The organism is Enterobacter cloacae complex sp. SHL012 (genome assembly GCF_049237505.1).
Lineage (GTDB): Bacteria > Pseudomonadota > Gammaproteobacteria > Enterobacterales > Enterobacteriaceae > Enterobacter > Enterobacter kobei.
This window is the reverse complement of record NZ_JBMKIZ010000001.1, coordinates 680965-796307: the sequence shown is the minus strand read 5'-3', so window position 1 is coordinate 796307 and position 115343 is coordinate 680965. Positions and strand designations below refer to the sequence as shown.

108 protein-coding genes, 2 tRNA genes, 4 pseudogenes and 1 other annotated feature (2 of these 115 only partly in view) are annotated in these 115343 nt (G+C 54.1%); of the genes and pseudogenes, 70 read left to right on the top strand and 44 right to left on the bottom strand.

Annotated features, from left to right (window positions below):
• From ACOTY9_RS03830 to ACOTY9_RS03780, 11 genes and pseudogenes are all read left to right on the top strand, one after another.
• On the top strand, nucleotides 1-252 hold the 3' portion of the coding sequence (locus ACOTY9_RS03830) for a hypothetical protein (RefSeq protein ID WP_348565449.1). It extends 96 nt beyond the left edge of the window; 252 of the gene's 348 nt are visible here — the last part of the coding sequence; the start codon falls outside the window, past its left edge; the stop codon is at nucleotides 250-252.
• 73 nt (nucleotides 253-325) lie between these two features.
• Nucleotides 326-880 (top strand): hypothetical protein, encoded by a 555-nt coding sequence (locus ACOTY9_RS03825; protein ID WP_348565450.1) that lies wholly within the window; start codon nucleotides 326-328, stop codon nucleotides 878-880.
• Between the two features lie 350 nt (nucleotides 881-1230).
• Nucleotides 1231-1671, top strand: a complete 441-nt coding sequence (locus ACOTY9_RS03820; RefSeq protein WP_320729344.1) for a DcrB-related protein — start codon at nucleotides 1231-1233, stop codon at nucleotides 1669-1671.
• Nucleotides 1672-1674: 3 nt separating this feature from the next.
• Nucleotides 1675-6066 (top strand): RHS repeat-associated core domain-containing protein, encoded by a 4392-nt coding sequence (locus ACOTY9_RS03815; RefSeq protein ID WP_348565451.1) that lies wholly within the window; start codon nucleotides 1675-1677, stop codon nucleotides 6064-6066.
• The gene (locus ACOTY9_RS03810; RefSeq protein WP_023330597.1) at nucleotides 6063-6545 is read left to right on the top strand and encodes a hypothetical protein; all 483 of its coding nucleotides are present in this window, start codon (nucleotides 6063-6065) and stop codon (nucleotides 6543-6545) included. Before ACOTY9_RS03815 ends, ACOTY9_RS03810 begins: the two co-directional genes overlap by 4 nt.
• A gap of 553 nt (nucleotides 6546-7098) precedes the next feature.
• Nucleotides 7099-7578: pseudogene (locus ACOTY9_RS03805) on the top strand (RHS repeat-associated core domain-containing protein); the annotation flags it as partial.
• Between the two features lie 8 nt (nucleotides 7579-7586).
• Nucleotides 7587-7970 (top strand): hypothetical protein, encoded by a 384-nt coding sequence (locus ACOTY9_RS03800; RefSeq protein WP_244911516.1) that lies wholly within the window; start codon nucleotides 7587-7589, stop codon nucleotides 7968-7970.
• Nucleotides 7967-8449: a hypothetical protein gene (locus ACOTY9_RS03795; RefSeq protein ID WP_023330595.1), complete on the top strand. Its 483-nt coding sequence runs from the start codon at nucleotides 7967-7969 to the stop codon at nucleotides 8447-8449. Before ACOTY9_RS03800 ends, ACOTY9_RS03795 begins: the two co-directional genes overlap by 4 nt.
• A gap of 101 nt (nucleotides 8450-8550) precedes the next feature.
• On the top strand, nucleotides 8551-8931 hold the full coding sequence (locus ACOTY9_RS03790) for a hypothetical protein (RefSeq protein WP_032629020.1): 381 nt from the start codon (nucleotides 8551-8553) through the stop codon (nucleotides 8929-8931).
• 16 nt (nucleotides 8932-8947) lie between these two features.
• Nucleotides 8948-9313: a hypothetical protein gene (locus tag ACOTY9_RS03785; protein ID WP_023330594.1), complete on the top strand. Its 366-nt coding sequence runs from the start codon at nucleotides 8948-8950 to the stop codon at nucleotides 9311-9313.
• Nucleotides 9314-9412: 99 nt separating this feature from the next.
• Complete coding sequence (locus ACOTY9_RS03780; RefSeq protein ID WP_014884201.1) at nucleotides 9413-9706, top strand: YciI family protein; 294 nt, start codon at nucleotides 9413-9415, stop codon at nucleotides 9704-9706.
• 54 nt (nucleotides 9707-9760) lie between these two features.
• Here the strand turns inward: ACOTY9_RS03780 and ACOTY9_RS03775 are convergent.
• Nucleotides 9761-9862: pseudogene (locus ACOTY9_RS03775) on the bottom strand (DUF933 domain-containing protein); the annotation flags it as partial.
• Between the two features lie 2 nt (nucleotides 9863-9864).
• Between ACOTY9_RS03775 and ACOTY9_RS03770 the strand changes: the two are divergent.
• From ACOTY9_RS03770 to ACOTY9_RS03760, 3 genes and pseudogenes are all read left to right on the top strand, one after another.
• Nucleotides 9865-10938: pseudogene (locus ACOTY9_RS03770) on the top strand (RHS repeat domain-containing protein); the annotation flags it as partial.
• Entirely contained in the window at nucleotides 10915-11334 is a 420-nt protein-coding gene (locus ACOTY9_RS03765) for an HNH/ENDO VII family nuclease (protein WP_255344243.1), read from the top strand. The pseudogene ACOTY9_RS03770 and the gene ACOTY9_RS03765, both read left to right, overlap by 24 nt.
• Nucleotides 11335-11347: 13 nt before the next feature.
• Entirely contained in the window at nucleotides 11348-11794 is a 447-nt protein-coding gene (locus ACOTY9_RS03760) for an SMI1/KNR4 family protein (RefSeq protein ID WP_023330592.1), read from the top strand.
• Nucleotides 11795-12097: 303 nt separating this feature from the next.
• Here ACOTY9_RS03760 and ychF read toward each other — a convergent pair whose 3' ends face one another.
• Together ychF and pth are read right to left on the bottom strand one after the other, a co-directional pair.
• Complete coding sequence (gene ychF / locus ACOTY9_RS03755; RefSeq protein ID WP_010432886.1) at nucleotides 12098-13192, bottom strand: redox-regulated ATPase YchF; 1095 nt, start codon at nucleotides 13190-13192, stop codon at nucleotides 12098-12100.
• A gap of 126 nt (nucleotides 13193-13318) precedes the next feature.
• Complete coding sequence (gene pth / locus ACOTY9_RS03750; protein WP_014884200.1) at nucleotides 13319-13903, bottom strand: aminoacyl-tRNA hydrolase; 585 nt, start codon at nucleotides 13901-13903, stop codon at nucleotides 13319-13321.
• Nucleotides 13904-14177: 274 nt separating this feature from the next.
• Here pth and ychH point away from each other — a divergent pair, with 274 nt between their 5' ends.
• Together ychH and ACOTY9_RS03740 are read left to right on the top strand one after the other, a co-directional pair.
• Nucleotides 14178-14453 (top strand): stress-induced protein YchH, encoded by a 276-nt coding sequence (gene ychH / locus ACOTY9_RS03745; RefSeq protein ID WP_008499505.1) that lies wholly within the window; start codon nucleotides 14178-14180, stop codon nucleotides 14451-14453.
• Between the two features lie 120 nt (nucleotides 14454-14573).
• Nucleotides 14574-15632, top strand: a complete 1059-nt coding sequence (locus ACOTY9_RS03740; RefSeq protein WP_348565452.1) for a MerR family transcriptional regulator — start codon at nucleotides 14574-14576, stop codon at nucleotides 15630-15632.
• Here ACOTY9_RS03740 and dauA read toward each other — a convergent pair.
• The 4 genes from dauA to lolB all read right to left on the bottom strand — a co-directional run bounded on the left by dauA (nucleotide 15618) and on the right by lolB (nucleotide 19972).
• The gene (gene dauA / locus ACOTY9_RS03735) at nucleotides 15618-17297 is read right to left on the bottom strand and encodes a C4-dicarboxylic acid transporter DauA (protein ID WP_014884198.1); all 1680 of its coding nucleotides are present in this window, start codon (nucleotides 17295-17297) and stop codon (nucleotides 15618-15620) included. The genes ACOTY9_RS03740 and dauA overlap by 15 nt on opposite strands.
• A 124-nt stretch (nucleotides 17298-17421) precedes the next feature.
• Entirely contained in the window at nucleotides 17422-18369 is a 948-nt protein-coding gene (prs, locus tag ACOTY9_RS03730) for a ribose-phosphate diphosphokinase (RefSeq protein WP_003856663.1), read from the bottom strand.
• Nucleotides 18370-18494: 125 nt separating this feature from the next.
• Nucleotides 18495-19364 (bottom strand): 4-(cytidine 5'-diphospho)-2-C-methyl-D-erythritol kinase, encoded by an 870-nt coding sequence (gene ispE, locus ACOTY9_RS03725; RefSeq protein ID WP_248177887.1) that lies wholly within the window; start codon nucleotides 19362-19364, stop codon nucleotides 18495-18497.
• A complete protein-coding gene (lolB, locus tag ACOTY9_RS03720; protein WP_014884196.1) occupies nucleotides 19361-19972 on the bottom strand; it encodes a lipoprotein insertase outer membrane protein LolB in 612 nt (203 codons plus the stop codon). The genes ispE and lolB overlap by 4 nt, the downstream gene beginning before the upstream one ends.
• Before the next feature lie 201 nt (nucleotides 19973-20173).
• On the opposite strand from lolB, the gene hemA reads away from it, so the two are divergent.
• From hemA to kdsA, 6 genes and pseudogenes are all read left to right on the top strand, one after another.
• Entirely contained in the window at nucleotides 20174-21430 is a 1257-nt protein-coding gene (gene hemA / locus ACOTY9_RS03715; protein ID WP_008499512.1) for a glutamyl-tRNA reductase, read from the top strand.
• Between the two features lie 41 nt (nucleotides 21431-21471).
• A complete protein-coding gene (gene prfA / locus ACOTY9_RS03710) occupies nucleotides 21472-22554 on the top strand; it encodes a peptide chain release factor 1 (protein ID WP_014884195.1) in 1083 nt (360 codons plus the stop codon).
• On the top strand, nucleotides 22554-23384 hold the full coding sequence (gene prmC, locus ACOTY9_RS03705) for a peptide chain release factor N(5)-glutamine methyltransferase (protein ID WP_241820263.1): 831 nt from the start codon (nucleotides 22554-22556) through the stop codon (nucleotides 23382-23384). Before prfA ends, prmC begins: the two co-directional genes overlap by 1 nt.
• An 8-nt stretch (nucleotides 23385-23392) precedes the next feature.
• Nucleotides 23393-23482, top strand: a pseudogene (locus ACOTY9_RS03700) (siroheme synthase); the annotation flags it as partial.
• Nucleotides 23483-23517: 35 nt separating this feature from the next.
• Nucleotides 23518-24327, top strand: coding sequence for an invasion regulator SirB1 (gene sirB1, locus ACOTY9_RS03695; RefSeq protein WP_008499515.1), 810 nt, complete (start codon nucleotides 23518-23520; stop codon nucleotides 24325-24327).
• Nucleotides 24328-24363: 36 nt separating this feature from the next.
• Nucleotides 24364-25218, top strand: coding sequence for a 3-deoxy-8-phosphooctulonate synthase (kdsA, locus tag ACOTY9_RS03690; protein ID WP_014884193.1), 855 nt, complete (start codon nucleotides 24364-24366; stop codon nucleotides 25216-25218).
• A 115-nt stretch (nucleotides 25219-25333) separates the two neighbouring features.
• On the opposite strand, the gene chaA is transcribed toward kdsA, so the two are convergent.
• Nucleotides 25334-26434: a sodium-potassium/proton antiporter ChaA gene (gene chaA / locus ACOTY9_RS03685; RefSeq protein WP_014884192.1), complete on the bottom strand. Its 1101-nt coding sequence runs from the start codon at nucleotides 26432-26434 to the stop codon at nucleotides 25334-25336.
• Nucleotides 26435-26703: 269 nt separating this feature from the next.
• On the opposite strand from chaA, the gene chaB reads away from it, so the two are divergent.
• Together chaB and ACOTY9_RS03675 are read left to right on the top strand one after the other, a co-directional pair.
• Complete coding sequence (gene chaB, locus ACOTY9_RS03680; RefSeq protein ID WP_014884191.1) at nucleotides 26704-26934, top strand: putative cation transport regulator ChaB; 231 nt, start codon at nucleotides 26704-26706, stop codon at nucleotides 26932-26934.
• 177 nt (nucleotides 26935-27111) lie between these two features.
• Nucleotides 27112-27807, top strand: coding sequence for a gamma-glutamylcyclotransferase (locus ACOTY9_RS03675; protein ID WP_023330588.1), 696 nt, complete (start codon nucleotides 27112-27114; stop codon nucleotides 27805-27807).
• Nucleotides 27808-27837: 30 nt separating this feature from the next.
• Here ACOTY9_RS03675 and ACOTY9_RS03670 read toward each other — a convergent pair whose 3' ends face one another.
• The 3 genes from ACOTY9_RS03670 to ACOTY9_RS03660 form a co-directional block, all read right to left on the bottom strand.
• A complete protein-coding gene (locus ACOTY9_RS03670) occupies nucleotides 27838-28077 on the bottom strand; it encodes a DUF1883 domain-containing protein (protein ID WP_010432930.1) in 240 nt (79 codons plus the stop codon).
• Nucleotides 28078-28288: 211 nt separating this feature from the next.
• Entirely contained in the window at nucleotides 28289-30073 is a 1785-nt protein-coding gene (locus ACOTY9_RS03665; RefSeq protein WP_014884188.1) for a methyl-accepting chemotaxis protein, read from the bottom strand.
• Between the two features lie 106 nt (nucleotides 30074-30179).
• Nucleotides 30180-30533 (bottom strand): DsrE/DsrF/TusD sulfur relay family protein, encoded by a 354-nt coding sequence (locus ACOTY9_RS03660; RefSeq protein WP_014884187.1) that lies wholly within the window; start codon nucleotides 30531-30533, stop codon nucleotides 30180-30182.
• Between the two features lie 72 nt (nucleotides 30534-30605).
• Here ACOTY9_RS03660 and nasR point away from each other — a divergent pair, with 72 nt between their 5' ends.
• The 7 genes from nasR to ACOTY9_RS03625 all read left to right on the top strand — a co-directional run bounded on the left by nasR (nucleotide 30606) and on the right by ACOTY9_RS03625 (nucleotide 42973).
• Nucleotides 30606-31790 carry a nitrate regulatory protein NasR gene (gene nasR, locus ACOTY9_RS03655; RefSeq protein ID WP_348565453.1) on the top strand — a complete coding sequence of 395 codons (1185 nt, stop codon included), beginning with the start codon at nucleotides 30606-30608 and terminating at the stop codon, nucleotides 31788-31790.
• Nucleotides 31791-32017: 227 nt separating this feature from the next.
• Nucleotides 32018-33265, top strand: a complete 1248-nt coding sequence (locus ACOTY9_RS03650; protein ID WP_023330586.1) for a CmpA/NrtA family ABC transporter substrate-binding protein — start codon at nucleotides 32018-32020, stop codon at nucleotides 33263-33265.
• Between the two features lie 2 nt (nucleotides 33266-33267).
• A complete protein-coding gene (gene ntrB, locus ACOTY9_RS03645; RefSeq protein ID WP_014884183.1) occupies nucleotides 33268-34146 on the top strand; it encodes a nitrate ABC transporter permease in 879 nt (292 codons plus the stop codon).
• Between the two features lie 9 nt (nucleotides 34147-34155).
• Nucleotides 34156-34944 (top strand): ABC transporter ATP-binding protein, encoded by a 789-nt coding sequence (locus ACOTY9_RS03640; protein WP_045135483.1) that lies wholly within the window; start codon nucleotides 34156-34158, stop codon nucleotides 34942-34944.
• 13 nt (nucleotides 34945-34957) lie between these two features.
• Nucleotides 34958-38944 (top strand): nitrite reductase large subunit NirB, encoded by a 3987-nt coding sequence (gene nirB, locus ACOTY9_RS03635; protein ID WP_348565454.1) that lies wholly within the window; start codon nucleotides 34958-34960, stop codon nucleotides 38942-38944.
• A complete protein-coding gene (locus tag ACOTY9_RS03630) occupies nucleotides 38941-41418 on the top strand; it encodes a nitrate reductase (protein ID WP_348565455.1) in 2478 nt (825 codons plus the stop codon). The genes nirB and ACOTY9_RS03630 overlap by 4 nt, the downstream gene beginning before the upstream one ends.
• Nucleotides 41419-41566: 148 nt before the next feature.
• On the top strand, nucleotides 41567-42973 hold the full coding sequence (locus ACOTY9_RS03625; protein WP_096218496.1) for a YchO/YchP family invasin: 1407 nt from the start codon (nucleotides 41567-41569) through the stop codon (nucleotides 42971-42973).
• Nucleotides 42974-42976: 3 nt separating this feature from the next.
• On the opposite strand, the gene narL is transcribed toward ACOTY9_RS03625, so the two are convergent.
• Nucleotides 42977-43627, bottom strand: coding sequence for a two-component system response regulator NarL (narL, locus tag ACOTY9_RS03620; protein WP_008499531.1), 651 nt, complete (start codon nucleotides 43625-43627; stop codon nucleotides 42977-42979).
• Nucleotides 43620-45416 (bottom strand): nitrate/nitrite two-component system sensor histidine kinase NarX, encoded by a 1797-nt coding sequence (gene narX, locus ACOTY9_RS03615; protein ID WP_014884178.1) that lies wholly within the window; start codon nucleotides 45414-45416, stop codon nucleotides 43620-43622. The genes narL and narX overlap by 8 nt, the downstream gene beginning before the upstream one ends.
• Before the next feature lie 309 nt (nucleotides 45417-45725).
• On the opposite strand from narX, the gene ACOTY9_RS03610 reads away from it, so the two are divergent.
• From ACOTY9_RS03610 to narI, 5 genes are all read left to right on the top strand, one after another.
• Nucleotides 45726-47123: a NarK family nitrate/nitrite MFS transporter gene (locus ACOTY9_RS03610; RefSeq protein WP_014884177.1), complete on the top strand. Its 1398-nt coding sequence runs from the start codon at nucleotides 45726-45728 to the stop codon at nucleotides 47121-47123.
• Between the two features lie 379 nt (nucleotides 47124-47502).
• A complete protein-coding gene (locus ACOTY9_RS03605; RefSeq protein WP_348565456.1) occupies nucleotides 47503-51246 on the top strand; it encodes a nitrate reductase subunit alpha in 3744 nt (1247 codons plus the stop codon).
• Nucleotides 51243-52778 (top strand): nitrate reductase subunit beta, encoded by a 1536-nt coding sequence (gene narH / locus ACOTY9_RS03600; RefSeq protein WP_023330580.1) that lies wholly within the window; start codon nucleotides 51243-51245, stop codon nucleotides 52776-52778. The genes ACOTY9_RS03605 and narH overlap by 4 nt, the downstream gene beginning before the upstream one ends.
• Nucleotides 52775-53485 carry a nitrate reductase molybdenum cofactor assembly chaperone gene (gene narJ, locus ACOTY9_RS03595; RefSeq protein ID WP_023338399.1) on the top strand — a complete coding sequence of 237 codons (711 nt, stop codon included), beginning with the start codon at nucleotides 52775-52777 and terminating at the stop codon, nucleotides 53483-53485. The genes narH and narJ overlap by 4 nt, the downstream gene beginning before the upstream one ends.
• Nucleotides 53485-54162, top strand: coding sequence for a respiratory nitrate reductase subunit gamma (gene narI, locus ACOTY9_RS03590; RefSeq protein WP_023330579.1), 678 nt, complete (start codon nucleotides 53485-53487; stop codon nucleotides 54160-54162). The genes narJ and narI overlap by 1 nt, the downstream gene beginning before the upstream one ends.
• On the opposite strand, the gene ACOTY9_RS03585 is transcribed toward narI, so the two are convergent.
• Complete coding sequence (locus tag ACOTY9_RS03585; RefSeq protein ID WP_023330578.1) at nucleotides 54159-55055, bottom strand: DMT family transporter; 897 nt, start codon at nucleotides 55053-55055, stop codon at nucleotides 54159-54161. The two genes, narI and ACOTY9_RS03585, sit on opposite strands and share 4 nt — an antisense overlap.
• 108 nt (nucleotides 55056-55163) lie before the next feature.
• On the opposite strand from ACOTY9_RS03585, the gene ACOTY9_RS03580 reads away from it, so the two are divergent.
• Nucleotides 55164-55607 carry an Lrp/AsnC family transcriptional regulator gene (locus tag ACOTY9_RS03580; RefSeq protein WP_032636269.1) on the top strand — a complete coding sequence of 148 codons (444 nt, stop codon included), beginning with the start codon at nucleotides 55164-55166 and terminating at the stop codon, nucleotides 55605-55607.
• Between the two features lie 84 nt (nucleotides 55608-55691).
• Here ACOTY9_RS03580 and ACOTY9_RS03575 read toward each other — a convergent pair.
• From ACOTY9_RS03575 to ACOTY9_RS03560, 4 genes are all read right to left on the bottom strand, one after another.
• Nucleotides 55692-55776: transfer RNA gene (locus ACOTY9_RS03575), tRNA-Tyr, on the bottom strand.
• Nucleotides 55777-55811: 35 nt separating this feature from the next.
• Nucleotides 55812-55896 (bottom strand) — tRNA-Tyr (locus ACOTY9_RS03570).
• Between the two features lie 157 nt (nucleotides 55897-56053).
• The gene (purU, locus tag ACOTY9_RS03565) at nucleotides 56054-56896 is read right to left on the bottom strand and encodes a formyltetrahydrofolate deformylase (RefSeq protein ID WP_014884171.1); all 843 of its coding nucleotides are present in this window, start codon (nucleotides 56894-56896) and stop codon (nucleotides 56054-56056) included.
• Nucleotides 56897-56942: 46 nt separating this feature from the next.
• Nucleotides 56943-57401 carry a YchJ family protein gene (locus ACOTY9_RS03560; protein ID WP_023330576.1) on the bottom strand — a complete coding sequence of 153 codons (459 nt, stop codon included), beginning with the start codon at nucleotides 57399-57401 and terminating at the stop codon, nucleotides 56943-56945.
• 114 nt (nucleotides 57402-57515) lie between these two features.
• On the opposite strand from ACOTY9_RS03560, the gene rssA reads away from it, so the two are divergent.
• From rssA to galU, 3 genes are all read left to right on the top strand, one after another.
• Nucleotides 57516-58418 carry a patatin-like phospholipase RssA gene (rssA, locus tag ACOTY9_RS03555; RefSeq protein WP_014884169.1) on the top strand — a complete coding sequence of 301 codons (903 nt, stop codon included), beginning with the start codon at nucleotides 57516-57518 and terminating at the stop codon, nucleotides 58416-58418.
• 91 nt (nucleotides 58419-58509) lie between these two features.
• Nucleotides 58510-59523 carry a two-component system response regulator RssB gene (gene rssB / locus ACOTY9_RS03550; RefSeq protein WP_014884168.1) on the top strand — a complete coding sequence of 338 codons (1014 nt, stop codon included), beginning with the start codon at nucleotides 58510-58512 and terminating at the stop codon, nucleotides 59521-59523.
• Nucleotides 59524-59723: 200 nt separating this feature from the next.
• Complete coding sequence (gene galU / locus ACOTY9_RS03545; RefSeq protein WP_045135479.1) at nucleotides 59724-60632, top strand: UTP--glucose-1-phosphate uridylyltransferase GalU; 909 nt, start codon at nucleotides 59724-59726, stop codon at nucleotides 60630-60632.
• Between the two features lie 200 nt (nucleotides 60633-60832).
• On the opposite strand, the gene hns is transcribed toward galU, so the two are convergent.
• The gene (hns, locus tag ACOTY9_RS03540) at nucleotides 60833-61246 is read right to left on the bottom strand and encodes a histone-like nucleoid-structuring protein H-NS (RefSeq protein ID WP_008502781.1); all 414 of its coding nucleotides are present in this window, start codon (nucleotides 61244-61246) and stop codon (nucleotides 60833-60835) included.
• A gap of 550 nt (nucleotides 61247-61796) precedes the next feature.
• Here hns and tdk point away from each other — a divergent pair.
• A complete protein-coding gene (tdk, locus tag ACOTY9_RS03535) occupies nucleotides 61797-62411 on the top strand; it encodes a thymidine kinase (protein WP_348565457.1) in 615 nt (204 codons plus the stop codon).
• 64 nt (nucleotides 62412-62475) lie between these two features.
• Here the strand turns inward: tdk and adhE are convergent, their stop codons facing one another.
• A complete protein-coding gene (adhE, locus tag ACOTY9_RS03530) occupies nucleotides 62476-65154 on the bottom strand; it encodes a bifunctional acetaldehyde-CoA/alcohol dehydrogenase (RefSeq protein ID WP_023330573.1) in 2679 nt (892 codons plus the stop codon).
• A 479-nt stretch (nucleotides 65155-65633) separates the two neighbouring features.
• Between adhE and ACOTY9_RS03525 the strand changes: the two genes are divergently transcribed.
• From ACOTY9_RS03525 to ACOTY9_RS03495, 7 genes are all read left to right on the top strand, one after another.
• Nucleotides 65634-66281 carry a YchE family NAAT transporter gene (locus ACOTY9_RS03525; protein WP_014884164.1) on the top strand — a complete coding sequence of 216 codons (648 nt, stop codon included), beginning with the start codon at nucleotides 65634-65636 and terminating at the stop codon, nucleotides 66279-66281.
• Nucleotides 66282-67051: 770 nt separating this feature from the next.
• Nucleotides 67052-68683: an oligopeptide ABC transporter substrate-binding protein OppA gene (gene oppA, locus ACOTY9_RS03520; RefSeq protein WP_023330572.1), complete on the top strand. Its 1632-nt coding sequence runs from the start codon at nucleotides 67052-67054 to the stop codon at nucleotides 68681-68683.
• 83 nt (nucleotides 68684-68766) lie between these two features.
• Nucleotides 68767-69687 (top strand): oligopeptide ABC transporter permease OppB, encoded by a 921-nt coding sequence (gene oppB / locus ACOTY9_RS03515; protein WP_014884162.1) that lies wholly within the window; start codon nucleotides 68767-68769, stop codon nucleotides 69685-69687.
• A gap of 12 nt (nucleotides 69688-69699) precedes the next feature.
• The gene (gene oppC / locus ACOTY9_RS03510) at nucleotides 69700-70608 is read left to right on the top strand and encodes an oligopeptide ABC transporter permease OppC (protein WP_014884161.1); all 909 of its coding nucleotides are present in this window, start codon (nucleotides 69700-69702) and stop codon (nucleotides 70606-70608) included.
• Nucleotides 70609-70619: 11 nt separating this feature from the next.
• Entirely contained in the window at nucleotides 70620-71633 is a 1014-nt protein-coding gene (locus ACOTY9_RS03505; RefSeq protein WP_014884160.1) for an ABC transporter ATP-binding protein, read from the top strand.
• On the top strand, nucleotides 71630-72634 hold the full coding sequence (gene oppF / locus ACOTY9_RS03500) for a murein tripeptide/oligopeptide ABC transporter ATP-binding protein OppF (RefSeq protein ID WP_014884159.1): 1005 nt from the start codon (nucleotides 71630-71632) through the stop codon (nucleotides 72632-72634). Before ACOTY9_RS03505 ends, oppF begins: the two co-directional genes overlap by 4 nt.
• Before the next feature lie 14 nt (nucleotides 72635-72648).
• Nucleotides 72649-73518, top strand: a complete 870-nt coding sequence (locus ACOTY9_RS03495) for an ion transporter (RefSeq protein WP_023330571.1) — start codon at nucleotides 72649-72651, stop codon at nucleotides 73516-73518.
• A 31-nt stretch (nucleotides 73519-73549) separates the two neighbouring features.
• Here the strand turns inward: ACOTY9_RS03495 and ACOTY9_RS03490 are convergent, their stop codons facing one another.
• A complete protein-coding gene (locus tag ACOTY9_RS03490) occupies nucleotides 73550-73879 on the bottom strand; it encodes an HI1450 family dsDNA-mimic protein (protein WP_003856748.1) in 330 nt (109 codons plus the stop codon).
• A gap of 33 nt (nucleotides 73880-73912) precedes the next feature.
• Nucleotides 73913-75373, bottom strand: coding sequence for a cardiolipin synthase (gene cls / locus ACOTY9_RS03485; RefSeq protein ID WP_008502791.1), 1461 nt, complete (start codon nucleotides 75371-75373; stop codon nucleotides 73913-73915).
• Nucleotides 75374-75516: 143 nt separating this feature from the next.
• On the opposite strand from cls, the gene ACOTY9_RS03480 reads away from it, so the two are divergent.
• The gene (locus tag ACOTY9_RS03480) at nucleotides 75517-75690 is read left to right on the top strand and encodes a YciY family protein (protein WP_017384232.1); all 174 of its coding nucleotides are present in this window, start codon (nucleotides 75517-75519) and stop codon (nucleotides 75688-75690) included.
• 106 nt (nucleotides 75691-75796) lie between these two features.
• A complete protein-coding gene (gene leuE / locus ACOTY9_RS03475; protein WP_014884157.1) occupies nucleotides 75797-76432 on the top strand; it encodes a leucine efflux protein LeuE in 636 nt (211 codons plus the stop codon).
• A 35-nt stretch (nucleotides 76433-76467) separates the two neighbouring features.
• On the opposite strand, the gene ACOTY9_RS03470 is transcribed toward leuE, so the two are convergent.
• Complete coding sequence (locus ACOTY9_RS03470) at nucleotides 76468-76764, bottom strand: YciI family protein (protein ID WP_023330569.1); 297 nt, start codon at nucleotides 76762-76764, stop codon at nucleotides 76468-76470.
• A 222-nt stretch (nucleotides 76765-76986) separates the two neighbouring features.
• On the opposite strand from ACOTY9_RS03470, the gene tonB reads away from it, so the two are divergent.
• Nucleotides 76987-77709 (top strand): TonB system transport protein TonB, encoded by a 723-nt coding sequence (gene tonB, locus ACOTY9_RS03465; protein WP_045135474.1) that lies wholly within the window; start codon nucleotides 76987-76989, stop codon nucleotides 77707-77709.
• Between the two features lie 36 nt (nucleotides 77710-77745).
• Here the strand turns inward: tonB and yciA are convergent, their stop codons facing one another.
• The 4 genes from yciA to ACOTY9_RS03445 form a co-directional block, all read right to left on the bottom strand.
• Nucleotides 77746-78141 carry an acyl-CoA thioester hydrolase YciA gene (gene yciA, locus ACOTY9_RS03460; RefSeq protein WP_008502796.1) on the bottom strand — a complete coding sequence of 132 codons (396 nt, stop codon included), beginning with the start codon at nucleotides 78139-78141 and terminating at the stop codon, nucleotides 77746-77748.
• 104 nt (nucleotides 78142-78245) lie between these two features.
• Complete coding sequence (locus ACOTY9_RS03455; RefSeq protein WP_348565458.1) at nucleotides 78246-78785, bottom strand: septation protein A; 540 nt, start codon at nucleotides 78783-78785, stop codon at nucleotides 78246-78248.
• 58 nt (nucleotides 78786-78843) lie between these two features.
• A complete protein-coding gene (locus ACOTY9_RS03450; protein ID WP_014884117.1) occupies nucleotides 78844-79587 on the bottom strand; it encodes a YciC family protein in 744 nt (247 codons plus the stop codon).
• A gap of 25 nt (nucleotides 79588-79612) precedes the next feature.
• Nucleotides 79613-80017, bottom strand: a complete 405-nt coding sequence (locus ACOTY9_RS03445) for a YkgJ family cysteine cluster protein (protein ID WP_032636276.1) — start codon at nucleotides 80015-80017, stop codon at nucleotides 79613-79615.
• 281 nt (nucleotides 80018-80298) lie between these two features.
• Here ACOTY9_RS03445 and ompW point away from each other — a divergent pair, with 281 nt between their 5' ends.
• A complete protein-coding gene (ompW, locus tag ACOTY9_RS03440) occupies nucleotides 80299-80931 on the top strand; it encodes an outer membrane protein OmpW (protein ID WP_045269025.1) in 633 nt (210 codons plus the stop codon).
• Between the two features lie 145 nt (nucleotides 80932-81076).
• Nucleotides 81077-81247: a hypothetical protein gene (locus ACOTY9_RS03435; protein WP_154816846.1), complete on the top strand. Its 171-nt coding sequence runs from the start codon at nucleotides 81077-81079 to the stop codon at nucleotides 81245-81247.
• Nucleotides 81248-81441: 194 nt separating this feature from the next.
• Here the strand turns inward: ACOTY9_RS03435 and yedF are convergent, their stop codons facing one another.
• The 3 genes from yedF to ACOTY9_RS03420 all read right to left on the bottom strand — a co-directional run bounded on the left by yedF (nucleotide 81442) and on the right by ACOTY9_RS03420 (nucleotide 83609).
• Nucleotides 81442-81675 carry a sulfurtransferase-like selenium metabolism protein YedF gene (gene yedF / locus ACOTY9_RS03430; protein WP_014884113.1) on the bottom strand — a complete coding sequence of 78 codons (234 nt, stop codon included), beginning with the start codon at nucleotides 81673-81675 and terminating at the stop codon, nucleotides 81442-81444.
• The gene (gene yedE / locus ACOTY9_RS03425; RefSeq protein ID WP_023338394.1) at nucleotides 81672-82883 is read right to left on the bottom strand and encodes a selenium metabolism membrane protein YedE/FdhT; all 1212 of its coding nucleotides are present in this window, start codon (nucleotides 82881-82883) and stop codon (nucleotides 81672-81674) included. The genes yedF and yedE overlap by 4 nt, the downstream gene beginning before the upstream one ends.
• Before the next feature lie 177 nt (nucleotides 82884-83060).
• Complete coding sequence (locus ACOTY9_RS03420; protein WP_045269027.1) at nucleotides 83061-83609, bottom strand: TetR/AcrR family transcriptional regulator; 549 nt, start codon at nucleotides 83607-83609, stop codon at nucleotides 83061-83063.
• Between the two features lie 237 nt (nucleotides 83610-83846).
• Between ACOTY9_RS03420 and ACOTY9_RS03415 the strand changes: the two genes are divergently transcribed.
• Both ACOTY9_RS03415 and ACOTY9_RS03410 read left to right on the top strand, forming a co-directional pair.
• The gene (locus ACOTY9_RS03415) at nucleotides 83847-84626 is read left to right on the top strand and encodes an SDR family NAD(P)-dependent oxidoreductase (protein ID WP_047027788.1); all 780 of its coding nucleotides are present in this window, start codon (nucleotides 83847-83849) and stop codon (nucleotides 84624-84626) included.
• 99 nt (nucleotides 84627-84725) lie between these two features.
• Nucleotides 84726-85745, top strand: coding sequence for an NADP-dependent oxidoreductase (locus ACOTY9_RS03410; RefSeq protein ID WP_348565459.1), 1020 nt, complete (start codon nucleotides 84726-84728; stop codon nucleotides 85743-85745).
• Between the two features lie 256 nt (nucleotides 85746-86001).
• Here the strand turns inward: ACOTY9_RS03410 and ACOTY9_RS03405 are convergent, their stop codons facing one another.
• A complete protein-coding gene (locus tag ACOTY9_RS03405) occupies nucleotides 86002-86769 on the bottom strand; it encodes an alpha/beta fold hydrolase (RefSeq protein ID WP_088126671.1) in 768 nt (255 codons plus the stop codon).
• A gap of 76 nt (nucleotides 86770-86845) precedes the next feature.
• Entirely contained in the window at nucleotides 86846-87667 is an 822-nt protein-coding gene (locus ACOTY9_RS03400; protein WP_348565460.1) for an alpha/beta hydrolase, read from the bottom strand.
• 140 nt (nucleotides 87668-87807) lie between these two features.
• Here ACOTY9_RS03400 and ACOTY9_RS03395 point away from each other — a divergent pair, with 140 nt between their 5' ends.
• Nucleotides 87808-88287, top strand: coding sequence for a MarR family winged helix-turn-helix transcriptional regulator (locus ACOTY9_RS03395; protein WP_014884107.1), 480 nt, complete (start codon nucleotides 87808-87810; stop codon nucleotides 88285-88287).
• Between the two features lie 129 nt (nucleotides 88288-88416).
• Complete coding sequence (locus ACOTY9_RS03390; RefSeq protein WP_088126672.1) at nucleotides 88417-89076, top strand: DsbA family protein; 660 nt, start codon at nucleotides 88417-88419, stop codon at nucleotides 89074-89076.
• A 63-nt stretch (nucleotides 89077-89139) separates the two neighbouring features.
• Here ACOTY9_RS03390 and ACOTY9_RS03385 read toward each other — a convergent pair whose 3' ends face one another.
• Nucleotides 89140-89745, bottom strand: a complete 606-nt coding sequence (locus ACOTY9_RS03385; RefSeq protein ID WP_032629007.1) for a hypothetical protein — start codon at nucleotides 89743-89745, stop codon at nucleotides 89140-89142.
• A gap of 492 nt (nucleotides 89746-90237) precedes the next feature.
• Here ACOTY9_RS03385 and cspE point away from each other — a divergent pair, with 492 nt between their 5' ends.
• A complete protein-coding gene (cspE, locus tag ACOTY9_RS03380) occupies nucleotides 90238-90450 on the top strand; it encodes a transcription antiterminator/RNA stability regulator CspE (RefSeq protein WP_014884103.1) in 213 nt (70 codons plus the stop codon).
• Nucleotides 90451-90604: 154 nt separating this feature from the next.
• Here the strand turns inward: cspE and ACOTY9_RS03375 are convergent, their stop codons facing one another.
• The 7 genes from ACOTY9_RS03375 to trpL form a co-directional block, all read right to left on the bottom strand.
• Nucleotides 90605-91861, bottom strand: coding sequence for a mechanosensitive ion channel family protein (locus tag ACOTY9_RS03375; protein ID WP_023330557.1), 1257 nt, complete (start codon nucleotides 91859-91861; stop codon nucleotides 90605-90607).
• Nucleotides 91862-92127: 266 nt separating this feature from the next.
• Nucleotides 92128-92937, bottom strand: coding sequence for a tryptophan synthase subunit alpha (gene trpA / locus ACOTY9_RS03370; RefSeq protein ID WP_014884101.1), 810 nt, complete (start codon nucleotides 92935-92937; stop codon nucleotides 92128-92130).
• Nucleotides 92937-94130: a tryptophan synthase subunit beta gene (gene trpB, locus ACOTY9_RS03365; protein ID WP_014884100.1), complete on the bottom strand. Its 1194-nt coding sequence runs from the start codon at nucleotides 94128-94130 to the stop codon at nucleotides 92937-92939. Before trpB ends, trpA begins: the two co-directional genes overlap by 1 nt.
• Before the next feature lie 10 nt (nucleotides 94131-94140).
• The gene (trpCF, locus tag ACOTY9_RS03360) at nucleotides 94141-95499 is read right to left on the bottom strand and encodes a bifunctional indole-3-glycerol-phosphate synthase TrpC/phosphoribosylanthranilate isomerase TrpF (RefSeq protein ID WP_248196790.1); all 1359 of its coding nucleotides are present in this window, start codon (nucleotides 95497-95499) and stop codon (nucleotides 94141-94143) included.
• Nucleotides 95500-95502: 3 nt separating this feature from the next.
• Entirely contained in the window at nucleotides 95503-97098 is a 1596-nt protein-coding gene (gene trpD / locus ACOTY9_RS03355) for a bifunctional anthranilate synthase glutamate amidotransferase component TrpG/anthranilate phosphoribosyltransferase TrpD (protein WP_023330556.1), read from the bottom strand.
• Entirely contained in the window at nucleotides 97098-98660 is a 1563-nt protein-coding gene (locus ACOTY9_RS03350) for an anthranilate synthase component 1 (RefSeq protein ID WP_023330555.1), read from the bottom strand. Before ACOTY9_RS03350 ends, trpD begins: the two co-directional genes overlap by 1 nt.
• Before the next feature lie 25 nt (nucleotides 98661-98685).
• Nucleotides 98686-98780 (bottom strand) — a sequence feature (Trp leader region).
• On the bottom strand, nucleotides 98757-98801 hold the full coding sequence (gene trpL / locus ACOTY9_RS03345; protein ID WP_106993556.1) for a trp operon leader peptide: 45 nt from the start codon (nucleotides 98799-98801) through the stop codon (nucleotides 98757-98759). Its footprint overlaps the feature before it by 24 nt.
• Before the next feature lie 139 nt (nucleotides 98802-98940).
• Between trpL and rnm the strand changes: the two genes are divergently transcribed.
• From rnm to rluB, 3 genes are all read left to right on the top strand, one after another.
• Nucleotides 98941-99822, top strand: coding sequence for an RNase RNM (rnm, locus tag ACOTY9_RS03340; RefSeq protein WP_348565461.1), 882 nt, complete (start codon nucleotides 98941-98943; stop codon nucleotides 99820-99822).
• Nucleotides 99819-100439: an L-threonylcarbamoyladenylate synthase gene (locus tag ACOTY9_RS03335; RefSeq protein WP_003856793.1), complete on the top strand. Its 621-nt coding sequence runs from the start codon at nucleotides 99819-99821 to the stop codon at nucleotides 100437-100439. Before rnm ends, ACOTY9_RS03335 begins: the two co-directional genes overlap by 4 nt.
• 96 nt (nucleotides 100440-100535) lie before the next feature.
• Nucleotides 100536-101414: a 23S rRNA pseudouridine(2605) synthase RluB gene (gene rluB / locus ACOTY9_RS03330; RefSeq protein WP_014884095.1), complete on the top strand. Its 879-nt coding sequence runs from the start codon at nucleotides 100536-100538 to the stop codon at nucleotides 101412-101414.
• Nucleotides 101415-101449: 35 nt separating this feature from the next.
• Here the strand turns inward: rluB and cobO are convergent, their stop codons facing one another.
• On the bottom strand, nucleotides 101450-102040 hold the full coding sequence (cobO, locus tag ACOTY9_RS03325; RefSeq protein WP_023337380.1) for a cob(I)yrinic acid a,c-diamide adenosyltransferase: 591 nt from the start codon (nucleotides 102038-102040) through the stop codon (nucleotides 101450-101452).
• Nucleotides 102037-102798, bottom strand: a complete 762-nt coding sequence (locus ACOTY9_RS03320) for a YciK family oxidoreductase (protein WP_014884093.1) — start codon at nucleotides 102796-102798, stop codon at nucleotides 102037-102039. Before ACOTY9_RS03320 ends, cobO begins: the two co-directional genes overlap by 4 nt.
• A 251-nt stretch (nucleotides 102799-103049) precedes the next feature.
• On the opposite strand from ACOTY9_RS03320, the gene sohB reads away from it, so the two are divergent.
• Nucleotides 103050-104096, top strand: coding sequence for a protease SohB (gene sohB / locus ACOTY9_RS03315; RefSeq protein WP_348565462.1), 1047 nt, complete (start codon nucleotides 103050-103052; stop codon nucleotides 104094-104096).
• Nucleotides 104097-104130: 34 nt separating this feature from the next.
• On the opposite strand, the gene ACOTY9_RS03310 is transcribed toward sohB, so the two are convergent.
• Nucleotides 104131-104382, bottom strand: coding sequence for a YciN family protein (locus ACOTY9_RS03310; protein ID WP_003856804.1), 252 nt, complete (start codon nucleotides 104380-104382; stop codon nucleotides 104131-104133).
• A gap of 399 nt (nucleotides 104383-104781) precedes the next feature.
• Here ACOTY9_RS03310 and topA point away from each other — a divergent pair, with 399 nt between their 5' ends.
• From topA to acnA, 5 genes are all read left to right on the top strand, one after another.
• Nucleotides 104782-107379: a type I DNA topoisomerase gene (topA, locus tag ACOTY9_RS03305; RefSeq protein WP_023330550.1), complete on the top strand. Its 2598-nt coding sequence runs from the start codon at nucleotides 104782-104784 to the stop codon at nucleotides 107377-107379.
• A gap of 187 nt (nucleotides 107380-107566) precedes the next feature.
• Nucleotides 107567-108541 (top strand): HTH-type transcriptional regulator CysB, encoded by a 975-nt coding sequence (gene cysB, locus ACOTY9_RS03300; protein ID WP_006175683.1) that lies wholly within the window; start codon nucleotides 107567-107569, stop codon nucleotides 108539-108541.
• A gap of 338 nt (nucleotides 108542-108879) precedes the next feature.
• Nucleotides 108880-109020, top strand: coding sequence for a YmiA family putative membrane protein (locus ACOTY9_RS03295; RefSeq protein ID WP_213391151.1), 141 nt, complete (start codon nucleotides 108880-108882; stop codon nucleotides 109018-109020).
• 311 nt (nucleotides 109021-109331) lie between these two features.
• A complete protein-coding gene (ymiC, locus tag ACOTY9_RS03290; RefSeq protein WP_014884088.1) occupies nucleotides 109332-109430 on the top strand; it encodes a small membrane protein YmiC in 99 nt (32 codons plus the stop codon).
• Nucleotides 109431-109593: 163 nt separating this feature from the next.
• Entirely contained in the window at nucleotides 109594-112269 is a 2676-nt protein-coding gene (gene acnA, locus ACOTY9_RS03285; RefSeq protein WP_023338386.1) for an aconitate hydratase AcnA, read from the top strand.
• Nucleotides 112270-112305: 36 nt separating this feature from the next.
• On the opposite strand, the gene ribA is transcribed toward acnA, so the two are convergent.
• Complete coding sequence (gene ribA, locus ACOTY9_RS03280; RefSeq protein ID WP_008501210.1) at nucleotides 112306-112896, bottom strand: GTP cyclohydrolase II; 591 nt, start codon at nucleotides 112894-112896, stop codon at nucleotides 112306-112308.
• A gap of 197 nt (nucleotides 112897-113093) precedes the next feature.
• On the opposite strand from ribA, the gene pgpB reads away from it, so the two are divergent.
• The 3 genes from pgpB to lapB all read left to right on the top strand — a co-directional run.
• Nucleotides 113094-113861, top strand: coding sequence for a phosphatidylglycerophosphatase B (gene pgpB / locus ACOTY9_RS03275; protein WP_023330548.1), 768 nt, complete (start codon nucleotides 113094-113096; stop codon nucleotides 113859-113861).
• Between the two features lie 148 nt (nucleotides 113862-114009).
• Nucleotides 114010-114318 carry a LapA family protein gene (locus ACOTY9_RS03270; RefSeq protein WP_014884085.1) on the top strand — a complete coding sequence of 103 codons (309 nt, stop codon included), beginning with the start codon at nucleotides 114010-114012 and terminating at the stop codon, nucleotides 114316-114318.
• 6 nt (nucleotides 114319-114324) lie between these two features.
• A protein-coding gene (lapB, locus tag ACOTY9_RS03265) for a lipopolysaccharide assembly protein LapB (protein WP_088126678.1) crosses the window boundary here: on the top strand, nucleotides 114325-115343 show its 5' portion. It continues 151 nt past the right edge of the window; the window shows 1019 of its 1170 coding nt (coding positions 1-1019); it begins with the start codon at nucleotides 114325-114327; its stop codon lies beyond the right edge, outside the window.

The window sequence follows — 115343 nt, the reverse complement described above, 5'->3', positions numbered from 1 at the left end:
TTACGTTTAAGCAAAGATAACGGCGACATGGCGCCTTTACTGAATTTTTCACCGTCAGGTCAATGCATAACGCTTGATACCGTTAAAATGCACTTTCCGCAACTGGTGCTCACTGACTATCCGCAAGGCCGCTCTGAGAATGAAGTGACCAGTTATACCGCGCCAAAAGACAGTAATGGACAAAAGGTGAGCTTCAGTTTCGCCGTGAAAAAACCTGACTGTCTGGATTCTGTCGTCATAAGCGCCGAATAAGAAACACAGTTCCCATGTCCTGACGGTGTTTCCAGTGGTGAGAACGATATACATTCATTAAATGACAATTAATGTGAAAAAACACACTCCGACATTTCTTTTTTCTGCCCTGATGTATACCTGTCTGAGCAGCAATGTGGTTTTGGCTCAGGTGATGCCTTCCGTTCTGATAAAACGGGATTTTTCTGTGCAGATTAAAGACCAGCCTGTCGCATTGGGCGACAGATGGACTCCTGATATTGCCCGTAAAATTGACGTGCCGTTGGAAGGCCATTTTGTCGGTGAAGTTCCTTTTGACGGAACAAACTATAAATTCTACCAGCATCAAAAGGCTGGGTTAGAAATATTCAGTTCCAATCTCTGGTGGGATAAAGCAGAAAGAAGCGTTGACGATTATATCGTGTCCCAGATTACGCTGACTGCCTCAGATATTTTAACGCCGCGTGGCGTTCATGTGGGTTCAACAATCAGAGATCTGAACAATGCGTACGGCGATGGTCAGTTCGAAAATGATTCCGGGGAGAATTGGATTTCCTATGAATTGGGTAAGAAATTGCTCTCTTTTAAGGTTATAGACAGTCAGGTTGTGAAAATAACCATGAATTACGAAAATGGTACTTCAGAGTGATTTATGACCAAAAAATATTTGGCAGTCGCATTGTTCACCGCTTTATTGACAGGCGTCGTTGAAACGTCATCGGCGCTTGAATTATCGCAATACAATAAGCTCGAAACGGTTAGCCGCAAAGGGAAAAACGTTGCGCGACTCCGCAGGTAAAATAATCGGCTCAACGTACAAGAATGGCGAAATCGTTTATACCGTGACGTATGCACCCGCGAAACTGGTTGTCAGCAAAGGCAGCCAGGTTTTAGTCGAACAGTCAGGTCAATGGCGTAAATAATAAAACAGCCAGCCCAAAGGGCCAGCATGGATTGGCCTTCTTGTTTCTCACAATATTAACCATCCCGAGTTCACTTATGAAATACACCCTCCAGGAAGGTTCGTTTTCCCTTTATCCTGCTGCCTGGCAGGATAACAGTATGAATATTATTCGCGATGACGAAAGCGGATTATCCGTGGTGGTCAGCCGCGGCGTCATTCCGGACGGCAGTGACTACGAACAAGAGTTTCACCGCCAGTGGGATGTGCTGCGTCCTCAGATGGGCGAAATTGCTCAGAGCGAATTCCGGAATGTAAAAGCCGGCCCTGACGGAAAAATTAACGGGCTAGAAGTTGAGACCACCTTCGACCGTAACGGGCAACGCCTGTGGCAAAAACAGCTGGCCGTACAGACGCCGGGCAAACCGGTATTGATGATTTTTACCCTCTCGGCACTCAGAGCGTTCACCGAAGAGGACGAGGGGCGCTGGAGCGCGCTTAAGCAAAGTCTGACGCTAAACGACAACCGGAATGTGTAAGGCATGAGCGATAACAACGCGGCCCGTAAGGGCGACGAGATTATTCACTCCAGCATTTTTGCTGACATCACCAGCATTGTGGCGGAAGGTGCCGCCTATGCGGTGATCGGTGCGGCGGTAGGCGCTGCTGCAACCGTAGCGGCGCCACTACTGGGGGCGGGGGCCGCGGCAGCAGGCGTGGCGGCAATTGGATCCAGCTGTCTGTTAAGCGGGATTATCGGCGGCGTGCTGGCGAACGTGGCAGGGATCACTGACGATATCAGCAATGCCGCGGAAGGGTTGGGCAATGCGCTTTTCCCTCCGTCGCCTGCGGGCAAAATTACCACCGGTTCGAATAACGTTCTGACGAATGCGATCCCCGCCGCGCGCGCGGCCGGAACGTTGACGCCTGCGGATACCCCTTCCCCTGAACCGCAGTCTCCGGGCAGTTTTGCCGATTACGCAGGGATGCTGCTTTCCGCCGCCGGACAATTTGGCAGCGAAATGTGGCAGCCGAGCGTGGCCTCTGCCGCGGCGGGGACCTCGCCACTGGAAGAAGACAAGGTGGCGTGCGAAAAACACTCCGGGCCGCAGTATCTGGCGGAAGGCTCCAAAAGCGTCTTTATCAACGGACAGCCTGCGGTGCGCGCAAAAGATCGCACCACCTGCGAAGGCACCATTTCCGACGATGTCTCCCCGAACGTGATCATTGGCGGCGACACGCTTACGGTTCGCGATATCAAAAGCGGTAAAACGCCGGGACTGGCGCTGGGGATGATTGCGCTCTCCCTGCTGCGCGGACGTCCGGGCAAGATTCTTAAAAACATGCCCTGCGCGCTGGCGGCGGCCGGCGGCGGGATGCTGGCCGATATGGCCGTGAATGCCGTGTTTGGCTCCTCGCATCCGGTTCACGCCGCCACCGGCGTAAAGGTACTGAATGACGACGATGAACTCGATTTCTCGCTGCCGGGGCGCTTCCCGCTTCGCTGGCAGCGCAGCTATAACAGCCTGACCACCCGCGAAGGGCTGTTCGGGCTGGGCTGGGCAACCCCCTTTGACAGCTATCTGACGCTGGAAGAAAACAACGCCACCTGGTTCGACGAAACCGGGCGTGAGCTGAGCTTCGAGCTGCCGCCTGTCGACCGCGCGTTTTACAGCATCAGCGAAGGCATTATTATCCGCCGCAATGAGAGCGGCGACGTCGCGATCGCCGATGATGACGGTGCGGTATGGCGTCTGTATAAACCGACCCGGGCGAATCCATCTATCCTGCGTCTCGCCTCCCTCAGCGACGAATACGGCAACGCGCTGCTGACGGAGTGGGACGAGCACGGCAGGCTGGTCGGCCTTCACGACGAGCCGCGGGCAATCGACGTCACCCTGCGCTACGAAGATGAACGTTTCCCGCAGCGCGTGACGTCGGCGAGTCATTTCGACGGCAACCGTTCCTGGCCGCTGATGCAGTGGCGCTACGATGCGGGCGGCCAGCTGGCGAGCGCGACGGATGCCTCCGGCGTGGTGACGCGTGAATACCGCTATAACGACCGTGGCCTGATGGTCTGGCACCGCCTGCCTGGTGGGCTGGAAAGTGAATACCGCTGGCAAAAATTCGACCACTGGCGGGTGGTGGAAAACCGCACCAGCACCGGCGACGGGTGCCGCTTTAGCTATGATTTAGCTGCCGGGCTGACGACCGTCGAGCACTACGATGGTCAGACGCGTAAGCACTACTGGAACGCGCAAAATCTGATTGTCCGCTACGTTGACGAGCGTGGTGAAACCTGGCGCTACGAGTGGGATGACAACGAACTTCTGACCCGTCGCGTCGATCCCCTCGGCAATGCCGTTACCTTTGTCTACGACGAAATGGGCAATCGGGTGCAGGAGATCGACGCCGACGGCAATACCCGTACCACCACCTGGCTGGAGCACCGCGCGCTTCCGGCGGCCATTATCGAAGCCGACGGCAGCGCGACCCGTTTCTGGTACGACGAACATCACGGCCTGAAGCGCGTGGTCGACCCGATGGGGCAGACCACGCTCCTGCACCGGGATGAGTTTGGTCAGGTGATTGAGGAGGTCGATGCCGCCGGAAACAGCCGCTACCAGGAGTATAACGACGCCGGGCAGATGGTACGTGCGACGGACTGTTCCGGGCGCATTACCCGCTACCGTTATCATCCGCTCGGCTGGCTGGTGGCCGAGACTGGCGCCGACGGCGAAGAGACGCGCTATCGCTACGACGCGGCAGGACGTCCGGTGCAGCTCGATCGTCCGGAAGGCTGGACGGAGTCACTTGCATGGAACGAGCGCGGCCTGCCGGTGAAGCATGCGGGCGCTGACGGGAAAGAAAGCGAGTTCAGATACGATGACGCAGGGCGCTTAACCGCCACCCGCAATACTCAGGGGGAAGAGGTGCGCCGCCGCTGGGACAGCCGCGGGCGTCTGGTTGCCCTGGAAAACGAAAACGGCGAAGCGTACCGGTTCCGCTGGGGCGCGGACTCGCTGCTTCTGGAAGAGACAGGGCTTGATGGCGTGGCCTCTCAGTATTGCTACGACGCCTGCGGGCGCACGATAGCGCGCACCTTTGCCGCCGGTCACCCGGAGGCCATCACCCACGCCTTCGCCTGGAGCGCAAGCGGCCAGCTGGTCGCCCGCACCACGCCGGAAGGACAGACCCGCTATCATTACACACCATCCGGGCTATTAAGCCGGATCGGGCTGCATCCTGCGCTTTCAGCCGACGCATGGACCACCGAGGCCGAGCAGGAGCTTGCCTTTGACTATGACGCGCTCGGTCGCGTGACGCGCGAGGCGGGCGAACACGGCGAGCTGGCGTGGGAGTATGACGCGCTGGGCAACCGCACCTCCGTCACGCTGCCCGATGGCCGCGAGCTGAAACAGTTCTACTACGGCAGCGGGCATCTGCTCGGTATTGCCCTCGATAAGCTGTCGGTCTCTGATTTCACCCGCGACGAACTCCACCGGGAGACCAGCCGCACTCAGGGGCTGCTGACCACCCGCAGCGAGTACGACCGCCTCGGTCGACTGCATCGCCGGGATGTCTTCACTGGCAATGCCCAACGCCCGTCGCCGCGCCGCTGGTCTCGCCGCTGGGATTACGATTACCGCAATAACCTGGTGCGGGAAGAGCGGGACGATAATCCGTTCAGCTGGTACCGCTGGCAGTATGACAGCGCCGGGCGCCTGCTGGTTCAGGACGGCTCGCTGCCCGGACAGGAGCAGTGGCGCTGGGATGCCGCCGGTAACCCGCTCGAAGGGGCTGCTGAGAAGGTCACGCATAACCGCCTGACGCAACTGAACGGCATTCGCTGGCGCTATGACACCCACGGCCGCACCGTGGAGAAAGATAACGGCCAGACCCGCTGGCACTACCGCTACGACGGTGAACATCGCCTGACGGAAGTCATCAGCCAGCCGCGGGACCGCAACAAACCGCAGACGCAGGTCAGCTTCCGCTACGATCCGCTCGGACGACGCATTAGCAAAACGCGACGCCAGATGCTGGGCGGACAGCCAACCGGCAAGCCGGTCAGCACCCGGTTTGTCTGGGAAGGTTTCCGCCTGCTGCAGGAAGTGCACGGGGACGTGCCGCTAACCTACGTCTACAGCGATCAGGACAGCTACGATCCGCTGGCGCGTATCGACGGCGTTGATGCCCCGGAGATCTTCTGGTTCCACTGCCAGCCCAACGGTACGCCGGAGCGGATGACGGATAGCGAAGGGCAGGTACGCTGGGAAGGGGTGAACAGCGCCTGGGGCAAGCTGCTGCGGGAAAGCGAGACGCAAGTATCAGGATATTCTCAGAACCTGCGGATGCAGGGGCAATACCTGGACCGTGAGACAGGGCTGCACTACAATCTGTTCCGGTATTACGACCCGGACTGCGGGCGGTTTACGCAGCAGGACCCGATAGGTCTGGCGGGGGGGATAAACCTTTACCAGTATGCGCCGAATGCGCTGGGGTGGATGGATCCGTGGGGGTTGAGTCGTAAATGTAAGGCTCCTTCTAAAGAAGCGACTCAGTGGCAAGGACCTCTTAATAAAGATTATAAAGGTATTGATAGTTACTCGAACAGAACGCTTAAAAAAGGAACGATCCTCTATGCATTGCATCCAAATGGTGATCAGTTACCTGCATATACCGTAACTCATCCTACAGTTAGGCAATATAAAGGTGATTCATTAGGATATCATGAGGCGTTACAAGTGAAACTTAACCCAGATTTCCCTGTACGAACCAAAGTTAGGGCATATTATGTATCTGAGGATATATTTGTTGCTAGTGGTCGTGCAACGGCGAATCCTCAGTTCGGAAAGGGGGGGGGGATGCAGTTTTACATACCTGAAGAAGCAAGAGGTAAATTAATTCCTGGTAAGGTTATAGATATATGAAAAAGATGACATTTAATGTAAAAAATGGGAATGTTAAAATTGATGATTATCCTATTGAACTTAGTTCTTTTGAAATATTTACTTCATCTGAGTTTTACAAAACCCATCCGCAATTTACTAAGATAGGTAAATTTTATTTTTCGAAAAATGATATTGAATGGGAAGGGCAGAATTTTATCGTAGAGTTCAGACCAGCAATTTTCTCATTTAATCCATCTCTTTTTCTTACAAGTAAAGACGGAGATTTTTATCAATCACTCAAAGATTGGGATAAGAGGGCATCGTTAAAAAATCTAGAAGAGGAAGAAAGACGATTGACAGAATGGGTTCAAAATAAATTTTCCAGAAACAATATGGGAAAGATAAATAAGCCTCCATATGGAACAAAATGGACTTATGAATGGGGAGAGATAACAGTGCAATCAAATGAAAGATCCTTTGATTGTGGGATATATATTGAATGGAATCTTAATCTCTGATGGTAATAAATCGTACATTACATATATGAGTTATCCATCCATGGAACGGAAGCCATATTGTCCAGTAGTGATATTTAAATTTATTATAGATGACTGCCTTATTTAGTATGCGAGATAAAAAATCGGATTAATCCCTTTTTTCTAAATGAAATAATAATCTTCTTTGTACATCTTTTATAAGTGGGTCTAAAAAGGAGGGATGTATAATGAAAATGCATAAAGAATAGTTAGATAATAATTCTGAAAAGATTGCATTTATGGCGGAATGAATTACTCGCCTTCAGATTTCGCTATAAATACTTTAATTGAACTTTCAAGAAAAAATCAAGATATGGCGTGGGTTATTAGTAAATGCTATGAAGTAAAGAGAGTCTCAAGACACAACTGAAACTATTCAAACGTTATTCAGGAAGTTCAGTATGTCGCCATCTTTAACAGTGTAATTTTTTCCTTCTGCATGCAGAGGGCGCTGACCACCCGTAGGGAGTACGACTGTCTTGGTCGACTGCATCGCCGGGATGTATACACTGGCAATGCCCAGCGCCCGTCACCGCGACGCCAGATGTTGGGCGGACAGCCAACCGGCAAGCCGGTCACTACCCGGTTCGTCTGGGAGGGGTTCCGCCTGCTGCAGGAGGTGAACGGGGACGTGCCGCTGACCTACGTCTACAGCGATCAGGACAGTTACGATCCGCTGGCGCGTGTCGATGGCGTTGATGCCCCGGAGATCTTCTGGTTCCACTGCCAGCCCAACGGTACGCCGGAGCGGATGACGGATATCGAAGGGCAGGTGCGCTGGGAAGGGGTGAACAGCGCCTGGGGCAAGCTGCTGCGGGAAAGTGAGACGCAGGTATCAGGATATTCTCAGAACCTGCGCATGCAGGGGCAATACCTGGACCGTGAGACAGGGCTGCACTACAGTCTGTTCCGGTATTACGACCCGGACTGCGGGCGGTTTACGCAGCAGGACCCGATAGGGCTGGCGGGGGGGATAAACCTTTACCAGTATGCGCCGAATGCGCTGGGGTGGATCCGTGGGGGTTGAGTCGTAAATGTAAGGATCCATCTAAAGAAGCAACAAAGTGGCAAGGCCCTGGAAATGATGATTATCCCGGTATTGATGTTTATAAGAATAGGAAGCTGAAAAAAGGTATAATTCTTTATGCTCTTTACCCGAATGGGAATCAACAACCCTCATATACTGTGACATTCCCAACAGTCAATCAATATAGAGGCGATCCTTTGGGTTATCATCAAGTGCTACAGGTAAAATTAGATCCTCGATGGTCTGTACGTACGAAATTAAGGGCTTTCTATGTAAGCGAAGACATAGATGTTGCTTACGGTAGAGCTGCAGCCAATAAGTTGTATGGAGATGGGGGAGGACTTCAGTCCTTAACCCCAGGAAAGATTTTAGATATATGATAAACTTAAATTTTAATGCGAAAACGGGAAAGCTAATTTTCGATGGTCTAACTTTAGAGATTGATACTGAAGAAGGATTTTGCAACAGTAAACTTTATCACAAACTAAATACGTTTAATGCTGTAAAGAAATACATGCCTTATCACTATCTTATTGATCCGGTGTTTTTTTGCGATAAAGAATTTGAAATTAACATACGGCCAATATGTTTTGGTTTTCCTTTTATGGTTCATCTTGTCGATAAAGATAGTGAATATTATAAATCCCTAAAGGACTGGGATGCAAGAACTAATATTAACATGCTAAATAACTCAGTGAAAAGCTTGTCTGATTGGCTAAGCCTTTCTCTGAATTTAGGGGCTCCTGATATTACGAAAACAGAAATGATTAGATGGGATTATGAATGGGGCCGAATTTCTGTCTCGTATGAGACAAAGTCATTCAACCATGGCATACATATAGTTTGGAATTCAATATAATCAATAACTAAGGCTTGCCTAAATTAAGTTATTGACTAATAACATCATCCATTTACTTTTAATCTTACTTGTTATTATTGGAGTTAAAAGTTATAGAGAAAATGAAAATAACTAATCGACTTAAAAAGAAGTTATTAGTCCTCGATGGCATTGACAATGATTTCATAGAGTATGGAAAGGAAATATCATGCCCTGAGTGTGACGGGGTAATAGTCTACTCTATCGTAAACTCATATGAGTTTGACACGCTTACTGAAGAGGTAAAAAGCTTTTTGGTTAAGAAAATGAGAGGTGTGAAGCTTGTTAGTGAACATAAGAAATATAGCTACGACGATAGCCAATTAGATGTTTCGAAAAATACATGTTCAAAGTGTTTGAAAGATTTTTCTAGTGTATTAACGTATAAAGAAGTGCAACCAGCACGATACCGGGTATATCTTGTGGGGCTTTTTGAAGGTGATTTGAAAAAGATCAACCTTTAAAGGTTGAGGTTTACCAATGATTGAAAATCTCATTTATTTTAAAGAAAATAACCTGCTTCATTGGGCTAGTGGTGAAAGTAACAGAGTGGTTAGTATGCCATTTTTAGACCATGCAATGGTCGACTCAACACGCCAGTTAGTCTTTGCGTTAAGCGAACCAAAGCCATTACCAACCGTTTTGACCATCTTCAATGCGCAGGGTGAAAAACCATTTTGGTCAGCACCTCCTGAAGGCGCAGCTTTCTATTACTTAACTTTCAACCTGTCAAAGCAAGTGGTTGTGGTCTGTAGCTATGCGGAAAAGCAAAACGGCTGGCATGATTGGTTTTATTCCTGGGATATGAAGCGTAACGCGCTGTCTCTATCGGGCCCTGCGTATTAACATCAAAAGCACCAAAAAATGATAACAATAACCGGTGGCAAAAGAGGGCTGCATAAGCAGTTCCAACAAGCGGTTTAAAACAGAGCTAAGAGGCAAAGGATGAGCACGGTTTACATTGTCATTTTAACCTATATCAAACCACTCGAAGAGATTGACGCAGCGATACATGCTCATGTTGAGTGGCTAAAAAAGGGGTATTCAGAGGGGATTTTCCTGGCATCCGGTAGACGGATCCCAAGAAACGGTGGGGTCATTCTCGCTAAGTGTGAAAGTCTTGCCTCTCTTGAAGAGCGCTTGCGCGAGGATCCTTTTCAGGCGTTAAAGCTAGCGACTGTTGAAATCATTCCCTTTGAACCCAGCATGAAAACAGAACTCCTGGAAAATGTGTTTTAACCCTCGAATAAAAAAATCCACGCCAAAGCGTGGATTTTTTTCATTCAAAACAAATCAGACGTTAAACAGGAAGTTCATCAGATCGCCATCTTTAACGATGTAATCTTTCTCTTTCTCACGCATCTTGCCTGATTCTTTCTTGCCTTGCTCACCTTGTTCTCAATAAGCTGTCGGTCTCCGACTTTGCCCGCGACGAACTCCACCGTGAAACCAGCCGCACCCAGGGGCTGCTGACCACCCGCAGCGAGTACGACCACCTTGGACGACTGCATCGCCGGGACGTCTTTACCGGCAATGCTCACCGCCCGTCGCCGCGCCGCTGGTCCCGCTGCTGGGATTACGATTACCGCAATAACCTGGTGCGGGAAGAGCGGGACGATAATCCGTTCAGCTGGTACCGCTGGCAGTACGACAGCGCCGGGCGCCTGCTGGTTCAGGACGGCTCGCTGCCCGGACAGGAGCAGTGGCGCTGGGATGCCGCCGGTAACCCGCTCGAAGGGGCTGCTGAGAAGGTCACGCATAACCGCCTGACGCAGCTGAACGGCATTCGCTGGCGTTATGACATTCACGGCCGCACCGTGGAGAAGGATAACGGCCAGACCCGGTGGCACTACCGCTACGACGGCGAGCACCGCCTGACGGAGGTCATCAGCCAGCCGCGGGATCGCAACAAACCGCAGACGCAGGTCAACTTCCGCTACGATCCGCTCGGACGACGGATCAGCAAAACGCGTCGCCAGATGCTGGGCGGGCAGCCAACCGGCAAGCCGGTCACTACCCGTTTTGTCTGGGAGGGGTTCCGCCTGCTGCAGGAAGTGCACGGGGATGTGCCGCTGACCTACGTCTACAGCGATCAGGACAGCTACGATCCGCTGGCGCGTATCGACGGCGTGGATGCCCCGGAAATCTTCTGGTTCCACTGTTAGCCCAACGGCACGCCGGAGCGGATGACGGATATCGAAGGGCAGGTGCGCTGGGACGCGGTGAACAGCGCCTGGGGCAAGCTGCTGCGGGAAAGCGAAACGCAGGTATCAGGATATTCTCAGAACCTGCGCATGCAGGGTCAATACCTGGATCGTGAGACAGGGCTGCACTACAATCTGTTCCGGTATTACGACCCGGACTGCGGACGGTTTACGCAGCAGGACCCGATAGGGCTGGCGGGGGGGATAAACCTTTACCAGTATGCGCCGAATGCGCTGGGGTGGGTGGATCCGTGGGGGTTGAGTAGGTGTTCATCCTCAGGTAAATATAAGCCTGGAACCATTCTGGGACGTACAGTCTATAAAAATACTGTTGATATACATCCAGGTGTCCCTAAGTCGGTTCATCCGTCAGTTCATCCTTCAATCAAAGCGAAAGTTAAGGATGGTTGGACAAATGTTGATTTGATGAAGAATGGCTATGCTCCGATTGGCACGGATGGAAAACAAGTTAACCTCCATCATGTTCTTGGACAAGAGCCTGGACCGATGGTGGAAATTCTTTCATCAACGCATAAGCTGTATCATAAGCAATTGCATGGATTAATTGAGAATGGTGGGAGTTTTAGAAATACTCCTGAACTTGATAGGCAGTACAACAGATTTAGAAGCGCGTATTGGAAGTTGAGATCATTGGATTTTTAATAGGGTGTAAAAGATGACTATCAAAACTGCAATTGAGCATTTAGATAAGAATGCTACAGACGAGGTGTTTTGGTTAGGCCCGGTTGATCTAGAGCAGATTGACATACTTGAAAATAATCTGGGTATTAAACTCCCACTTGATTTTAAAGAGTTCTTACATTTGGTTGGCGGCGGCGGTGTAATTGGAGAGGAGATCTCAGGAGTAGTTGATAACAATGCACTCGAAGAATCCGGAGGTGCTGTTTTTTATGATACAAATTATTGCCGGACTGAGTTCTCCCTTCCTGAAAACTATGCAGTTATCTATTTCAAAGATGACGAAGTTTGTTGGTGTATAGACTGTGGCGGCAAAACTTTTGGTCGAGTTATTAATTATGATCTGTTTTCCAGAAAAGAAACAAACACTTTAAACGCTTCGTTTTCTGAGTTTTTTGATAATTATGTGAAATTACGGACATGATTTTTTTTAAGTAAATTTTGATCTTTTCAATCAAGAGCTAACATTATAAGGTCTATGATGGAACTTGGGCCTTATAATGTAAATGGATCCCAAGAAACGGTGGCGTCATTCTTGCTAAATCTGAGAGTCTTGCCTTTCTGGAAGAGCGCTTGCGCGAGGATCCTTTTCAGAGGTTAAAGCTTGCGACTGTTGAGATCATTCCCTTTGAACCCAGCATGAAAACAGAACTCCTGGAAAATGTGTTTTAACCCTCGAATAAAAAAATCCACGCCAAAGCGTGGATTTTTTTCATTCAAAAACCAATCAGACGTTAAACAGGAAGTTCATCACATCGCCATCTTTAACGATGTAATCTTTCCCTTCCGCACGCATCTTGCCTGCTTCTTTCGCGCCTTGCTCACCCTTGTAGGTGATGAAGTCTTCAAACGCGATAGTCTGCGCACGAATAAAGCCTTTCTCGAAGTCGGTGTGGATCTTACCGGCCGCCTGAGGCGCAGTTGCACCCACAGGAATCGTCCACGCACGCACTTCTTTCACGCCAGCGGTGAAGTAGGTCTGCAGGTTCAGCAGCTCATAACCCGCGCGAATTACGCGGTTCAGGCCCGGCTCTTCCAGACCCAGCTCGGCCATGAACTCTTCACGGTCAGCGTCGTCCAGCTCGGCGATGTCAGATTCAACGGCAGCGCATACCGCCACAACGACAGAACCTTCCGCCGCGGCGATCTCACGCACTTTGTCCAGGTACGGGTTGTTCTCAAAACCGTCTTCGTTAACGTTGGCGATATACATGGTTGGCTTCAGGGTCAGGAAGCTCAGGTATTTGATCGCCGCCTTGTCTTCTTCCGTCAGGTTTTTCAGCGCGCGCAACATGCCCGCGTTTTCCAGCTGTGGCAGACATTTTTCCAGCGCAGCCAGTTCCGCTTTCGCGTCTTTATCGCCGCCTTTGGCTTTCTTCTGCACGCGGTGAATCGCGCGTTCGCAGGTGTCGAGGTCAGAGAGCGCCAGCTCGGTGTTGATGACGTCGATGTCGTCAGCCGGATCCACTTTGTTGTTGACGTGGATGATGTTGTCGTTCTCGAAGCAGCGCACAACGTGGCCGATCGCTTCGGTTTCACGAATGTTGGTCAGGAACTGGTTACCCAGACCTTCACCTTTGGAGGCGCCTTTTACCAGGCCCGCGATGTCAACGAACTCCATGGTGGTCGGCAGAATGCGCTGTGGCTTCACGATCTCCGCGAGCTGGTCCAGACGCGGGTCGGGCATTGGCACAACCCCGGTGTTCGGTTCGATGGTACAGAACGGGAAGTTCGCCGCTTCGATACCCGCTTTGGTAAGCGCGTTAAACAGGGTGGATTTGCCCACGTTTGGCAGACCGACGATACCGCATTTGAATCCCATTTCTAAATCACCTTAATATCTTGATAATCAATCCGTTAACGATAACCGATTGATGAAAAGTAAATTACTCTGCCTATTATACACGTAACCCGCATCACGCGCGGTAAAAAAGCCGTATCGGGCGGATTATTGCGCTTTGAAAGCGTGCAGGCGGTTTGTCGCTTTGGTTAAGCCATCCTTCAGCCAGATTTCAGTGCAGCGCACCGCTTCGTCTACCGCCTCGTCAATCAGTTTCTGCTCAGAAACCGGGGGCTTACCTAACACAAAACCAACAACTTTGTTTTTATCGCCCGGATGGCCGATTCCTACGCGCAAACGGTGGAAATTCGGGTTATTGCCCAGCTTACTGATAATATCTTTCAGACCGTTATGGCCCCCGTGCCCGCCGCCCAGTTTGAATTTTGCCACGCCGGGTGGGAGGTCCAGTTCATCGTGAGCCACCAGAATTTCATCCGGATTGATGCGATAAAACGTTGCCATTGCCGCCACGGCTTTACCGCTCAGGTTCATAAAGGTGGTGGGTACCAGCAGGCGCACATCTGCGCCAGCAAGGTTGATACGTGAGGTATAGCCGAAGAATTTAGGTTCTTCGCGCAGGGGAGCACGCAACCGCTCGGCCAGCAGATCAACATACCATGCCCCGGCATTGTGGCGAGTGGCCGCATATTCTGCGCCCGGGTTGGCGAGGCCGACAATCAGTTTAATCGTCACGATTCAATTCCTAATGGGTTCCAGATCTGGCGCGTAGTTTACTGTCTGGCGCGCCGCTTGACAAAATTCTGCAATCGTCACGGCGAAAGTCGAATAATTACTCATCTGAACAATTAGAATTTCAAGCTGTTCAACGCCTTATTTGTAAACTTTTGTTTGGGAGTTATCCGTAAATGTGATCATTCACGCAACTCATTAAAGAGGCGCTGTCTATACTTTAAACACAAGGATTAGGGGCTTTTCCCCTGACAACCCAAAGTTCCGGAGGTGACACATGAAACGCAAAAACGCTTCGTTACTCGGTAACGTGCTGATGGGGTTGGGGCTGTTTGTGATGGTTGTCGGCGTGGGTTATTCAATTTTAAACCAATTGCCGCAGCTTGATCTCCCGCAATACTTCGCGCATGGCGCGGTACTGAGCATTTTCCTCGGTGCAGTATTGTGGCTTGCCGGGGCGCGCGTGAGCGGACATGAGGAAGTCTGCGATAAATACTGGTGGGTGCGCCATTATGATAAACGTTGTCGCAGGGATCAGCACAAGCACAGCTAGTACCTGATAAAGAACACCGAACGACTCCCGAGGGAGTCGTTTTTTTTTGCATGTAGTATTGACCCTCACGTAACGTAAGGCTCCAGAGTGTGTGCACTGGCAAAGTAAAAAGGAGCAATTATGTTGATTCAGGTGGGTGAGCTTGCGAAACGGGCCGGGATCACCGTGCGGACATTGCATCACTATGAGCAAACAGGGTTGTTGCTGCCTTCTGCCAGAAGTGCGGCAGGTTACCGGCTTTACAACCTGGCAGATGTCCAGCGTCTGCACATGATCCAGACGCTGGCAAAAGCGGGGCTGGAACTTGCTGAAATCAGGGATTTTCTGGAACAGGCGTCGCTGTCGTTAACCGAGTTACTCGATGCGCAAATCACGCTGTTGGATAAACAGCTTTGCAGCATACATACGCTGCGCGACCGGCTGGTGGAACTCCGCACCGGGCTTCGCGACGATGCGACGCCGGATCTGGAATCCTGGCTACAGACGCTGGAGTTAATGAATATGTACGATCGCTGGTTTAGCAAAGAAGAGTTACAGCAGCTGCCGTTTGCGGTGCAGAAGGAGGCACTGGCGGCTATCTGGTCAGGGCTGGTTACAGAGGCCAACATACTTCTGGAGCAACATATCCCCGTTACGGATGCGCGAGCCATGGAGCTGGCGACGCGCTGGATGGAACGCCTGGAGCAGGACACGGCGGGCAAGCCGGAGTTTCTTACCCGGCTGAACGAAATGCACAGCGTTGAGCCGCAAATGCAGGCGCAGACTGGCATCACGCCGGAGATGACGGAGTACATTACCCGGGCGTTTGCTGAATCTAAGCTCAACATATGGGAGAAGTATCTCACCGCCGAAGAGATGGCCTTTACCAGGGCACACTACTTTGACCGCATGATGGAGTGGCCGCCGCTGGTGGCGAAACTGCATCAGGCGCAGCGGAAAAGTATCGATCCTGCCTGTGAGGAGGCGCAAAAGCTGGCTGAAAACTGGCTGGCGTTATTCCAGTCGTATGCGGGAACAAACCCGGAAACCCAGCAAAAGTTTCGCGCGGCCTTGCAGCAGGAGCCGCAGCTGATGAAAGGAACATGGATGTCGCCTGCTGTGCTTGCATGGCTCCAGCAGGCCATCGGGATAATGATGCAGAGACGTTTCTCCGCATCAGGTGAATCACAGATCCGCTAACGCCGCTTCCCGGTTAGGGTAGAAAGAGAGTCGGCCAGGGATCGGCTGTACGCCCGCGCGCGCCATGGTGCGCAGCGGCTGGAATTCCAGGTTACTCACCCGCAGCTCGCAGCCTTCCGGCAGACGTTGTACGAAGCGCTGGAAGGCGTCCAGGCCACCGGCATCCAGCACCGGTACGGCATCCCATTTCAATACCACAATCCGTTTGCCCGCGATGCGGGTTTCCAGTTCGCTGAACAGGCCTTCCGCCGCGGCGAAGAACAGCGGGCCAATTACGCGCAGCACCAGCACATCATCAGGCACCTCTACGTTGACCGGCGAAAGGCGCGTCATCTGTGCAATGCGGCGCATAAACAGCAGGGAAGCCAGCACGATCCCGACGCTGATGGCGATAACCATATCGAACAGCACCGTCAGCGACATACAGATCAACATTACGATGATGTCGTCTTTTGGTGCACGACGCAGCAGGTTGACCACCTTATGCGCCTCACTCATGTTCCAGGCCACCATCAGCAGCAGCGCGGCCATAGCGGAAAGCGGCAGCCAGGAGAGCAGGGGGGCAAGGATCAGCAGAGCGAGGATCACCAGCACGGAGTGGATAACCGCCGAAACGGGGGAGGTTGCTCCCGCGCGCACGTTCGCCGCTGAACGGGCGATGGCTGCCGTTGCGGTAATACCGCCAAAGAACGGGGCGATGAGATTGCCTAACCCCTGACCGACCAGTTCGCTGTTGGCTTTATGTTTGGTGCCGGTCATGCCGTCGAGCACGACGGCACAGAGCAGCGATTCAATGGCCCCCAGCATTGCCATAGAGAATGCGGCGGGAAGCAAGGCGCGCAGGGAATCCCAGCTTAAGGTAAAGCTGGAGCCAGGCATGTCCCACGGCAGTACCAGTTGCGGTAACAGTTGCGGAATGCCGCTACCCTGAGAACCGTCCGCCAGCACATAGTGGAACTGCGAGCCGATCGTCGCGACATGACCACCGAACATATTGACGATTGCCATTACTGCGCAACCCAGCAGCAGCGCGGGAAGGTGACCCGGCAGACGAATCCCTAAACGAGGCCAGACGATCAGCGTACCCAGCGTCACAATCCCGATGGCGGCGTCGCCCAGGTTGGCCGTAGGCAGTGCCATAAACAGCGCGCCCACTTTTTGCAGATAATGTTCCGGTACGTGAGGCATCTGCAGACCGAGAAAATCTTTGATCTGCATGGTTCCGATGGTGATCCCGATCCCTGAGGTGAACCCGAGCGTGACGGAAAGGGGAATGTACTCAATCAGGCGGCCAAAGCGGGCCAGGCCAAAGAGAATCAAAAACAGGCCTGACATCAGGGTGGCAACCAGCAGGCCTGCAAGACCAAACTGTTGCGAAACCGGGTAGAGGATCACCACAAAAGCGGCGGTCGGGCCAGAGACGCTGAAGCGTGAACCACCGGTCAGGGCGATGACAATCCCGGCAACGGCCGAGGTGTAGAGGCCGTACTGTGGTGCAACGCCGCTACCAATCGCCAGCGCCATCGCCAGCGGTATGGCGATAATGCCGACGGTGATCCCGGCAATCAGGTCACGGACAAAACGTGACGAGGTGTACTTCTCTTTCCAGCAAGCGTCGATGAGGGCGCGAAAGGGCAGAACATGTGAGGAGGCTACGTTTTTCACAATTATCTATCATCCGAGTGCGCATCATCTGTCATATGAATGGCAGGTGAAGGAGGCATTAATCATACAAATAAAACCTAAAGACAAAAAAACCCGCCGCAGCGGGTTTTTCGGCCGTGTTCGATTAGTGTTCGAACATTGCAGAGATGGATTCTTCGTTGCTGATACGACGAATCGCTTCGGCCAGCATCCCGGACAGGGTCAAGGTACGCACGTTTGGCAGTGCCTTGATCTCGTCGCTCAGTGGAATGGTATCGCATACCACAACTTCGTCAATGACGGAGTTACGCAGGTTGTTCACCGCATTACCGGAGAAGATCGGGTGAGTTGCGTAAGCAAATACGCGTTTCGCACCACGTTCTTTCAGCGCTTCAGCGGCTTTACACAGCGTGCCACCGGTATCGATCATATCGTCAACCAGCACGCAGTCGCGGCCAGCAACGTCACCGATGATGTGCATCACCTGAGAAACGTTAGCGCGTGGACGACGTTTGTCGATGATCGCCATGTCGGTATCGTTCAGCAGCTTAGCGATAGCACGGGCACGTACCACGCCGCCGATGTCCGGAGAAACCACGATCGGGTTGTCCAGGTTCAGCTGCAGCATGTCTTCCAGCAGGATTGGGCTGCCGAATACGTTATCAACCGGGACGTCGAAGAAGCCCTGGATCTGCTCTGCGTGCAGGTCAACGGTCAGTACGCGGTCAACGCCGACGCTGGAGAGGAAATCAGCAACGACTTTAGCGGTAATTGGCACACGCGCGGAACGGACGCGACGGTCCTGACGGGCATAGCCGAAGTAAGGGATTACAGCAGTGATACGGCCTGCGGAAGCGCGACGCAGCGCGTCGACCATAACAACCAGTTCCATCAGGTTGTCATTCGTTGGAGCACAGGTGGACTGGATGATGAAAATATCACCACCGCGTACATTTTCGTTAATTTGTACGCTGACTTCGCCGTCGCTAAAGCGACCTACAGCGGCGTCGCCGAGGGAAGTGTACAGGCGGTTGGCAATACGTTGTGCTAGTTCCGGGGTGGCGTTACCAGCAAAAAGCTTCATATCAGGCACGAGAAGAACCTCAGGCATGCGTCCAGTGGTGGATAGCGTTCGCCGCAAACTGTGCGGGCCAGGCGAAGGCTATCCAGGCGGTGTATTAAAGAGCGCGATGCAACGTCTGGAACAGGGTGACGTTGTCACCGAAACTCAGTCTGCGCCAGAATGGCCTGCTGTAGAGGGGAGATGTTCATCCCACGCGCTACAAAACCATGCAGCCAATCCGGCGCTTGCTCAAGCACCTGACGAGCGGCGGATTCGGTGTCAAATTCAGCAAAGACACAGGCCCCTGTACCAGTCAGGCGCGACGGCGCGTATTCTAACAGCCAGGAAAGCACCGCATCAACCTCGCGAAAACGTTTTCTTGCGATATCCTCGCAATCGTTGCTGAATTCACAATTTAATAACGTTTCTATTGACCGAATCGGGGTATTTCTTTTCAGGTCAGGATCTTTAAAGATGACCGGGGTCGGAATGCTCACGCCGGGGTGAGCAACCAGATACCATTTTTCCGGCGGGTTGACCGGGGAGAGGATTTCCCCCACGCCCTCGGCAAAGGCCGCATGACCGCGAACAAACACCGGAACATCCGCGCCCAGTGTCAAGCCCAGGGCGGCCAGTTCGTCCTGCGACAGCCCGCAGCCCCAGAGGTGATTCAGGGCAACCAGCACCGTGGCGGCGTTAGATGAGCCGCCGCCCAGACCGCCGCCCATCGGCAGGCGCTTCTCTATACTGATGTCCGCACCGCTTCCCGCGGGCAGCCGCCCCGACGACGCCGCCGCTTTCATCAGCAGGCGCGCGGCACGCACAATCAGGTTGTCTTCATGCGCCACGCCTTCGACCGGCGTCAGGAGGCAAATCTGCCCGTCCTGACGCGGCTCAATGGCGATCGTGTCGCCATAGTCAATAAACTGAAACAGCGTTTGCAGGGTATGGTAGCCGTCAGCACGCTGACCGGTGATATATAAAAACAGGTTCAGTTTTGCCGGAGAAGGCCAGTGGGTCATCATTTAACGATCCAGTTATCCATTTTGAGCTTGATGCGCTGGCTGCCCTGTGTCAGCTCCATATTTGATGGCAGCGATGGTTTACTCTTGCTGTCATAGTCGTTGTATACCACTTTCCAGGTTTTGCCATTCTGGGTGTAGTTGACCTGGCTCAGACGGTATTGATCGTCCAGGGTGTAGTCGGTGGCGTCACCCGGCAGGCCGAGGATCCACTGGCGCAGGCTGTTCAGCGGGATCGGCATCCCGGTCAGCTTGCCAATCATCTCTTCGGCATCGGTCGCGGTGTAGTGCTGGCCTTTATTGTCGGTGATCTGCGCTTCGCCCGGTTTGGCGATAAGCTCCAGTTCGGTGCTGCCGAGCGGGTTCAGCAGCAGCAGGCGATAGTTGTCCTGCCCGGTTTGCTGCCAGAAGAAACGCGCATACACTTTTTGTTCATCAGAGAGATAGGCGAAGGCGCCGCGGGTCTGATACTGGCTCAAATTGCGGACGTCCTGCTGGTGCTGACGCCACTGCGGTGAATCAGGGCTTTTGCCCGGGCCTTTTGGTTGGGTGACAGTACATGCGGTCAGAACCAGTGCCGCCAGAGGCAGCAGGCGAATCAGTCGGGTCATAATGAGGACAAATCCTTGAGATACGTTGCAGTTATAACTGTTAATGCTAGCGTCCCGCAGTCCCACCGTCTACGTTCAAATTATCTCAAAGCAATGCGTAAGCTATTACTCCGAAAGGAGGCGGTCTCTTTTATTGATCTCGCGCATCCTGTATGATGCGTCCTGCTAACCTTATTAACGCTGGTACTACTCCCGCTCAACATGACCCTATTAGCACTCGGTATTAACCACAAAACGGCCCCGGTTTCGCTGCGAGAACGCGTTACGTTTTCGCCGGATACGCTTGACCTGGCGCTGGACAGCCTGCTTGCCCAACCGATGGTGCAAGGGGGCGTGGTGCTCTCGACGTGCAACCGTACCGAGCTGTATTTAAGCGTGGAAGAGCAGGATAACCTGCATGAAGCGCTGATCCGCTGGTTATGTGACTACCACAATCTCAACGAAGACGAGCTGCGTAATAGCCTGTACTGGCATCAGGACAATGATGCGGTAAGCCATCTGATGCGCGTCGCCAGCGGTCTGGATTCACTGGTGCTGGGCGAGCCGCAGATTCTCGGTCAGGTGAAAAAAGCCTTTGCGGATTCGCAAAAAGGGCATTTGAAGGCCAGTGAACTGGAGCGTATGTTCCAGAAGTCGTTCTCCGTGGCGAAGCGTGTGCGAACCGAAACCGACATTGGTGCCAGTGCGGTTTCTGTTGCTTTCGCAGCCTGCACCCTTGCACGTCAAATCTTTGAGTCCCTTTCCACCGTCACCGTGATGCTGGTGGGCGCGGGCGAAACCATCGAACTTGTGGCGCGCCATCTGCGCGAGCATAAAGTGAAAAAGATGATTATCGCGAACCGCACCCGCGAACGTGCGCAGGTTTTGGCGGATGAGGTGGGCGCAGAAGTGGTTGCGCTGAGCGACATCGATGAACGTCTGAAAGAGGCGGACATTATTATCAGTTCTACCGCCAGCCCCCTGCCAATCATCGGTAAAGGGATGGTGGAGCGCGCGCTGAAGTCGCGTCGAAATCAGCCGATGCTGCTGGTGGATATCGCCGTCCCGCGTGATGTTGAACCGGAAGTCGGTAAACTGGCGAACGCCTATCTTTACAGCGTTGACGACCTGCAAAGCATCATTTCGCACAACCTCGCTCAGCGTAAAGCGGCGGCGGTACAGGCGGAAACCATTGTTGAGCAGGAAACCAGCGAGTTTATGGCCTGGCTGCGCGCGCAAAGCGTCAGCGAGACCATCCGCGAGTATCGCGGGCAGGCGGAGCAGGTGCGTGATGACCTGACTGCCAAAGCGTTAGCGGCCCTTGAACAGGGCGGCGACGCACAGGCTATTATGCAGGATCTGGCGTGGAAACTGACCAACCGCCTGATCCATGCACCAACCAAATCTCTTCAACAGGCTGCCCGTGACGGGGATGATGAACGCCTGACTATTCTGCGCAACAGCCTCGGGCTGGAATAGCGCCCTATACCCATTTTCTAAGACAAGGTGCACTTACGCCTATGAAGCCTTCTATCGTCGCTAAACTGGAAGCTCTGCACGAGCGCCATGAAGAAGTCCAGGCGCTGCTCGGGGATGCCGGGACCATTGCGGACCAGGAACGTTTTCGCGCACTCTCGCGTGAGTACGCGCAGTTAAGTGATGTTTCTAAATGCTTTACCGACTGGCGACAGGTTCAGGAAGACATTGAAACCGCGCAGATGATGCTCGACGATCCTGAAATGCGCGAGATGGCGCAGGAAGAGTTACAGGATGCGAAAGCGCGTTCTGAAGAGATGGAGCAACAGCTTCAGGTGCTGCTGCTGCCGAAAGATCCGGACGACGAGCGTAACGCGTTTGTGGAAGTCCGCGCCGGTACCGGCGGTGATGAAGCGGCGCTGTTTGCCGGGGATCTGTTCCGCATGTACAGCCGCTACGCTGAATCGCGTCGCTGGCGCGTGGAAATCATGAGCGCTAACGACGGCGAGCATGGTGGCTATAAAGAGGTTATCGCCAAGATCAGCGGCGACGGCGTGTATGGTCGTCTGAAGTTTGAATCTGGCGGTCATCGCGTGCAGCGCGTGCCTGCTACGGAATCTCAGGGGCGTATTCATACCTCTGCCTGTACAGTGGCGGTGATGCCAGAGCTGCCGGAAGCGGAATTGCCGGACATCAACCCGGCGGACCTGCGCATCGACACCTTCCGCTCCTCTGGTGCGGGCGGCCAGCACGTTAACACCACCGATTCCGCTATCCGTATTACTCACCTGCCAACCGGTATTGTGGTGGAGTGTCAGGACGAGCGTTCGCAGCATAAAAACAAAGCCAAAGCCTTGTCCGTGCTGGGCGCGCGTATCCACGCGGCCGAAATGGCGAAACGCCAGCAGGCGGAAGCATCGACGCGTCGTAACCTGCTGGGCAGCGGCGATCGCAGCGACCGTAACCGTACCTACAACTTCCCGCAGGGCCGCGTGACCGACCACCGCATTAACCTGACGCTTTACCGTCTGGACGAGGTGATGGAAGGGAAGCTGGATATGCTGATTGAGCCTATCGTGCAGGAATACCAGGCCGACCAGCTGGCGGCGCTGTCCGAGCAGGAATAATGGATTTTCAGCGCTGGTTACGTGAGGCCGCCGGTGAGCTTTCCGCAAGCGAAAGCCCAAAACGCGACGCCGAAATTTTGCTGGAGCATGTAACGGGTAAAGCCCGTACGTATTTGCTGGCATTCGGTGAGACGCCACTGACCGCTGAGCAGCAAGCGCAGCTTGCTACGCTGCTTGCCCGCCGTAAAAACGGTGAGCCGGTGGCGCATCTTGTCGGTGAACGTGAGTTCTGGTCGCTCCCGCTTTATGTCTCAGCGGCAACGCTGATTCCACGCCCGGATACCGAATGTCTGGTGGAGCAGGCGCTGGCGCGTTTGCCGGTTGCGGCCAGCCGGATTCTCGATCTCGGAACAGGAACGGGTGCTATCGCGCTGGCGCTTGCCAGCGAGCGTCCGGATTGTGATGTGACGGCAGTGGATGTGATGCCTGACGCGGTGACCCTGGCGCAGCGTAACGTGGCGCGTCTTGGGCTGACTAACGTGACCGTGCTGCAAAGCAGCTGGTTTAGCGCGCTGGAGACTCGCTCGTTCGAGATGATCGTCAGTAACCCGCCGTATATTGACGAGCACGACCCGCACCTTGCGCAGGGCGATGTTCGTTTCGAGCCATTGACGGCGCTGGTTGCGGCTAACGCAGGGTTAGCCGATCTTGATCACATAGTGACAACGTCACGGCAACATTTACTTCCCGGCGGCTGGCTGCTGGTGGAACATGGCTGGACGCAGGGGGAAGCCGTACGTGCGCTGTTTACGCAAGCGGGTTATACCGCAGTGGAAACCTGCCGCGACTACGGCGGTAATGAACGGTTGACGCTAGGCCAGTGGGCGTGAAGCAAGGCTATCTGCCATTTACTGATAAAGGCGTAAGGCTGACTGAAAGGCGGTTTGGCGTTATCATCTACATTGTTTTGAGTTTTATCGCGCCCGGGGGTAGCTGTACGTTCGGGCGTTACTGGGGTAAGTCATGAAGTCCTTAGCCGATTTCGAATTTAATAAAGTGCCGCTTTGCGATGGCATGATCCTGATTTCGGAGATGATACGCGACGATTTTACGTCGCAGTACGTTTACGATGAACTGGAGAATCTGGTCAGCCTGGCGCGTGAAGAGATCAATCAGGCGCGCCCGCAGGACTGGCAATTAGAGAAGCTGCTTGAGCTTTTCTACGGCGAATGGGGTTTCTGCGACACGCGTGGCGTGTATCGCCTGTCTGACGCATTATGGCTGGACCAGGTCTTAAAAAACCGTCAGGGCAGCGCCGTTGCGCTGGGCTCTATTTTGCTGTGGGTCGCGCACCGTCTGGATATTCCACTGGTGCCGGTCATTTTCCCGACGCAGATGATCCTGCGGGCGGAGTGGCTGGACGGCGAGATGTGGCTCATTAATCCGTTTAACGGCGATACGCTGGATGAGCATACGCTGGACGTCTGGCTGAAAGGCAACATCAGCCCGGTCGCCGAGCTCTTTAACGAAGATCTCGACGAGGCCGATAACGCCGAAGTGATCCGCAAGCTGCTGGATACGCTGAAATCAGCGCTGATGGAAGAGCGTCAGATGGAGCTGGCCTTGCGTGCCAGCGAAGTGCTGCTGCAGTTTAATCCGGAAGATCCCTACGAAATTCGCGACCGCGGGCTTATCTATGCCCAGCTCGACTGCGAACACGTTGCGCTGAACGATCTGAGCTATTTCGTTGAGCAGTGCCCGGAAGATCCGATTAGCGAAATGATTCGCGCGCAGATCAACGCGATCTCGCACAAACAAATTACACTGCATTAATCTTAATTCCGATTCACACCTGAATAAGGCGATCCTATGAAACAAAAAGTGGTTAGCATTGGTGATATCAAGGTAGCAAACGACCTGCCGTTCGTGCTGTTTGGCGGTATGAACGTGCTGGAATCCCGCGATCTCGCCATGCGTATCTGCGAGCACTACGTGACCGTGACCCAGAAGCTGGGCATCCCGTACGTGTTTAAGGCCTCTTTTGACAAAGCCAACCGCTCCTCCATTCACTCTTACCGTGGCCCGGGCCTGGAAGAGGGCATGAAGATTTTCCAGGAGCTGAAACAGACGTTTGGCGTGAAAGTAATCACCGACGTGCATGAGTCCTGGCAGGCACAGCCTGTAGCGGACGTGGTAGACGTGATCCAGCTTCCGGCATTCCTGGCCCGTCAGACGGACCTGGTGGAAGCGATGGCGAAAACCGGCGCGGTCATCAACGTGAAAAAACCACAGTTCGTGAGCCCTGGCCAGATGGGGAACATTGTCGACAAGTTTATCGAAGGCGGCAATGACAAGGTTATCCTGTGCGACCGTGGTGCAAACTTCGGTTATGACAACCTGGTCGTGGATATGCTGGGCTTCAGCGTGATGAAGAACGTCTCTAACCAGTCTCCGGTGATCTTCGACGTGACTCACGCCCTGCAGTGCCGTGACCCGTTTGGTGCCGCGTCTGGCGGTCGTCGCGCGCAGGTAACCGAACTGGCGCGCGCCGGTATGGCAACGGGTCTGGCGGGTCTGTTCATTGAAGCGCACCCGGATCCGGCTAACGCGAAATGCGATGGTCCGTCCGCACTGCCGCTGGATAAGCTGGAGCCGTTCCTGAAGCAGATCAAAGCGATTGACGATCTGGTGAAGAACTTCGACGAGCTGGATACCAGCAACTAATAAAAAAACCCGCTTCGGCGGGTTTTTTTATAGGACATATTGTCGGGTGGCGCTGCGCTTACCCGGCCTACAAAACCTGTAGGCACTGCAAGCGAAGCGCCGCTGGGCAAAGAGGCTAGGCAAATATCGTCATCAGGTACGCCACAAACAGCGCCATATGTGCCGCGCCGTTCAGCACGTTGGTGCGTCCGGTGGAGAAGGAGATCTGGCACAGCAGCAGCGAGGCCACCATCACAATCATCTCCGGCGCGCCCAGCGCAAACTGCAGTTCGTTCCCCGTCATAAAGGCAATCAGCGTCACCACCGGTACGGTGAGTGATATGGTCGCCAGCACGGAGCCGAAGAACAGGTTCATTGCACGCTGCACCTGATTGTTCAACACCGCTTTCAGCGCCCCCAGTCCTTCAGGGGACAGGATCAGCAGCGCCACCAGGAAACCGGTAAAGGCCACCGGGGCGTTCAGCTCGGTCAACAGCGTCTCCAGCGGGTTGGCATTCATTTTGGTGACCGCAATGACCGCAATCAGATGCACGATCAGCCAAACCGTGTGCCACACACTGCTGTGTGCTGACGGCTTACCGTGGTGCGGGTCATCGTCGTCGCCGTCATCTTCATGTTCGTATACAAACAGGCTCTGGTGCGTTTTGGTCTGAATCAGCAGGAACACGCCGTACATGGCTGCGGAAATCAGCGCGACCAGCAGCGCCTGACCGGTGGAGAAGTTTGCACCTGGCAGCGCCATCGGGAAGACCAGCACGATAATTGCCAGCGGGAAGAGGGCAATCAGGTACTGTTTAATGCCAAACAGGTTCATGTACTGGGTCGCAAATTTACGCCCGCCCAGTAACAGCGAGAAGCCCACCAGGCCGCCTGTCACAATCATAATGATGGAGTAGAGGGTATCGCGCATCAGCGTCGGGGCAGCATCGCCGGTCGCCATAAGCGCGGAAATCAGGCTGACTTCGAGAATAACAACGGAAAGACTCAGAATTAACGAACCGTACGGCTCGCCCAGACGGTGGGCTAATACGTCCGCATGGCGAACGACGCTAAATGCGCTGGTTAAAATACCGACCAGGGCAAGAATATTGATACCAACCACCACTGGCAGTGACTGACTGCTTCCCCAGAAGAGCAGCACAGCCAGTGCCAGAACCGGGAAAATGAGTGACGTCTCCTTGTGGCGGGTCTTTACCGCCTCGTGTGTTGCTGTCATGTGCTTCTCCATCAATGCAGGTGCTTGTAATTATAGATAGATTTTAAGGAGATTAAATTAACAGAAATCTGTTAAATACCTTCTAATTTTTACTTAATTTTACCCTTTGTGATGTTTTTATTCTTTGAAGTCTATAATGCCATATCTCTCATAAATAAATATTAAATAACAACGAATTATAATTTTAATTTACTCATTAATTATTGTTGGGTGGCACCATGGCATATCGTCGTCCACACTTATCTCTTTACCGAAAAGAGAGGTTAGTGATGCCCTACAAAACGAAACGCGAATTACCTGATAACGTGAAAAATGTCCTGCCTGAACACGCGCAGGATATCTACAAGGAAGCGTTTAACAGCGCCTGGGATCAGTACAAAGATAAAGACGATCGCCGGGATGATGCCAGCCGGGAAGAGACGGCGCATAAGGTCGCCTGGGCCGCAGTTAAACATGACTACGAGAAAGGAGACGATGATAAATGGCATAAAAAGAAATAGCCGTGAAATAATTCGCTGCCTTCATTTTGACTTTTCAGGCGGTTGAACTTCCGTTGTATTGCAACTGGTCCGCTAATTGCTTATCGTTATTTCACTGCTGGCAAAATGACCAGACAAAAATGCCGGGAAGGCGCATTACAGATGTCGCAAGGAAGCATGCAGTGGCGGAGGTGTAAAGTGTTAACGCGTGATTTCTTAATGAAGGCAGATTGTAAGACGGCATTTGGTGCTATTGAGGAATCGCTTCTCTGGTCAGCTGAACAACGTGCGGCGTCGCTTGCTGCCACGCTTGCCTGCCGCCCGGATGATGGCCCGGTATGGATTTTTGGCTACGGTTCGCTGATGTGGAACCCGGCTCTGGAATTTGTCGAATCGGCAACGGGAACGCTGCCTGGCTGGCACCGCGCATTTTGTCTGCGCCTGACGGCCGGACGCGGCAGTGCGTGTCAGCCTGGTCGCATGCTTGCACTGAAAGAGGGCGGACGCACCACGGGCGTGGCGTATCGCCTCCCGGATGCCACGCTCGAAGAGGAGCTGACGCTGCTCTGGAAGCGCGAGATGATCACCGGCTGCTATATGCCGAGCTGGTGCAAGCTGGAGCTTGACGATGGACGTACCGTCAATGCGCTGGTGTTTATTATGGATCCACGCCATCCGCTGTATGAAGCGGATACCCGCACGCAGGTCATCGCCCCGTTAATTGCCGCCGCCAGCGGGCCGCTGGGCACCAACGCGCAGTATCTCTTCTCCCTCGATCAGGAGCTGACCCGCCTCGGCATGAAGGACGATTGTCTGAATGAGCTGGTGGTAAAGGTGAGGGCGCTGCTGGAAGGGAACCCTGTCAACAGCACGCTGCGACCGGGTTTTGCCTGATAATACGCCCGGCTGGCCGGGCGTTTACTCTTATGCTGCCACGTAGCTGACGGAATGCTCCAGCGACTGACTGTGGCTGTCGATCAACACATCCCATGTGCCGGTATACGGCACGGTAAGCCACGCTTTATCATCCTGCACGGTCAGAATATCCGCCTGGGATTGCTTTTGCGCTTTTGAACTCATGAGATGTATGCGGCAGCGTTCTGAGCAACGCACCACTACCGTATCCCCGCCGAACAGTTTCAAACTTGTTTTTACCAGTGCCATTTTTTACCCCGTAGTCTTAAACAACGCTCTCCCTGCAGCCATATCCGAGCGTGATGTTGTTCACAATTCACTCGTTGCATAACACCAAAGGGGGAGAGTCGGGATGCTGATTTTGATCAAAAAATGGCATAACGATTAAACAAAAATGACAAAATTCCTCAAAAGTTAGGCTGGCGCGCGTTTTACCCGCGAAACGCGCGCCGGGGGAACATTAAATGCGGAAATGGCCGGCCGTTTCAGCAAGGTCGCCCGCCTGGCTCTGCAGGGCTCCCGCGGCGGCGGCGGACTGCACCACCAGCTCGGCGTTCTGCTGCACCATTCTGTCGAGATGCGTCACAGCGTGATTAATCTCATGGATGCCTTTCATCTGTTCGCTGGTGGCGATGGAGATTTCGCGCATGATGCCGGAGACGCTGCCGATGCTGGAGCGGATCTCATCCATGCTTTCACCGGCCAGATGCACATAGCGCGAACCGGTCGCCACGCTATCGGTGGTGGAATCAATCAGGGATTTGATCTCTTTCGCCGCCTGGGCGCTACGACTGGCGAGGTTACGCACTTCCCCGGCTACCACGGCAAATCCGCGGCCCTGCTCACCGGCACGCGCCGCCTCGACGGAGGCGTTCAGCGCCAGAATGTTGGTCTGGAAGGCGATACCGTCGATGACGCTGGTGATATCACCAATTTTTGCGGACGCCACTTCGATGGACTGCATCGTGCTGATGGCCTGAGAAACCACTTCACCACCGCGCGCGGCAGCCGCAGACGCTTTGCTTGCCTGATCGTTCGCTTCCGCTGCCGATTCATTCGATTGCGTGACGGAGGCGGTGATCTGCTCCACCGCGCTGGCGGTCTCGCGAAGGCTGGACGCCGCCTGCTCGGTACGCCCGGAAAGATCCTGGTTGCCAGCCGCAATTTCCTGCGCGGCATTTTTCACCGACGCGCTGGCGTCACGGAGTTGTACCATCACGACGGAAAGCTTATCGCTGAAGGCATTAAAGGCCTGCGCAATTTGCGCCACTTCATCATTGCCGCTGTCCGGCAAACGCTGGGACAGATCGTTGGTTCCGTTGGCAATGTTATGCATCGCATCACGAATGTCAGACAAGCGCTTCAGCAGACGGGCAATCAGGACGTGAACAATGGCGCCGCTCAGGAGTGCCAGGATCACCAGCGAAATCGCCGACGCTTTCAGCAGGGAACGCATGCCGGAGGTGGCATCGCTGTTGTCGAGCGCGACGACCAGCAGCCAGTTTGTGCCCGGCACGGCTGAGGCAATGAAGGTCTTGTCTACATCATTCAGGGTTCCGTCGACCGGATTACCGCGTTTCAGCGCCGCAAAGTCGATCCCTTTGATCGTCTCGGCAAACGGCTTCAGGGTCAAAGCCGGATCGTTGGCGGCAATCACGGTACCGTCACTGTTCAGGAGCAGCCCGCTGCTGGCGGGTGTTGGGTGGATGCCGCGCACGTTTGCCACGACGCTATCCATGGCGACATCGCCCGCCACCACCGCTTTCAGGACGCCATTTTCTTTCACTGGTACAGCAAACGTCACCACCAGCTTTCCGGTACCGGCATCAACATAGGGTGCTGTCACTACCGGGCCGTCCGTGCTCACCACCTGCTGATACCAGGGACGAATGGTCGGATCATAATCCGCCGGGACACCCGCAGGTTCAGAAAACTTCGCCGTCTTGCTCGCATAACCCACATAGACGTTAGTGAATCCCCCCGCCTGTGCCAGTTGTTTAAACACCGGAACCGGATCGTCAGCCAGCGCGACGCTTTGTGCGGAGGTAATCACCGTCATTTTGCTTTTGGCCCAGTCGGCAATCGCCATGTTGTGGCTGGCGCTGGTACTGGTCAATATATCGCGCTGTGACTGCTGGTTATCCTGGCGCGTGACCTGGAAGTTAATAACGGTATTGAGAAGAAGGGCGACGACAAGGCAACCTGTCGTCGTGGCGATAATACGTGCGCGAATCGATCTGAACATAAGTGAAATACCTGCTGTGTTGTTTCCATGCCTATCGGCAACCCCGCAGGTAAACTTGATGCTGAAACCGCGTCCATAAGAAAATAATATTTTTACGGGATTATTATTAAAAAGTTAATACTTTATCTGCGGTCAGCGTCCATTCGGCCAGCTCAACCAGCGTCCCGATTTCTACGCCCTCTATCAGCGGCAGAGTGGTAATCCCGCGTCCGTCGGTACAGGTCTTGCACAGTTTCACCGGCACATTTTGCGCGGTCAGGATCTCCAGCATCTGCTGAATGTTATAGCCTTCTGCCGGCTTTTGGCCCTTCAGCCCGGCGGTGACGGCATCCGACATTAAAAAAATCTGTAATGCCAGGTCGCTCTCTTTTTCACGTAACGCAATGGCCAGACGCAGGCTGTTAAAAAGAGATTCGCTGCCGTAGGCCGCCCCGTTGGCGACGATCACAATCTTCTGCATGTTGACTCCTGTTCTTATAAAGGCACGAATATTGCTTAATTCTCCGGAGTTTCGCTGTCCGGGAGAGTAAGCATGACATTAATGGCTGGCATTTCGCCGGGTGCAACCGAATGGCTTCAGCGCGCGAGGCTGATGCGCCGGGAGCAGCTCAGCAAGCTGGCAGAGCTGAACGTGCTGGTGCACGGCATTAGCCAACTGGTACATATGCTACAGTGCGAGCGCGGGGCATCTAACGTCTGGCTCTGTTCACAGGGTAAGCTCTACGCGCCTGAATGCAAAGCCAGCCGGGCGCTGGTAGACGAAAATCTTGCTGCGCTGAATACGATACTTGGCAAGCAGTCCCTCCTCCCGGGGAGCGCCGTCTGCGAACGTATCGGTAATGCACTGCATACGCTGGACACACTTCCCGCGCTGCGTGACGGGGTGAGTCAACAAACCCTGACGGCCCCGCAGGCCATGGAACATTACTCCCGCATGCTTCGCCATCTGCTCAGTATCGTGCCGCAACTCAATGACAGCATTGACGATCCGCAAATCGCGGGCCGGTTTGTCGCCCTTTACAGCCTGATGCAGGGGAAAGAGCTGGCGGGACAAGAGCGGGCCCTGGGGGCGATAGGCTTCACGCAGGGTTTTTTTGATGACGTTACCCGCCAGAGACTGGTAGATCGCATTGACGGGCAGCAAGCCTGCTTTGAGATCTTCCTCTCCCACAGCCAGGCTGACGTTCAGGCCACTTTCTCCCTCAACTGCCAGCCCGACCGTGAGACGGAGCAACTCCGGCGCGTGGCCTGTACCCGCCAGCCTGCCGCGGATAATGGCCATACCGCGCTGGCGTGGTTTGCGCTGCAAACGGCGCGGCTGGAGCATCTGCGCGCGCTGGAGGAGACAATCATCGCCGATCTGATGGTCGCGGTGGATGAGCGGATTCAGCGTGACGAGGTTTATCCGCATTCCGCAGATGAACTGGAGGACCCGCTGGCGCATTACCCGGATAAACCCCTGCTGCCTCTGGTTCGCCAGCAGGCGCGCGAGATTGAGCAACTCTCCCGTCAGCTTGCGTCGCTGCGCGATACGCTTGAGGAGCGAAAAACCATTGATAAAGCAAAAAGCGTGCTGATGACCCACCAGAATATGAGTGAGGAGCAGGCCTGGACAACGCTGCGCAAAATGGCGATGGACAAGAATCAGCGCATGGTGGATATCGCCCGGGCGCTGCTTACGGTGAAAAGCGTGTGGCAGATAACCCCAAAGGAGTAGCTGCACAATCAGTGGGCATGTTGTGCCTGATTGGGGTGCGTAATGGCGAGCAAAACCCGGCTGTCGGCCCTGAAACAGGGTGTTCAAACCTGGCATTGACTTTGCATCATTGAATTAACCATTTTTGACGGTGCGCCAACGGCGGTGCATCAGTCTTCGGGATAAAGGCGTCCAGCGGTGCTTCGGCACTGTGGGCGCTTTTTTTTGGCTTTTTTTCAGGAGTGGTCATGGCGGATTTGTCGAGACGACGGTTTTTGCAGGCCAGCATGCTGGCGAGTGGCGCAGTGTTATTACCGGGTGTCATGCAGGCTGCCTGGGCGGCAGGCTCGGATAAACCGGAGCAGGAGACGGTACGTATCGGGTTTATCCCGCTGACCGACTGTGCGCCGGTGGTTATCGCAGCCCTGAAAGGCTTTGATAAAAAATACGGTATCACCATCGTCCCCACCAAAGAGGCGAGCTGGGCAGCGGTACGCGACAAGCTGGTGGCGGGGGAGCTGGACGCCGCGCACATTCTTTACGGTCTGCTGTACGGGCTTGAACTGGGTATTGCAGGCAAGCCGCAGCAGATGGCAAACCTGATGACGCTTAACCAGAACGGTCAGGCCATTACGCTGTCCAGCGATCTGGCGGAGAAGGGGGTTCGCGATCTTGACGGGCTGAAAACGCTGGTCGGGCAGCAGGCGCCTGGCACTTACACTTTCGCGCACACCTTCCCGACCGGAACGCACGCCATGTGGCTTTACTACTGGCTGGCGAGCGCAGGCATTAACCCCTTCGATGACGTGCGCACGGTGGTGGTGCCGCCGCCGCAGATGGTGATGAACATGCGCATTGGCAACATGGTGGGCTTTTGCGTCGGTGAGCCGTGGAACGCGAGGGCGATTAACGACCGCATTGGCTTCACCGCTGCCACGTCGCAGTCCATCTGGGCAGATCATCCTGAAAAAATTCTCGGCACGCGTCGCGACTGGGTGGAGAAAAATCCGCACACCGCCCGGGCGCTGGTGAGCGCCGTGATGGAAGCCGCGCGCTGGATTGAGGCGTCCCCGGAAAACAAACGTGAAACCGCGCAGATCCTCTCGCGACGGGCGTGGCTCAACTGCAAAGAACAGTATCTCACCGGGCGAATGCTCGGGGAATACGACAACGGCCTGGGGCAGCGCTGGCAGGACGCGCACCCGATCCGTTTCTTCAACGAGGGTGCCGTCAGTTATCCGTACCTCTCCGACGGCATGTGGTTCTTAACCCAGTTCCGCCGCTGGGGCTTGCTTAAAGCCGCGCCGGATTACGTGGGTATTGCGCAGCGCATTAACCAGACCGCGGTCTGGCAGGATGCTGCCACCGCCGTCGGCGGACTCTCCACACCCTCATCACCGTATCGCAGCAGCACGCTGATGGACGGTACCGTCTGGAACGGAACCGATCCGGAAGGGTACGCCAACCGTTTTGCCATTCACCGTAAAGGGGCCTGATTATGCCGCATCTGCAAAACACAAAACCACAAGAGAAGCCTGAGAGCGGGGAGGTGATTGTCCTGCCACCGTTACAGGTTCGTCGTCGTACGCCTGCGTTGGCGCGTCGAATGAATGATGTTTTACAGCGCGTCATTCCGGCGTTTCTGGGGCTGGGGCTGCTGGTGGTGCTCTGGCAACTGGCGGCGATAAACAGCAAAGGCTTCCCGACGCCGCTCAGCACGCTCGACTCGGCCATAACCCTGTTCGCCGATCCGTTTTATCGCGACGGGCCAAACGATATGGGCATAGGCTGGAACGTGCTTGCGTCACTGCAGCGCGTCGCCATCGGCTTTGGTCTGGCAGCGCTGGCGGGGATTCCGCTGGGCTTTCTGATTGGCCGCTTCACCTTTTTCTCGCGCATGTTCAACCCGCTAATTGCCCTCCTGCGGCCGGTTAGCCCGCTGGCCTGGCTGCCCATCGGCCTGCTGCTGTTCCAGAAAGCGGAGCCAGCATCAAGCTGGACCATATTTATCTGCTCCATCTGGCCGATGGTCATCAACACCGCGGAAGGGGTGCGCCGTATTCCACAGGACTACCTCAACGTCGCCCGGGTACTGCAACTCTCTGAGTGGACCATCATGCGCCGCATTCTCTTTCCTGCCGTGCTGCCTGCGGTGCTGACCGGGGTACGCCTCTCCATCGGTATTGCCTGGCTGGTGATTGTCGCCGCCGAGATGCTCACAGGAGGCTTAGGCATTGGCTTCTGGATCTGGAACGAGTGGAACAACCTCAACGTCGAAAACATTCTCATCGCCATCGTCATTATTGGCGTGGTCGGGTTGCTGCTGGAGCAGGGGCTGATGCTGATTGCCCGTCGCTTTAGCTGGCAGGAAAAATAAGGAGCGAAGATGAAACCATTAATTCAGGTCCAGGGCGTGAGCCAGCGTTTTTCTACTGCCAGCGGCGAGTTTCTGGCGCTGCAAAACGTTTCGTTTGATATTCACGAGGGCGAAACCGTCAGTTTGATCGGCCACTCCGGCTGCGGCAAATCGACGCTGCTGAACCTTATTGCCGGCATTACGCTGCCGACGGAAGGTGGGCTTATCTGCGACAACCGCGAAATTGCCGGGCCGGGCCCCGAGCGCGCGGTGGTGTTTCAGAACCATTCCCTGCTGCCATGGCTCACCTGCTTTGACAACGTCGCCCTGGCGGTGGATCAGGTGTTCCGTCACACCATGAGCAAGGCTGAGCGTAAAGCGTGGATCGAGCACAACCTCGACCGCGTGCAGATGGGGCATGCTTTGCATAAGCGCCCGGGGGAGATCTCCGGCGGCATGAAGCAGCGCGTGGGCATCGCCCGCGCGCTGGCGATGAAGCCAAAAGTGCTGCTGATGGATGAACCGTTCGGCGCGCTGGATGCGCTGACGCGAGCCCATCTGCAGGACTCGGTGATGCAGATCCAGCAGGCATTGAACACCACTATCGTGCTGATTACCCACGACGTAGATGAGGCAGTGCTGCTTTCCGATCGCGTGCTGATGATGACCAACGGCCCGGCGGCGACCGTCGGAGAGATCCTGCGCGTTGATCTGCCGCGTCCGCGCAACCGGGTTCAGCTGGCGGACGACAGCCGCTACCACCACATGCGTCAGCAGATCCTCCATTTCCTCTACGAAAAACAGCCGAAAGCGGCGTAACGAGGGGGCTTTGATGCGACTGGTCATTATCGGGAATGGAATGGCGGCCACCCGGCTGATTGACGGGCTAACCGGGCGGGCCTCGGGTCGTTTTGCTATCACCGTCGTCGGTGATGAGCCTGAGCATGCCTATAACCGCATTCAGCTTTCGCCGGTGCTGGGGGGCGAGAAAGCGGCAGCGGATATCTGTCTTCAGGATGAGGACTGGTACCGGGTACGTGGCGTTACGGTGCTGCGGGGCGAAAGGGCGCTTGCCGTGGACGTGGCCTCACGGGAAGTGCGAACCGCCACCCGCACGCTGGGCTGGGATGCCCTGGTATTTGCCACCGGTTCAACGCCTTTCGTTCCGCCGATCCCCGGCGGTGATGCGCCCCAGGTGTTCACGTTCCGCACCCTGGAGGATACCTGCGCCATTCAGGCAATTTCCGGTCCGGCGGTGGTGCTGGGGGGCGGCGTGCTTGGGGTTGAGACTGCGGCAGCACTGGCACGCTCAGGTGACAACGTCACGCTCGTTCATCGCGGTCCGTGGCTGATGGAACAACAGCTGGATCAACAGGCTGGCGCGCTGCTGGAGGAGGCGCTGGCGGAACGGGGCGTGCGCTGTGAGCTTGCCTCCGGCATCTCGGCGATTAACGACAACACCGTGACGTTGCTCAATGGACGCAGTATTGCTGCGGCGCGCGTGGTGCTGGCGACCGGCGTGCAGCCCAACATTGGCCTGGCAAAGGCCAGCGGTCTTCATTGCGCGCGCGGGATTGTGGTGAATCACCAGATGCAGACCTCCGCGCCGGACATCTATGCCATTGGCGAGTGCTGCGAAATTGATGGCCAGACGTTTGGCCTGGTCGCCCCCTGTCTGGCGCAGGCCGATATCCTCGCCGCACGGCTGGCGGGCGACACCACTGCGCCGTTTACCCTCACCGACAACGGTGTGCGCCTCAAGGTGACCGGCGTGGAGCTGTTCAGCCTGGGTCGCACGGCGGAGCAGGAGGGCGACGTGGTCTGGCGTTCATGGGATCCGCTGACGCGTCACTATCGTCGCTTACTGATCCATCAGGGGACGCTGGCTGGCGTGCTGCTGATGGGAGATTGCCGCCACGCGGCGACATTTACCGATTTACGGGCAACGGCTGCGCCCGCACACGCGGACTGGCTGTTCGATCGATTCACTACGCAACCGCAGGTTGCAGGACAGAACGCTATGACAAAACCTACTCTGGTGGTGGTTGGGCACGGTATGGTCGGCCATCATTTTCTCGAAGATTGCGTTAACCGCAACTTACATCAGCAGTATCAGATCGTGGTCTTTGGTGAAGAGCGCTATGCCGCCTATGACCGCGTGCATCTGTCCGAGTATTTTGGCGGCCGCAGTGCGGATTCGCTCTCGCTGGTGGCAGGGGATTTTTTTGCTGATAACGGCATTGAGCTGCGCCTGTCGCAGCAGATTGTCGCCATTGACCGCGACGCGCGCGTGGTGCGTACCGCCAGTGGGCATGAAACGCACTGGGATAAACTGGTGCTGGCGACCGGCTCATACCCGTTTGTCCCGCCGGTATCGGGTAACGATCTGCCGGGCTGTTTTGTCTACCGCACGCTCGACGATCTCGACAACATTGCGGCCCATGCGGCGGGTGCGCGTCGCGGGGTCGTCATCGGCGGCGGGCTACTGGGGCTGGAGGCAGCAAACGCCCTGAAACAACTCGGGCTCGATACTCACGTGGTGGAGTTTGCGCCCAATCTGATGGCGGTTCAGCTCGATAACGACGGCGCGTCGATGCTGCGCAAGAAAATCGAGGCGCTGGGCGTGGGCGTTCACACCGCTAAAGCCACCACGGAAATTGCGTCGACGGATGACGGGCTGGTGCTGCGCTTTGCCGATGGCGAAGCGCTGGAAACGGACCTGGTGGTCTTTTCTGCCGGTATCCGTCCGCAGGACGCGCTGGCGCGCAGCAGCGGGCTGGCTATCGGCGAGCGCGGCGGGATCTGCATTGACGATGGCTGCCAGACTTCCGACCGTGACGTGTTTGCCATTGGCGAATGCGCGTTGTGGGAAGGGAAAATCTTTGGACTGGTTGCCCCGGGCTACCAGATGGCACGCGTGGCCGCCGCCGCGCTGGCAGGGGAGGATAAAACCTTCACCGGCGCGGATATGAGCACCAAACTCAAGCTGCTGGGCGTGGATGTGGCGTCGTTTGGCGACGCTCACGGGCGCACGCCGGGGGCGCTGAGCTACCAGTGGACGCACGGCCCGCAGCAAATCTACAAGAAAATCGTGGTCAGCCACGACAGCAAAACGCTGCTCGGCGGCGTGCTGGTGGGTGATGCCAGCGAATACGCCACGCTGGTGCAGATGATGCTCAATGGAATCAGCCTGCCGAAAGCGCCGGAAACCCTGATATTACCCGCATCCTCAGGCAGCGCGCCAAAAGCTCTGGGCGTGGCGGCGCTGCCGGAAAGTGCGCAGATCTGTTCGTGTCATAACGTCAGCAAGGGCGATATTTGCCAGGCCGTGAGCGCGGGCGCAACGGATATCGGTGCCATCAAACAGTGCACTAAAGCGGCGACCGGTTGCGGGGGCTGTAGTGCGCTGGTGAAGCAGGTGATGGAGTTTCAGCTTGCTGAACAGGGCGTGGAGGTGAAAAAGGATATCTGTGAACACTTCCCCTGGTCACGCCAGGAAATTTACCACCTGGTGCGCGTCAACCATATCCGCACCTTTGACCAGCTCATCAGCCGCTACGGTCAGGGACACGGGTGCGAAATCTGTAAGCCGCTGGTCGGGTCCGTGCTGGCTTCCTGCTGGAACGAGTATCTGCTTAAACCGACGCATCTGCCGCTGCAGGACACCAACGACCGTTACTTTGCCAATATTCAGAAGGACGGAACCTATTCCATCGTGCCGCGTATGCCCGCCGGGGAAGTGACCGCCGACGGGCTGATCGCCATCGGCCAGATTGCAAAGCGCTATAGCCTTTACAGCAAAATCACTGGCGGGCAGCGTATTGACCTCTTTGGCGCCACTCTGGAACAGCTACCGGAGATCTGGCAGGCGCTGGTGGAAGCCGGATTTGAGACCGGCCACGCTTACGGGAAATCTCTGCGCACGGTGAAATCCTGCGTTGGGTCGACCTGGTGCCGCTATGGCGTGCAGGACTCCACCGGCCTCGCGGTCAAACTGGAGCACCGTTACAAAGGCCTGCGCGCGCCGCACAAAATCAAAATGGCGGTTTCCGGCTGTACCCGCGAGTGTGCCGAGGCGCAGAGCAAAGACGTGGGCGTCATTGCCACCGATAAAGGCTGGAACCTCTACCTGTGCGGCAACGGCGGCATGAAGCCTCGCCATGCGGATCTTTTCGCCAGCGATCTGGACGATGAAACGCTGATCCGTACCGTTGACCGGTTCCTGATGTTCTACATCCGCACGGCGGATCGCCTGCAGCGCACCAGCACCTGGATGGACAACCTGGAAGGCGGCCTCGACTATCTGCGCGAGGTGATCCTCGAGGACAGTCTGGGTATTGCCGACGAACTGGAGCAGGAGATGGCCCGGGTGGTGGAAACCTACCAGTGCGAATGGCAGACCACGCTCAACGATCCCAACCGTCTGGCGCTGTTCCGCACCGCTGTAAACGACACTGCCGCAGAGCAAGGCAAACGCTGGCAGGAAATCTGCGGTATCGAGGATATCCCCGAACAGGCGGGCATTGGCGCGCGTCTCGGTCACAACGCAATTGCGCTGTTCCGCTTTGGCAAAACCGTTTATGCCCTCGATGACCTGGAGCCAGGAAGCCGTGCGAACGTGCTTTCTCGCGGCATTCTTGGCGATGCGGCGGGGGAGCCGGTGGTGATCTCTCCGCTTTATAAACAGCGCATTCGTCTGCGCGATGGCTGTCAGGTTGAAAATGGTGAGCCTGCGGTACGCGCCTGGCCGGTGAAAATCGAAAACGGCAAAGTGTGGGTCGGTAACGATGCCCTGGTCATGCGTGCGGAGGCTTCATGACAGAAACCCGGACAACATGCCCCTACTGCGGGGTGGGCTGCGGCGTGGTCGCTCGCGTGGAAGGCGGCGTGGTCAGCGTTCGGGGAGATGAAACCCATCCGGCGAATTTTGGTCGCCTGTGCGTGAAAGGGTCCGCCCTGGGGGAGACAACCGATTTACAGGGGCGGCTTTTGCGCCCGGTCCTCGACGGTCATGAGGTGGACTGGACGCAGGCACTGGAGGCGGCAGGTGAACGGCTCCAGCACATTATCGACACATGGGGGCCGCAGGCGGTGGCATTCTACGCGTCCGGCCAGCTGTTAACCGAGGATTACTACGCCGCTAACAAGCTGATGAAGGGGTTCATCGGGGCGGCGAACATTGATACCAACTCCCGGCTCTGCATGTCGTCAGCGGTGGTGGGTTATAAACGTGCCTTCGGTGAGGACGTGGTGCCGTGCAGTTACGAGGACGTGGAGAACAGCGATCTGGTGGTACTGGTGGGCTCGAATGCCGCCTGGACGCACCCTGTTCTGTACCAGCGGCTGGTGCAGGCAAAGCAAACTAATCCGCAGATGAAGGTGGTGGTGATTGACCCGCGTGAAACGGTTACCTGTGATATCGCTGACCTGCATCTGGCGCTAAAACCCGGCAGCGATGCGGGGCTGTTTGTGGGGTTGCTCAATGTGATCCAGGGAACCGACGCGTGGCCGATGGCCCGCGTGGCGGCGTTTTGCGACCTTCCTGTGCAGGATATTGGTGTGTTTTATGACTGGTTTGTCACCGCGCCACGCGCGATCACGCTCTACACCATGGGGATCAACCAGTCATCGAGCGGTAGCGACAAGTGTAACGCCATCATCAACGTCCATCTTGCCAGCGGAAAATTCAACCGCCCGGGCTGCGGTCCGTTTTCGCTGACCGGACAGCCAAACGCCATGGGCGGACGGGAAGTGGGCGGGCTGGCAAATCAGCTGGCGGCGCACATGAACTTTGAGCCGGACGACCTTTCGCGGGTGGCGCGTTTCTGGGGAACGGAAAGGCTGGCGCAGACGCCAGGCCTGATGGCGGTTGAACTGTTCGATGCCATTGCCCGTGGCGAAGTGAAGGCGGTGTGGATCATGGGCACCAACCCAGCGGTCTCGTTGCCGGACAGTCACGCCGTATGTCAGGCGCTGGCAGGCTGCCCGCTGGTGATTGTTTCTGAGGTCATGAACGATACCGACACCAGCCGGTTCGCCCATATCCGTTTTCCGGCGCTGGCCTGGGGGGAGAAGGACGGCACTGTGACCAATTCCGAGCGGCGTATTTCGCGCCAGCGCGCCTTTCTGCCTGCCCCGGGAGAGGCAAAACCGGACTGGTGGATCGTCGCGCAGATTGCAAAACGGCTGGGGCACGGCGACGCCTTTGCCTGGCAACATCCGCACGAGATTTTTTGCGAGCACGCGGCGCTGACGGCCTTTGAAAATGACGGCACGCGGGCATTGAACCTGCATGACCTGGCTGAACTTACCCGCGAAGCGTGGGAGCGGCTGGAGCCGTATCAGTGGTCAACGGGGGATTTTCCGCGTCGAAACCTGGTGCCGGTCGATCCGGTCCAGCACGGTGCGGCGGTCAGCACGCTGTACCCGGTGATCCTCAATACCGGACGCATCCGCGATCAATGGCACACCATGACCCGGACGGGGTATGTGTCCCGGCTGATGCAGCATATCGCGGAGCCGTTTGTTGAGGTCTGCGCCAGCGATGCCGTGCGGTTCTCGTTGTGTGATGGCCAGCTGGCGCGGATCAGTTCGCCGCGCGGCGTGATGGTCGCCAGAGTGCGAGTCAACCGCGGCATCCGGCAAGGCGAGGCGTTTGCCCCGATGCACTGGAACACCGTGTTTGCCCGTCAGGGAAAGGTGAATGCACTAGTGGAAGGGCGCTGCGATCCAGCGTCTGGCCAGCCGGAGAGCAAACAAACCGCCGTTCGGATCATGCCCTGGCTGCCCGCCTGGCAAGGGGTGCTCTATACCCACGAACAGCCGGCGTTACCATCCTGGGTTCACTGGTGGCGTAAAGCCTCGCATCTGACGGTATCAGGAGATAAACCCTTGCTGTCGTGGCTCATGAACTACGCCAGCAGCCGGGGCTGGCAGTTACAGGTTGCTCAAACCGGCGAACGCAGTAGCGTGCTGGCCTGGCATGAAGGTCAGCTGATGCTCGGCTTCTGGGAAGGCACCACGTTACCGGAGCTGGTACACCCGATCATTGACGCTGCTTTTCGCTCGCCCCCCACGACGCCTGCAGAGCGTCATGCGCTGCTGAACGGGCAGGGTGTGGAGGAGACGGTGGATCCGGGACGCATTATCTGTAGCTGCTTCAGCGTCGGAGAAAATGCGATTCGGGAGGCGATAGCCGGAGGGTGTGAAAGCGTCGCCGCGCTGGGGGCAACGTTACGGTGCGGCACGAACTGTGGCTCCTGCGTTTCGGAGTTGAAAGGACTGTTTGGATGATGGTGTAAGGGCGTCGGGTGGCGTAGCCGCCATCCGACAATCAGTTTCAGGATAATCCTGAAATTTCCGCCAGAACTGCATTTCCAGGCTTATCGCGTTAACATAATAAGAGTTTATCCATAAACACAGGTTCTTTTTTACGACGTTGATGGTTGTATCGTCCCGCATTCGTTTTCTGCTCTTACTCCCCTTTCTTACGGCCGGAGCCGTTCACGGTGCGCCGCGTTCCTTTATCCAGCAGGCACAAAATCCTTTTGATAATAACGGGGATAATCTGCCCGACCTGGGTATGGCTGCTCCCTCAGGGGAAGGGGAAAAGCACCTGGCCGAAATGGCGAAAGCCTTTGGTGAAGCCAGTATGACCGACAACGGCCTGACAACGGGCGAGCAGGCGCGTCAGTTTGCCTTTGGTCAGGTGCGCGACGCGGTGAGCGGCGAAGTGAACCAGCAGATTGAGTCCTGGCTGTCGCCCTGGGGGAACGCCAGCGTCAATTTACTGGTGGATAACGAGGGCAAATTTAACGGCAGCAGCGGGAGCTGGTTTATCCCCTGGAACGATAACAACCGTTACCTGAGCTGGAGCCAGCTTGGCCTGACGCAGCAGACGGATGGCCTGGTCAGTAACGCCGGAATCGGCCAGCGCTGGGTCGCCGGAAAATGGCTGCTGGGCTATAACACCTTCTACGATAATCTGCTGGACGAAAACCTGCAGCGTGCCGGACTGGGCGCCGAGGTGTGGGGGGAGAATCTGCGCCTGTCAGCGAACTATTACCAGCCGTTTGCCGGATGGCGCGACAGATCTGATGTTCAGGAACAGCGAATGGCGCGGGGATATGATGTCACCGCCAAAGCCTGGCTGCCGTGGTTTCATCACCTGAACACCAGCGTAAGCGTCGAGCAGTATTTTGGCGACAACGTTGATCTCTTCAACAGCGGAACCGGCTATCACAACCCGGTGGCGGTCAATCTTGGGCTTAACTATACCCCGGTTCCGCTGGTCACGCTGACCGCCGCGCATAAGCAGGGTGAAAGCGGCGAAAGCCAGAATAACCTCGGCCTGAAGCTTAACTACCGCTTTGGCGTGCCGCTGGTAAAGCAACTCTCCGCCAGTGAAGTTGCGGCCACGCGTTCTCTGCGTGGCAGCCGCTATGATTCCCCCGAGCGCAACAGCCTTCCGATTATGGAGTTCCGCCAGCGTAAAACGCTGTCCGTCTGGCTGGCTACGCCACCGTGGGATCTGAAAGGGGGGGAAACCGTCATGCTGAAGCTACAGATTCGTAGCACGCACGGCATCCGTCAGATCCACTGGCAGGGCGATACCCAGGCACTGAGCCTGACGTCGCCCGGGAAGGGTAACAGCAGCGACGGCTGGAGCGTGATTATGCCTGCCTGGAATGAGGCAGAAGGCGCGACAAACCGCTGGCATCTTTCGGCGGTAGTGGAAGATGAGAAGGGCCAGCGCGTCTCGTCCAATGAGATCACGCTTGCGGTGGTGCAGCCGCTGATCGCTATACCTGACGACGACCCGCGCTGGAAGCTGCTGCCGGATGAGTAATCCTTAGAAAATGCGTTCCTGATGTACCCACACGGCGGCCTCAACGCGGGATTTTAACTTCATTTTCTTCAGCATATGCTTCACATGCACTTTGACCGTGCTTTCGGTGATATCCAGACGGCGGGCGATCATTTTATTCGGCAGCCCCTGGGCGATTAGTTTGAGAATATCGCGTTCGCGCGGTGTTAACTGGCTGACGTCACGGTCAGACGTGGCGCGGTTGGCCCGCAGGCTGGCGGCCAGCACCGGCGTCAGGGCTTCACTCAGCACCATCTCGCCGGCCGCAGCCTGCTGCAGTGCTTTAAGCAGATCTTCCGGCTCCATATCTTTCAGCAGATAACCATCCGCGCCGCGCTTCAGCGCCGTGACCACATCTTCTTCATGGTTCGAGACGCTAAAGACGACGATGCGTCCGGAAAGCGATTTTTCCCGCAGCTTGTCGAGGGTCTCCAGGCCGTTCATGCCGGGCATGTTCAGATCGAGCAGGATCAGATCGGGATCGAGGGACTCGGCGAGCTCAATGCCCTGTTCCCCGTTGCTGGCTTCGCCAACCACGGTAATATCGGGTGCCATGCTGACCAGCTGTTTTACGCCAGTACGCAGCATCGGATGGTCGTCGATCAACAGGATGGATGCCGGTTCCTGATTAGTCATGGGTTTCTCCTTGAGAAGTTGTAAGCGGTTTTTCGGGAATAAAGGTGACCACGACTTCCGTGCCACCCGTCTCTCTCCGGCGAACCTGACAATCACCGCGCAGGCTTTGGGCGCGGTCTCGCATAATGATTAAACCATAGTGGTTCGTGCGCTCGGCATTTTCCGGCACGCCGCGGCCGTTGTCGTGAACCGTGAGTCTGACCTGGTTAGCGTGCTGGCTGACGGTGACCGTGACCGCCGTCGCTTCCGCGTGTTTAAGCACGTTGCTGAGTGCTTCACGGGCGATCTGCAGTAGATGAATGGCCTGATGTGACGGGACAAACCGCGGCGGCAGCTGGTAATCCAGCTTCACCGGGAACCCCAGCCGGGCGCTAAACTCCTGACAGCTGGCTTCCAGCGCCGGACGCAGGCCCGGCTCGGTCAGCTGCAGGCGGAAGGTGGTCAGCAGCTCACGCAGCTGTACCCAGGACGTATTCAGCTCGTTGCGTATCTGGCTGAGCAGCTGTTTATTACTGTCCGGCATCTGCGCATCCTGCATCTGCAGGCAGCTTACCTGCATTTTCATACAGGAGAGCGATTGGGCGATTGAGTCATGCAGCTCGCGGGCGATGGTGGCGCGTTCTTCCATAACGATCAGCTGCTGCTGTTTTTCCTGATGCCTGTCGAGCGCCAGCGTGGCCGTTAGCTGTTCAACCAGCGTATCAACCAGCTGTTGCTGATCGTGGCTCAGGTGACGCCCGGCGGGCAGGGTCGCCAGCAGAATACCGTACTGGGTATGGCTGTCCGTTAGTCGCCATTTCAGCGTCGTGCCGCCAGTGGTCGACGGCGGCAGGCCGCGAGGGCATAAATGACAGCCTTTATCATCACAGGACATGTCGGACTGACAGGTAAACTCCTGATGATTATCTTCATCTTCCACGTCGTAAACGCGCAGTTCCAGGTCATGCAGCAGGGTCAGATTTTGCAGGCCATTCAGCACCGGGGAGAGGCGTTCACAGAGCGGCACCTGCATGTGCAGCCGGCGGTTGGCCTGCCACAGGAAAGAGAGAATTTCGTTTTTCTGCTCCAGCCCGGCCGTTTTTTCCTGTACGCGCTGCTCAAGCACCGCGTAGCTTTCGGAGAGCTCTGCCGACATGGTGTTGAGCGCCTGGCCGAGCATCGCCATTTCGTTGCGTCCGCTGATGTGCGTGCGCTGGGTAAAATCCCGGGCGGTTACCGCCCGGGCCATGGCCAGCAGCTGTTTCCACGGATTCAGCAGCCGCGCGCGGAGCCAGATAATGGTGAAGATCAGCAGCAGGCCCATAAACAGCGCCATGGCACGGTGTACCATCACCACCCGATCGATGCGTAATTCAGTGGTTTGGTCAAAAGAGGAGACCAGGGCATCAATGCGTGAGACAAAACCCGCCACGTCCTGCGCGACCGTCTCAGGGCTTTGCGCCTGTTTCAGTCCAGGTTCCAGTTGGGTGTGCCAGTAGCCCTGAAGGGCTTTAAGCTGGGATTGCTGACCGGCGCGGATGGCTGCATTTTCCAGTTCAGGGCTGAAAGCCGTGCGCTCCATTTCATCAATGAGAGGCTGGTCGTCCTGCGTCAGAGGCACCGACGCCAGCAGACGGTAACTCTGCATGCGTAGCGAGCCTGCCTCATTGATGGCATGCGCATTACCCTGTACCCCTTGTACCAGCCAGCCGGAAATCGCCATGCCGGTCACGCCGAGTGCGGTGGACAGCAAAACGATCAGGGCTAACTGATTGACGAGTGTCAGCGGTGATAAACATCTTTTTAACATAGAGTTGCCGGGCTCCTGACGTGGCCTGCTTGCAGGAATGGCGCTATTCTGGTGCATACCCTGGAGTATACCCATACCTATAAATGATTACTCCTAAATTGCCAGTGGAGTATGCATCTGAGGGTAGGGGGAGCAGGGACGCGTCAGCGCCGTGAAAAACAACGTCTTTTTGACCTGATTTGCCTACTCACTAAGGATAAGACCTTTTTTCGCGCCGCAAATCCTCGCACTTTTCCTTTGATTTATATCAACTTACCGCCGCCCTAAAACCCTAATGTTTGCAGCATCATTCGAGAATCAGAGGTGTCTATGAGTCACTCATCCGCTCCCGAAAGGGAAAATGGTGCCGTTATTACAGACTGGCGTCCAGAGGATCCGGCGTTCTGGCAACAGCGCGGCCATCGTGTAGCAAGCCGGAATCTGTGGATTTCCGTTCCGTGTCTGTTATTAGCGTTTTGCGTATGGATGTTGTTTAGTGCAGTGGCGGTAAATCTGCCAAAAGTTGGGTTTACGTTCACAACCGATCAGCTGTTTATGCTGACCGCGTTGCCGTCGCTGTCAGGCGCGCTGCTGCGCGTTCCTTACGCCTTTATGGTGCCGGTCTTTGGTGGCCGTCGCTGGACGGCATTCAGTACCGGGATCATGATCGTGCCTTGCGTGTGGCTCGGCTTCGCGGTGCAGGATACGTCCACGCCGTTCAGCGTGTTCGTGATCATCTCCCTGCTGTGCGGTTTTGCGGGTGCGAACTTCGCTTCCAGTATGGCGAACATCAGCTTCTTCTTCCCGAAAGCGAAACAGGGTGGCGCGCTGGGCATTAACGGTGGTCTGGGCAACATGGGCGTGAGCGTGATGCAGCTGATCGCGCCGCTGGCGATCTCGGTGTCCATTTTTGCTGCCTTTGGTGGCGGTGGCGTTGAACAGGCGGATGGTTCTTCCCTCTACCTGCAGAACGCCGCCTGGATTTGGGTGCCGTTCCTGGTGGTCTTCACCCTGGCTGCGTGGTTCTTTATGAACGATCTGTCTGCGTCGAAGGCGTCACTGAGTGAACAGCTGCCGGTGCTGAAACGTGGACACCTTTGGGTGATGGCGCTGCTGTATCTGGCCACCTTCGGGTCGTTTATCGGTTTCTCTGCCGGTTTCGCCATGCTGTCGAAAACCCAGTTCCCGGACGTGCAGATCCTGCAATTCGCCTTCTTTGGTCCATTTATTGGCGCGCTGGCTCGCTCACTGGGCGGCATGGTTTCTGACCGTCTGGGCGGTACTCGCGTGACGCTGGTGAACTTTGTCGTGATGGCGGTCTTCTGTGCGCTGCTGTTCCTGACGCTGCCAGCGGACGGACAGGGCGGAAACTTCATCGCCTTCTTCGGCGTGTTTATGGTGCTGTTCCTGACGGCCGGTTTGGGGAGTGCGTCCACCTTCCAGATGATCTCCGTGATCTTCCGTAAGCTGACGATGGATCGTGTGAAAGCGCAGGGTGGAAGCGAAGAGCAGGCGATGCGTGAAGCGGCGACGGATACCGCTGCTGCGCTGGGCTTTATCTCTGCCATCGGTGCCATTGGCGGCTTCTTTATCCCGAAAGCGTTCGGTATTTCGCTTGACCTGACCGGTTCCCCGGCGGGTGCGATGAAAGTGTTCCTTGTTTTCTATATCGCCTGCGTTGTGATTACGTGGCTGGTATATGGCCGTAATACCAAGAAAAATAAGTAAGTGTGATTATCCGTTTGCGCGGCCTTGGGGCCGCGTTTTTTTTGATCTGGAAGTAGTTACAACATACTGTTCGGTTTGCACAGAAGTGCGCCGGTAACACTGTGATCGCCGTCGCCTTGCAGGGAGGTCTACCCCTTAATACCTGAGATGTTAAATTTTGCCGTGGTTATTGTACGATGAAATGAAAATATCATTAAAAATCATATTATTATGAATTTTTAAAATCTACCGCTTTGGTGGTATTTGGCCTAACCCCACCCCTGAAAGTCCCTCGTCGCCTTGATCGTTATCAATTCTCCTCCTCTTTCAGAGCGTTACCTTCGCTGCAAATCAGCAATGTCGATTTAGAGAGCCACAGGCTCCACACAGGAGATACCCGATGAGCAAATTTTTGGACCGGTTTCGCTACTTCAAACAGAAGGGTGAAACTTTTGCCGATGGGCACGGCCAGGTTCTGGATACCAACCGGGACTGGGAAGACGGTTACCGTCAACGCTGGCAGCATGACAAAGTTGTCCGTTCTACCCACGGCGTAAACTGCACTGGCTCATGTAGCTGGAAGATTTTCGTTAAAAACGGTCTGGTGACCTGGGAAATGCAGCAGACCGACTATCCGCGCACCCGCCCGGATATGCCGAACCACGAACCGCGCGGCTGCCCGCGTGGCGCCAGCTACTCCTGGTATCTCTATAGCGCTAACCGTCTGAAATACCCGCTGATGCGTAAGCGTCTGATGAAAATGTGGCGTGAAGCAAAAGTGCAGCACAGCGATCCGGTTGATGCCTGGGCGTCCATCATCGAAGATGCGGATAAAGCGAAAAGCTTTAAGCAGGCTCGCGGCCGCGGTGGCTTTGTTCGTTCCTCCTGGAAAGAGGTGAACGAGCTGATTGCCGCCTCTAACGTCTACACTGTCAAAACCTACGGCCCTGACCGCGTGGCAGGCTTCTCGCCGATCCCGGCGATGTCGATGGTCTCTTACGCCTCCGGCGCGCGCTATCTGTCACTGATCGGCGGCACCTGTCTGAGCTTCTACGACTGGTACTGCGACCTGCCGCCTGCGTCTCCGCAGACATGGGGCGAGCAAACCGACGTGCCGGAATCTGCTGACTGGTACAACTCAAGCTACCTCATCGCCTGGGGCTCTAACGTTCCGCAGACCCGTACCCCGGACGCGCACTTCTTTACCGAAGTCCGCTACAAAGGGACCAAAACCGTTGCGATCACCCCGGACTACGCGGAAATTGCCAAACTGTGTGACCTGTGGCTGGCACCGAAACAGGGTACCGACGCCGCGATGGCGATGGCGATGGGCCACGTTATGCTGCGCGAATTCCACCTCGATAAACCAAGCCAGTATTTCACCGACTATGTACGTCGCTACACCGACATGCCGATGCTGGTGATGCTGGAAGAGCGTGACGGTTACTACGCCGCTGGCCGTACGCTGCGCGCCGCCGATCTGGTGGACGCGCTGGGCCAGGAAAATAACCCTGAATGGAAAACCGTTGCGTATAACAGCAACGGCGAGCTGGTGGCGCCTAACGGCTCTATCGGCTTCCGCTGGGGTGAGAAGGGCAAGTGGAACCTCGAACAGCGTAACGGTACCACCGGTGAAGAGACGGAACTGCGTCTCAGCATGCTGGGCAGCCAGGACGAGATCGCCGAGGTCGGCTTCCCGTACTTTGGAGGCGAAGGATCAGAGCACTTCAACAAGGTTGAACTGAAAAATGTTCTGATGCATAAACTGCCGGTTAAACGCCTGCAGCTGGCTGATGGCTCAACGGCGCTCGTCACTACCGTTTACGATTTGACCATGGCGAACTACGGTCTGGAACGGGGTCTGAATGATGAAAACTGCACAACCAGCTATGACGACGTAAAAGCCTATACCCCGGCATGGGCGGAGCAGATCACCGGCGTTCCTCGCGCACAGATTACCCGTATCGCCCGCGAATTTGCAGAAAACGCGGATAAGACGCACGGTCGCTCAATGATCATCGTCGGCGCGGGTCTGAATCACTGGTATCACCTCGATATGAACTATCGTGGCCTGATCAACATGCTGATCTTCTGCGGCTGTGTCGGTCAGAGCGGCGGCGGTTGGGCCCACTACGTAGGCCAGGAAAAACTGCGTCCGCAGACCGGCTGGCAGCCGCTGGCGTTTGCCCTTGACTGGCAGCGTCCTGCACGTCACATGAACAGTACCTCGTACTTCTATAACCACTCCAGCCAGTGGCGCTACGAGACGGTTACCGCGCAGGAATTGCTGTCGCCAATGGCGGATAAATCCCGCTACAGCGGCCACCTGATTGACTTCAACGTCCGCGCTGAGCGCATGGGCTGGCTGCCGTCTGCGCCGCAGCTGGGGACTAACCCGCTGCGCATCGCGGAAGAGGCGAAAAAAGCAGGAATGTCACCGGTGGATTACACCGTTAAGTCCCTGAAAGACGGCTCAATCCGTTTCGCGGCTGAACAGCCAGAGAACGGCAAAAACCATCCGCGTAACCTGTTCATCTGGCGCTCCAACCTGCTGGGCTCGTCCGGTAAAGGTCATGAGTACATGCTGAAATACCTGCTCGGTACCGAGAACGGTATCCAGGGGAAAGATCTCGGCAAGCAGGGCGGCGTGAAGCCGGAAGAGGTGGAATGGAAAGACAACGGTCTGGACGGCAAGCTGGATCTGGTGGTGACCCTCGACTTCCGTCTGTCCAGTACCTGCCTATATTCCGATATCGTGCTGCCAACCGCGACCTGGTACGAAAAAGACGACATGAATACCTCGGATATGCATCCGTTTATTCATCCGCTGTCTGCCGCGGTTGACCCGGCGTGGGAGTCGAAAAGCGACTGGGATATCTACAAAGATATCGCGAAGAAATTCTCTGAAGTGTGCGTCGGGCATCTGGGCAAAGAGACCGACGTGGTGACGCTGCCAATCCAGCACGACTCTGCGGCAGAGCTGGCGCAGCCGCTGGACGTCAAAGACTGGAAAAAAGGCGAATGTGACCTGATCCCGGGCGTGACCGCGCCGCACATCATTCCAGTGGAGCGTGATTACCCGGCGACGTACGAGCGATTTACCTCTATCGGTCCGCTGATGGAGAAAATCGGTAACGGCGGGAAAGGGATTGCCTGGAATACCCAGAGCGAAATGGATCTGCTGCGTAAGCTCAATTACACCAAAGCGGACGGCCCGGCGAAAGGCCAGCCAATGCTGAACACGGCGATTGATGCCGCAGAGATGATCCTGACCCTGGCGCCGGAAACCAACGGCCATGTGGCGGTGAAGGCGTGGGCAGCGCTGAGCGAGTTTACCGGTCGTGACCACACGCATCTGGCAACGAATAAAGAGGAAGAGAAAATCCGCTTCCGCGATATTCAGGCCCAGCCGCGCAAGATTATCTCCAGCCCGACCTGGTCAGGACTTGAAGATGAGCATGTCTCCTATAACGCCGGTTACACCAACGTTCACGAGTTGATCCCATGGCGCACGCTGTCCGGTCGTCAGTCCCTGTATCAGGATCACCAGTGGATGCGTGACTTCGGTGAAAGCCTGCTGGTGTACCGTCCGCCAATCGACACCCGCTCCGTCACCGCAGTTATGGGCGCGAAATCCAACGGTAACCCTGAAAAGGCGCTGAACTTCCTGACGCCGCACCAGAAGTGGGGGATCCACTCGACCTATAGCGACAACCTGCTGATGCTGACGCTTTCGCGCGGCGGTCCGATTGTCTGGATGAGCGAGACGGATGCCAAAGATCTGGGTATTGAAGATAACGACTGGATCGAGGTGTTTAACAGCAACGGTGCCCTGACGGCGCGTGCGGTGGTGAGCCAGCGCGTACCGGCCGGGATGACCATGATGTACCACGCGCAGGAACGTATCGTTAACCTGCCGGGGTCAGAAATCACCGAACAGCGCGGCGGGATCCACAACTCCGTGACCCGTATTACGCCGAAGCCGACCCATATGATCGGGGGCTATGCGCAGCTGGCCTACGGCTTTAACTACTACGGCACCGTAGGATCGAACCGCGATGAGTTCGTGGTGGTACGTAAGATGAAGAACATTAACTGGTTAGACGGCGAAGGTAATGACCAGGTACAGGAGAGCGTAAAATGAAAATTCGTTCACAAGTCGGCATGGTGCTGAATCTGGATAAATGCATCGGCTGTCACACCTGCTCGGTCACCTGTAAAAACGTCTGGACCAGCCGTGAAGGTATGGAGTACGCCTGGTTCAACAACGTGGAAAGCAAGCCGGGTACCGGCTTCCCGACCGACTGGGAAAACCAGGAGAAGTGGAAGGGCGGTTGGATCCGTAAAATCAACGGCAAGCTGCAGCCGCGCATGGGTAACCGCGCAATGCTTCTGGGAAAAATCTTCGCTAACCCGCATCTGCCGGGCATTGAGGATTACTACGAGCCGTTTGACTATGACTACCAGAACCTGCACAACGCGCCAGAAAGCAAACACCAGCCGATCGCGCGTCCTCGCTCGCTGATCACCGGCAAGCGCATGGACAAAATTACCAGCGGTCCAAACTGGGAGGAGATTCTGGGCGGCGAGTTCGAAAAACGCGCCAAAGACCAGAACTTCGAGAACATGCAGAAGGCGATGTACGGCCAGTTCGAAAACACCTTCATGATGTATCTGCCGCGCCTTTGCGAGCACTGCCTGAACCCGGCGTGCGTGGCGACCTGCCCAAGCGGCGCCATCTACAAGCGTGAAGAGGACGGCATCGTCCTGATCGACCAGGACAAATGCCGCGGCTGGCGTATGTGCATCACCGGCTGCCCGTACAAAAAAATCTACTTCAACTGGAAGAGCGGGAAATCAGAGAAGTGCATCTTCTGCTACCCGCGTATCGAAGCAGGTCAGCCAACCGTCTGCTCCGAAAGCTGCGTAGGCCGTATCCGCTACCTCGGCGTGCTGCTGTATGACGCAGACGCGATTGAAAATGCCGCGAGTACCGAGAACGAGAAAGATCTGTATCAGCGTCAGCTTGACGTGTTCCTTGACCCGAACGATCCGAAAGTCATTGAGCAGGCGCTGAAGGACGGTATTCCACAGAGCGTTATCGACGCGGCGCAGCAGTCGCCGGTGTATAAAATGGCGATGGACTGGAAGCTGGCTCTGCCGCTTCATCCGGAATACCGCACGCTGCCGATGGTCTGGTACGTGCCGCCGCTGTCGCCAATCCAGTCTGCTGCCGATGCAGGCGAGCTGGGCAGCAACGGCATTCTGCCGGACGTCGAGAGCCTGCGTATCCCGGTTCAGTATCTGGCAAACCTGCTGACCGCAGGGGATACCCAGCCGGTACTGCTGGCGCTGAAACGTATGCTGGCGATGCGTCACTTTAAGCGTGCGGAAACCGTTGATGGCGTTAACGATACCCGCGCGCTGGACGAGGTCGGTCTGACTGAAGCACAGGCCCAGGAGATGTACCGCTACCTGGCAATTGCCAACTATGAAGACCGTTTCGTGGTGCCGAGCAGCCACCGTGAACTGGCTCGCGAGGCCTTCCCGGAGAAAAATGGCTGTGGCTTTAGTTTTGGCGACGGTTGCCATGGGTCAGACAGCAAATTCAACCTGTTTAACAGCCGCCGCATCGACGCCATGGATGTGACCAGCAAAACGGAGCCGCACCAATGATTGAACTCGTCATTGTGTCGCGTCTGCTCGAGTATCCGGATGCTGCGCTTGCGCAGCATCAGCAGGAGCTTTTTGATGCACTCGCGTCATCTGAAAACCTGGATAAAGAGGATGCCCAGACGCTGGGCGTTTTCCTCCGCGACCTGTTAGCGCGCGATCTGCTCGACGCGCAGGCGGACTACAGCCAGCTGTTTGACCGTGGCCGTGCAACGTCGTTACTGCTGTTCGAACACGTTCATGGTGAATCCCGCGACCGGGGTCAGGCGATGGTGGACCTGATGGCTCAGTACGAGCAGCACGGCCTGATGCTCGACAGCCGCGAGCTGCCGGACCATCTGCCGCTGTACCTGGAGTATCTGGCTCAACTGCCGAAAGACGAGGCGCTTGGCGGTCTGCAGGACATCGCGCCGATCCTGGCGTTGCTCAGCGCGCGTCTTCAGCAGCGTGAGAGCCGCTATGCGGTGCTGTTCGACCTGCTGATGAAGCTGGCAAACGCCGCAGTCGACAGTGAAAAAGTGGCGGAGAAAATCGCGGATGAAGCCCGCGATGATACCCCGCAAGCGCTGGATGCGGTCTGGGAGGAAGAGCAGGTGAAATTCTTTGCTGACCAGAGCTGCGGCGAGTCTGAAATCTCCGCTCACCAGCGTCGTTTTGCCGGGGCGGTCGCTCCGCAATATTTGGATATCTCTAACGGAGGACGGCACTAATGCACTTCCTGAATATGTTCTTCTTTGACATTTACCCGTATATCGCGGGCACCGTGTTCCTGGTGGGAAGCTGGCTGCGTTATGACTACGGCCAGTACACCTGGCGTGCTGCCTCCAGCCAGATGCTGGATCGTAAGGGGATGCACGTCGCGTCTAACCTGTTTCATATCGGGATCCTCGGGATTTTTGCCGGGCACTTCCTCGGGATGCTGACCCCGCACTGGATGTACGAAGCGTGGCTGCCGATTGAGGTGAAGCAGAAGATGGCGATGATCGCGGGCGGTGCCTGCGGCGTGATGACCCTCGTCGGGGGCCTGCTGTTGCTGAAACGTCGTCTGTTCAGCCCGCGTGTGCGGGCAACGACCACCGCGGCGGACATCCTGATCCTTTCCCTGCTGGTGGTGCAATGCGCGCTGGGTCTGCTGACCATTCCGTTCTCGGCGCAACATATGGACGGCAGTGAAATGATGAAGCTGGTCGGCTGGGCGCAGTCCGTGGTGACTTTCCACGGTGGCGCGTCCGAACACCTGGATGGCGTGGCGTTTATCTTCCGCGTTCACCTGGTGCTGGGGATGACGTTGTTTGTGCTGTTCCCGTTCTCCCGTCTGGTACACATCTGGAGCGCGCCGGTGGAATACCTGACGCGCAAGTATCAGATTGTGCGTGCCCGTCGCTAATTCACCGTTTTAATACCAACCCCGCACTCGCGGGGTTTTTTTTCGCCCCAGCCCAGGTTGTTGCCCGCTGCGGCAAACAGGATTAACGCGCCACCCGCCAGCTGCGTCAGGTTCAATGCGTGTCCGAACACCAGATTATCTACAATAATTGCCACCACCGGATAGATAAACGACAGGGAGCCGGTCACCGGCGTTGGCAGTTTCTGGATCGCGCTATACAGCAGTTGATACATAATACCGGTATGGACGATGCCCAGCGTCAGCAAGATCGGCCAGGGAAAATCACCGGAGAGCGACGGCTGACTGGCAAAAGGCAGCAGCATCACCACGCCGGTCAGCACCTGGATAAAAGCGATATGCTGTGGGGCGATTGTTTTGAGTTTGCGCGCAATGATTGCCGTCAGCGCATAGAAGAAGGCCGCGGCCATGGCCAGACCAACCCCTGCGAGCCATTTACTGTTATGGGCTCCGGTCAGCTCACTGGAGAGCAATATCACCACTCCGCCAAAGGCGAGGAACAGCCAGCCCCATTTTACCAGGCTGACGCGCTCACCTAAAAACATCCCCATCAATACCAGCATAAACGGCTGGGTGTTATATACCACGGTAGACAGGCCAATAGAGATACGTTCGTAAGCGGCGAAAAGCAGTAGCCAGTTCACAACTAATGCCACACCCCCGAGAATCGCCAGCATCAGCGTGGTGCGGGTGAGGGGACTAAAGGGCTTTTGACTGACCCGGATAAAAATAAAAAGTGTTATGGCCCCAATAAGACAGCGCCAGAAGACCACTTCCGTGACGGGCAGACCGGAGAGTAAAACAAACGCACCGATAGAGCCGGAAATTAACATCGCCAGGCTCATTTGCCAGACGCCTTTATGGAAATCACGCATTATCCACCTCCTGATTTAATGACCTTATTGTCGAAAATCGCTGTCGGGTTTTACAGGGGTGATATAAGGTAAAAGAGAGTGATGACTTTTTAAAATGAGGCAAAATCGATGGAAAACCTTCTCGATGAGATCGACAGACACATATTAACCTGCCTGGTTGAAGATGCGCGCATGTCGCTGAAGGTGCTCAGTGGCCGTATCGGTTTGACCTCACCCAGCACGGCAGAACGGCTGAAAAGGCTGGAAGAACGCGGTGTGATTCAGGGATATCGTGCGCGGGTGAATCTGGCGGCGTTGGGATATACGCTGCAGGCGCTGGTGCGCGTGCGGCCGCTGCCTGGGTTGCTGCATAAAGTCGATAAGTACATTCAGGCGATGCCGGAGTGTATTGAGAGCGACAAAGTGACCGGGGAAGATTGCTTCGTGATCAGGCTGGTGGTGCGCTCGATAGAGCAACTGGATGTGTTGCTGGACGGGTTGGCGGAGCATGCGCAGTGTAATACGTCGATAGTGAAGAGTTCGCCGGTGAAACGACGATTGCCACCGATGTAGCTGACTGTCGCCGGGTGGCGGCTGCGCCTTACACGGCCTACAAAAGTGGGCTAAGTTCGGTTCTGTGATGATTTTTTTAAATGATGGTGGTGGGGGAAGGATTCGAACCTTCGAAGTCGATGACGGCAGATTTACAGTCTGCTCCCTTTGGCCGCTCGGGAACCCCACCAGGGGTAATTCACATTTTGAGGTAATGCTGAGAGATGGTGGTGGGGGAAGGATTCGAACCTTCGAAGTCGATGACGGCAGATTTACAGTCTGCTCCCTTTGGCCGCTCGGGAACCCCACCACGGGGTAATGCTATTTACTGGCCCGCTTCCTGCTGGAAGCGGGGCGCATCATATCAAATGACACGCCCCTGTAAAGCGTTACCACAATAAAAATAAACTGGTTGCCTGATTTTTACGCGCAAAGCTGCAAAGCTAACCAGTTCATTTCATTGTCGATTAAAGAATAATCGTTCTGTTACCGTAGACAAAGACACGCTGTGCCAGCACCTGATACAGCGCACGGCTTAACACATTTTTCTCAACGTCGCGGCCTGCGCGCATCATGTCTTCAGCCGTGTAGGTGTGATCCACGTGAATGACGTCCTGCATGATGATTGGGCCTTCGTCCAGATTGTCATTCACGTAGTGCGCGGTCGCGCCGATGATCTTCACGCCGCGCTCGTACGCCTGATGGTAAGGGCGGGCACCAATGAAGGCTGGCAGGAATGAGTGGTGAATGTTGATGATCTTGTTCGGGAAACGCGCCACGAAAGAGGGCGTCAGCACGCGCATATATTTCGCCAGCACCACGTAGTCCGGATTATGCGCTTCAATGGCTTCAGCCATCAGGTTGTCATGCTCTTCACGGGTATGGCCTTCATGGCTCACCAGTTCAAACGGAATATCAAACCGTTCAACCAGCGTACGCAAGGTCTCGTGGTTGCCGATAACCGCGGCGATTTCAACATCCAGACCGCCGTAATTGGCTTTCATTAGCAGATCGCCCAGGCAGTGAGCTTCTTTCGTCACCAGAATCACAACGCGGCGACGGCCCGCTGGATTCAGCTCACGCACCGAACCTTCCGGCAGCGCGCTGTCCAGATCGGCAAGCAGGGTGGTGTCGTTGAAAATACCTTCCAGTTCGGTTCGCATGAAGAAACGACCGGTACGGTGGTCAACGAACTCGTTGTTCTGCACGATATTCAGTTCATGTTTGTAGCAAATGTTGGTAATTCGTGCGATCAGCCCTTTTTGATCGGGACAGATAGTGCGCAGAACTTTACGTTGTAATGATTGCATCGCCGGGAAATCCTGTTTGTATTTGCGAAGTCTGGGTTGTCAGGCGTTACTGCCCGCAACACTTTTTAAATTTTTTACCTGAACCACAAGGGCAGGGATCGTTACGACCAAACTGTGGGCGCGTACCGTCAATATAATACCATTGCCCGCTTTCCTTTAAGAACCGGGAACGCTCGATAATGGCGCCAGGTTTATTGTTCTCGGTAAAGCGGGCGACAAAGCTGACAAAGCCTTCGTCGTCGTGACTGCCGGGTGACGATTCAAAGACGGTAAGTCCTAGCCATTGGGTATGCGTAAACCCGGCTTCGATCTCTTGTCTGAAGTCGGCGGCGTGGCAGGATGGGTGCCAGGTTTTTATCAGGTAGTCTGCGTCTTTGATCACAAAAGCAGTATACCGTGAACGCATGAGGTGTGACGGGTCCGGTGCAACCTGATTGCCAGAAAGATATCGCTGGCAACATAGGCTATACTCCAGAGCGCTACCACAGGGGCAGAGTTGAGACACGATTCTCTTCCTGGAATAAAAAATAAGGGCGTTAAACGCCTCGGGTAGCACTATGTTAACTGAGCTGTTGCGTTGACGCTATGTCAGGAATCCAGGGGAAGTAAAACAGGGCTAATGAGAAAGGTTAAAATTGGACTGGCGCTGGGCTCAGGTGCAGCCCGGGGATGGTCCCACATCGGCGTGATTAATGCCTTAAACAAGATGGGCATTGACGTCGATATCGTTGCGGGATGTTCCATAGGATCGCTTGTCGGCTCCGCGTATGCGTGCGGCAAACTCCCGGAACTCGAAACCTGGGTACGTTCCTTCAGCTACTGGGACGTGCTTCGCCTGATGGATCTCTCCTGGCAGCGCGGAGGACTGTTGCGCGGCGAACGCGTCTTTAACCAGTTCCGCCAGGTTATGCCTCTTCAGGACTTCACGGATTGTCAGATGCCTTTCGGCGCCGTCGCGACGAATCTCAGCACCGGACGCGAACTCTGGCTGACCGAAGGAGATATTCACCTTGCGGTGCGTGCCTCATGCAGCATTCCCGGGCTTATGGCACCTGTCCCCCATAACGGTTATTGGCTTGTCGATGGTGGCGTCGTTAATCCTGTTCCCATCTCTCTGACGCGTGCCATGGGGGCCGATATCGTTATTGCCGTGGATTTGCAGCACGATGCTCACCTGATGCAGCAAGACCTTATGCCGGTCAATCTCCAGAGCGAAGATGCCGAAGGCGAGAAGCTTGCCTGGCACGCGCGTTTGCGTGGAAGGATTGGGCGTCTGGCCGCACGACGCTCGGTCGCCGCACCGACGGCGATGGAAATCATGACCACCTCTATTCAGGTTCTTGAGAATCGCCTTAAACGTAACCGTATGGCTGGCGATCCTCCGGATATTCTTATTCAGCCATACTGTCCACAAATCTCTACCCTTGATTTCCATCGGGCTGAGGCCGCCATCGCAGCGGGCTCATTAGCCGTCGAAAAGAAAATAGACGAGTTGCTGCCATTTGTGCGAACAGCACGTTAAGCACCTTTTTTTGACTACTTCAGCAAAATCTGACAGGCGATAGTACCGATAGCATGCCACTATTTAGTAACTATCAGCCAGGGGAGGAACCATGACGCAGCCATTGGCCGGAAAACACATTTTGATTGTTGAAGACGAGCCCGTTTTCCGATCGCTACTGGATTCATGGTTATCCTCACTGGGCGCGAACACGTTACTGGCTGAAGATGGCATCGACGCGCTGGAAAAAATGACCAGCATTGCGCCCGATCTGATGATTTGCGATATCGCGATGCCGCGCATGAACGGACTGAAACTGGTTGAACATCTGCGTAACGAGGGTGACCAGATGCCCATTCTGGTGATCTCTGCGACAGAAAATATGGCGGATATCGCCAAAGCATTGCGCCTTGGCGTCCAGGATATCCTGCTTAAACCCGTTAAAGATCTGAACCGTTTACGTGAAACGGTATTAGCGTGCCTCTATCCGAATATGTTTAATTCCCGCGTTGAGGAAGAGGAACGTCTTTTCCAGGACTGGGACGCGCTGGTAAGTGATCCGCCTGCGGCAGCCAAACTGTTGCAAGAACTTCAGCCACCCGTTCAGCAGACTATTTCACACTGCCGCGTAAATTATCGCCAGCTGGTGGCGGCTGACCAGCCTGGGCTGGTGCTGGATATTGCGCCACTGTCTGACTCTGATCTCGCGTTTTATTCTCTGGACGTAACCCGTGCAGGGGATAATGGCGTATTAGCCGCGTTGTTACTTCGTGCGCTATTTAACGGTTTATTGCAGGAACAGTTATCGCATCAGGGACAACGGCTTCCTGAGTTAGGCAGTTTACTCAAACAAGTAAACCAGCTTTTTCGTCAGGCCAATTTACCGGGACAGTTCCCGCTGCTGGTGGGTTATTACCATAGCGGTTTAAAAAATCTTATCCTCGTTTCAGCAGGTCTGAATGCGTCACTGAATACGGGCGAACACCATATTCAGGTGAGTAACGGTGTACCGCTTGGAACACTGGGTACGGCGTATCTTAATCAAATTAGCCACCGTTGTTCCTCATGGCAGTGCCAAATTTGGGGGGCTGGGGGAAGGCTACGCTTAATGTTGTCCACGGAATAAGCAACTGGAGCGTAATTTTAAGATTGCTTTACCTGTGTTTTCTTGGGAGTGCTACTATCGCAGCCCAGAATCATGCGTATTTGTCCTAATTGATCGGCAACGCGTTCTTTTCAGACCCGGACTGCAGGGCGAGGCTGATATACTCAACGCGTTATTTATTGCATAAAAGTTCAAAACTTGAACAGCTCAGGAGAATTTGAATGGCTGCCCTAAATTCGAAAGTCAGAAAGGCCGTCATCCCGGTAGCGGGATTGGGGACCAGGATGTTACCAGCAACTAAGGCGATTCCTAAAGAGATGTTGCCTCTGGTTGATAAGCCATTAATTCAGTATGTCGTCAATGAGTGTATCGCAGCCGGCATCACTGAAATTGTGCTGGTTACGCATTCATCAAAAAACTCTATCGAAAACCACTTCGATACAAGTTTTGAACTCGAAGCCATGCTGGAAAAACGTGTTAAGCGCCAGCTATTAGAAGAAGTTCAGTCTATTTGCCCTCCGCACGTCACCATTATGCAGGTGCGTCAGGGGCTGGCTAAAGGCCTGGGTCACGCGGTGATGTGTGCACACCCGGTTGTCGGTGACGAGCCGGTAGCGGTTATTCTGCCTGACGTTATTCTGGATGAATACGAATCCGATCTTTCCCAGGACAACCTGGCAGAGATGATCAAGCGTTTCGATGAAACGGGTAGCAGCCAGATCATGGTTGAGCCTGTTGATGACGTGACGGCTTACGGCGTGGTTGACTGCAAAGGCGTTAACCTTGAACCAGGCGAAAGCGTACCCATGGTTGGCGTTGTAGAGAAGCCTAAAGCCGACGTAGCGCCTTCTAATCTGGCGGTTGTGGGTCGCTATGTCCTGAGTGCTGAAATCTGGCCTCTGCTGGCGAAAACGCCTCCAGGCGCAGGGGATGAAATCCAGCTGACCGATGCTATCGATATGCTGATCGAGAAAGAGACCGTTGAGGCTTACCATATGAAAGGTAAGAGCCATGACTGCGGTAATAAGCTCGGTTATATGCAGGCTTTCGTTGAATATGGCATTCGCCACAATTCACTGGGTGAAGAATTTAAAGCCTGGCTCAAAGAGAGTATGGGTATTAAGAAATAACTCCCCGGTGTAAATGTCTGAAACCGGTGTGGCGTTGCCCACCGGTTTTTTTATGCCCATAAAACGCCCCGGGGTGCCTGATTGTAAGCATAGCTATATCGATGAATAACGCTTTATGACGTTGTGTAAGAGGATGTTTGCAATAAATTGCGGCCAAAAAAAATCCCGCCAGAAGCAGGATTTTTCTGAATTCGGCGTGATTAATCCTTGATCAGGAAGTCATCCAGCTGTTTACCTTGCTCATCCATAGCTTTCTTGATTACAGCAGGAGTGCGGCCCTGGCCAGTCCAGGTTTTAGTTTCGCCGTTCTCATCAACGTAGCTATATTTAGCAGGACGCGCAGCGCGTTTTGCTTTGGTACCGGTTTTAGCTGCAGCCATGCTGTTCAGCAATTCATTTGGATCGATACCATCAGCAATCAGCATTTCACGATATTGCTGCAGTTTACGAGTACGCTCTTCGATTTCAGCAGCAGCAGCGCTTTCTTCTTCGCGACGTTCATTAACTACAACTTCTAATTTTTCCAGCATTTCTTCGAGCGTTTCAAGGGTACATTCTCTTGCCTGCGCACGAAGAGTACGGATGTTGTTCAGAATTTTAAGTGCTTCGCTCATTGTAGTAATCTCAAACTTATAATGGGGGGTGGTTTGTTGTCCTAATAATAGAGCCATAAATTCAGTTGTGCAATAGCCAGGAATGTAAGGAATTCAAAAAATACTAAATAAAGCCGCTATTATTAATTACGCTAACTTAAATTTCCTCTTCGACTGTGTGTCGCTTGTTATCACGTTAACCTGCTTAACCCCGCCGATTGCATCTTTTTTTTGTGACATTTACCGCAGGAATTATAGTTTCGGCGGATAAATATCAGCCTTTTGTATTAGTTCCAGGCTGGGGTGTTAAGGCAGGAATAGTTAATAAATAGTGAATTTTAATGAACGCTGATGCCACTATAAAAAGAAGTGTTATGTTTGGCTCACCCTATAACATATTCACAAATGAGCTTATCTTTACTCTCTGTTTTAACGGATTATTTTCGTCAGAAGTAGCTGTTTTACACCTTTCAGCAAGGCATCTTCTGTGCGGCCTGTCGCGGAAGACCAGACAAAATATGGTACAATGAATCATCGGTAATATTACACATTGATTAGGGTTTTACGGCCAATGGCACAGCTTTATTTCTACTATTCGGCAATGAATGCCGGCAAATCTACTGCACTGCTGCAATCCTCATACAATTACCAGGAACGAGGGATGCGTACCGTTGTTTATACCGCTGAAATCGACGACCGCTTCGGTGCCGGAAAGGTGAGTTCAAGAATAGGCCTGTCTTCGCCAGCCAGATTGTTTAACCCGCAAACGGACCTGCTGAATGACATCCGCGCTGCGCATGCGTCAGAGCCTATTCATTGCGTTCTGGTTGATGAGAGCCAATTCCTGACGCGTGAACAGGTTCATGCGCTCTCTGAAGTGGTGGATGAGCTGGATATTCCCGTCCTGTGCTACGGGCTGCGTACGGACTTTCGCGGGGAGCTGTTCGCCGGGAGCCAGTATCTGCTCGCCTGGTCAGATAAGCTCGTGGAACTGAAAACTATCTGCTTCTGCGGACGTAAAGCCAGCATGGTGCTTCGACTCGATCAGGCCGGAAAACCTTATGCAGATGGGGAGCAGGTGGTGATAGGCGGCAATGAACGCTATGTCTCGGTCTGTCGTAAGCATTATAAAGAAGCGCTGTCAGTCGGCTCTCTGACGGCGATTCAGCACGGCAACAGAAAATAACCTCTTTGGTATTCAGACATAAAAAAACCCGCCTGGAAGGCGGGTTTTTTCATCAGGCTGTCAGTTAAGCGCTTTTCTTCGCTTTCTTGTCAGCTTTAATGACAGGTGCTTCTGTTTTCACAGCAGCAACGTCACCTTCTTTGAACTCACGACCGTAGTAGGTATCCAGCAGAATCTGTTTCAGCTCGGAGATCAGTGGGTAGCGCGGGTTAGCACCAGTACACTGGTCATCGAATGCATCTTCAGACAGCTTGTCTACGTGAGCGAGGAAGTCAGCTTCCTGAACGCCTGCTTCACGGATAGATTTAGGAATACCCAGTTCAGCTTTCAGGCTTTCCAGCCATGCCAGCAGTTTCTCAATCTTCGCAGCAGTGCGGTCGCCCGGTGCGCTCAGACCAAGGTGGTCAGCGATTTCAGCATAACGACGGCGCGCTTGCGGACGGTCGTACTGGCTGAAAGCCGTCTGCTTGGTTGGGTTGTCGTTGGCGTTATAACGGATAACGTTGCTGATCAACAGGGCGTTCGCCAGACCGTGAGGAATGTGGAACTGTGAACCCAGTTTGTGCGCCATAGAGTGGCAAACACCCAGGAAGGCGTTCGCAAACGCGATACCGGCGATAGTGGCTGCACTGTGGACACGTTCGCGCGCTACAGGGTTCTTAGAACCTTCGTTGTAAGACGCTGGCAGGTTTTCTTTCAGCAGTTTCAGTGCCTGCAGAGCCTGACCGTCAGAGAACTCAGATGCCAGAACAGAAACGTAAGCTTCCAGAGCGTGAGTCACGGCATCCAGACCACCGAAGGCACACAGTGATTTCGGCATTTCCATAACCAGGTTGGCATCAACGATAGCCATATCTGGGGTCAGTGCGTAGTCAGCCAGTGGGTATTTCTGACCGGTTGCATCGTCAGTTACTACTGCAAATGGCGTAACTTCTGAACCCGTACCGGAAGTGGTGGTGACGGCGATCATTTTCGCTTTCACGCCCATTTTTGGGAACTTGTAGATACGTTTACGGATGTCCATAAAGCGCAGCGCCAGTTCTTCGAAGTGGGTTTCTGGATGTTCGTACATAACCCACATAATTTTCGCGGCATCCATTGGGGAACCACCACCCAGAGCGATAATCACATCTGGTTTGAAGGAGTTCGCCAGTTCAGCACCTTTACGCACCACGCTCAGTGTTGGGTCAGCTTCAACTTCAAAGAACACTTCAGTTTCAACGCCAGACGCTTTCAGAACAGAGGTGATCTGGTCAGCGTAGCCGTTGTTGAACAGGAAACGGTCAGTCACGATGAGCGCACGCTTGTGGCCATCAGTAATCACTTCATCCAGCGCGATTGGCAGAGAGCCACGGCGGAAGTAGATAGATTTCGGAAGTTTGTGCCACAACATGTTTTCAGCTCGCTTAGCAACGGTTTTCTTGTTGATCAGGTGTTTCGGACCAACGTTTTCAGAGATGGAGTTACCACCCCAGGAACCACAACCCAGAGTCAGGGAAGGTGCGAGTTTGAAGTTGTACAGGTCACCGATACCACCCTGAGAAGCAGGGGTGTTAATCAGGATACGGGCAGTTTTCATCATCTGACCGAAGTGAGCAACACGCTCAGGCTGGTTATCCTGGTCGGTGTACAGGCAAGAGGTGTGACCGATACCGCCCATGGCAACCAATTTCTCAGCTTTCTCTACCGCGTCTTCGAAATCTTTCGCACGGTACATGGCAAGCGTAGGAGACAGTTTTTCGTGAGCAAACGGCTCGCTTTCGTCGACAACTTTTACTTCACCGATCAGGATCTTGGTGGTTGCCGGAACGGTAAAGCCTGCGAGTTCAGCAATTTTATAGGCGGGTTGACCTACGATAGCGGCGTTCAGCGCGCCATTTTTCAGAATGATGTCCTGAACCGCTTTCAGCTCTTTACCCTGCAGCAGGTAGCCGCCGTGGCTGGCGAAACGCTCGCGTACTGCGTCGTATACGGAATCAACCACAACAACAGACTGTTCAGATGCACAGATAACGCCGTTATCGAAGGTTTTAGACATCAGTACGGAAGCAACGGCACGTTTGATATCAGCAGTTTCGTCGATAACAACAGGGGTGTTACCCGCGCCCACACCGATGGCAGGTTTACCGGAGCTGTATGCAGCTTTAACCATGCCAGGACCACCGGTCGCCAGGATCAGGTTAATGTCAGGATGGTGCATCAGTGCGTTGGACAGCTCAACGGAAGGTTGGTCGATCCAGCCAATCAGATCTTTTGGTGCGCCTGCGGCAATCGCAGCCTGCAGAACGATATCTGCTGCCTTGTTGGTCGCATCTTTTGCACGTGGATGTGGAGAGAAGATAATTGCGTTACGCGTCTTCAGGCTGATCAGAGATTTGAAGATAGCCGTTGAAGTTGGGTTAGTCGTTGGAACAATACCGCAGATAATACCGATAGGTTCAGCGATGGTGATCGTGCCGAAGGTGTCGTCTTCAGACAGCACGCCACAGGTTTTCTCATCTTTATAGGCGTTGTAGATATACTCTGAAGCAAAGTGGTTTTTGATCACTTTATCTTCAACGATACCCATGCCAGATTCGGCAACGGCCATTTTAGCGAGAGGGATTCGAGCATCTGCAGCAGCCAGAGCGGCAGCGCGGAAGATTTTATCAACCTGTTCTTGGGTGAAATTGGCATATTCACGCTGGGCTTTTTTAACGCGCTCGACGAGGGCGTTCAGTTCAGCGATATTAGTAACAGCCATAATGCTCTCCTGATAATGTTTAAACTCTTTTAGTAAACCAGCGCTCGATACGTCAGACAGTATAGACAGTGCCAATACGACTTGCGTTACATAAAGTAAAACAAAGGGTTACTTTATGCTCCAGCGCACTAATTTACTAAAAGAGCCTTACCTTAGCATCATCCCTTTTTGACAGGTGACCTTCCTGGGGGCGTAATCAAGATTACTCACTTCTGAGTACGGAAATCATGATCTGCGTCAATTTCCCCCCAAGCTGATACCTTTCAGCAGGGTTATTTCATGGATATTTTTCCACTGTTAATTAATTAAGTAACTATTGGAAGTGGTGGCATCAATGATTCAACATATGTTTAACATTCTGAAATGCTAACGTTTTGGCACAGATTTCTGGTGAAGTATGCTAATAAAAAGCGTATCTTCAGCGCGATTTTTCATGACAACGTTGTCAGTCCCGGGCATGTGCAAAGGCGGAGCAAAACGTGATCCAAACGCTCTTTGATTTTCCAACGTATTTCAAATTTTTTATCGGTTTGTTTGCCCTGGTTAACCCGGTGGGTATCATTCCTGTCTTTATTAGTATGACCAGTTACCAGACGGCGGCGGCCCGGAACAAAACCAATCTCACCGCTAACCTGTCTGTGGCGATCATCTTGCTCACCTCGCTTTTCCTAGGGGATGCCATTCTCCAGGTCTTCGGTATCTCCATCGACTCCTTCCGCATTGCGGGTGGGATCCTGGTGGTGACGATCGCCATGTCGATGATCAGCGGTAAGCTGGGCGAGGACAAACAGAACAAGCAGGAGAAGTCAGAAACCGCGATACGCGAGAGTATCGGCGTGGTTCCGCTGGCGTTACCCTTGATGGCAGGGCCCGGTGCCATCAGTTCAACCATTGTCTGGGGTACGCGTTACCATAGCCTCATGCACCTGATTGGTTTTTCTGTCGCTATTGCTGTTTTCGCGCTCTGCTGCTGGGGGGTATTTCGTATGGCGCCCTGGCTGGTTCGCTTGCTGGGACAGACGGGGATTAACGTCATCACCCGTATCATGGGGTTGTTGTTGATGGCGTTAGGGATCGAATTCATTGTCACCGGTATTAAAAGCATTTTCCCCGGCTTGCTACACTAATATTTCGAATGAAAGAACGGAGCTACGGCTCCGTTTTTTTACGTGAATATCAGCAAATCATATAACTAAAGTTGAAATGCTCACATATCATAATAAATTCTACTAATAATGTTCATCTCTTTTATTTCAAAGGGTTATGAATTTCGCACAATCCCGCCTGCACAGAAAATCTTCTAACGCTCTGTTATTTTACTCACACGATACTCTGGGGCTTGCTGAGAGATAACCGAAATGTTATTAGTAATTTCAACTTTCCCTTAGAGGAATGTGCTAAATAATGATCAATTGTTAAATTTTTGTACAAAATCACTCAAAAGTAGCGCAGCGACGCGCGAGTAGAGGAAGTTTTCTCTACCTTATTGAATACCCGGTGTTTTTACCGGCTTTCGATGTCTGGCAGGGCTGCCCCCAACGACACGAAGTACTTCGTAAAAGAGAATTGCTTAACAAATTTGCAAAATGTATTGGCGCGCGTTTACGCCATTTGATACTTTCCGGCCTATTATTTTGCAGCATAAAACAATCAGATGAGAATTATTTTCATATAGCTCTCTTCTCAGATATCCAGCTCAGGTCTCAAACAGGGGAGGCCTGTGAAGAATCGACGCAAGACGGCCATACGAGCAGTCAGTAATAAAAAAGTCGGTGATAGCAAGTAGTAAAAGAAGAACCTGACAGCAGCAAAAAAAACTCCTGCGCTGTACAGGCCCCAACAGGGGAATAGACAGCTGGCGAAAGCCAGTAATTATAATGAGTGGAGTACCAACACAATGTCCATCATCACAAAAAAAAATCTGGTAGCGGCGGGGATTTTAACTGCGCTAATCGCGGGCAATGCTGCAATGGCTGCGGACGTTCCTGCAGGAGTACAACTGGCGGAAAAACAGACGCTGGTGCGTAACAACGGTGCGGAAGTTCAGTCTCTTGACCCGCACAAAATTGAAGGTGTTCCTGAGTCAAACGTTAACCGTGACCTGTTCGAAGGTCTGCTGGTGACTGACGTTGACGGCCACCCGGCACCGGGTGTGGCAGAAAAGTGGGAAAATAAAGATTTTAAAGTCTGGACCTTCCATCTGCGTAAAGATGCCAAATGGTCCGACGGTACGCCGGTTACCGCCGAAGATTTCGTGTATAGCTGGCAGCGCCTGGCGAATCCAAATACAGCCTCTCCGTATGCGAGCTATCTGCAATATGGCCACATCGCCAATATCGATGACATCATCGCCGGTAAAAAGCCGGTCACCGACCTTGGCGTGAAAGCGATCGATGCCAATACCTTTGAAGTGACGTTGAGCGAACCTGTTCCGTACTTCTATAAGTTGCTGGTTCACCCATCCGTTTCCCCGGTACCAAAATCCGCTGTGGAAAAATTTGGTGAAAAATGGACGCAACCTGCCAATATCGTGACCAACGGCGCCTATAAGCTGAAAGACTGGGTGGTCAACGAACGTATGGTCCTGGAGCGTAATCCGCAATACTGGGATAACGCGAAGACCGTGATTAATCAGGTCACCTACCTGCCAATCTCTTCTGAAGTCACGGATGTTAACCGCTACCGTAGCGGTGAAATCGACATGACCTATAACAACATGCCGATTGAACTGTTCCAGAAGCTGAAGAAAGAGATCCCGAAAGAAGTTCACGTCGACCCATACCTGTGCACCTATTACTACGAAATCAACAACCAGAAAGCACCGTTCACCGACGTACGCGTTCGTACTGCGCTGAAGCTGGCACTGGATCGCGATATTATCGTGAACAAAGTGAAAAACCAGGGCGATCTCCCGGCGTATAGCTACACCCCTCCTTATACCGATGGAATGAAACTGGTTGAGCCTGAATGGTTCAAGTGGTCACAGGAAAAACGTAACGAAGAAGCGAAAAAGCTGCTGGCTGAAGCGGGCTACACTGCCGATAAGCCATTAACGTTTAACCTGCTGTACAACACGTCAGATCTGCATAAAAAACTGGCTATCGCCGTCGCGTCTATCTGGAAGAAAAACCTGGGCGTCAACGTTAAGCTGGAAAACCAGGAGTGGAAAACCTTCCTCGATACGCGTCATCAGGGGACCTTCGACGTGGCGCGTGCAGGCTGGTGTGCGGACTATAACGAACCGACCTCATTCCTGAACACGATGCTCAGCGACAGTTCAAACAACACTGCGCACTATAAGAGCCCGGCGTTCGACAAGATCATCGCTGATACGCTGAAAGTGTCTGACGATGCGCAACGCGCAGAATTGTACGCGAAATCTGAAGAGCAGCTCGATAAAGACTCTGCAATCGTACCGGTCTACTACTACGTTAACGCCCGTCTGGTGAAACCGTGGGTAGGGGGTTATACCGGTAAAGACCCGTTGGATAATATTTCCGTTAAGAATCTTTATATTATCAAGCATTAATGGCAATACGTGGGGTGAGCCTGGCTTGCCCCACTGTGTCTACTTTGTAACATTCATCAGGCACACGCCAGAAGGTACGGGCAATGTTGAAATTTATCCTGCGTCGCTGTCTAGAAGCGATACCAACGTTATTTATTCTAATTACGATTTCCTTCTTTATGATGCGTCTCGCACCGGGAAGTCCATTTACCGGTGAACGTACGCTGCCGCCGGAAGTTATGGCGAATATCGAGGCGAAGTATCACTTAAACGATCCCATCACTACCCAATACTTCAATTATTTGAAGCAGCTGGCGCACGGTGATTTTGGACCGTCATTTAAATATAAAGACTATTCCGTAAACGACCTGGTGGCCTCCAGCTTCCCGGTTTCGGCAAAACTGGGTGCTGCGGCATTCATTCTGGCCGTCGTTCTTGGGGTTACCGCAGGCGTTATCGCCGCGCTCAGACAAAATACCAAATGGGATTATGCCGTAATGGGGGTGGCAATGACCGGGGTAGTGATACCCAGCTTCGTTGTCGCGCCATTACTGGTGATGATATTTGCCATTACGCTGAAGTGGCTGCCTGGCGGCGGCTGGAACGGCGGGGCTCTGAAGTTCATGATTTTGCCAATGGTGGCATTATCTCTGGCCTATATCGCCAGTATCGCGCGTATCACCCGTGGTTCTATGATCGAAGTGCTGCATTCGAACTTCATCCGCACCGCGCGCGCGAAAGGGCTGCCGATGCGCCGGATTATCTTCCGCCACGCGCTCAAACCGGCGCTGCTGCCGGTGCTCTCCTATATGGGGCCTGCATTCGTTGGGATCATCACGGGCTCGATGGTTATCGAAACTATCTACGGTCTGCCGGGCATTGGTCAGCTGTTCGTTAACGGCGCGCTCAACCGCGACTATTCGCTGGTACTGAGCCTGACGATCCTCGTTGGTGCGCTCACCATTCTCTTTAACGCGATCGTTGATGTGCTGTATGCCGTCATCGACCCGAAAATCCGTTACTAACTGGAGCACGCCATGATGTTGAGTAAGAAAAACAGCGAGGCGCTGGAAAACTTCAGTGAAAAACTGGAAGTGGAAGGTCGTAGTCTCTGGCAGGATGCACGCCGTCGCTTTATGCACAACCGTGCCGCCGTCGCCAGTCTGGTGGTTCTGGTGATCATCGCGCTGTTTGTGACCCTGGCACCGATGCTGTCGCAATTTACCTATTTCGATACGGACTGGGGCATGATGTCCAGCGCGCCGGATATGGAATCCGGTCACTATTTCGGGACCGACTCATCCGGCCGTGATCTGCTGGTGCGCGTCGCGATTGGGGGGCGTATCTCGTTGATGGTCGGTATCGCCGCCGCGCTGGTGGCGGTAATTCTGGGTACGCTCTACGGCTCACTTTCCGGCTACCTTGGCGGCAAAGTGGACTCAGTGATGATGCGTTTGCTGGAAATCCTGAACTCCTTCCCGTTTATGTTCTTCGTCATTCTGCTGGTGACCTTCTTCGGCCAGAACATTCTGTTGATTTTCGTGGCCATCGGGATGGTTTCCTGGCTGGATATGGCGCGTATCGTACGCGGCCAGACGCTGAGCCTGAAACGTAAAGAATTTATCGAAGCCGCGCAGGTTGGTGGCGTATCTACCCGAAATATCGTGGTTCGCCATATTGTTCCTAACGTGCTGGGGGTGGTTGTGGTCTATGCCTCACTGCTGGTGCCAAGCATGATCCTGTTTGAATCCTTCCTCAGCTTCCTGGGGCTGGGTACGCAGGAACCACTGAGCAGCTGGGGCGCGCTGTTGAGCGATGGTGCAAACTCGATGGAAGTATCACCGTGGCTGTTGCTCTACCCGGCGGGTTTCCTGGTGGTCACACTGTTTTGTTTCAACTTTATCGGCGATGGCCTGCGTGATGCCCTCGACCCGAAAGACCGTTAAGGAGCGCCGTCATGACAATTATTGAAACGGCCACTGCGCCACAGGCGCAACAGCAGAGCAATCTTCTGCTGGACGTAAAAGACCTCCGTGTGACCTTTAAAACCCCTGACGGGGATGTTACCGCCGTCAACGATCTCAATTTCAACCTGAGCGCGGGTGAAACGCTTGGGATTGTCGGTGAATCCGGCTCCGGAAAATCCCAGACCGCCTTTGCGTTGATGGGCCTGCTGGCATCTAACGGTGTGATTGGCGGTTCCGCAAAATTCAATGGTCGCGAAATCCTCAACCTGCCGGAGCACGAGCTGAACAAGCTGCGTGCCGAGCAGATCTCGATGATTTTCCAGGACCCGATGACTTCGCTGAACCCGTATATGCGCGTCGGTGAGCAGCTGATGGAAGTTCTGATGCTGCATAAAGGTCTGGGGAAAGCGGAAGCGTTTGAGGAATCCGTCAAAATGCTGGATGCGGTAAAAATGCCGGAAGCGCGTAAGCGCATGCGCATGTTCCCGCACGAATTCTCCGGCGGTATGCGTCAGCGCGTGATGATTGCTATGGCGCTACTGTGTCGGCCAAAACTGCTGATTGCCGATGAACCGACTACCGCACTGGATGTTACCGTTCAGGCGCAAATCATGACCCTGCTGAACGAGCTTAAGCGTGAGTTCAACACGGCGATTATCATGATTACCCACGATCTGGGTGTTGTTGCCGGTATCTGTGACAAAGTGCTGGTGATGTATGCCGGTCGTACGATGGAATACGGCAAAGCGCGGGACGTGTTCTATCAGCCTGCCCATCCATACTCCATTGGCCTGCTGAACGCGGTGCCGCGGCTTGATGCGGAAGGGGAATCCCTGCTCACCATTCCGGGCAACCCGCCAAACCTGCTGCGTCTGCCAAAAGGCTGTCCGTTCCAGCCGCGCTGTCCGCATGCGATGGAAATCTGCAACAGCGCACCGCCGCTGGAAGCATTTGCACCAGGCCGTCTGCGCGCCTGCTTTAAGCCGCAGGAGGAGCTGGTATGAACGCATTAGATGAAAAACGCAATGTGCTGCTCGAAATCGCTGACCTTAAGGTGCATTTCGATATTAAGGATGGTAAACAGTGGTTCTGGCAGCCGCCGAAAACCCTGAAAGCCGTGGATGGCGTCACCCTGCGTCTGTACGAGGGGGAGACCCTGGGGGTCGTGGGCGAGTCCGGCTGTGGGAAATCCACTTTCGCACGTGCCATAATCGGCCTGGTCAAAGCTACCGACGGAAAAGTGGCGTGGCTGGGTAAAGACCTTCTGGGGATGAAGCCCGACGAGTGGCGCGACGTGCGAAGCGACATCCAGATGATTTTCCAGGATCCGCTGGCATCACTTAACCCGCGTATGACCATCGGAGAGATTATTGCCGAGCCGCTGCGCACCTATCATCCTAAGATGCCGCGTCAGGAAGTCCGTGACCGCGTAAAGGCGATGATGCTGAAAGTGGGGCTGTTGCCTAACCTCATTAACCGTTATCCGCACGAATTCTCCGGCGGTCAGTGTCAGCGAATTGGTATTGCGCGTGCGCTGATCCTTGAGCCGAAGCTGATTATCTGTGATGAACCGGTTTCCGCGCTGGACGTTTCCATTCAGGCACAGGTGGTTAACCTGCTGCAGAAGCTGCAGCGCGAGATGGGGCTGTCGCTGATCTTCATTGCGCACGATCTGGCCGTGGTAAAACACATTTCTGACCGTGTACTGGTGATGTATCTGGGTCATGCCGTGGAGCTGGGCACGTATGATGAGGTGTACCACAATCCGCTGCACCCTTACACCAAAGCACTGATGTCTGCAGTACCCATCCCCGATCCCGATCTGGAGAAAAATAAAACGATCCAGCTTCTGGAAGGAGAATTGCCTTCACCGATTAATCCGCCGTCAGGTTGCGTGTTCCGTACGCGCTGCCCGATGGCCGGGCCGGAATGTGCGAAAACACGACCGGTTCTGGAAGGCAGTTTCCGACATGCGGTTTCCTGCCTGAAAGTAGACCCGTTATAATCGCAAGGGCTGACATGATGTCAGCCCTTATTTATTGCGAGGTTACCGTGTCGCGTTTATTCACTTCAGCCCGTCGACGGCTCTATCATCTTTTATTCGATCCAGAAACGGTATCGGGCCGCCGTTTTGAGGGACTCTGCGCGCTGTTTGCGTTACTTAGCGTCATTGTCATCTTTATTGAATCCGGTGTCGGGACACAATATCACCTGACTTTTGATGAATGGCATGCCTTTGTCTGGCTTGAACTGGCGATCACCCTGGTCTTTACCGCTGAGTATATTCTGCGGGTCGTTTGCTGGCCCAATCCGGCAAAGTACGTATTCAGCTTCTGGGGTTTTATCGATTTAGCGACCATCCTGCCGCTCTATGTCATGTGGCTATGGCCAGAAATCAGTCTCAACTATGTTTTCGCCTGGCGCGCCATGCGCGTGATTCGCGTATTGCGAATTCTTAAATTGCTGCGTTTTATGCCGTCGCTGCGCGTATTCTGGAGTGCCATCGTTAGCGCACGACATCAGCTTATTCTGTTCTACTCGTTTATTGCCATTGTGATGATTGTTTTCGGCGCGCTGATGTATTTGATAGAAGGGCCCAAATACGGCTTCACAACGCTCAACGCCTCCGTCTACTGGGCCATCGTGACCGTGACGACCGTGGGGTACGGTGATATCACACCCCATACGCCGCTGGGGCGCATAGTGGCATCCGTGCTCATTCTGATTGGGTATTCGGTGATTGCTATCCCGACGGGGTTAATTACCACGCACATGAGCAGTGCATTTCAAAGCCACAAAGCGCAGCGTAAATGTCCGCGCTGTCATCAGGGCGAGCATGAGCAGAGCGCGCGGTTTTGCAACCGCTGTGGGAGCGAGTTACCGAAGTAAATAAAAAAGGCTGCCATCGCAGCCTTTTTTATTATTCGCGCCAGAGAATGTGGCACAGCTTGTGGTCTTTCTCCCGGCAGAGCAGGACGCGAGCGAAAATGTCGTTAATTTCCCCACCATCTTCGTCAGCCAGCCCAATCACCACTTCGGCAAAGAAGTCAGGATTCAGGTCGAAATCCACATGTTCAGCCCAGTCTTCTGCAGGGTCGAACAATTCGGCACCGCCGCGCTCTTCGAACTGCAGATTAAAGAGGATCACGTCCGCGGGATCGAGGTTATCAACCGCCAGTTCGAGAAAAATGTCATAGGCCTGCTCGAGCGTTTCGTCTTCGGTCAGGCGATTGTTCAGATCCATTTCCATGATGACTACCTGTTTAACATCGTTGGGCACGTTTTACAGCAACGGACTAAAGAAGTAAAACAGTCGTTCAGCTATTCTCTGCCACAGCGGGCGTTTTACCCACAGCCTGGCATCCAGCAGCCGCGAGCGGGAGATATAATCATCCTGCACCGCCGCCAGGTCACCGCCAAATCCGGCGTCATCAATCACCAGGGTGATTTCAAAGTTCAGCCACAGGCTGCGCATATCGAGGTTTACCGTGCCCACCAGGCTTAATTCGCCGTCGACAAGCACGCTCTTGGTGTGCAGCAGCCCGCCTTCAAACTGGTATATTTTCACCCCGGCGGCCAGCAGTTCGCTAAAGAAGGCGCGGCTGGCCCAGCCCACCAGAAGCGAGTCATTTTTGCGGGGCAAAATGATACTCACATCGACACCGCGCTGCGCTGCGGTACAGATCGCGTGCAGCAGGTCATCGCTGGGGACGAAGTAGGGCGTCGTCATGATCAAATATTCACGCGCTGAGTAGGTAGCCGTCAGCAGCGCCTGATGAATTAAGTCCTCCGGGAATCCCGGCCCGGAGGCAATGGTATGAATAGTATGACCGCTGGCCTCTTCAAACGGCATGATGTTGCCATCTGGCGGTGGGGGCAGAATACGCTTGCCGGTCTCTATCTCCCAGTCGCATGAGTACACGATTCCCATCGAGGTGGCAATCGGCCCCTCCATTCGTGCCATCAGATCCACCCATTGCCCGACGCCGGAGTCCTGTTTAAAGAAGCGCGGGTCAACCATGTTCATACTGCCGGTGTAGGCAATATAATTATCAATCATGATCATTTTACGGTGCTGGCGTAGGTCCATCCGGCGCAGAAAGACGCGCAGGAGATTTACCTTTAACGCCTCAACCACTTCGATACCGGCATTACGCATCATGCCAGCCCAGGGGCTGCGGAAAAACGCCACGCTACCTGCGGAGTCCAGCATCAGACGGCAGTGGATCCCCCGACGCGCGGCCGCCATCAGGGATTCAGCGACCTGGTCGGCCATGCCGCCGGGCTGCCAGATATAGAACACCATCTCAATGTTATGGCGAGCAAGCTGGATATCGCGGATCAACGCCTGCATCACGTCATCGGAGGAGGTCAGAAGCTGGAGCTGGTTCCCCTTAACGCCGCCAATCCCCTGACGCCGTTCGCAGAGCTTAAACAGCGAGGAGGCTACGCTGCTATTCTCCTCGGCAAAGATATGTTTGCAGGCTTTAAGATCGTTAAGCCACTTCGCGGTGGAAGGCCACATGGCACGCGCCCGCTCGGCCCGGCGTTTACCCAGATGAAGCTCACCGAAAGAGAGATAGGCAATAATTCCCACCAGCGGGAGGATGTAAATGATCAGAAGCCAGGCCATGGCAGAGGGTACGGCTCTGCGCTTCATCAGGATGCGTAATGTCACACCCGCGATTAACAGCCAGTATCCCAAAATGACCAGCCAACTCACCACGGTGTAGAAGGTTGTCATGGTTAAAAAATCCTTTTGAAAGCGTATTGTTATGAGTGTACGCATCAGGATTCATCTGGCAAATAAAAACGCCAGGTAAAAGCGCTGGTTTGCTGCCGGGTTGGGTTTATAATGGCGGCTCTGTTTGAGAAAGAGTTGTAGACATGAAGCGCAGTAGAACAGAAGTAGGGCGCTGGCGCATGTTGCGACAGGTGAGTCGTCGTAAGGCTCGTTGGCTGGAAGCACAATCCCGCCGCAATATGCGTATCCACGCCATCAGAAAATGTGGATTGAACAGGCACCGCAACGCGTTGCTGTTCGCCGTCCAGGATATCTGAAAACCCTGAGGGCACCGCAAGGTGCCCGCTGATTTTATAGTGTCTTATTTAGAGAATATCGTTATTGCTGCGATATTCCGGTGATGTTTAGCAAAAGGAGGGAGAGGTGTTTGCGGAGTTTGGCGTACTGAATTTCTGGACGTATGTTGTTGGCGCATTTTTTATTGTGCTGGTGCCGGGCCCGAATACCCTGTTTGTGCTGAAGACCGGGATCGGTCACGGCGTTAAAAAAGGATATCTTGCCGCTACAGGTGTGTTTATCGGCGATGCGGTTCTGATGTTTCTCGCCTGGGCAGGCGTCGCGGCTTTAATCCAGACCACGCCAGTACTGTTTAATATCGTACGCTATCTGGGTGCTTTCTATTTACTCTGGCTGGGCGGCAAAATGCTCTGGTCGGTGATTAACCGTCAGAATCACGCTCATGAGAGCGGAACTGAACCTGCCAGTATGATCATGAAACGCGCCCTGGTACTGAGCCTGACGAATCCAAAAGCGATTCTGTTCTACGTTTCGTTCTTTGTGCAGTTTATTGACGTGAATGCACAAAATACCGGGACCTCTTTCCTGATCCTCGCCACCACGCTTGAGTTGATTAGCTTTATGTACATGAGCTTCCTGATCTTCTCCGGTGCGTTTGTCACGCGTTATCTAAAAACCAAAAAGAAACTGGCAAAGCTGGGGAACGGGCTGATAGGGCTGCTGTTTGTCGGATTTGCGGCGCGGTTAGCGTCACTGCATTGATGTGAAGAAAGGCTCCTGAGGGAGCCTTTATTATATCAGAACACTTTCTTATACGGTCGCACCGTTACCTTCGCATACACGCCCGCCGCAACGTACGGGTCTGCGTCAGCCCAGGCCTGCGCCGCTTCCAGAGATTCAAACTCTGCAATAACCGTGGAGCCCGAAAAACCGGCTGCACCCGGGTCGTTGCTGTCGACAGCAGGCATTGGGCCAGCGGTCAGCAAACGACCTTCATCCTGTAGCAGCTGTAAGCGTGCCAGGTGAGCAGGGCGGACAGACTGGCGTTTCTCAAGTGAATCAGCGACATCTTCAGAGTAAATCACGTAAAGCACGGTGAAGCTCCTTAAGCGTTTTAAAGTGTCAGTTACGTTATGTGAAAGGGCAACTGACTGCAATGTAAAGATAAAAACAATGTTAATACCCTGATCTGAATGCCCCTTTTTTGGCCACATTGACGCTTAAATTGCGCCAGAACAAAGTGTCTTATTGAATATGATTGCTATTTGCATTTAAAATCAGGGTTCGATTTTTTAACGTTGATGACTATGACTTCGATGACCCTTGATTTACCTCGCCGCTTTCCCTGGCCGACGCTGCTCTCCGTCGTGATTCACGGTGCTGTCGTGGCGGGTTTGCTCTATACCTCGGTTCATCAGGTTATTGAAATGCCCGCACCCGCGCAGCCGATTTCGGTGACCATGGTATCGCCAGCGGATCTCGAGCCGCCGCAGGTCGCGCCGCCACCGCCACAGCCGGTTGCTGAACCGGAGCCAGAACCCGAACCTGTTCCGGCGCCACCGAAGGAAGCCCCGGTGGTGATCCATAAACCTGAACCGAAGCCCAAACCTAAGCCGAAGCCAAAACCGGTTAAGAAGGTCGAGGAGCGTCCGAAACGCGAAGAACGTCCGGTTGAGCCACGCGCGACCCAGACGGTTGAGAATACAGCACCTTCACGTCCGGTGATGAACAACTCCGCACCGGCACCAAAACCAACGGTTGCCGCGCCAGCGGGCCCACGAGCACTGAGCCGAAACCAGCCTCAGTATCCGGCGCGAGCGCAGGCTTTACGTATTGAAGGTCGCGTACGGGTGAAATTTGACGTTACCGCAGATGGCCGCGTTGATAACGTGCAAATCTTGTCCGCTCAGCCTTCTAATATGTTTGAACGCGAAGTGAAATCGGCGATGCGCAGATGGCGCTACGAAGCCGGTAAACCGGGTAGCGGATTGATCGTGAACATTGTCTTTCGCCTGAACGGCGGGGCGCAGATGGAATAAAAAAAGCCTCCGGATGGAGGCTTTTTTGTCAGATAATCAGGCCTGTGGAAGCTGACGAGGTTTACCCTCGCTATCCACTGCCACATAAATAAACAGTGCTTCAGTAGCTTTATAGCGCTGTCCAATCGGTTCTGAAGAGACCTTCTTCACCCAGACTTCAATGTTGATAGAGATGGAGGTATTGCCGCGCTTGACGCAGCGCGCGTAACAGCACACCACGTCACCTACCGCTACCGGGCGCAGGAAGGTCATTCCATCGACCCTCACGGTTACCACGCGTCCATGAGCTATCTCTTTTGCCAGAATTGCGCCGCCCATATCCATTTGCGACATCAGCCAGCCGCCAAAAATATCGCCATTGGCATTAGTGTCAGCGGGCATTGCCAGTGTGCGTAAAACCAGTTCGCCCTGAGGGGCGTTAGTTGTTGTCATTGTTTTAACCCGTAACGGAAGACTTCAGGCGGGATGCTACTATGATTTCACAGCGGAGAGAATAGACCAGAACGCCTGTCGAACACGTTCTGGTCAACCAGCAGTTAGTGCTTATCGTCCTGCGGCATATGGCGATAGATGTAAACGCCGCTGAGCAGGGTGAAAATCAGCGTCAGGGCTGTCAGGCCGAAGACCTTAAAGTTGACCCAAATGTTCTGCGGCAACCAGAAGGCAATGTAGATATTGGCAAGACCGCAAAGAATAAAGAACACCGCCCAGGCAATATTCAGTCGGGACCAGACCTGCTGCGGCAGCGTCAGCTCTTTACCCAGCATGCGCTGGATAAGCGGTTTTTTCATAACCCACTGGCTGATTAACAATGCGCCTGCAAACAGCGCGTATATCACCGTGACTTTCCACTTGATGAATTCATCATTGTGGAAGAACAGGGTCAGCCCGCCGAAAACAGCGACCAGCACGAACGTGACCAGCGCCATTTTTTCGACTTTACGGTAACGTACCCAGCTGTAGAACAGCACAACCGCGGTCGCGATAATCAGCGCAGTGGTCGCAGCATAGATGTCATACAGCTTATAAAACGCGAAAAAGACCACGAGCGGTAAAAAATCAAGAAACTGCTTCATTCTGTGATTCCATCTTCTCTGTTGAGCCGGGAAGCGGGTCATGCTCCCGGCATCAGGATTACTGACGAATTAACATATACAGGCGGAACAGATAGACCAGCAGTACCGCTGAAATCAGGTTGCTCAGCGTATTCGCGACTACCGCGCCAACATTAGGCGTTAAAACCGCAAAATTTGGCGCAAACAGGAGCAGAAGCGTTTTCGCAAGCAGCCAGCCGATCACGGCAGGGGCCACCAGGCGCATATTCGCCCATGCGAGCCTGATGCTGCTGCGCATTGCGGTAAAAATCCCCATTTTGTCCTGCACGATCATGATCGGGGCAAAAGAGAGCACGATAGCCAGCAACACGCCCGGCACCACGACCAGCATAATCCCCATCTGCACCAGCAGGGTGGTTAAGAAGATCAGGATAAACAGCTTAGGCAACACGGGGGCACTGGCGCCAATCGCGCGTAAGGCACTGACCCGATGGCCCGCTGACACCAGCTGAATCATCAGGAGAACGCCGCCCGCCAGAATCGCATTACCAATGAGACCAGAGAACGTCGATGCGGCTGAAGCCCGCAGCAGGATTTGCTGCTGCTCTGGCGTCATGTTTTGCACCAGTTCAAACAACCCGACGCTTCCTGCCAGATTGTCACCCTGGCTCAGGCTGGCAATCTGTTCATCACTCGGTGAGAAGGCATGGCCCAGCACCACAGTGATAAAGGCGCAAAGCAACGCGATCAGTAAAAAAGTTATGAACTGATTGCGGAAAAAGTTTCCCGTGTCACGGTAGACAGACTTCGCCGTGATAGACATGCACTCTCCTTGAGTATTGCAGGTGTTAATTAGCCGGCAATTGTACACCGGATGCACCTGCTGTGGCAGCATCAAGGCTTGTATGGAAAAGCATATCTTTGTAAAGCGGCGGTAATCCGACCCGTGCGCGGGCGCGATTACAGGCGTCGTTGACCTGCCCGTCTTCCCCTGACATAGCAAATTCCCGGCAGGGGCTGGGGCGATCCTCATAGATGGAACACCGGGTTGAGACCCCGGGTTCACCCTGTAGCGCGACGCAGCGAGCCTGTTTTTGGTTCGTGCCGCGCATACAGCGCAGAAAAGGGGTTAACGGCTCAGTGAGATGAACCGGAACGGTACCGCCGCCATCGATGGCCTCGGCCCAGTAGAAAGAGACTCGAAAATACGCACAACAGGCTCCGCACGTCATGCACGGGTTAACTTCACTCATGGCACACCTGCAAAAAAGAACGCATCAAATCAATTTGTGAGAGCGATAAATTAGCCAGCCGCCTGAGCAAGAGCAAGAGGGGGAAAAGAGAAAATTTTGTAACTGTGAAATGCCAAAAATTGACATGGAAACAACTTAATGTTTTTCAAAGTGCCACAAAAAATTAACCCAGATCAATGAATGTTAACTTACTGGTTTTAATGTGATCTGTGGCAGATCACTTATTACTCTTTTGTGAGTATATTCTCACCCGCTATTAAAACCACAACGATGGAGCGGATATGAAAAAATTAGCGGTGGCAGCCCTTGTATTAAGCAGTCTCTCTGGCGGCGCGTATGCGCACGAAGCAGGTGAATTCTTTATTCGTGCCGGTTCGGCCACGGTTCGCCCAACAGAGGGCTCTGATAACGTGCTGGGTATGGGCGGTTTTAACGTCAGTAATAACACCCAGTTAGGCTTAACGTTTACTTATATGGCGACGGATAACATTGGTGTCGAGCTTCTGGCGGCAACGCCGTTCCGCCATCGCGTGGGTCTCGGCCCGACCGGTGATATCGCCACCGTTCACCATTTACCGCCAACGCTGATGGCGCAATGGTACTTTGGCGATGCCAGCAGCAAGGTGCGTCCGTATATTGGCGCCGGTGTAAACTACACCACCTTCTTTGATGAGAAGTTTAACGATACCGGTAAAGCGGCCGGTCTGACGGACCTCAGCCTTAAAGATTCATGGGGTATGGCGGGGCAGGTCGGTCTGGATTATCTGATTAACCGCGACTGGCTGATTAACGCCTCGGTCTGGTACATGGATATTGATACGGACGTACGCTTTAAAGCGGGCGGTGAGCAGCAAAGTATCAATACTCGCCTCGATCCGTGGGTGTTTATGTTCTCTGCAGGTTATCGCTTCTAATCCCCCTCAAACTGGCCACCAGGTGGCCAGTTTGCTTTTGCAGCCTTCAAAACGACGGATAAACCGGCCGCTCGTCAATTTTTACGCAGTGCCTGAGTTTCGTTTCCCCATCATATAAATAGCTAAATGCGTCGCTGGACACCGAATGGAAAAGAATATCGCCATTAGCAAACGGGATCATTTCGGTGTCACCCGCGCGCTTGTGCCCTGCGCCGGTTTCAAACTGGCCGCGCCACCGTTCCTGCGTATGGTCGTAAACGTGCAGAATAACCTCGACAAGTCCTCTTTCCGGACAGTGAAGGCGCAGGAAGGTTGAAGAGAAATTCAGGGGCAGCACGTGAAAGGGAATCAATAAGGCGAAAACCAGTAAAGCTCGTAAATACATCAAACTGCGAAAACCTCCTTCAAAATGGATATGAGATTTTACTTAAGTCAGATGCGGCGGCTTTGCCCTCGATCAAGAGGTCTTATAATTCAATGCGATAAAGGCCTCTGACGAGGCCTGAACGTTCATTTTTGAATCAAATAGCGGATTGTTGGCCCGTCCTGCTGAATATCCAGCACCGTGTAGCCATGGTTTTTAGCATCCAGAGGAATGTTGTTAATGGATTGCGGGCAGTCGCTCACCACCTCCAGAATTTCCCCTTTTTTGAGCTGCGGTAGCGCTTCAAGGGTAGCCACTGCCGGATAAGGGCAGGGTTCGCCGATCATATCCAGTCGATAGTCAGGCACGATCTCTTTCATGCAGCGTTCTCCTGCGTTTCAGGTTTAGCGGTGGTGCGACGGAAGAAACGTTTCTCCTGCGCGACAACCAGTAAAAAAGCGACCAGCAGCAAGGCATAGGTTACCAGCAGGCCGCCGAGCGGACCGAAGGTGCTCAACAGATTGACCTTATCCCAGTTTGTTGCGAGTACAGGTGAGACATCATCCCAGTAGTACGCCAGAATGGTTGAACCAATGACATTACCAAGGCCGACCCACCAGTAATGCACCTGGCCTTCGACGGCGCGATACATCCAGCCGGTTTCACACCCGCCTGCCAGCACAATTCCGAAGCCAAACAGCAGGCCACCAATCACCGCGTTAGGACCGGCCCACATGATTTTCGGTTCAACACCGAGTTGTACATAGCTGAAAATGCCGATGGCACTCACCGCCATACCGGCAATGATCGCTTTTGCCATCATGGTTCGTCCGGTGATCCACATATCGCGAAACGCAGAGGTAAAGCAGATCTGCGCGCGTTCAATCAGCAGACCAAACCCTACGCCAAACAGCATCGCCAGGCCGAGTTTCGGTTGATTCAGCGCTGTGCAGATTGCCCACGCGATCATGGCAAAAAAGACCAGCATACCGAGGCGAAAACGGCGTTTCGCCTGGTCCGGCTTCTGGGTCAGCGGTGACGCCGCGCTAACTTTGGTCATTTTTACCGGAATACGGAACAGCGGCAGCAGGGTGAATTTTGCACCGAAGTAAGAGCCAATCGCGGTGGCGACGGCAAAGAACCAGGCATGCAGTGAAAATTGCGGAATACCCGTGAAGAACGCGGCAAGGTTACAGCCCATCGCCAGGCGAGCACCAAATCCGGCAATAATCCCGCCGACGACCGCCTGCATAATGCGGATGCGGCTTTTGGGCATGCGCAACTTGACGTTATTTGCCCACAGCGCCGCCGCGAAACAGCCGCCGAACATCCCGATGATCATCATTCCGTCGATGCGGGTAAGCGGAGTACCGTCCAGGTGAATGAGTTTAAAGTAGCCCCACTCTTCGGCATGCACGCCAGCGAGTTGCAGAAGTTGACCACCCCAGCGGGTAAACTCGCCGGTCACGGCCCAGAAGGTACCGGTAATGCCGAAATAATAAGTAGAGAGAATGCCTGCCGCGATAACGGCCGGAACAGGTGACCAGAACTTAACTAAATAAGTCTGTTTGAAGTATTGCCATGACATGAGTAAGCCTCTGAACTCAGAAGGTGTATTTGGATTTAACGGGCCGGAATATATAACTTTTTGGCTTACTCTAAAACCTCTCCAAACCTACTCTCCGGGATAGCGTCATTTTTTATGACCTCCGTCATTAAATCTTCCGGTTATTTCCCGGCAATCACACCCCCGGCTGCAAAATATTCATTCCTTTCGCGGAGCCTTACTCAGAATGCGAGAGCGGCAGACATCCAGAATTTCGTCAGCCAGCGCGGAATTATCCGGGCAGGCACGGGACAACACCAGAGCCCCGACAAGATGTGCAAAGGTGTTTATCAGGTCAGCACGTGAGACATTTTCGTCGCTTAACATTGCCAGCTGACGTTCAACCCCGGCTGCAAATATCTCTTTGATGGACTCGGACTGGCGTGCGGTGTCCGTGCCTAGGGCAGACATCACGCAACCTCCGGCCATATCATCGCGATGCTGCCGGGAGAGGTAATATTCAATGAATTTGTCTCGATCTACACCCGCCAGGTTTTCAGCGGCATGCACAAACCCGCAATTCATGGCCTCTGACATCAGGTCGGCCTTCGAACCAAAGTGCTTATAAAATCCGCCGTGGGTTAAACCCGCAGCAGACATCAGCTCCGCCACGCCCACGCCGTCATAGCCGCGTTCACGAAAAAGTTCGGATGCCGTTTCAACTATGCGCATCCGGTTCTCCCGGACCTGCTCTTTTGACACTTTCATGCTGCCCACCCCCTATAAAACAAGGCTCAATTATACATTGATGATGATCATAATCAAACCAGTTGACTTTATAGATTATGATCATCATCATTAAATTCGTGTCTCCGTCAGCGCTTCGCAGAGAAAGGCACGCTCTGTCAGTCTGGCTGATATCAGCAAAGAGAGCCGGATATCTCCCGGATTTACCTGCATCGAACGGTGCAGATTCTGTTTAACATTTGATAAAGAAGATCACACATGACGAAAACTTCAGTTCTCATTACAGGCGCATCGACGGGTATTGGTGCTGTTTATGCGGAAAGGTTTGCAAGCCGTGGACATGACCTGATTCTGGTTGCCCGGGATAAAACAAAATTAGACGCACTTGCCGAACGTCTGAGACAGGAGAAGGGCGTTTCTGTAGATGTCCTGCCTGCCGATCTCACTCAGGCAGCGGAGTTAGCGACGGTGGAAACGCGTCTTCGTGAAGACGAAAAAATAGGGGTGCTGATCAATAACGCCGGCATCGCACAGTCGGGCCATTTTATCGGCCAGACGTCCGAGGCAATTGAGCGTCTTATCGCCCTGAATGTCACCGCGCTGACGAGACTTGCCAGTGCCGCGGCACCAAGGTTTGTCAACGCCGGAGAAGGTGCGATCGTCAATATCAGTTCAGTCGTTGGGCTTGCCCCGGAATTTGCCATGTCGATTTACGGTGCAACCAAAGCCTTTGTGCTTTTCTTGTCGCAGGGATTGCATCTTGAGCTGTCCTCCGCAGGCGTTTACGTCCAGGCGGTACTTCCGGCCGGCACTTACACCGAAATCTGGGAACGTGCCGGTATTGATATCAGTAAGGCGCCCGAGATGATGGAAGTGGATCAGTTAGTTGACGCAGCCCTGGCGGGCTTTGACCGTCGCGAACTCGTCACCATCCCTCCTTTACAACACGCTGCCCACTGGGATGACCTGGAGAGGACGCGTCAGGCTCTGCTGGCGGACATCAACCAGGCTAACGTGGCAGAGCGCTACAAAGTGTAGTCAGGGGGGATTCGGCATAGGACTGAGTATCGTTTTTTCACTCAGCAACAGCGTTGTTAAGAAACATGCCACAGGCAAACCCGGCAGAGTAAAAGACAAATGAATAAGAAGACGATGAAAGCGTTTACGTTTAAACGCTATGGTAAATCCCCGGGACTGGGGATCGATGACGTCGATTTTCCGTCCCCCGGTGATGATGAAATTCTGGTCAAAGTGTATGCAGTAGGTCTGAACCCAATCGATAACATGATCCCGACCGGCATGTTCACACGCGTTCTGCATTTCAGTCTCCCCGCGACCTTGGGCAGTGATGTGTCCGGCGTTGTCGTTGCCACAGGACGTCGCGTGACGCGATTCAAGACAGGCGACGAGATTTTCGCCAGTATTTTTGACAGGGGAACGGGGTCGCTGGCCGAATTTGTCCGGGTGCCAGAAAGCCTTGCGGCGTTAAAACCCGCCAGTCTGGATTTCGTACAGGCCGCGTCACTTCCTATGGTCAGTCTCACCTCCTGGCAAGCGCTGACAGAACGCGCGATGCTGCGAGCGGGGCAGAAAGTATTTATCCCTGCCGGATCCGGTGGAATCGGCAGTTTTGCTATTCAGCTGGCGAAACACTTTGGTGCAACGGTTGGGACGACCACCAGCACAGCCAACATTGACTGGGTGAGCCGCCTTGGTGCAGATGACGTCGTTGACTATAGAAAGCAGGAATTCGAAAAAGTGCTGAGCGGCTACGATATTGTCCTCGGTACTATCAGAGGTGACGCGATTGAGAAATCCACGCAAATCCTTAAGCCGGGAGGGAAAATTATTTCCCTGATCGGGCCGTTAGATGCTGCTTTCGCGCGGGAACGACACCTTAATGTTTTCCTGCGTTTCGTATTAGGGCTGATGAGCCGCAAAATCATGCGGCTGTCAAAAAAGCGAGGTTTGACCTATTCGTTTCTCTTTGTTCGCCCTGATGGCAGCCAGCTCAGCCAAATCGGTGAACTCATGGACGCTGAACTCATCAAGCCCGTAATCGACAAGGTTTACCCCTTTGCCGAAACGAGCGACGCCTTCACCTATCTGGCTCGCGGGCATGCAAAGGGGAAAGTCGTCGTTAAAGTTCATGGGTGATAGCTACGAAGGCTTGAGCGCCGTTGCAGCGGCGGACCGCAGATAATGGTGATGCGCTGAGTGGAACCCTGCGCATTGCCCCCCCCTATGCTGCCGGACATTGTCACTGAAGGCGTGGATATTTCGCTACGTTTTGGTGAGTCGGGGGAAGGATGAACCCAATATACGTTGTACTCTGCGCGGGATTAAAACCTGGGCATTACGGATATGGCCACCCCTCAGGCGAGGGGTGGCTTTCGGGGCGGGAGAGTGATGTTTACTTCGCCGCTTCCTCGATAAGTGTGGCGACATCCTGTGGATGTGAAACCATCACGACATGGGATGCGCCTTTAATCACAACGGTGTGTTTTGATCCCGCACGTTCAGCCATGAATCGCAAACCCTGGGCGGGGATATTCTTGTCGCCGTCACCGTAAATGAAGTAAGAGGGCAGTTTTTTCCAGGCTGGCGCACCCGATTTTTCAGTTAAAGCCGCTTCGGTAATCGGTCTTTGCCCTGCGGCCATCAGCGCCGCCTCTTCAGCTGAAACGTCATGCGCGAATTGCTGGTGGAACTTCGCCCGATCGATGGAGAGATCGACGCTACCATCAGCCAGCTTCACCGGTGTGGCAAGCGCCTGGCCAAGCGTGCCGCCAGGGAATTTCCCTGTCAGGTCGGCCGCGGCTTCACCCGCGTCCGGAGCAAATGCGGCGACATAAACCAGCGATTTGACATTGTTTGTATCACGGGCCGCGTTCGTAATAACCTGGCCACCATAGGAATGCCCGACAAGGACGACCGGCCCCTTAATGTTGTTCACCACAGAAGAGACGTAAGCCGCATCACCCGAAACACTACGCAGCGGATTCGCCGCAGCAACGACATTGTATCCATCCTTTTGCAGGATCCGGGTAACGCCATTCCAGCTAGAAGAGTCGGCAAAGGCACCATGAACCAGGACAACGGTCGGCTTAGCGGTTTCGGCGATTGCGCTGGCAGACAGCAGAACGGCGGCAACGGCAAGGGAGGCAGCAAATTTGGACATGATCATTCCTCTTTTCAATACAGTTTAAAGGGTATGCGTAGGGGGGATCGTGGCCTGTCTGAAACAGGCCACCTGGTTAGCCGCGAATAAAGGTCAGTACGTCAGCGTTAAAGCGATCGGCCTCTGTCTCCGCCAGTCCATGTGAACCGCCGGCATATATCGTCAGCGTCGCATTCGCAACGATCTCAGCGGCGCGGTGTGCGGATGCCTTAATGGGGACAATCTGGTCATCGTCGCCATGAATAATCAGCGTAGGGCGATCAATCTGCTGCAGGTCGCGTGTGTAATCGACTTCAGAGAACTCATGGATGCAGTCATATTGCCCTTTAATGCCGCCCTGCAGGCCAATTCTGCGGAAGTTTTCCCGTAACCCGTCATTGGTGGGGACATGGTCACGGTTAAAGCCATAGAACGGAATTGTCAGGTCAAAGTAAAACTGTGAGCGGTTTTTGGCCGTGCCTTCGCGGATAGCATCAAACACCTCAATCGAAGTACCGTCTGGATTGGCATCCGTCCGGAGCATAAGAGGAGGGACTGCGCCGACCAGAACGACTTTAGCCACGCGTGAGGTACCATGACGGCCGATATAATGTGCAACTTCGCCGCCCCCTGTGGAGTGACCCACTAAAATCAGATCCTTCAGATCCAGCGACTCAATCAGCTCAGCGAGATCGTCCGCATACTGATCCATATTGTTGCCGTGGAAAGTCTGGTCTGAACGCCCATGGCTGCGACGGTCATGCGCGATGACCCGGAAACCATTCTGGCTGAAAAACAGCATTTGCTGGTCCCAGGCATCAGACGATAACGGCCATCCGTGAGCGAAGAGGATAGGCTGACCTGAACCCCAGTCTTTGTAAAAAATGCCTGTTCCGTCTTTGGTGATGAAAGTTGTCATTTTGTACTCCTGTTATGTGTTGCGTTATTTGTTTGTGTGCGATTTGTTTGTGTGCAAATGAATATGGCAGCCCTTTTTGCCTTTGTCAATCGCTTGCAATTAAATCGTATGCAAATTATTTTAAGGGGACTGGAGGACATATGACTAAACACACTAATTCCGAGGATTCCCTGCCAGATGTGCACGGTATGCTCTGTTTCTCTCTTTACTCTGCGGGACATGCTTTTACTCAGCTCTATCGTCCCATGCTTGATAAGCTTGGCCTGACCTATCCCCAGTATCTGGTGATGGTTACCTTGTGGAATCAGGATGGGCGAACAGTGAAGGAACTGAGTGGAATTCTTTTTCTTGAGTCCAGCACGTTGACCCCTTTACTGAAGCGGCTGGAGACTGCGGGGTTGATCACCCGGACACGTAATCCGAAGGATGAGCGCGAAGTGCTTATCCACCTGACGGAGAAGGGGGAGGCGCTGAAAAGCGAGACCAGCACTATCACGCGCTGTATTGTGGATACCCTGGGGATGGACGCCGACATCATTGCTGACATCAAAGCATCAGTCGATAAGATCCGTGACAAGATCCACCGTGCGCAGAAACCGGACGCCAATGACCTGGCCTGATGGGGTCATTCGGGCAGAGACATACTGTCCATTCGTACGCTCTATGAAACACTGAATTTACTGTAGGGCTGTTTTTCGCATTGAGGAATCTCATTATGATGAGGGCTAATGATTCCCAGGGGATACCACATGCGCATTGACAATCTACAGTATTTTTTTGACCCACTTTGCGGCTGGTGTTATGCCAGCTCGCCCGCCCTGAATTATCTGGCACAACATTACATCGAAAAGCTCACGTTAATGCCCTGCGGTCTTTTTTGTGATGAGGGTGCCCGGCACATCACCGCCCAATGGGCAGAATATGCATGGACAAACGATCGGCGTATCGCTTCGCTGACCGGTCAGCCATTCAGTGAGAGCTATCACCAGCTCCTGAACTCAGGTGCGCGCTTTGATTCGACGTTTATGAACCGGGCACTTACGGCTTTTCATGAAATCAGCCCGGCGGCAGAGGCAGGGCTGCTTCGTGCACTGCAACATGCCCGCTATGTACTGGGGCGTGATACCGCGCAAAGTGATGTGGTGGAAGAGATCGGTATCGCCTGGGCTCGGGAAAATAACGTTGACCTCAACCCTAATGACTTTGCCGGCCGGCTTGATGCCGATAACGCGCTTCGCAGCCTGACGGACGTCAGGATCGCTGACGTAAAGCGTCTTATGAATCAAAAAGGTTTCAGCGGGGTTCCGCTGCTGTTGGTTACGGTTGACAGCACTGAGCACATTATCAGCGGCCACGATCTCTACGGTGGAGCAAAAAGCATCGGCGAGGCGCTGGCAAAGCTTGCGTAGCCAAAACGAGGCTTCCGGTTTTACACACCGGAGCTTCGTTTATCACCTGTTCGAATGCCCGAATCATTTCTGGCGGGAGAGGGAACGGAAAGAGCAGTAGTACCCTGCAGATGCGATAAGGCAGAGCATATACCCGAATGATTCGCTGCCTTCCTCCACGACATTCTTGACCACTCTGACGTAGCTTTGATCGAGTATCGCGTACCATAATTCGTGCATTCCAAACAGCCGGGAGAAAACCAGGACTGCCAGCAGACCACTGAGCATCATGCCGTACCACGGGGTACGGGTATAGTGGGTCAGTTGCGTAAGAGTAAGTCGGAAATGGATAACGGGATAAAGCAAAGCGCAAATGGCGGAAAGTAGTGCAAACCACACCCAACTTCCATGAGCCAGAAGATCAAAAAATGCATCCAGTTCGCGAATCAGCATGGAGAGGAAAAAGCCGCCGATCAGGATGTTGCAATAGCGCATGAATTCCCATTTCTTCGCCAGCAGGAAGTGAATAAATACGATGCTCACTAAAACCGATTCCTGCACAATTTCGGTCAGCGATATCTCCGGTATATCCAGATTAAATAAAGAGATATCCGCCCACAGACAAAGTACGGGCAAGGAGCAGGCTGCTGACGCGAAAAGAAAGAAGAAAAAGCTTTTGAGCACAGACATTAACACCACCACTTTCATTCAAAACATCTATGATAAGTGGCTTCGAACGAAAATCTATTTCACTTTGTGCGATATAGGCATGAATTTTAAGCATATTGAGCTACTTAGCGAGGGTGCGTTCACTCTGTGCCGATAAGATCCCCCCTTTCAGGGAGCTCTCCGTCACTAAAAGAGGCAATATGCTTTGGCTATCACAGGATGCGAATACATGGCCCCAGCGGCTTTAGTTTCCATAGCCATTCAGCCGTCCGGGTGTTTAAGCGGTTATAATAAAAAATAAAAACTTTGCTTAAAAAAATTTTCTGTGCCTAAATAGCGTCATCGGTTTGGAATACAGACCTTATAAACGCAGTTTAGTAAAGCAGTCCTCAGTTCAGGTGTTATCAATAGATACTCTTCTTCGTGAGCCTCCTCCTAAGTGCCAAATAAGTTACTCTCTAAATACAGGCCATCATCGCCGCGCTTAGTGGCTCAAAAAATAAGGAATTATCTATGTCTAATAAAATGACTGGTTTAGTAAAATGGTTTAACGCTGATAAAGGTTTTGGCTTTATCACGCCTGACGACGGCAGCAAAGATGTATTCGTACATTTCTCTGCTATTCAGAGCGACAGCTTCAAATCGCTTGATGAAGGCCAGAAAGTGTCCTTCACCATTGAAAATGGCGCTAAAGGCCCGGCAGCGGGTAATGTTTCTCCGCTGTAAGTCGCGCCTATTATCAATGACCCTTACGATAGCGATGAAGACGCGAGTCTGAGCAGTTAAGCTTCACTGATAACAAAAAACCCGCCGAGTGCGGGTTTTTTTATGGCTCCAGGAAAATTGTTATTCTGTTTAGCCGACCTGTTTTCTGAGACAATTATCCTTCACCCGGAGGCGGGATGCGGTCCCGAAGGCTGTATTCCTGTGATAAACGCCAGAAATCATGACCAGCCGGATGCTGATATAAGCGGAGCGAGAATTGACCGGCGACAGCGGTGATGTATTCAAATATCGCTGACTGGGTATTTTCATACTCCATCCACAGTACGGATGAGGTAAAACAATAAATTTCCAGGGGAATACCCGACGGCGTAGGCTTTAGCGTTCGCACGACAATATACATATCTTTGATAATATCAGGCCGATCGGCGAGCCATGCCATCAGGTAGTGCCGAAAAAGCGTTAAATTTGTCAGGCCATTATCCATAAACCAACTGTCCGGTACGCCCATGGGATCACGCCCGTCGATGAGCTTTGCCAGCGGTTCATTCGTGCCGCGCAGGGCCAGCATCGGGGCCAGCGTTTCCTGAGTGAGGAATTTAACGGAGTGCTGATCGATAGTGGTGCTGCGCATAATCCGGCGCGCCCCTGACGAAAACATGGCCTGCCAGTTGGTATACGTTTCGGTCAGGAAGTTTTTGGTCGGGATACGCGAGATTGTGTTATCCCAGTTACGGATGGTAATAGTGTGCAGCGCTATGTCGGTCACTTCGCCACTCAGGTTCTTATCGGGCATTTCAATCCAGTCCCCCAACTGCAGGACATCATTTGACGAAAGCTGGATATTGGCCACGAGCGAAAGCAGGGTGTGCTGAAAGACTAACATCAGTACGGCTGCTACGGCCCCGAGGCTGGAAATAATGATCGCAGGGGATTTATTCGACATGACGGCAAGGATCATGATCGCAGCGATGATGTGGATAAATATTTTCCCTATCTGAATATAGCCTTTGATAGAGTGATTTTTACGCTTCGTCTTGCGTAAATAAGAGCTGTTGACAATATCCAGCATCTCATTGAAGAAAACCGACAGAAAAATAAAGAATAAAATCCCACAGATGGTATTTATTGCCGTCACCAGCGATGCCGGCATATTGGGCATAAACTGCAGGACGTAATAAACGATAATAACCGGAATGAAATTTGACAGCTTCTCGGCAATACGACGATCTTTTTCCAGCGGGACATCCTGTTTGTGGCTGGAAAAGAAGACCTTACGAACGATTTTTATGAGCAGGAATTTGCACATCAGGTGCGCAAAGAAACCAGAGATGACCAGCAGAATAAGATTAAATCCAATGGCCAGAGCCGGATTGCTTTCTATGAATGTTAATAAATAATCCAAGTACACCACCGCTTATCGCCTGAATCGTATGCCATTTTGTATTAACCTCATTCAGGAGATAAATACAAAGATTTAACCAAATCATATAATGGCATATCCGGTACAGGCAAGTCCACGACCTGAATCCTAAGCCGCACCGAGCTATTTTGTTGCGGTCAGTAACTTTATTTTCAAATTCGTTCCAGGCGATAAAAGCAGGCGAATGTGCGTGGCAGTGCCCGGAATGGCGGCGCTAAAGAAACACCGTCTGGCGGCGAAGCCAGACGGTGGAGAGGTTACGCTTTGCGCGTTGCCGCTTTCATTGCGCTGACAAAGGTTTTCAGCTCAGCCAGCATTTGCTCTGGCTTGTCCACGTTCTTCTCAATGATTTTAACGATAGCGGAGCCTGAGATTGCACCGGCTGCGTTAGCGTCAATCGCCGCGGTGACCTGGTCGGGAGATGAAATCCCAAAGCCCTGCAGCGGAGGGGCCGCGTGGTATTCAGCCAGCTTTTCGACCAGATGATGCAGAGGCAGCGCCGCTTTGTTCTCCGCGCCGGTTACACCCGCACGGGAGAGCAGGTAGGTATACCCGCGACCATAGGAGGCAATCTGGCGCAGCAGTTCATCATCGGCGTTTGGCGGGCAGATGAAAATAGGTGCCACGTTATGTCGCATCGCCGCCTGACGGAACGGCGCAGACTCTTCTACCGGTACGTCTGCCACCAGAACGGAGTCGACACCCACGCGCGCGCACTCGGCGTAAAACTCATCAATACCACGGTTAAACACCAGGTTGGCGTACATCAGCAGGCCAATCGGGATCGTCGGATGCTTCTGGCGGATCGCCGCCAGCATCTCGAAGCACTGAGTGGGCGTCACGCCTGCGGCAAACGCGCGCAGGGTGGCGTTCTGGATGGTCGGGCCATCCGCCAGCGGGTCAGAGAACGGAATACCCAACTCCAGCGCGTCGGCACCCGCTTCAATCAGGGCGTCGATAATCTTCAGCGACTGCTCCGGACCAGGGTCGCCCAGCGTAACGAAGGGAACGAACGCGCCTTCCTGGCGGGATTTCAGTTCGGCAAATGCATTATCGTAGCGTTCCATCAGATTTCCCCTCGTGCTTTCAGAATATCGTGAACGGTGAAGATGTCTTTGTCACCGCGACCGGACAGGTTAACGACCAGCAGTTGCTCTTTTTCCGGGTTCTCTTTCATCATTTTCAGCGCGTGCGCCAGGGCGTGGGAAGACTCCAGCGCCGGGATAATCCCTTCGCTGCGGCACAGCGTTTTGAAGGCTTCCAGCGCTTCGTCATCGGTAATAGAAACATAATCCGCGCGACCCGTGCTGTTCAGATACGCATGCTGGGGTCCAACTGACGGAAAATCCAGGCCCGCAGAGATAGAGTAGGACTCTTCAATCTGGCCTTCCTCGGTTTGCATCATTGGCGATTTCATACCGAAGTAGATCCCCACGCGACCATGCTTCAACGGTGCGCCATGTTCACCCGATTCAATGCCGTGACCGGCAGGCTCGACGCCAATCAAACCCACGCGGGTGTCGTCGATGAAATCAGCAAACATGCCGATGGCGTTAGACCCGCCGCCGACGCAGGCGATCACCGCATCCGGCAGACGACCTTCTTTTTCAAGGATCTGCGCTTTGGTCTCTTCACCGATCATGCGCTGGAATTCGCGCACGATGGTCGGGAACGGGTGCGGACCCGCCGCGGTACCGAGCATGTAGTGCGCGGTTTCGTAGCTGCCAGACCAGTCGCGCAGCGCTTCGTTACAGGCATCTTTCAGCGTCGCGGAGCCGCTGTGCACTGGGATCACTTCCGCCCCCATCAGGCGCATACGGAACACGTTCGGAGACTGACGCTCAACGTCTTTCGCACCCATGTAAATGCGACATTTCAGGCCGAGCAGGGCGCTGGCGAGCGCAGAGGCTACGCCGTGCTGGCCTGCACCGGTTTCAGCAATAATTTCGGTTTTCCCCATACGCTTCGCGAGCAGCGCCTGGCCGAGAACCTGGTTAGTTTTATGTGCGCCACCGTGCAGCAGATCCTCACGCTTGAGATACAATGTCGTGTTTGTGCCTTCGGTCAGGTTGCGACATTTCGTCAGCGCTGTCGGACGCCCCGCATAGTTTTTCAGCAGGTCGGTAAATTCCGCCTGAAATGCCGGATCTTTCTGCGCACTGACGAACGCCTCTTCCAGCTGGCGCAGGGCGGGCATCAGGATTTGCGGGACGTACATCCCGCCGAACTCACCAAAATACGGGTTAAGTAATGTCGTCATCTTCTCTTCCTTAATATGCACGCAGAGTGTTAAAAACCGAGGCCAGTTTGCTGGCATCTTTAATACCCGGTTGTGACTCTACGCCTGAATTGAAATCGAGGCCTGCGCAGCCCGCTTTGGCGGCTTCCACGCAGTTATCCGGGCTTAATCCACCCGCCAGCAGGACGTTGTCCAGCTTTTCGCCATTTAGCAGTGACCAGTCAAAACGCTGACCCGTACCGCCCTGGCCGTTGTCGAGCACATATTTATCAACATGATTCAGGTTACGTGCGGGCAGGGTGGTACCCACGCTTTGCGCTTTCCAGATCTGCACCTGAGGGGCGAGGTCTGCACGCAGCTTATCGATGTAGGCTTGATCCTCATCGCCATGCAGTTGCACCGCACTCAGGGATAACGTTTCGGCTTTTGCCACGACGTCTGCGATATCCGCATTACGGAACACGCCCACATAGCTAAGTGGCGCTGCTGCGATCACATTGCGCGCCTGTTCCTCACTGACGGCACGAGGCGAGGCGTCAACAAAGATCAGGCCGCCGTAAATGGCCCCCGCGTCATACGCGGCCAGGGCATCCTGTTCGCGAGTTAAGCCACACACTTTGTTTTCACCGAGCAGGACGCGACGTACCGCGGCGTTAAGGTCGTCATGTTCCATCATGGCGGAACCAATCAGGAAACCGTTGGCGAAGTGGCTCAGCTCGCGCACCTGAGCGTAGCTGTTAATGCCGGATTCGCTGATTACCGTGACGCCAGAACCTAGACGCGGCGCAAGCTGGCGCGTACGGTTCAGGTCAATCGACAGGTCGCGAAGATCGCGGTTGTTAATGCCGACCACTTTGGCTTCCAGCGCGATGGCGCGCTCCAGTTCTTCTTCATTACTTACTTCGGTCAGCACGCCCATGTTCAGACTGTGCGCTACGGCAGACAGCTGGCGATACTGCTCGTCGTCGAGTACCGAGAGCATCAGCAGGCAGGCGTCAGCCTGGTAAAAACGCGCAAGCCAGATCTGATACGGGTCGATAATAAAGTCTTTGCACAGGATCGGCTGCGGCGCGATGCCGCTGACGATGGGCAGAAAATCGAAGTTGCCCTGGAAATATTTCTCATCCGTCAGCACGGAGATGGCGGACGCATGATGCTTATAAATACCGGCGATACGCGCCGGGTCGAAATCGTCACGAATAACGCCTTTTGACGGAGAGGCCTTTTTGCACTCCAGAATAAAGGCGGTGCGTGCGCCCTGCAGGGCGTCATAGAAACGACGGCTGCTGGGAACAACATCATTCTGGAAACTGGCAAGCGGCTGCTCTGCTTTGCGGGCTTCCACCCAGATGGCCTTATCGGCAACGATTTTCGCTAAAACGGTCTGCATTCTTTACCCTCTTGCCGCAAGTGCGGTAACGCGATCGTAAGCTGCACCGGAGTGCAGTACATCCAGAACTTTTTGGGCGTTAGCCTTCAGGTCTTCCTCACCGTGCAAACGCATCAGCATGGCGACGTTGGCTGCCACGGCGGCCTCATGCGCGGCCTCACCTTTACCTTGTAGTAAGCGCGTCAGAATGTCACGGTTTTCTTCCGGCGTGCCGCCCGCCAGCGCGTCCTGATGATAGGGTGTTAAGCCGAAATCAGACGCCTCCAGCTGATAGCTAAGCACTTCGCCGTTGTTCAGCTCGGCCACAAGCGTCGGTGCGTGGAGAGAAACTTCATCCATACCGCCGCTGTGTACCACGGCGGCACGCTGGTAACCCAGGACGCGCAGCGTCTCGGCAATCGGCAGGACCAGTTCAGGGCTGTATACGCCAATCAATGCCAGCGGCGGATGGGCCGGGTTAATCAGCGGACCGAGCACGTTAAAGAGCGTGCGGGTTTTAAGCTGCTGGCGCACCGGCATCGCATGGCGGAAACCGGTGTGGTACTTCGGCGCGAACAGGAAGCAGACGCCCAGGTCATCCAGCGCTTCTCGGGAACGTTCGGCATTCATGTCGAGGTTAATACCGAACGCGGCCAGCAGATCGGAGGAGCCAGACCGACTGGAAACGCTGCGATTACCGTGTTTCGCCACCTTCATCCCGCATGCCGCCGCCACAAAGGCGCTGGCAGTCGAAATATTGATACTGTTGCTGCCGTCGCCACCGGTACCCACGATATCGGCAAACGGATAGTCCGGGCGCGGGAACGGGGCGGCATTTTCCAGCAGGGCCGTGGCGGCACCGGCGATCTCCTGCGGGCTTTCGCCGCGCACTTTCATACTCACCAGCGCCGCGGCCAGCTGTTCAGGCTTCAGCTCGCCGCGCACTACGGCGGAGAAGAGCTGGTGGCTCTCCTGCTGGCTAAGGGTCTGCGCCTGGTACAGTTTCTCCAGAATCGGTTGCAGGGTATTGGTCTGCTCCAGCTTCTGTAGCGCCCAGTCGAGGGTCTGCTCCAGCAGACGGGCACCGTGTGACGTCAGGATCGATTCCGGGTGGAACTGCATGCCGCAGACGCGATCCGCGTCGTGACGTACCGCCATCACCATCCCTTCAAACGAAGCATTAATCGTCAGCCCGGCGGGAATATTACTCCCGACCAGCGAGTGATAGCGCGCAACCGGAAGTGGATTCGGTAACCCGGCAAACATCGCCTGGCCGTCATGTTCAATGCTGGAGGCTTTACCGTGCAGGATCTCGCCCGCCTGGCCGACATAGCCGCCGTAGGCTTCAACGATCGCCTGGTGACCGAGGCAGATGCCGATAATCGGTAGCTTGCCGCGCATGCGGGTCAGCAGCTCCGGCATACAGCCTGCTTCGCTTGGCGCGCCCGGACCCGGGGAGAGCATCAGCACCGGGTTTTGCATGGTCGCCAGACGGTCAATCAGGGTCTGCGCCGGTACGTGGTTGCGGTAAATAACGACGTTATGGCCATTCGCACGCAGCTGATCTGCCAGGTTATAGGTAAAGGAGTCGATATTATCGAGCAGCAGAATGTCAGCCATCAGAAAATCTCCTGTGCATGATGTGCGGTAGCAATGGCGCGCAATACCGCGCGAGCCTTACTGCGGGTTTCGTCAGCTTCAGACTGCGGAACAGAGTCGAGAACAATCCCGGCGCCGGCCTGGACGGTGGCAATTCCGTCTTCAACGTAGGCAGAGCGGATCACGATGCAGGTATCGAGATCGCCGTGGGCGGTGAAGTAACCCACCGCGCCGCCGTAGCTGCCGCGACGACGACCTTCGGCAGCGGCAATCAACTGCATCGCACGCACTTTCGGCGCGCCGCTCAGGGTGCCCATGTTCATGCAGGCCCGGTAGGCGTGCAGCACATCGAGGTCGCTGCGCAGTTCACCCACCACGCGGGAGACCAGATGCATGACGAAGGAATAACGGTCGACTTTGGTCAGATCAGCCACGTAACGGCTACCCGGCGTGCAAATACGCGCAAGGTCGTTACGCGCCAGGTCAACCAGCATCAGATGCTCGGAGAGCTCTTTGTGGTCAGTACGCATTTCCAGTTCGATGCGGCTGTCGAGATCGCGATCCAGTGAACCGTCGGCACGACGGCCGCGGGGGCGGGTTCCCGCAATTGGGTAGATCTCAATCTGGCGGCTGGTAGCGTCGTATTTCAGTGAGCTTTCCGGTGACGCACCAAACAGAGTGAAATCATTGTCCTGCATAAAGAACATGTAAGGGCTCGGGTTACTCTTTTTCAGCACATCGTACGCTGCCAGCGGCGACGGGCAGGGGAGAGAGAAACGACGGGAAGGCACCACCTGGAAAATTTCCCCGGCGCGAATCGCTTTTTGCATCTGGCGAACCACGGCCCCGTACTGATCGTCGGTCTGGTTAACCTCACACGTCATCTGCTCGACGCGCTGTACCGGCAGCGCAGGGGGCGCCTCCGTCATTTGCTGCTGGAGTTGAGCGATGCGATTTTCGAGGCGCTCTTTCTCAGCCGCGGACGGCGTGAACAGGCTGGCCTGGATGCGGGTGTATTTTTTCTGATGGTCGATCACCAGCAGGGTCTCGGCCAGATAGAAGCAGTAATCCGGGCAGCGGTTACCCTGCTCGGTTTCCGGCAAATCTTCAAACCCGGCGACCAGGTCATATGCAAACAGCCCGCCGAAGAACATCGCTTCACGCTCATCTTCCGGCACGGTGACCAGATTTTGCAGCAGGCGGAAAGCGTCGAAAACGGACAGCGAGCAGAGGCGGGCATCTTCGTCCAGCAGCTGGCTTACCGGAGGAAAATGCAGAATTCGCTGGTCCGGGTGACGTTTATTCTCGATGCCCGCAGGCAGGGCAGCATCGAGCAGCGGCAGCAGCGATGCGCCATTGTCAGAAAGTGCCTTGATGGTGACAGTGTCACCTAACGCGGTAATGCGCAGCGCGCTGTCGACCAGCAACAGGCTTTTAAGATCGTCTTTGCTGTCGATATCAGCAGACTCCAGCAGCAGCGTTGCCGGACGTGCGCCGCACACCTGATGAAACAGCGCGGTCGGGTTGTGGCGATAGGCCGCCTCGCAGGTCAGCAGGTCGAGATGGGGTTTGGCTGTTTGCATGTTGTTGTTCTCATTTATTCTGTTCAAAAAAAAGCCCGCTGGGTAGCGGGCTGGGTATCTGTTTGCATTTCGCAGACGCGTGACACTGCCCGAAAATCAGGAAGTGCGCCACCAACCGTGCAGAGTGAAATGTGCTGTCATTTTCAGATACCTTTCTCGTGTGAACTTGCGTACTAGTTAACTAGTTCGGTGGCGAGTTGTCAACCCTTGATTTCAGAATTTCGCGTTAAGTCGGTATCATGGCGGTTTCGGATGTCTCCAACCTGTTATGGGAAGTGCTTTGAGCGATACCACCTACGCAATTATTTATGATTTACACAGCCATACGCAGGCTTCTGATGGTCTGCTGACACCCGAAGCCCTGGTTCATCGCGCGGTTGAGATGCGCGTCGGCACGCTGGCGATAACCGATCACGATACCACTGATGCCATTCCGGCAGCGCGCGCTGAGATTGCCCGCAGCGGGCTGGCGCTGAATCTGGTCGCCGGGGTTGAGATCTCAACCGTCTGGGAAAACCATGAAATTCATATCGTTGGTCTGAACATCGATATAGAACATCCGGCACTTGTAACGTTTTTGCAAGAACAAAAAACGCGCCGCAACCAGCGAGCGGAGATGATCGGCGAGCGTCTGGAAAAGGCGCATATTCCGGGTGCGCTGGAAGGGGCACAAGCGCTCGCGAACGGTGGGGCAGTCACGCGCGGTCATTTCGCCCGTTTTCTGGTTGAAGCGGGCAAGGCAACGACCATGGCGGATGTTTTTAAAAAGTATCTGGCGCGCGGGAAAACCGGATACGTTCCGCCACAGTGGTGTACAATAAAACAAGCTATTGATGTGATTCATCATTCTGGTGGTAAGGCCGTGCTGGCCCATCCGGGGCGGTATAATCTTTCTGCTAAATGGCTGAAAAGACTGCTGGCACACTTTGCTGAATGCGGTGGCGAGGCGATGGAAGTCGCCCAGTGTCAGCAGGCACCCAATGAGCGTGCGCAGCTTGCGACTTATTCTCGCCAGTTCGGCCTGTCAGGGTCGCAGGGCTCTGATTTCCATCAGCCCTGCGCGTGGATTGAACTGGGGCGCAAGCTTTGGTTACCGGCAGGCGTTGAGCCGGTCTGGCAGCTCTGGGAACAGCCGCAGCAAATTGAAGAGAGGGAAGTATGAGTCAGTTTTTCTATATTCATCCGGATAACCCGCAGCCACGTCTGATCAATCAGGCCGTGGAGATCGTCCGCAAAGGCGGCGTGATTGTTTACCCGACCGATTCTGGCTACGCGCTGGGCTGCAAAATTGAAGACAAAGGGGCGATGGAGCGTATCTGCCGTATTCGCCAGCTTCCGGACGGCCATAACTTTACGCTGATGTGTCGCGATCTCTCTGAGCTGTCGACCTATGCGTATGTTGATAACGTGGCGTTTCGCCTGATTAAAAACAACACGCCGGGTAACTACACCTTCATCCTGAAAGGGACGAAAGAGGTTCCGCGCCGCCTGTTGCAGGAAAAACGGAAAACCATCGGGATGCGCGTACCGTCGAACCCGATCGCGCAGGCGCTGCTGGAAACCCTCGGCGAACCGATGCTCTCGACTTCGCTGATGCTGCCGGGAAGTGAGTTTACCGAGTCCGACCCGGAAGAGATCAAAGATCGTCTGGAGAAGGTGGTTGAGCTGATTATTCACGGCGGCTATCTTGGTCAGCAACCGACCACCGTGGTCGACTTAACCGAAGATGCGCCAGAAGTGATTCGTGAAGGCGTGGGCGATGTTAAGCCTTTCTTGTAGAGGTGTAAGCAGATATACTACGCGGCCATCAAAGCAGGGCCAGGCCCTCTTTTGACCTGATTCGACGCCTGTGAAGGCGACACCTGAGGAAGCTCAATGAGCGAGAAGTTACAGAAAGTGCTGGCGCGCGCCGGCCACGGTTCGCGCCGTGAAATCGAAGCCATTATTGAAGCGGGCCGCGTGAGTGTGGACGGTAAAATCGCCACGCTGGGTGACCGCGTAGAAATCGTACCGGGGCTTAAGATCCGCATCGACGGTCATCTTATCTCCGTGAAAGAGTCTGCTGAACAGATTTGCCGCGTGCTGGCTTACTATAAGCCGGAAGGCGAGCTGTGTACCCGCAACGACCCGGAAGGTCGCCCGACGGTGTTTGACCGTCTGCCTAAACTGCGAGGTGCGCGCTGGATTGCCGTGGGTCGTCTGGACGTTAACACCTGCGGCCTGCTGCTATTTACCACCGACGGTGAGCTGGCAAACCGTCTGATGCACCCAAGCCGTGAAGTGGAACGTGAATATGCCGTGCGTGTCTTCGGCCAGGTTGATGAAAATAAACTGCGCGACCTGTCGCGTGGCGTTCAGCTGGAAGACGGTCCTGCAGCATTCAAAACCATCAAATTTACCGGTGGTGAAGGGATTAACCAGTGGTACAACGTCACCCTGACAGAGGGGCGCAACCGCGAGGTGCGTCGTCTGTGGGAAGCGGTAGGGGTTCAGGTTAGCCGCCTGATTCGCGTTCGTTACGGCGACATTCTGCTGCCAAAAGGTCTGCCGCGTGGCGGCTATACCGAACTGGATCTGACCCAGACCAACTACCTGCGCGAGCTGGTGGGGCTAACGCCGGAAACCACCTCAAAAGTGGCGGTGGAGAAAGATCGTCGTCGTATGAAGGCGAACCAGATCCGTCGTGCGGTGAAACGCCATAGCCAGGTGAACAGCAGCAACCGTCGCTCTGGCAGCCGGAATAACAACGGTTAATCTTAAAGCCCGGTGAATGCACCGGGCTTTTTTCTTTAGTAATCAATCCCAGGCTGCGCTTTGATACCTGCATCAAATGCATGCTTGACCGGACGCAGCTCGCTGACGGTATCTGCCAGTTCCAGAATATCCCGATGACACCCACGACCCGTGACGATTACCGTCTGATGTGCAGGGCGGTTTTTCAGTGCATCCAGCACGGCATTCAGCGGCAGGTAGTCGTAGGCGACCATATAGGTGATCTCGTCCAGTAGCACCATATTGAGCGTCGGATCGGCCAGCATTCTTTTGGCGTGCTCCCAGACAGCAAGGCAGGCTGCGGTGTCGGTTTCCCGGTTCTGCGTATCCCACGTAAAACCGGTTGCCATCACCTGAAACTCAACGCCGTGAGGTTCCAGCAAATTGCGCTCCCCATTGGGCCATTCGCCTTTGATAAACTGGATTACGCCCACTTTTTGCCCGTGTCCGACGGCGCGGGTGGCGGTGCCGAACGCGGCGGTGGTTTTGCCTTTGCCGTTGCCGGTAAATACGATGACGATCCCTCGCTCGTCCTGGGCTGACGCAATGCGCGCATCAACCTGTTCTTTCAGACGCTGCTGGCGCTGCTGGTGACGTTCTTCACTCATTGCGAAATCCCCGGTTTACGGCCCGGTTGGGCATCAAAAGTCATTCCGGTTTTGCGACGGCTGTCGTCGCCCATTAGCCAGAGATAGAGTGGCATAATATCGGCCGGGGTTTTCAGCTTCTGCGGATCTTCTGTCGGGAACGCGCTGGCGCGCATTTTGGTGCGTGTTCCGCCCGGATTAATGCAGTTTACGCGCAGATGGCGGCTCTGATATTCCTCCGCCAGCACCTGCATCATACCTTCGGTCGCAAATTTAGAGACAGCATATGCCCCCCAGTTTGCGCGCCCCTCACGGCCTACGCTGGAAGAGGTAAAGACCAGAGAGCCTGACTCGGATTTGAGTAATAAAGGAAGTAAGGCCTGGGTGAGGAAAAAGGTGCCGTTGACGTTAACCTGCATGACCTGCTGCCAGATATCAGGATCCTGCTCATCCATTGGACGAACTTCGCCTAACAACCCGGCGTTATGCAGCACACCGTCCAGACGTGGATAATGGGTGCTGATACGTTGGGCTAATTCCTGACATACCGCTGGCGTACAGGTCAGTAAATCAAGAGTATACCAGGGGGCCGGTATGCCACCTGCCGCTTCAATTTCCTGAGCGACACCTTTGAGTTTTTCTTCGTTGCGACCGATCAGAATAACGCTCGCGCCATATTCAGCATACGTCAGGGCCGCTTCGCGACCAATACCCGCGCTGGCACCGGTGACAAGAATGATCCGGTTCTGCAGCAGGTTTTTTTGCGGTTGATAGTGCACGGTGACTCCTCAGGCGCACGGTGACTCAATGGCGCCTTCATAATGACTTTTCGGCTTTATGCCCGAATTAGCGTGAGAATTCAATCAGTCTACAGGACGTATTACTGTAAAATTAACAATTTGCAAATATTTAAACCGCCGGGCGGGGATTCCTGAAGATGGCTCGCACAGGTAATGTCACGGGCGAGACGCAAAGGCAGGGCTGTTGTACACTGCCGTGAAAGATTCGTGGTTAAATCAAGGTGGAACGCGTGGAATTACTTTCTCAATATGGGTTGTTTTTGGCTAAAATCGCGACGGTGGTGATTGCCATTGCGGTCATTGCCGTTCTGATTGTCAATCTCACGCAGCGCAAACGTCAGCGTGGGGAGTTACGCATTACCCGTCTGAGCGAGCAGTACAAAGAGATGCAGGAAGACATGTCCCTCTCACTGCTTGATAGCCATCAACAGAAGGCATGGCTGAAGGCCCAGAAGAAAAAGCACAAGCAGGAAGCCAAAGCCGCAAAGGCGAAAGCTAAGCTTGCAACGCCACAGTCTGACGCGAAGCCTCGCGTCTATGTACTCGATTTTAAAGGCAGTATGGATGCGCATGAAGTCGCTTCGCTACGGGAAGAGGTGACTGCCGTTCTGGCCGTGGCCACTCCGCAGGATCAAGTGGTGGTGCGTCTTGAAAGCCCAGGCGGGGTTGTGCACGGCTACGGACTGGCCGCTTCTCAGCTACAGCGTCTGCGAGAAAAGCAGATCCCGCTTACCGTAGCGGTAGATAAAGTCGCGGCAAGTGGTGGCTATATGATGGCCTGCGTGGCGGACAAAATTGTTGCGGCACCGTTCTCCATCATTGGCTCTATCGGCGTGGTCGCACAGATCCCAAACTTTAACCGTTTTCTGAAGAATAAAGAGATTGATATCGAACTGCACACGGCGGGTCAGTACAAACGTACCCTGACGCTGCTGGGGGAAAATACGGAAGAAGGGCGCCAAAAATTCCGTGAGGATCTCAACGAAACGCACCACCTGTTTAAAGATTTCGTAAACCGTATGCGCCCAACGCTGGATATTGAGCAGGTCGCGACAGGCGAACACTGGTACGGTATTCAGGCGCTGGAAAAAGGGCTGGTTGATGAAGTGGGGACCAGCGACGATCTGCTGCTCAACCTGATGGACGGAAGGGAGCTGATAGGCGTGCGGTTCACCCAGCGTAAGCGCCTGATGGACCGCTTTACCAACAGTGCAGCGGAAAGCGCAGATCGCCTGCTGCTTCGCTGGCTACAGCGCGGACAAAAACCGCTGCTGTAAGCAAAAACGCGAGGCATATGCCTCGCGTTTTGCATTAATCGACCAGGTGATATTTTTCAGAAAGCGTATGCGCCAGGTATTTAAACATATTAAACACAGCGGTGCTTTTTGGGGTGGGTAATCCCTGTTCGTCAAGGAAGTATTCGCCGCTGAAAACCAGCACGCCATTACGCTGCTCTACACCGGTGGCTTCAATGCCCGCCAGGGTATCTTCATGGTCACGGATAAGCTTATTTGCTTCGATAAGCAGAGAGGCTCGGTCAATAGGTTGGGTCGTATTCTGCATAATCCACTCCTTAAACAGTGACAATAGTCTACGCCGGGGCCGCTTTGGGGGCAAATTTTCCCTGTTTTGTGAGGGGATAAGATACAGGGGGCAGGTTGGCGGGATTTGCTTTTGCATGCTAATAAAGTTGCGTAACGAATTTTATCAGGTAGAGTGTGCGCTTTCGTCATTCTGGCAACAGAATTGCTTGACATTCGACCGGGAACTCGTCACGAATTATACGAGGTGTGAGAAAAATACCCGATAACTCAATCACCTGGGCGTCTTTCCTCAGACACCCGGTAGGACAAAGGGGTTGATATCTCCTGACGCAGCCGCAATATCATTGGCTCGTCGTCAGCGGAAGGGAAATCAACGTGCGGCGTATTCCTGGAAGAATTAAATTAGGTAAAGGTGAATATGGGTAAAGCTCTCGTCATCGTTGAGTCCCCGGCAAAAGCCAAAACGATCAATAAGTATCTGGGTAATGACTACGTGGTTAAGTCCAGCGTGGGTCATATCCGCGATTTGCCGACCAGTGGCTCAGCCAGCAAAAAGAGCGCAGACTCTACCTCCACCAAAGGGGCTAAAAAGCCTAAAAAGGATGAACGTAGCGCGCTTGTCAACCGCATGGGTGTTAACCCATGGCACAACTGGGATGCACAATACGAAGTGCTGCCCGGAAAAGAGAAAGTCGTTAACGAGCTGAAGCAGCTGGCTGAAAAAGCAGACCACATTTATCTCGCAACCGACCTTGACCGCGAAGGGGAAGCCATTGCATGGCACCTGCGGGAAGTGATCGGGGGTGATGACAAACGCTACAGTCGCGTAGTGTTTAACGAAATTACAAAAAATGCGATTCGTCAGGCGTTTGAGAAGCCTGGCGAGCTGAACATCGACCGTGTCAACGCCCAGCAGGCGCGTCGCTTTATGGACCGCGTTGTAGGCTATATGGTCTCTCCACTGCTGTGGAAAAAGATTGCCCGTGGCCTGTCCGCAGGACGTGTGCAATCCGTCGCCGTGCGTCTTGTCGTTGAGCGTGAACGCGAAATTAAAGCCTTCGTGCCGGAAGAATTCTGGGAAATTGACGCCAATGTGACCACGCCGGGCGGTGACGCTCTGCCACTGCAGGTGAGCCATCAGAACGATAAGCCTTTCCGTCCTGAAAACCGTGACCAGACCATGGCTGCCGTCGCGTTGCTGGAAAAAGCACGCTATCAGGTGCTGGAACGTGAAGATAAACCGACCAGCAGTAAACCTGGCGCGCCGTTTATCACGTCTACCCTGCAACAGGCGGCGAGTACGCGCCTTGGCTATGGCGTGAAGAAAACCATGATGATGGCCCAGCGCTTGTATGAAGCGGGTTACATCACCTACATGCGTACTGACTCAACGAATCTGAGCCAGGATGCGGTAAACATGGTACGCGGTTATATCAGTGATAACTTCGGTAAAAAATACCTGCCGGAAAGCGCCAATCAATTCGCCAGCAAAGAGAACTCTCAGGAAGCGCACGAAGCGATTCGTCCTTCTGATGTCTCTGTGTTAGCCGAGTCGCTGAAAGATATGGAAGCCGACGCCCAAAAGCTGTATCAGCTGATCTGGCGTCAGTTTGTCGCCTGTCAGATGACACCTGCGAAGTATGACTCCACGACGCTGACCGTCGGTGCGGGCGACTTCCGTCTCAAAGCGCGCGGTCGTATCCTGCGTTTCGACGGCTGGACAAAAGTCATGCCTGCGCTGCGTAAAGGTGATGAAGACCGTACGCTGCCAGCGGTGAACAAGGGAGATGAGCTCTCCCTGGTTGATCTCGTTCCTGCTCAGCACTTCACCAAGCCGCCTGCGCGCTTTAGTGAAGCGTCGCTGGTGAAAGAGCTGGAAAAACGCGGTATTGGTCGTCCATCGACCTACGCGTCAATCATCTCGACGATCCAGGATCGCGGCTACGTTCGAGTTGAAAACCGTCGTTTCTATGCGGAAAAAATGGGTGAGATCGTCACCGACCGTCTGGAAGCTAATTTCCGCGAGTTGATGAACTACGATTTCACCGCGCAAATGGAAGACAGCCTCGACGAGGTTGCCAGCCATAAGGCGGAGTGGAAGAAGGTTCTCGACAGCTTCTTCAGCGACTTTACCAACCAGCTTGAAAAAGCGGAGAAAGATCCTGAAGAGGGCGGCATGCTGCCTAACCAGATGGTTCTGACCAGCATCGACTGCCCAACCTGCGGCCGCAAGATGGGTATTCGTACGGCAACCACGGGCGTCTTCCTTGGCTGTTCCGGCTATGCGCTGTCGCCAAAAGAGCGCTGCAAAACCACCATCAACCTGGTGCCGGAGAACGAAGTTCTCAACGTGCTGGAAGGTGAGGATGCGGAAACCAACGCTCTGCGTGCTAAACGCCGCTGCAAAAAATGCGGCACGGCGATGGACAGCTACCTGATCGATCCTAAACGTAAGCTGCACGTCTGCGGTAATAACCCAACGTGTGACGGGTATGAGATTGAGGAAGGTGAATTCCGCATTAAAGGCTATGACGGCCCGATTGTGGAGTGCGAGAAGTGTGGCTCTGAAATGCACCTGAAAATGGGGCGTTTCGGGAAGTACATGGCGTGCACCAACGACGAGTGTAAAAACACGCGCAAAATTCTGCGTAACGGTGAAGTGGCTCCGCCGAAGGAAGATCCGGTTCCGTTGCCAGAGCTGCCGTGTGAAAAATCCGACGCGTACTTCGTGCTGCGTGATGGTGCTGCGGGTGTCTTCCTGGCGGCCAATACCTTCCCGAAATCGCGTGAAACACGTGCGCCGCTGGTAGAAGAACTGCACCGCTTCCGTGACCGTCTGCCAGAAAAACTGCGTTACCTGGCCGATGCGCCACAGCAGGATCCTGAAGGCAATAAGACGGTGGTTCGCTTTAGCCGTAAAACGAAGCAGCAGTACGTGGCGGCAGAGAAAGAGGGCAAAGCGACCGGCTGGTCCGCCTTCTTTGTCGATGGCAAATGGGTTGAAGGCAAGAAATAAGCTTGCCTCACCGTCACTTACCTGTGAAAGGGCCGGACTTCCGGCCCTTTTTTATTACCTTATTATTATTTTTTGTTCCGTACTATACAGTCAGGCTATAAATGATATAGTGGTTATAGTTAACCCATTTCTTATTATCAAATCGTCTTAAGCGATTGACCGCGTGCGCTAAATCGGATGGTCTGGCATGAAATTACAGCAGCTTCGTTATATCGTTGAGGTGGTGAATCACAACCTTAATGTCTCTTCCACTGCCGAGGGGCTATATACCTCGCAACCGGGCATCAGCAAGCAGGTTCGCATGCTGGAGGATGAATTAGGTATTCAGATTTTCGCCCGTAGCGGTAAGCACCTTACGCAGGTGACGCCAGCGGGGCAGGAAATTATTCGCATTGCGCGTGAAGTCCTCTCCAAAGTCGATGCGATTAAATCTGTTGCAGGAGAACATACCTGGCCAGATAAAGGCTCGCTGTATATTGCCACCACGCACACCCAGGCGCGCTATGCATTACCTGGCGTCATTAAGGGCTTTATCGAGCGTTATCCGCGCGTCTCTTTGCATATGCATCAGGGGTCACCGACGCAAATCGCTGAAGCGGTGTCGAAGGGGAATGCCGATTTTGCCATCGCGACGGAAGCGCTCCACCTGTATGACGATCTGGTAATGCTTCCGTGCTATCACTGGAACCGATCGATCGTAGTGACTCCCGATCACCCGCTGGCGGGGAAAGGGTCGGTGACGATTGAAGAGCTGGCGCAATATCCGTTAGTCACCTATACGTTTGGCTTTACCGGACGTTCCGAGCTTGATACTGCGTTTAACCGTGCCGGGTTAACCCCACGCATTGTCTTTACCGCTACCGATGCCGACGTCATCAAGACTTACGTACGGCTTGGTCTGGGCGTGGGCGTTATTGCCAGCATGGCGGTCGACCCGGTGTCAGACCCTGATCTGGTACGTCTTGATGCACACGATATTTTTAGCCACAGCACCACAAAAATTGGCTTCCGTCGCAGTACCTTCCTGCGTAGCTATATGTATGATTTTATTCAGCGCTTTGCCCCGCATTTAACGCGTGACGTGGTGGATACCGCCGTTGCATTACGCTCAAATGAAGATATTGAAGAGATGTTTAAAGACATCAAACTCCCCGCAAAATAATCACACCCGGTATCTTTCCCTAACGGAAAGATACCGAAATACCGCCTTAAAGCTAAATTAGAATTATCATCATCTGCGCTCTCCCTGCCATATATTGTCATTATCCTTTTATTTTGTATGGTTTTAATGTCGTGAATTGGCGACAAAAATAGAAACTAATTAACGGCTACGCAAATTTTTCTTTTCAAATATTTATTTGTGGTCAAAAGAATGAATATTTCATACCTCCGGATGCGTAAATTCACTGGCTTTTCGGCTAAAGTTTCTTTAGGATTTATCTCAACAGATGATTAATTGTACCAATTGTTTGGTCCTAAATGATAAGCGATATCGATTGTATGAGGTTAGCAATGCCTTCAGGAAGTGAAGAACCGCAAAGGGATCCTGCGCTCAAGCGTAAAGCCTGGCTGGCGGTCTTTCTCGTCTCCGCCCTGTTCTGGCTGATGGTTGCTCTCCTGGCCTGGAAATATTGGGGTTGAATATGGCAGTGACGGTACGTACAGAAACGGTAAAACAGATGTGTCAGCGTCATGACACTGTCCACAAAGGACGTAAGGCTCCTGCGACAGTTGTGCCTGCATCCTGGAAACTGACGCCGCAGCAGCAAGCCTTTATTGATGTGTTCGCGGAAGACGAACCCAAAAAACAATAATTTAGTTTTTTGCGTAATGATGCATTGGGTCTGAATAACGACTATGCACCTTTGTACTCTTTAATAAATACACATCAGCAATATCGCACTGAGGACCTGCCTCGGAATGTTTAATAAATAATGCCTGGTGTCCCTATGATGAATAACATGACGTCTCACAAATACTGGTCATGGATTGGCGTGTTTACCCTGTCGATCCTGTTCTGGAGTCAGCTCATCTGGCTGGCCATCCGCTAAATGATAAAACCTCGCTGCGGCGGGGTTTTTTGTTTTGACGTCCTCTGGACCATTCCTAAATTTATCAATTCGGGTTGTTATCAAAACGTTACGACATCTTTGTGTTATCTTTAATTACGGCCCTGATGATTGTCAGGACATCTCTGTAATTAAGGAGGAGCTTATGTCGTTAACCCTACGCGAAGCCAGTAAGGACACATTACAGGCAGAAAATAAAACCTGGCATTACTATAGCCTGCCGCTGGCTGCCAGAACGCTTGGGGACATTTCGCGTTTACCCAAGTCCTTGAAAGTTCTGATGGAAAACCTCTTGCGCTGGCAGGACGGTGATTCCGTCACGCTCGATGATATCCAGGCGCTGGCGGGGTGGCTGAAGCATGCCCATGCCGACAGAGAAATCGCCTACCGCCCGGCAAGGGTCCTGATGCAGGACTTTACCGGTGTGCCCGCCGTGGTGGATCTCGCCGCGATGCGCGAGGCGGTTAAACGCCTCGGCGGCGATACGGCCAAAGTGAACCCGCTTTCCCCCGTTGACCTCGTGATTGACCACTCCGTGACCGTTGACCATTTCGGTGATGACGATGCCTTTGGCGAGAACGTCCGTCTGGAGATGGAGCGTAACCACGAACGTTATGTTTTCCTGAAGTGGGGCCAGCAGGCATTCAGCCGCTTTAGCGTGGTTCCACCGGGCACGGGTATTTGCCACCAGGTTAACCTTGAGTATCTCGGTAAAGCCGTCTGGAGCGAATTACAGGACAAAGAGTGGGTGGCTTATCCGGATACGCTGGTGGGTACAGATTCCCACACCACCATGATTAACGGCCTCGGCGTGCTGGGCTGGGGTGTCGGCGGAATCGAAGCGGAAGCCGCCATGCTCGGTCAGCCGGTCTCCATGCTGATTCCGGATGTCGTGGGCTTTAAGCTGACAGGAAAACTTTCAGAAGGCATTACCGCGACCGATTTGGTACTCACCGTTACCCAGATGCTGCGTAAGCATGGGGTGGTGGGTAAATTTGTTGAGTTCTACGGGGACGGGCTGGATTCGCTGCCCCTGGCTGACCGGGCGACCATTGCCAACATGGCGCCAGAATATGGCGCAACCTGTGGCTTTTTCCCAATTGATGACGTCACGCTGGAGTACATGCGTCTGAGCGGACGCAGCGAAGAGCAGGTGGCGCTGGTAGAGGCCTATACCAAAGCGCAGGGCATGTGGCGCAATCCGGGCGATGAACCGGTATTTACCAGTACGCTTGAGCTTGATATGGGCAGCGTTGAGGCAAGCCTAGCCGGGCCAAAACGTCCGCAGGATCGCGTCGCGTTGACAGACGTGCCGAAAGCCTTTGCCGCCAGCAATGAGCTGGAAGTCAACGTGGCGAAAAAAGACCATCGTCCCATCGACTATGTGTTGAACGGCCATCAATATCAACTTCCGGACGGGGCGGTTGTGATTGCCGCCATCACCTCCTGTACCAACACCTCAAACCCCAGTGTTTTAATGGCGGCCGGTCTGCTGGCGAAAAAAGCGGTTGAACTGGGTCTGAAACCTCAACCGTGGGTCAAAGCCTCGCTGGCGCCGGGCTCCAAAGTGGTTTCGGATTACCTGGCGCAGGCTAAGCTGACGCCTTATCTTGATGAGCTGGGCTTTAACCTCGTGGGGTATGGCTGTACGACCTGCATTGGTAACTCCGGTCCGCTGCCTGAGCCCATTGAAACGGCGATCAAGCAGGGCGATTTGACGGTAGGCGCCGTTCTTTCCGGCAACCGTAACTTTGAAGGGCGTATTCATCCACTGGTCAAAACCAACTGGCTTGCTTCGCCGCCCCTGGTGGTGGCCTATGCGCTGGCCGGGAACATGAACATTAACCTGGTGACCGATCCGATTGGTCACGATCGCAAGAACGATCCCGTCTACCTGAAAGATATCTGGCCGTCCTCGCGTGAAATTGCGATGGCCGTTGAAAAGGTCTCTACAGAAATGTTCCGCAAAGAGTATGCGGAGGTCTTCGAAGGCACGCCGGAATGGAAAACCATCAATGTCGTGGGGTCGGACACCTATGACTGGCAGGATGACTCGACCTATATTCGTCTGTCTCCGTTCTTTGATGAGATGCTCGCCGAGCCTGCGCCGCTTAAAGATATTCATGGGGCGCGCATCCTGGCCATGCTGGGGGATTCTGTCACCACTGACCATATCTCTCCGGCGGGGAGTATCAAAGCCGATAGCCCGGCGGGCCGTTATTTGCAAAGCCGGGGAGTGGAGCGCCGCGATTTTAACTCCTACGGTTCGCGCCGCGGTAACCATGAAGTCATGATGCGGGGCACGTTTGCCAACATTCGCATTCGTAATGAAATGGTTCCGGGGGTGGAAGGGGGGATGACGCGCCATCTGCCGGGGACGGACGTCGTGTCGATTTACGATGCAGCCGTGAAATATCAACAGGAAGGTACGCCGCTGGCGGTGATTGCCGGGAAAGAGTACGGTTCCGGTTCCAGCCGTGACTGGGCGGCGAAAGGGCCGCGGCTGCTGGGCGTTCGTGTGGTGATCGCCGAATCGTTTGAACGTATTCACCGCTCGAACCTCATCGGCATGGGGATCCTGCCGCTTGAGTTCCCGCAGGGCGTAACCCGTAAAACGCTGGGGCTGACCGGAGAAGAGCAGATTGATATTAGTGGTCTGCAAAACCTGCAGCCGGGTAAAACGGTGCCGGTGAAGCTGACGCGAGCTGACGGGAAGACGGAGGTACTGGACTGCCGGTGCCGTATTGATACGGCAACCGAATTGACCTACTACCAGAACGACGGCATTTTACACTATGTGATTCGTAAGATGCTCGATTGATAAAAAAGCCCGGCGCTTATGCCGGGCTTTTTACTTTCACTCTTTCAGCAGATGGCCCATCTTGGCGGCTTTAGTATCAAGATAGTGGGCATTTTTCGGGTTGCGGCCAACAATCAGCGGCACACGTTCGACAATGTTGATTCCCGCTTCGGTGAGGATTTCCACTTTTTTCGGGTTGTTCGTCAGCAGACGAACCTCGTCGACGCCCAGCAGCTTGAACATGTCCGCACACAGAGTGAAGTCACGTTCATCGGCGGCAAAACCGAGCTGATGGTTGGCTTCTACCGTATCGTAGCCCTGGTCCTGCAGCGCGTATGCGCGGATTTTATTCAGCAGGCCAATATTACGACCTTCCTGACGGTGATAGAGCAACACACCGCGGCCTTCTTCGGCAATATGAGAAAGGGCAGCTTCCAGCTGGAAACCGCAATCACAGCGCAGGCTGAACAACGCATCGCCGGTCAGACACTCCGAATGGACGCGGGACAGCACCGGCGTCTGCCCTGAAATATCGCCGTAGACCAGCGCAACATGATCCTGTCCGGTTGCCAGTTCTTCAAACCCCACCATCAGGAAATCGCCCCATGGGGTTGGCAGTTTGGCTTCTGCCACACGTTTAAGCTGCATGTGATTCTCCAGAGTAGGCTGACACGTTTCGTGTCTTGCGCCTGTTTTACTTTCTGTATCTGTTCATTTTGCCACAAGCTCAGCACGTTCGCCTAATGGGCACCATGCTATATGAACGTTAAACGCACGATCCGACATCTCCACCCATCGGATGAATTTCAGTTATGATTGTGAGGCTTAGCGTAAAAGGAGAAGACATGCTTTCAATCGCCAGACGTACGGCAGCAGGCGCGGCCATTTTACTGATTATGCCTTTGACCGTATGGGTCTCCGGCTGGATGTGGCAGCCCGGGCAGAATGCCACGTGGCTGAAAACGTTGTACTGGGTAACGGAGACGGTCACGCAACCGTGGGGAATTATCACCCATATCATTCTCTGTGGCTGGTTCCTGTGGTGCCTGCGTTTTCGTCTGCGCGCGGCGCTGATGCTCTTTGCTATCCTGGGTGGTGCGATTGTTATTGGTCAGGGCGTTAAGTCCTGGGTGAAAGACCATGTTCAGGAGCCACGACCGTTTGTCGTCTGGCTGGAAAAAACACACCATATTCCGGTAGATGAGTTCTACAATTTAAAGCGTAAAGATCGCGGTGCGCTGGTGAAAGAACAGCTTACGGAACAGCAGGATATTCCGAAGTTCTTGCGTAAACACTGGCAAAAAGAGACGGGCTTCGCGTTTCCTTCCGGCCACACGATGTTTGCGGCCAGCTGGGCGCTGTTGGCTGTTGGGCTGCTTTGGCCACGACGTCGAACGGTTACCATCGGGATATTACTGATCTGGGCAACGGGAGTGATGGGCAGCCGCTTGCTGCTGGGGATGCACTGGCCACGGGACCTGGTGGTCGCTACGCTGATCTCATGGCTGCTGGTGACGCTGGCAACCTGGCTTGCGGAACGACTCTGTGGCCCGCTTACGCCACCGCCTGAAGAGAAAGAAGAAATCGCCGAAAGGGAGCAAAGCGACGCCTGACGGTTGATATTGCGCATTTCGCCCATAAATCCATGACGTGTGCGTCACTTTTTCCGTTTCGCGCCCGTCGCTAAAATGGTAGTTTATAAGGCTGATTGCGGTAAGTTGAACACACTTTATTCGCTTGAACCACATAACGGGAAGTAATGTGAAATATTTACTCATTTTCTTACTGGTATTGGCGATTTTTGTCATTTCAGTCACATTGGGTGCACAAAACGATCAACAGGTGACGTTTAACTATCTGCTGGCGCAGGGCGAGTATCGCGTATCAAGTCTGCTTGCGGTCTTGTTTGCCGCAGGCTTTGCCATTGGCTGGCTGGTTTGTGGTCTGTTCTGGCTGAAAGTCCGTGTTTCTCTTGCACGCGCTGAACGTAAAATTAAACGACTTGAGCATAACATTGCGCCTGCGTCCGACATTCCGGAAAGCTCTGGTGTGCCGGTCGTAAAGGAATAATCGACGATGCTGGAGTTGTTGTTTCTGCTTTTGCCTGTAGCCGCTGCCTATGGCTGGTATATGGGCCGCAGAAGTGCGCAACAAACAAAGCAGGATGAGGCTAACCGTCTCTCTCGCGACTACGTTGCGGGGGTGAACTTCCTCCTGAGCAATCAGCAGGACAAAGCGGTAGACCTGTTCCTCGATATGCTGAAAGAGGATACGGGGACCGTCGAAGCCCATCTCACGCTCGGTAACCTGTTCCGCTCACGTGGCGAGGTTGACCGTGCCATCCGTATCCACCAGACCCTTATGGAAAGCGCCTCGCTGACCTACGAACAACGTCTCCTCGCGGTCCAGCAGCTGGGGCGCGATTACATGGCTGCCGGGCTGTACGACCGCGCTGAAGATATGTTCTCGCAGCTGATTGATGAAACGGATTTCCGTATCGGTGCGTTGCAGCAATTACTGCAAATTTATCAGGCCACCAGCGAATGGCAAAAAGCCATTGATACTGCCGAGCGGCTGGTGAAGCTGGGTAAAGATAAGCAGCGTGTTGAGATAGCCCATTTCTACTGTGAACTTGCCCTTCAGCAGATGGGCAACGACGACATGGACAAAGCCATGGCGTTGCTGAAGAAAGGTGCAGCAGCAGATCGCAATAGCGCGCGTATCTCTATCATGATGGGACGCGTTTTTATGGCGAATGGCGATTACGCCAAAGCCGTTGAAAGCCTGCTCCGGGTGATTGACCAGGACAAAGAGCTGGTCAGTGAAACGCTGGAGATGCTGCAAACCTGCTATCAACAGCTGGGCAAGCAGGAAGAGTGGGTAGCATTCCTGCGCCGTTGCGTGGAAGAGAATACCGGCGCAACCGCAGAGCTGATGCTCTCAGACGTGGTTGAGCAGTACGAAGGGACCGACACCGCGCAGGTGTATATTACCCGTCAGCTACAGCGTCATCCGACGATGCGGGTATTCCATAAACTGATGGATTACCACCTGAACGACGCAGAAGAAGGGCGAGCCAAAGAGAGCCTGATGGT

Bases quoted from the DNA above. Each gene is read 5' to 3' on its own strand.
- ACOTY9_RS03670 (WP_010432930.1), bottom strand. From the start codon at position 28,077: ATGGCACTGGTAAAAACAAGTTTGAAACTGTTCGGCGGGGATACGGTA.
- pgpB (WP_023330548.1), top strand. From the start codon at position 113,094: ATGCTTTCAATCGCCAGACGTACGGCAGCAGGCGCGGCCATTTTACTG.
- prmC (WP_241820263.1), top strand. From the start codon at position 22,554: ATGGATTTTCAGCGCTGGTTACGTGAGGCCGCCGGTGAGCTTTCCGCA.
- sirB1 (WP_008499515.1), top strand. From the start codon at position 23,518: ATGAAGTCCTTAGCCGATTTCGAATTTAATAAAGTGCCGCTTTGCGAT.
- narX (WP_014884178.1), bottom strand. From the start codon at position 45,416: ATGTTAAAAAGATGTTTATCACCGCTGACACTCGTCAATCAGTTAGCC.
- ACOTY9_RS03780 (WP_014884201.1), top strand. From the start codon at position 9,413: ATGAGCACGGTTTACATTGTCATTTTAACCTATATCAAACCACTCGAA.
- ACOTY9_RS03785 (WP_023330594.1), top strand. From the start codon at position 8,948: ATGATTGAAAATCTCATTTATTTTAAAGAAAATAACCTGCTTCATTGG.
- chaB (WP_014884191.1), top strand. From the start codon at position 26,704: ATGCCCTACAAAACGAAACGCGAATTACCTGATAACGTGAAAAATGTC.
- oppC (WP_014884161.1), top strand. From the start codon at position 69,700: ATGATGTTGAGTAAGAAAAACAGCGAGGCGCTGGAAAACTTCAGTGAA.
- ACOTY9_RS03650 (WP_023330586.1), top strand. From the start codon at position 32,018: ATGGCGGATTTGTCGAGACGACGGTTTTTGCAGGCCAGCATGCTGGCG.
- ACOTY9_RS03400 (WP_348565460.1), bottom strand. From the start codon at position 87,667: ATGACAACTTTCATCACCAAAGACGGAACAGGCATTTTTTACAAAGAC.
- narI (WP_023330579.1), top strand. From the start codon at position 53,485: ATGCACTTCCTGAATATGTTCTTCTTTGACATTTACCCGTATATCGCG.
- ACOTY9_RS03795 (WP_023330595.1), top strand. From the start codon at position 7,967: ATGATAAACTTAAATTTTAATGCGAAAACGGGAAAGCTAATTTTCGAT.
- narH (WP_023330580.1), top strand. From the start codon at position 51,243: ATGAAAATTCGTTCACAAGTCGGCATGGTGCTGAATCTGGATAAATGC.
- ACOTY9_RS03495 (WP_023330571.1), top strand. From the start codon at position 72,649: ATGATGTCAGCCCTTATTTATTGCGAGGTTACCGTGTCGCGTTTATTC.
- oppB (WP_014884162.1), top strand. From the start codon at position 68,767: ATGTTGAAATTTATCCTGCGTCGCTGTCTAGAAGCGATACCAACGTTA.
- ymiC (WP_014884088.1), top strand. From the start codon at position 109,332: ATGAATAACATGACGTCTCACAAATACTGGTCATGGATTGGCGTGTTT.
- ACOTY9_RS03820 (WP_320729344.1), top strand. From the start codon at position 1,231: ATGAAATACACCCTCCAGGAAGGTTCGTTTTCCCTTTATCCTGCTGCC.
- adhE (WP_023330573.1), bottom strand. From the start codon at position 65,154: ATGGCTGTTACTAATATCGCTGAACTGAACGCCCTCGTCGAGCGCGTT.
- tonB (WP_045135474.1), top strand. From the start codon at position 76,987: ATGACCCTTGATTTACCTCGCCGCTTTCCCTGGCCGACGCTGCTCTCC.
- nasR (WP_348565453.1), top strand. From the start codon at position 30,606: ATGACATTAATGGCTGGCATTTCGCCGGGTGCAACCGAATGGCTTCAG.
- purU (WP_014884171.1), bottom strand. From the start codon at position 56,896: ATGCAATCATTACAACGTAAAGTTCTGCGCACTATCTGTCCCGATCAA.
- ACOTY9_RS03390 (WP_088126672.1), top strand. From the start codon at position 88,417: ATGCGCATTGACAATCTACAGTATTTTTTTGACCCACTTTGCGGCTGG.
- hemA (WP_008499512.1), top strand. From the start codon at position 20,174: ATGACCCTATTAGCACTCGGTATTAACCACAAAACGGCCCCGGTTTCG.
- yciA (WP_008502796.1), bottom strand. From the start codon at position 78,141: ATGACAACAACTAACGCCCCTCAGGGCGAACTGGTTTTACGCACACTG.
- hns (WP_008502781.1), bottom strand. From the start codon at position 61,246: ATGAGCGAAGCACTTAAAATTCTGAACAACATCCGTACTCTTCGTGCG.
- ACOTY9_RS03760 (WP_023330592.1), top strand. From the start codon at position 11,348: ATGACTATCAAAACTGCAATTGAGCATTTAGATAAGAATGCTACAGAC.
- trpA (WP_014884101.1), bottom strand. From the start codon at position 92,937: ATGGAACGCTACGATAATGCATTTGCCGAACTGAAATCCCGCCAGGAA.
- ACOTY9_RS03640 (WP_045135483.1), top strand. From the start codon at position 34,156: ATGAAACCATTAATTCAGGTCCAGGGCGTGAGCCAGCGTTTTTCTACT.
- narJ (WP_023338399.1), top strand. From the start codon at position 52,775: ATGATTGAACTCGTCATTGTGTCGCGTCTGCTCGAGTATCCGGATGCT.
- kdsA (WP_014884193.1), top strand. From the start codon at position 24,364: ATGAAACAAAAAGTGGTTAGCATTGGTGATATCAAGGTAGCAAACGAC.
- oppA (WP_023330572.1), top strand. From the start codon at position 67,052: ATGTCCATCATCACAAAAAAAAATCTGGTAGCGGCGGGGATTTTAACT.
- rssA (WP_014884169.1), top strand. From the start codon at position 57,516: ATGAGAAAGGTTAAAATTGGACTGGCGCTGGGCTCAGGTGCAGCCCGG.
- cls (WP_008502791.1), bottom strand. From the start codon at position 75,373: ATGACAACCTTCTACACCGTGGTGAGTTGGCTGGTCATTTTGGGATAC.
- oppF (WP_014884159.1), top strand. From the start codon at position 71,630: ATGAACGCATTAGATGAAAAACGCAATGTGCTGCTCGAAATCGCTGAC.
- ACOTY9_RS03660 (WP_014884187.1), bottom strand. From the start codon at position 30,533: ATGCAGAAGATTGTGATCGTCGCCAACGGGGCGGCCTACGGCAGCGAA.
- ACOTY9_RS03350 (WP_023330555.1), bottom strand. From the start codon at position 98,660: ATGCAAACAGCCAAACCCCATCTCGACCTGCTGACCTGCGAGGCGGCC.
- ychH (WP_008499505.1), top strand. From the start codon at position 14,178: ATGAAACGCAAAAACGCTTCGTTACTCGGTAACGTGCTGATGGGGTTG.
- ACOTY9_RS03295 (WP_213391151.1), top strand. From the start codon at position 108,880: ATGAGGTTAGCAATGCCTTCAGGAAGTGAAGAACCGCAAAGGGATCCT.
- ACOTY9_RS03420 (WP_045269027.1), bottom strand. From the start codon at position 83,609: ATGAAAGTGTCAAAAGAGCAGGTCCGGGAGAACCGGATGCGCATAGTT.
- ispE (WP_248177887.1), bottom strand. From the start codon at position 19,364: ATGATGACCCACTGGCCTTCTCCGGCAAAACTGAACCTGTTTTTATAT.
- trpD (WP_023330556.1), bottom strand. From the start codon at position 97,098: ATGGCTGACATTCTGCTGCTCGATAATATCGACTCCTTTACCTATAAC.
- ACOTY9_RS03815 (WP_348565451.1), top strand. From the start codon at position 1,675: ATGAGCGATAACAACGCGGCCCGTAAGGGCGACGAGATTATTCACTCC.
- acnA (WP_023338386.1), top strand. From the start codon at position 109,594: ATGTCGTTAACCCTACGCGAAGCCAGTAAGGACACATTACAGGCAGAA.
- ACOTY9_RS03395 (WP_014884107.1), top strand. From the start codon at position 87,808: ATGACTAAACACACTAATTCCGAGGATTCCCTGCCAGATGTGCACGGT.
- ACOTY9_RS03445 (WP_032636276.1), bottom strand. From the start codon at position 80,017: ATGAGTGAAGTTAACCCGTGCATGACGTGCGGAGCCTGTTGTGCGTAT.
- ompW (WP_045269025.1), top strand. From the start codon at position 80,299: ATGAAAAAATTAGCGGTGGCAGCCCTTGTATTAAGCAGTCTCTCTGGC.
- chaA (WP_014884192.1), bottom strand. From the start codon at position 26,434: ATGACAGCAACACACGAGGCGGTAAAGACCCGCCACAAGGAGACGTCA.
- ACOTY9_RS03455 (WP_348565458.1), bottom strand. From the start codon at position 78,785: ATGAAGCAGTTTCTTGATTTTTTACCGCTCGTGGTCTTTTTCGCGTTT.
- galU (WP_045135479.1), top strand. From the start codon at position 59,724: ATGGCTGCCCTAAATTCGAAAGTCAGAAAGGCCGTCATCCCGGTAGCG.
- topA (WP_023330550.1), top strand. From the start codon at position 104,782: ATGGGTAAAGCTCTCGTCATCGTTGAGTCCCCGGCAAAAGCCAAAACG.
- cysB (WP_006175683.1), top strand. From the start codon at position 107,567: ATGAAATTACAGCAGCTTCGTTATATCGTTGAGGTGGTGAATCACAAC.
- ribA (WP_008501210.1), bottom strand. From the start codon at position 112,896: ATGCAGCTTAAACGTGTGGCAGAAGCCAAACTGCCAACCCCATGGGGC.
- trpCF (WP_248196790.1), bottom strand. From the start codon at position 95,499: ATGCAGACCGTTTTAGCGAAAATCGTTGCCGATAAGGCCATCTGGGTG.
- ACOTY9_RS03790 (WP_032629020.1), top strand. From the start codon at position 8,551: ATGAAAATAACTAATCGACTTAAAAAGAAGTTATTAGTCCTCGATGGC.
- cspE (WP_014884103.1), top strand. From the start codon at position 90,238: ATGTCTAATAAAATGACTGGTTTAGTAAAATGGTTTAACGCTGATAAA.
- ychF (WP_010432886.1), bottom strand. From the start codon at position 13,192: ATGGGATTCAAATGCGGTATCGTCGGTCTGCCAAACGTGGGCAAATCC.
- nirB (WP_348565454.1), top strand. From the start codon at position 34,958: ATGCGACTGGTCATTATCGGGAATGGAATGGCGGCCACCCGGCTGATT.
- ACOTY9_RS03605 (WP_348565456.1), top strand. From the start codon at position 47,503: ATGAGCAAATTTTTGGACCGGTTTCGCTACTTCAAACAGAAGGGTGAA.
- ACOTY9_RS03310 (WP_003856804.1), bottom strand. From the start codon at position 104,382: ATGCAGAATACGACCCAACCTATTGACCGAGCCTCTCTGCTTATCGAA.
- ACOTY9_RS03625 (WP_096218496.1), top strand. From the start codon at position 41,567: ATGGTTGTATCGTCCCGCATTCGTTTTCTGCTCTTACTCCCCTTTCTT.
- ACOTY9_RS03490 (WP_003856748.1), bottom strand. From the start codon at position 73,879: ATGGAAATGGATCTGAACAATCGCCTGACCGAAGACGAAACGCTCGAG.
- rssB (WP_014884168.1), top strand. From the start codon at position 58,510: ATGACGCAGCCATTGGCCGGAAAACACATTTTGATTGTTGAAGACGAG.
- cobO (WP_023337380.1), bottom strand. From the start codon at position 102,040: ATGAGTGAAGAACGTCACCAGCAGCGCCAGCAGCGTCTGAAAGAACAG.
- ntrB (WP_014884183.1), top strand. From the start codon at position 33,268: ATGCCGCATCTGCAAAACACAAAACCACAAGAGAAGCCTGAGAGCGGG.
- ACOTY9_RS03435 (WP_154816846.1), top strand. From the start codon at position 81,077: ATGGAAAAGAATATCGCCATTAGCAAACGGGATCATTTCGGTGTCACC.
- ACOTY9_RS03740 (WP_348565452.1), top strand. From the start codon at position 14,574: ATGTTGATTCAGGTGGGTGAGCTTGCGAAACGGGCCGGGATCACCGTG.
- ACOTY9_RS03450 (WP_014884117.1), bottom strand. From the start codon at position 79,587: ATGTCTATCACGGCGAAGTCTGTCTACCGTGACACGGGAAACTTTTTC.
- yedE (WP_023338394.1), bottom strand. From the start codon at position 82,883: ATGTCATGGCAATACTTCAAACAGACTTATTTAGTTAAGTTCTGGTCA.
- tdk (WP_348565457.1), top strand. From the start codon at position 61,797: ATGGCACAGCTTTATTTCTACTATTCGGCAATGAATGCCGGCAAATCT.
- ACOTY9_RS03385 (WP_032629007.1), bottom strand. From the start codon at position 89,745: ATGTCTGTGCTCAAAAGCTTTTTCTTCTTTCTTTTCGCGTCAGCAGCC.
- ACOTY9_RS03580 (WP_032636269.1), top strand. From the start codon at position 55,164: ATGGAAAACCTTCTCGATGAGATCGACAGACACATATTAACCTGCCTG.
- trpB (WP_014884100.1), bottom strand. From the start codon at position 94,130: ATGACGACATTACTTAACCCGTATTTTGGTGAGTTCGGCGGGATGTAC.
- prfA (WP_014884195.1), top strand. From the start codon at position 21,472: ATGAAGCCTTCTATCGTCGCTAAACTGGAAGCTCTGCACGAGCGCCAT.
- ACOTY9_RS03630 (WP_348565455.1), top strand. From the start codon at position 38,941: ATGACAGAAACCCGGACAACATGCCCCTACTGCGGGGTGGGCTGCGGC.
- lolB (WP_014884196.1), bottom strand. From the start codon at position 19,972: ATGACCCGACTGATTCGCCTGCTGCCTCTGGCGGCACTGGTTCTGACC.
- ACOTY9_RS03505 (WP_014884160.1), top strand. From the start codon at position 70,620: ATGACAATTATTGAAACGGCCACTGCGCCACAGGCGCAACAGCAGAGC.
- ACOTY9_RS03410 (WP_348565459.1), top strand. From the start codon at position 84,726: ATGAATAAGAAGACGATGAAAGCGTTTACGTTTAAACGCTATGGTAAA.
- ACOTY9_RS03480 (WP_017384232.1), top strand. From the start codon at position 75,517: ATGAAGCGCAGTAGAACAGAAGTAGGGCGCTGGCGCATGTTGCGACAG.
- ACOTY9_RS03810 (WP_023330597.1), top strand. From the start codon at position 6,063: ATGAAAAAGATGACATTTAATGTAAAAAATGGGAATGTTAAAATTGAT.
- ACOTY9_RS03415 (WP_047027788.1), top strand. From the start codon at position 83,847: ATGACGAAAACTTCAGTTCTCATTACAGGCGCATCGACGGGTATTGGT.
- ACOTY9_RS03405 (WP_088126671.1), bottom strand. From the start codon at position 86,769: ATGTCCAAATTTGCTGCCTCCCTTGCCGTTGCCGCCGTTCTGCTGTCT.
- ACOTY9_RS03335 (WP_003856793.1), top strand. From the start codon at position 99,819: ATGAGTCAGTTTTTCTATATTCATCCGGATAACCCGCAGCCACGTCTG.
- ACOTY9_RS03610 (WP_014884177.1), top strand. From the start codon at position 45,726: ATGAGTCACTCATCCGCTCCCGAAAGGGAAAATGGTGCCGTTATTACA.
- yedF (WP_014884113.1), bottom strand. From the start codon at position 81,675: ATGAAAGAGATCGTGCCTGACTATCGACTGGATATGATCGGCGAACCC.
- rluB (WP_014884095.1), top strand. From the start codon at position 100,536: ATGAGCGAGAAGTTACAGAAAGTGCTGGCGCGCGCCGGCCACGGTTCG.
- narL (WP_008499531.1), bottom strand. From the start codon at position 43,627: ATGACTAATCAGGAACCGGCATCCATCCTGTTGATCGACGACCATCCG.
- ACOTY9_RS03665 (WP_014884188.1), bottom strand. From the start codon at position 30,073: ATGTTCAGATCGATTCGCGCACGTATTATCGCCACGACGACAGGTTGC.
- ACOTY9_RS03585 (WP_023330578.1), bottom strand. From the start codon at position 55,055: ATGCGTGATTTCCATAAAGGCGTCTGGCAAATGAGCCTGGCGATGTTA.